Source organism: Phreatobacter aquiterrae, from assembly GCF_053471285.1.
Genome location: NZ_JBJPHW010000012.1, coordinates 55,801 through 143,381 on the forward strand (window position 1 = coordinate 55,801; position 87,581 = coordinate 143,381).

Sequence of the window (87,581 nt, forward strand, 5' to 3'; positions counted from 1 at the left end):
GGCGCACGGCCTCCGACACGGTGAGGAGATGGGCGCCGACGAGAAGGTTGTTGACGAGCTTGGCGACATTGCCGGCGCCCGATGCGCCGACATGCAGGCGCTTGCCGCTGATAGCCTCCAGCGCCGCCATGGCGGTCGCGAGATGGGCCGGGTCGCCGCCGATCATCATGGTCAGCGTGCCGGCCTCCGCTCCGGCAGGCCCACCGGAGACCGGCGCGTCGACAAAGCCGAGGCCCTTCACCGCAGCCGCTGCGGCGAGGCGGCGGGAGACCGAGGCTTCGGAGGTCGATGTATCGACGAAGACGGCGCAGGCCGGGGCCCTGGCGAGGAACCCGCCCTCACCCTCGACGACAGCGACGACGTGGTCGGCGGTCGGCAGCGATGCGATGACGATGTCACAGGCCGCGAAGAGATCGGCCGGGGTCGCGACGACCGTCACGTCCTTCCCCGCCGCCAGCGCGCAGCGCTCCGGAGAGGGATCGACGCCGAGGCTCTTGATACCCTTCGCCGCCAGATTGGCCGCCATGCCGAGACCCATCCGCCCGAGCCCGACCACGCCCACCGTCTGCTCTGCCACGTCCCGCCTCCAGCCATGCACCGGGCGGTTGCCACGCACGCCCCTGCCCTCGCTGGAAAAGGCCGCGCGCTCATGAAATGGTCAAGCCTCAAAGCCGGGCAGCGAGACGAACGGGACACAGACATGCGCATCTTCACGGCCAGCCTTGCCACGGAGACCAACACCTTCTCGCCGATCCCGACCGCGATGGAGAACTATCTGACTTGCGTCGCCTTCCGCCCCGGCGAGCACCCGACCGAACAGCCGACGCTGTGCAGCGCGCCCCTCTTCGTCGCCCGCCGCAGGGCGGCGCAGGAAGGCTTCACGCTGATCGAGGGCTCCTGCTTCTTCGCCCAGCCGTCCGGGCCGACGACGAAAGTCGCCTACGAGACGATGCGCGAGGAGATCCTCGACCAGTTGAAGGCCGCGATGCCGGTCGATGGCGTCCTCCTCGGCATGCACGGCGCCATGGTCGCCGACGGCTACGACGACTGCGAGGGCGACATGCTGGAGCGGGTGCGCGCCGTCGTCGGGCCGACATGCGTCATCGGTGTCGAGCTCGACCCGCACAACCACATGACGGCGAAGCGCGTCGGCCTCGCCGACATCATCATCTGCTTCAAGGAATACCCGCATGTCGACATCGTGCCGCGCGCCGAGGAGCTGGTGACCCTGGTGCTGAAGACGATCCGCAAGGAGATCAGGCCGGTCGCCTCCCTCTACGACTGCGGCATGATCGCCTTCTATCCGACCACCTCGGAGCCCAACACCTCCTTCGTCGCCCGCCAGAAGAGCTTCGAGGGCCGCGACGGCGTGCTCTCCGTCTCCTTTGTCCACGGCTTCCCCCATGCCGACGTGCCGGAAATGGGCTCGCGCATGCTGGTCTATACGGACAATGCCAAGGCGAAGGGCGACGCTCTGGCGACGCAGCTCGGCGGGGAGATCATCGCTCTGCGCGGCCGGACGGCGCCCCCCAATCTCGACTTCGCAGATGCGCTCGACCAGGCGCTGGCCTCCGACACCGCGAAGGGGCCGGCCATCATTGCCGAGCCGGCTGACAACGCCGGCGGCGGATCGGCCTCGGACAACACCATGTCGCTCGCCGAACTCGTCGCCCGCGGCGTCGAGAATGCCGCCGTCGCCCCGCTCTGGGACCCCATGGCCGTCGCCTTCTGCCACGCTGTCGGCCCGGGCGGCCGCATCCGCCTGCGCATCGGCGGCAAGACCTCGGAGCTCTCCGGAGACCCCTTCGACGCCGATTGCGAGGTGCTGGCGATCGCGAAGGACTGTCACCAGAGCTTCGGCGAGGCCAAGGGCCCGGTCGGCGACCTCGCCGCGGTGCGCATCGGCGGCGTCACCGTCATCATGAACACCAACCGCGCCCAGGCGCTGGGGCGCGAGATCTTCACCGAACTCGGCCTGAACCCGGCCTCCTACAGGCTGCTGGTGCTGAAATCGGCGCAGCACTTCATGGCCGCTTACGGACCGCTCGCCTCCCATGTCTTCTACTCGGAAACGCAGGGGCCCTCGACCCAGCGCTACGAAAAACACGCCTATGCCCGCATCGCCCGGCCGAAATGGCCGCTCGATGCCGGGGCGCCGGGCGGATTGATCGCCTGAGCTTCGGCGGCCGATGCCTGCGGACCAAGGGCGCCGTCTGCGTCACATCGGCGGATCGCGCCTTCGCATGTCAAAAGACGTCTTCGAGACCGCCGCCATCGGCCATGATGACCGATGACACACACCATCGATATCCGGGCTGGAAGCATGACCGTCGATTCCAGTCTGATGCGCCTGACCTATGTCAGCATCCACAACCTTGACTGCGACGCGGACGGGTTCCATCCCGCCTTCACGGCGATCGAGGAGGCGGCCGTTCCCCGCAACGCCGAACTCGGCGTCACCGGCTTCCTCATCTGTGCGCGGCGCTGGTTCGCGCAGGTCATAGAGGGGCCGGCGCAGGCCGTCGAGCAGCTCTATGCGGTCATCGCGGCGGACGCGCGCCACCACTCGCTGCAGCTCGTCGAGCACATCGAGGCCGATCACCGCCTGTTCCCCGACTGGCACCTCGCTATCGGCCATACGTCATCGGCGGCGGGCATGGTCTTCGCCACGCTCGACTTCTCCGAGATCGAGGTGCCGCAGGGGCGGCTGCCGCGCGATTTCCACGACCTCGCGACGGACCTTGCCGCGCTGAAGCGGCTGACAGATTGACGCCCTAGAGCCCCGCCTGTGCGGCGATGATCGTCTCGCCGCGGATGTCCTCGGTCAGCTTCTCCTCGAGCGCGGCAAATTCCGCCGTCGTCTTGATCTTGTAGGAGCGCGGATGGGCGAAGGGCACCTCGACCTCGCTCTTGAAGCGGCCGGGGCGCGCGCTCATCACCAGAACGCGGTTCGCCATGAACACCGCCTCCTCGATATCGTGGGTGACGAAAAGCACGGTCTTGCGATGCTGCTCCCAGATCGACAGCAGCAGTTCCTGCATCAGCGAGCGGGTCTGATGGTCGAGGGCGCCGAAGGGTTCGTCGAGCAGCAGCACCTTGGGATCGTTGGCCAGCGCACGGGCCAGCGCGGCGCGCTGCTGCATGCCGCCCGACAGCTGCTTGGGGTAGTGGTTGGCGAACTGCGTGAGGCCGACCTGGCGCATCAGCGTGTCGGCGATAGCCCGCCGCTCGGCGGCACCAACGCCGCGCTCGCGCGGCCCGAATTCAATGTTTTCGGCCACGGTGAGCCAGGGAAACAGCGTGTAGCTCTGGAACACCATGCCGCGGTCCGCGCCGGGTTCGGTGACGGTCGCGCCGTCGAGCGTCACCGTGCCGGAGGTCGGCCGGTCGAGGCCGGCGACGATGCGCAGCAGCGTGGACTTGCCGCAGCCGGAGGGGCCGAGGATGGCGACGAAATCGCCCTCCCCCACGCTGAGATCGACCGGCGCCAGCGCCTGCACCGGCTCGCCGCCGCGTACGGCCGGAAAGGTGCGCGACACGCCCCTGATGACGACGCCGCTCATATGGTGCTCCAGGGGAACAGCTTCTGGTTCACCGCCTTGAACAGGAAGTCGGAGATGAGCCCGATGACGCCAATGATGATGATGCCGAAGATCATCTGGCCGGTGGCGAGCAGCGCCTGGCTCTCGATGATCATGTGGCCGATGCCGGAGGATGACCCGATCAGCTCGGCGACGATGACATAGGTCCAGGCCCAGCCGAGGACGAGGCGCAGGATCTCGGCGATCTGCGGCGCTGCATAGGGCACCATGACCCGGCCGACGATGCCCTGGTCGCGTGCCCCGAGGGTGAGCGCCGCCTCGACGAGGTCGCGGCGGATCGATCCGACCGCCACCGCCACCATCAGCACGATCTGGAACACCGAGCCGACGAAGATGACGAGCAGCTTCTGCGTCTCGCCGACGCCGGCCCACAGGATGAAGAGCGGGATGAAGGCCGAGGCCGGCAGGTAGCGGGCAAAGGAGACGAAGGGCTCGAAGAAGGCCTCCACCGGCTTGTAGGCGCCCATGGCGAGCCCCAACGGCACGGCGATGAGAGCCGCCAGGATGAAGCCGCCGACGACCCGCCAGACCGTGACGCCGATGTCCTTTAGGAAGCCGTGGTGGGTAATGAGGTTCCAGCCCTCCTGGAACATGGTCACGGGGTCGGCGAGGAAGATCTTCGGCACGAGGCCGCCGAAGGTCACCGCCGCCCATGCGGCGAAGAAGATGACGAAGAACGATATGCCGAGGACGACGCGCGCCGTCGGGGACACGGGCTCGAGGGGTTTCATCCGCGATTCTCCTCGCGTGGTCGGAAAGGCAGGTCGGCGGAGGCGTGACCCAAATAGGAAAGGAGCTCGGCAACCTCGGTCAGTGAGTACGCACTGACCTGTTCGGGATAGTCGGCGAGCCAATGGGTCATCTCCCAATCGTCTCTCAGCCGTCCCGCTCCATCGGCTTGCGGTCGCTCGGCCATATCCATTTTCGCGTTGAACGACAGCAACCAATAGAAGTCGTTCTCGGGCAGAGGGAACTCGCTGGAACCGACCTGAAATGCCAATTCGTCGATGAGGCGGCAGGTGACGGCCTTCAGGTTTTCGAGGTCGACTGTCGTTGCCAATAAAGCCTCCCAACGCGTCATGGCCGGGCTTGGCCCGGCCATCCACGACTTGAACACGAACGAGCAAGGAATTCGTGGATGCCCGGCACAAGGCCGGGCATGACGACATGAGCGCAACCGCCTACTGGATGAAGCGCGTGTCGACCATGGTGTCGAAGTTCGGCTTCTGCCGGATCACGCCGATCTCCAGCAGCAGGTCCGCCGCCTTCTCGGTGAAGCGGCGCCACTCGCCGGCGAAGAAGATCTTGTTCGCCTCGCGGTCCTGCCAGCGCAGATACTGCGCCGAGTTGCCGAACTGCTCGGCCGTCTGGCGCACGTCGGCGCCCATGATGCGATAGGCCTCGGCCTGGTTGGTCTTGATCATCTCGAGCGCCTCGAAATAGCTCTTCGCCAGCGCACGAACCGCCGCCTCGTTGGCCTGGATGAAGGCCGGCGTGCAGCCGAACGTGTCCATGACCATGGGATAGTCGAGGGTGGTGGCGATGATCTTGCCCGCCTGCGGGGCGTTGCGCACCGACGACAGATAGGGCTCGTAGGTCATGGCGGCGTCGTTCTGGCCGGCCACGAAGGCCTGCGCCGCCGGTCCCGGCTCCATGTTGACGACGGTCACGTCGCGCACCGACATGCCGTTCTCCTTGAGGAACCAGGCGAGCGCGAAATAGGGCGAGGTGCCCGGCGCCGAGGCTGCGATGGTCTTGCCGCGCAGGTCGCGGATGGAGTTGATGCCGTTGCGCACCACCATGCCGTCGGCGCCGTAGCTCTTGTCGAGCTGGAAGATCTGCGTCGTGGCGATGCCGCTGGCGTTCCACGAAATCCAGGTTTCGACGGTGGTCGCGGCGCACTGGATGTCGCCGGAGGCGATGGCGAGGTGGCGGCTCGCCTGCGGGATCTTGCGGATGGTCACGTCGAGGCCGTTGCGCGCGAAGATGCCGGCTTCCTTGGCGAGGGTGAGCGGCGCGAATCCGGTCCAGCCGGAAATGCCGATATTGACCTTGGTCTGGGCCATGGCCGGGCCGGCCAGACCGAGGCCGGCGGCGAGAGCCGCGCCGGCCATGAGGCGGCGCAGGGTGGACGGTTGCGACATCGTCGTTCTCCTCTGGCGGCCTTCTGGAGCAGGACCGCATCTGCCGCCACTGTAGGTGGCGGGACAAATCCCATGGCATACGGAACTATGCGTATGCGGCACAGATTCCTGTGCGCCGCAGCAAGAATGAGCCGAAGTTTCCCCGGCGCGATCTCGATATCGACTCTCCGGCGCATCGGTTTGGTACATGCACGCCGATGGACAGCAGCGCGCGCATCTGCAACCTTCGGTAAAATTCAAAATGGATCCGCTGCGGGACTGATGGGGGCTGTGTTGAGGGTCGTGATGAGGATGACCTATGCAAAATGGATCGTCATTGGAGGAGGCCTTCTTGCCTCAGTATCCAGCAACGCTTCCGCTTTCGAAGGTCTATCGGCATCATTTCTTGCCGGCCCCACCTCAACGACTTGGCGCGGTGCGATACTCGGAACAAATCCACCAGAGAACAAGCACATATCGAATGCCGCCCTTGGGGTGACAATTGGCTACGATATCCAATGGGGGGTATTGTGGTTCGGCCCTACGGCGAGCGTGAGCTACTACACGGGACCGAACTACGCGGAAAGTAACATGCAGGTCGCTTCTCGCTGGTCGCTGCAATTCGGCGGCCGCTTGGGTGTGCACCTCACCTCTCGGACTTTCGCCTTCGCGACTGCAGGAGCTTCATTTCGCTATAAGCAATCAGGTTACTTGTCAGGTCCCGCCCTTACTCCCCTGGTGAGCGTTGCCGGGTGGTCTCCTGGCTACTACTTGGGTGGAGGCTTCGGGATACGTCTTTCACCGCACGTTTCCAGCGCCATTGAATACCGGTTTGTGGATCACGGAGGCCACCGCAACAGAATCCCATCCGTCGTTGTGCAGCCAAACTGGAACTCTCCATTCAGCCACCAACTTACAGTCGGATTGTCCTTCCACCTCTGAGGCAAGTATCCCGTCCAATCGACAATTGGCGGGATGACGTTCGAAATTGAGTGTTGGCGATCCCGGCAGGGCTCGAACCTGCGACATTCTGCTTAGAAGGCAGATGCTCTATCCAGCTGAGCTACGGGACCCCGGCCGGGTCCGCGCCGGGGCCTCAATGGGTCCAGGCGCCGACCCGGTTGAACTTGAAATTGTCCGAGTAGGCGGCGAGGCGCCGCTTCGGCACCTCGGCCTCGAAGACCTGGTAGGCAATGCCGTTCTTCTCGGCATAGGCGATGGCCTCGTCCTTCGTCTCGAAGGTGAGCCGCACCTGCTGCGCCATATCGGTCGAGCTCGTATAGCCCATCAGCGGCTCGACGGTGCGCGGCGCTGCGGGCTCGAACTCGAGGCGCCAGTGATCGGTCTTGGCAAGTCCCGACTGGGTGGCGGTCTTGGCCGGCTTGAAGATACGGGCGACCACGTCATTCCTCCGGATCTGGTCGGGGCGACTGGATTCGAACCAGCGACCTAGAGTACCCAAAACTCTCGCGCTACCAGGCTGCGCTACGCCCCGTCGGATGAGGCAATAGCCGAGCGAGGGGGCAGCGGCAAGCGCGATGCGCCCGGCCGGCTCACCCGCCGAAGAAGGGATGCTCGACCCGGTCGCCGGCGGCGATGCCGAGCCGCTTCGCCGTGCCGCCGATCACCTCCAGCACGCCCTTCACCGGTCCGTTGGACGAGATCGTCGCCTCGGACAGCGGCGTGGTGTTCTCGGCGATGTGGTGGATGAGCCCGTTGGCCCGGATGAAGATCATGTCGAGCGGGATGTAGGTGTTCTTCATCCACATGCTGATCTCGGTCTCGCGCGCGCCGAACTCGAACAGCATGCCGCGGTCGGGAGCCAGTTCGCGGCGGAACATCAGGCCGCGCGAGCGCGATTCCGGCGTGTTGGCGATCTCGAGCTGGAAGGGATGGCGAACGCCCGCCCGTGTGACGATGGTCAGCCGCGTCTGATCGCCCCGCGCCAGCACGGGCGCTGCGGGCAGGACGAGACCGGCGACGACAAGGCTGCGGCGATCGATGAGCATGGCCGCTGTTCTAGCCGCTCAGTGCGAGGCTGGGAAGGGCGCGCCGTCGGGCCGGACCTCGGCCGCCATCAGCCCCTTCGAGCCGTCGCCGAAGCGCACGAGCACCCACTGTCCCGGTCTCAGCTCGGTCATGCCGTAGCGGCGCAGCGTCTCCATGTGGACGAAGATGTCCGGCGTGCCGGGCCCACGCGACAGGAAGCCGAAACCGCGCAGCCGGTTGAACCACTTCACCTCGGCGCGCTCAAGGCCGCTGGTCGCCACCACCGCCACGTGGGTGCGCGGGGGCGGAAGCTGGGCGGGGTGAATGGCGGTGGAATCGTCCATCGACAGGACGCGGAAAGCCTGCAGGCCCCGGGCCCGCGCCGTCGCCTCGACCACGACCCGGGCGCCCTCATGGGCGGTCTGGAAACCGTCGCGGCGCAGGGTTGTCACATGAAGGAGAACGTCGGCCCCGCCGCCATCGGGAACGATGAAGCCGTATCCCTTGGCGACGTCGAACCACTTGATCGCGCCCGCGACCTCGACCAGATCGGCCGGAACCGCTTCGGAAACGGGCTGGTCGTCAGCCCGCAGATGAAGGCCGCCCTTGCCGCCAAGGCCATCCGCATCGGAACCATCCGACGTCATCACTCTCACCGCCGCGCTCTCGGGATCTTGGCCTCGATCCCGCCCCACCCTGATTCTCACTTTCGAGGATAACATCGGTCCTGCCGAGGCAAAGCCCAAAATTCAGGTGTTCCACCACTTCCGCTGCACTTTGGTGGACGATGCGTTGACGCCGGTCAGCAGGTCCGGGCGCCTTCGAGCTCGCCGACGAGGGCGTCGAGCACCGTGCCGATATCGGCGCGGATCACGAGGTCTGCGAGTTCGTCGAGCGGCGTCGCCTCGCGGTTGAGAATGACGAGCCGCGCCCCGCAGTCCTTCGCCGCCACGGGCAGGCCGGCCGCCGGATGCACGACCAGCGAGGACCCGATCGCCAGAAACAGGTCGCATCCGGTCGACCAGTCGATAGCGCGCCGCATCGGGCGCTCCGGCATGGCCTGGCCGAAGGAGATGGTCGCCGACTTCACCGGCCCCCCGCAGGCCTCGCAATCGGGCGCCGCCGCGCTCACCTCGAACCGCTCGCGCACCCATCCGAGCTCGTAGCGCCGCGCACAGGAAAGGCAGGTGGCATAGGTGCCGTTTCCATGGATTTCGATGACATGCTCGTGATTTAATCCAGCATCCTGATGTAGATTATCAATATTCTGAGTGATGATGCCACGCAAGCGGCCGGCCGCGATCATACGCGCCAGCGCACGATGACCGCGGGCCGGCTGCGCACCGCGATAGCTGTCGTCCATGGTGAACTTGCGCCGCCAGGCCTCGGCGCGCGCCTCGCGGCTCGCCACGAAGGCCTGAAACGGGATCGGTTTGTTCTGCGTCCACAACCCGCCCGGCGAGCGGAAGTCGGGAATGCCCGATTCCGTCGAGATGCCCGCTCCGGTAAACGCCACGGCACGGCTGGACTGCCTGACGAGACTTGCCAGATCGCTCGTGACCGTCTTCAACTCCGCTTTCGTCATCGACGCCTCCGCCAGAACGAGGACAGCCCGCATGCGCTACCTGCACACCATGGTCCGCGTGACCGATCTCGACCAGTCGCTCGATTTCTACTGCAACAAGCTCGGGCTGGTTCAGGTTCGCAAGAACGAATTTCCGCAAGGCAAGTTCACCCTCGTCTTCCTCTGCGCCCCCGAGGACAAGGCCGCAGCGGAAGCCGACATCGCGGCCGGCCGCCGCGACGCGCCGATGCTCGAGCTGACCTACAACTGGGACCCCGAGGCCTATACGGGCGGCCGCAATTTTGGCCACCTCGCCTATGAGGTCGACGACATCTACGCCACCTGCGAGAAGCTGATGAAGGCCGGCGTCGTCATCAACCGTCCGCCGCGCGACGGCCGCATGGCCTTCGTCCGCTCCCCCGACAACGTCTCCATCGAGATCCTGCAGAAGGGCGAGGCCAAGGCCGCGGCCGAGCCCTGGGCCTCGATGCCGAACACGGGCGTCTGGTAATCCGCTTGCTGCCTCTCAATCCGAACGTCGTCGATACCGGTACCCCGCCCATCCCCGCCGCACGCGCCTGGATGACGCGCTATGACGGGGCCCACGGCCCCGCCATAGACCTGTCGCAGGCCGCCCCCGGTTCACCGCCCCCGGCGGCGCTGCTGGAGCGGCTGGCGGCCGCGGCCGGACGCCCCGACGTCGCCCGCTATGGCGCCATCCTCGGCGACGCGCCGTTGCGGGAGGCCTATGCCGCCGAGGTCACCGCCCTCTATGGCGGCGATGTCGGCCCCCCCGATGTCGCCATCACCGCCGGCTGCAATCTCGCCTTTCTCGCCGCGGTCCTCGCCGTGGCGGGTCCCGGCTCCTCGGTCATCCTGCCGGCGCCCTGGTATTTCAACCACCAGATGACCCTGCAGATGATCGGAATCGGCGTGCAGGCGCTGGACTGCCGGCCGGATGACGGCTTCGTGCCGGACCCGGCGGCCGCCGAGGCGCTGGTCGACGCGACCACCCGCGCCATCGTGCTGGTGACGCCGAACAACCCCACCGGCGCCATCTATCCCGAAGGGGTGATCGCCGCCTTCGCGGCCCTCGCACGCCGCCGCGGCCTCGCCCTGATCGTCGACGAGACCTATCGCGACTTCCTCGCCAATGGCGCCAACCGCGCCCACGGCCTGTTCACGACCCCGGACTGGGGCGACCACGTCATCCAGCTCTACTCCTTCTCCAAGGCCTATGCGGTGCCGGGCCACCGCATCGGCGCCATCACGGCGGGACCCGCCGCCATGGGCCAGATCCTCAAGGTGCTGGACAGCGTGCAGATCTGCGCGGCACGCCCGGCGCAGGAGGCGCTGGCATGGGCCATCGCCGCCATGGCCGACTGGCGCGCCACCATGCGCACCACCATCAACGCCCGTATCGCCGCCTTCCAGGGCGTGGTGCGCCGCTGCCCCGGCTGGCACATTGCCTCGATCGGCGCCTATTTCGCCTATGTCCGCCATCCCTTTGCGGAAGTCCCGGCCGAGCGCGTCGCCGAGGCGCTGGCGGTCGAGCGCGGCGTCCTCGGCCTTCCCGGCTCCTATTTCGGCCCCGGACAGGACGGCCACCTGCGCTTTGCCTTCGCCAATGCCGACGAGGCCGCGATCTCCACCCTGCCCGCCCGGCTGGCGGACCTCAGGCCCTGATCGCGCTGCCGGAAGGATGCCCGCGGCCTACATCTCCATCACCGCCTGGACGCCGGGCACCGCCTTGAGGGCGCCGGCGATCTGCGGTGAGACGGCGAAACGTCCCGGCAGCTTCACCTCCACCTCGCTGCCTGCCTCCGCCAGCCGGATCACCAGGCTCACCTCGCCATCGCCCTTGCCCGGCAGGCGACGGGCGATGCTGTCGATGGCGCCGAGGTTCTCCACGAAGACGCGGAACCCCTTCTGTACACGCACCGCCGCCTCGTCGAGCGGCTCGACGGACTGGATGCGCACGCGCACCTCCTCGCCCTGCAGTTCCGCGCCCACCGCCAGCAGCACGGCCTTGCCGGGCTCCAGCAGGTCGCGGTAGAGGGCGAGCCCCTCGGAGAACAGCACGCCCTCGAAATGGCCGGAGGGATCGGAGAAGGTGACGATGCCCATCTTGTTGCCGGTCTTGGTCCGGCGCTCCTGGCGCGCCGTGACGACGCCGGCGAGGCGACCGGCGCTGGCGCCCTGCCGGACGCTGCGCGCGAACTGCACGAAGGGCTCGATCCTGAGGCGCTTCAGCGCCGGCTGGTAGTCGTCCAGAGGATGGCCGGAGAGGAAGAAGCCGATGGCCTTGTATTCCTCGTCGAGCTTCTGCGCCGGCAGCCAGGGCTCGACCTTCGGCACCCGGATGAGCGGCGCGCCGGAGCCGCCGAACAGTTCGTCCTGCCCGAGCGCCCTGCCCTCGGCCTGGCGCTGCGCCTCGGCCAGCACCTGGTCGATGGCGGCCGAGGCCGCCGCCCGGTTCGGCTCGAGATCGTCGAAGGCGCCGGCGGAGGCGAGATTCTCCAGCGTCTTGCGGTTGAGCATGCGCGGATTGATGCGCTGGGCGAAATCACCGAGGTCGCGGAACGGCCTGTCGCCACGCGCCTCCACGACGGCCTCCACCGCCTGCGCGCCGACGCCCTTCACCGCCGCCAGCGCATAGAGGATGCGCCCCTCTGCGACGTCGAAATGCACGCCGGAACGGTTGATGCTCGGCGCATCGACGGGAATGCCGAGGCGCACCGCCTCGCGGCGGAACTCGGACAGCTTGTCGGTGTTGGACAGGTCCAGCGTCATGGAGGCCGCCATGAACTCGACGGGGAAATTCGCCTTCAGATAGGCCGTATGATAGGAGACCAGCGCATAGGCGGCGGCGTGGCTCTTGTTGAAGCCGTAGTCGGCGAACTTGGCGAGCAGGTCGAAGATCTCGTCGGCCTTGCTCTGGGTGATGCCGTTCTTGAGACAGCCGGAGACGAAGCGCTCGCGCTGCTTGTCCATCTCCGCCTTGATCTTCTTGCCCATGGCGCGGCGCAAAAGGTCCGCCTCGCCCAGCGAATAGCCCGACAGGATCTGCGCGGCCTGCATCACCTGTTCCTGATAGACGATGATGCCGTGAGTCTCGGACAGCACCTGCTCCAGCAGCGGATGGGGATATTCGGCCTTCTCCAGCCCGTGCTTGCGGGCGCAATAGACCGGGATATTGGCCATGGGCCCGGGCCGGTAGAGCGCGACGAGGGCGATGATGTCCTCGAAGCGGCTCGCCTTCATCTCGACCAGTGCCTTGCGCATGCCGGCGCTTTCCACCTGGAACACCCCGACCGTCTCGCCGCGGGCCAGCATGTCGTAGGTCTTCGCGTCATCCAGCGGGATCGCCGCGAGGTCGATGGCGATGCCGCGCCGGCGGATCAGATCCACCGCCTTCTGAAGCACGGTCAGCGTCTTCAGGCCGAGGAAGTCGAACTTCACGAGGCCCGCCTGCTCGACCCACTTCATGTTGAACTGGGTGACCGGCATGTCGGTCTTCGGATCGCGATAAAGCGGCACCAGTTCGACCAGCGGCCGGTCGCCGATGACGAGGCCGGCGGCGTGGGTGGAGGCGTGACGGTTGAGGCCCTCCAGCTTCACGGAAATGTCGAAAAGGCGGGCGACGACCGGGTCCTCCTCGCGCGCCGCCTGCAGCTTCGGCTCGCCCTCGATCGCCTTGTCGAGGCTGATCGGCGCCGCCGGGTTCTGCGGCACCAGCTTGCACAGCTTGTCGACCTGGCCGTAGGGCAGCTCCAGCACGCGGCCGACGTCGCGCAGCACGCCGCGCGCCTGCAGCGTGCCGAAGGTGATGATCTGCGCCACCTGGGCGCGGCCGTAGCGCTCCTGCACGTAGCGGATCACCTCATCGCGGCGATCCTGGCAGAAGTCGATGTCGAAGTCCGGCATCGACACGCGCTCGGGGTTGAGGAAGCGCTCGAACAGCAGCGCGAACCGCAGCGGGTCGAGGTCAGTGACGGTCAGCGCATAGGCAACCAGCGAGCCGGCGCCCGAGCCGCGGCCGGGTCCGACCGGGATGTTCTGCGCCTTGGCCCACTTGATGAAGTCGGAGACGATGAGGAAATAGCCGGGGAACTTCATGCCGGCGATGATCGACAGCTCGAAGTCGAGGCGGTCGCGATAGTCCTTCTCGGTCAGGCCCGGCGCCGGACCATGGGCGGCAAGACGCCGGTCGAGCCCCTCGCGCGCCTGCCGGGCGAGTTCGGCGGCCTCGTCCAGCACCTCGCCGCCCGCCTCGGCGGTGAAGCTCGGCAGGATCGGCTTGCGGGTGCGCGGGCGGTAGTGGCAGCGGCGGGCGATCTCCACCGTCGAGGCCACCACCTCCGGCAGGTCGGCGAAGAGGGCGATCATCTCGGCCTGCGTCTTGAACCGGTGCTCCGGCGTCAGCTGCCGCCGCTCCGGATCGGCGAGCACCCGCCCTTCGGCGATGGAGATCAGCGCGTCGTGGCTCTCGTAGTCGCCGAGCGAGGCGAAAAAGCACTGGTTGGTGGCGACCAGCGGCAGGCCCCGCGCATAGGCTTCCTGAATGAGGTCCGGCTCGACCGCGCGCTCCGCGTCGAGACCGTGCCGCTGCAGTTCGACATAGAGTCGGTCGCCGAACAGGGCGGCGAGCCGGGACAGCCGCGCCCGCGCCAGATCCGCCTGATTGTCGTGGAAGGCCTGGTCGACGGGACCGCCGGGACCGCCGGTCAGCGTGATCAAGCCGGCCGCATGCGCCTCGACCACCGCAAAGGGCACGCTGGCGTCGGCCGTGTCGGGGCTCTCCATGAAGGCCCGCGAGGAGAGCGCCATCAGGTTGCGATAGCCCTCCTCTGTCGCCGCCAGCAGCGCGATGCGCGGCTTGCCGGCGACGGGGTTGGGGCGCCGGGGGTCCACGGCCCGATCGCCGAAATCCACCCCGAGGGTGAGCCCGACGATGGGCTGGATGCCTTCCTTGCTCAACTTGTCGGAGAATTCGAGGGCGCCGAAGAGATTGTTGGTATCGGTCACCGCCACGGCCGGCATCCGGTCGTGGCCGGCGAGCTTGGCGAGCTTGCCGATCGTCAGCGCCCCTTCCAGCAGCGAGAAGGAGGAATGGACCCTGAGGTGCACGAACGCCTGACCCGCCACCGTCTCTCCCTTCATCGACAAGGCCGCTCGCCGCGAGTCGGGCCGGATCGACCTTGAGCCCTGCCCCGCTACTGCTGCAAGGGCCGCGCCGCGGCCCTCACCGTTCTCCACACCCTGGCTCTTACCCCTGAAGCGCCTGCGCCCACACGGTGAGCATGCCGGTGAACAGGCCGAGGGCGACAAGGGCGGCTGCGTCTTCGATGAAACTGCGGATCATGGTGTCCTCCCGTTTTCGAGCGTGGAGGCACTATGTTCCTTTTTTGTTCTCATTGCAAGAGACGAGAACGCAACGCGAACACTTGCCGTTACCGAAGTGTAAAGATTGTCACAGCTCGACCACCAGCCCGTCGCGGATGGTCACCCGCCGGTCCATCCGGGCGGCGAGGTCCATGTTGTGGGTCGCGACGACCGCGGCGAGGCGCGAGGCGCTCACCAATTGGCCCAGGGCGGAAAACACGTGACTGGCCGTCTTCGGATCGAGATTGCCGGTCGGCTCGTCGGCGAGCAGGATGCGCGGTGCGTTGGCCACGGCCCGCGCGATCGCCACCCGCTGCTGCTCGCCGCCCGAGAGTTCGGCCGGCCGGTGCGTCTGCCGCTCTCCCAGACCAAGATAGGTCAGGAGCTCGCTCGCCCGGTTCTTCGCCTCCTTGTAGGAGAGGCCCCGGATCATCTGCGGCAGGATGACGTTCTCCAGAGCCGAGAACTCCGGCAGCAGGTGATGGAACTGGTAGACGAAGCCGATCTCCAGGCGGCGGATCCGCGTCCGCTCCTTGTCCGACAGCGACGAGGTCGCCTGCCCGTTGATAAAGACCTCACCCCCGTCGGGAGCCTCCAGCAGTCCGGCCAGATGCAGCAGCGTCGATTTGCCGGTGCCCGACGGTGCGATCAGCGCCACGGTCTCGCCGGGCCAGATGGCGAAATCGGCGCCCTTCAGGATTTCCAGCGGCGCGCCCGCCTCGCTGTAGCGGCGCTCGACCTTCTGCAGCCAGAGGACCGGCGCCTCTTCCCTCACGGTCTCACTCATAGCGCAGCGCCTCGACCGGATCGAGCTTGGCGGCCCGCCAGGACGGGTAGAGCGTGGCGAGCAGCGACAGGACCAGCGCCATGACCAGCACGGTCAGCGTCTCGCCGGTCGACATGTCGGCCGGGATCTGGGTCAGGAAGCGCACGGTCGGGTCCCACAGCGTCGTGCCGGTCGCCCAGGAGACGAACTCCTGGATCTTCTCGATATTGAGGCAGACGACGACGCCGAGGACGAAGCCGGCGAGCGTGCCGACAACGCCGATGGACGCGCCGGTGATCAGGAAGATGCGCATCACCGCGCCGCGCGTCGCCCCCATGGTCCTCAGGATCGCGATGTCCCTCCCCTTGTCCTTCACCAGCATGATGAGGCCGGAGATGATGTTGAGCGCCGCGACGAAGACGATCAGCGTCAGGATCATGAACATGACGTTGCGCTCGACCTGCAGCGCCGAGAAGAAGGTGGCGTTGCGCTGTCGCCAGTCGACGATGAACACCGGCCGCTCGACCGTTTCCGAGACAACGCGCCGGTAATGGTCGATGCGGTCGGCGTTGTCGGTATAGACCTCGATGGAGGAGGCATCGCCCTCGCGGTTGAAGAAGCCCTGGGCCTCCCGGAACGGCATGAAGACGAAGGCCGAATCGTATTCGGTCATGCCGACCTCGAAGATCGCCACGATCGGATAGGCCTTGATCCGCGGCGTCGTGCCCAGCGCCGTCACGTTGCCGCGCGGCGTCAGCAGCGTCAGCATGTCGCCGAGCCTGAGGGAGAGCTGATTGGCGAGCCTCTGGCCCACCATCACGCCCTCGGTGGTGTCGAAATCGTCGAGCCCGCCCTGCTTGATGTTGGCCGAGATCAGCGGCAGGCGCTTGAGATCGGCGGCGAACATGCCGCGCACGATGGTGCCGCCGGCGTTGAACGGCGAGGAGGCCAGCGCCTGGCCCTCGATCACCGGGGCGGCGAGCCTGATGCCCGGCACCCGCATCAGTCGCTGGGCGGCCTCGGCATAGTCGGTCAGCGGCGTGTCGATCGGCTGCAGCACCATGTGGCCCTGCACGCCGAGGATCTTGCCGAGCAGCTCCTTCCGGAAGCCGTTCATCACGGCCATGACGATGATGAGCGTGGCGACGCCCAGCATGATGCCGACGAAGGAGAACCCGGCGATGACCGAGATGAATCCCTCCTTGCGCCGCGCCCGGAGGTAGCGCAGCGAGAGCATCCATTCGAAAGCTGAAAAGGGACGTGTTCCGGTGGCTTCTGACATCGGCCGATCATGTGTGGCGAACCGCAGGGCGCGGACCGTCATGCACAAACTATCTGATTCAGGCCTTCTCGCGACGGGGGCGCGGCAGAATTTCCGGGACGGCCGGCTTCAGGCCGCGTTGACGCGGCGAAACCTGTTGAAAAAGGCGAAGGGCGCGCCCGACAGCAGCACGTCGAGATAGCGCAACGACTGGAAATGGCCGTTCAGCGAGACGCGCGGCAGGGCCGTCAGATGGTCCCGGTGTTCGGGAAAGAGCACGCCGGGACGCGTCGTCACCGCCGTCCTGAAGCCGAGTTCGCGGGCGATCGCAAATTCGCGCGGTCCGGCCGATGTCGGATCGCCGACCGGATAGGCGAAATGCAGCACGGGACGGCCGAGCTCGGCCTCGATGCGCCGGCGCGATTCGATCATCTCCTCCCGCACTTTTTCCTCGGCGAACTTCGCCAGCATCAGGTGGTCGACGGTATGGGCGCCGAAAGTGACGAGCGGATCGGCGGCGAGCGCCCGCACCTCGTCCCAGTCCATGCACAGGCCCCGGCAGATGTCGCGGAAGTCGATGCCGTGGCGCGCCGAGAGGTCGCGCACATAGGCCCTGAGTTCCGTCTCGGGCAGCGAGCGGAGCCACCAGTAGATCTCGTTATAGGCCTCGCGCTTCAGCGCCGCCGTCGAACAGTCGAAATGCACCATCTGGCCGGCGATGGCCGCGGTGATGGTGTTCTGCGTGCGGACCGTGTGTTCCAGCACCAGCCACCACAATTCGCCGTCGTGATCCATGAAGGAGGTCGGCAGGTAGATGGTGAAGGGCACGCCATGGCGCTTCAACACGGGATAGGCGTGCTCGGCATTGTCGCGGTAGCCGTCGTCGAAGGTGAAGGCGACGAAGGGGCGCCCCTCGTCCCCGGCGACGAGCCGGTCGTGCGCCTCGTCGAGCGAGACGATGTCGAACCCGCCGGCGCGCACCCGCCCGATCACGCCCTCGAGAAACTCGGGGGTCACTTCCAGCAGCGCATTGGGAGCGAAATCGCGCGGCTCGGCGGGCCGCACGTGATGGAGCATCAGGATCGCTCCGACGCCGCCGACGTAGGGACGCAGCATCCGGTGCGCACCTGTCAGGTACAGCGCCTCCAGACCGGCCTTGAAGACGGACATCCGCAAGCCGCTCATCCGGGCGACGCTCCTCCACCGCATTGCGCCACGCGCAATTCCCTCATCGGCATGGTGCCAACCATTTCTTGAGACTTCTTTGACAGCCTGCTCACATTGCAGCGAGGCCGAACCCCATGAGCGCGATCGCCGAACCGATGGCCGGCCGGCCCCTGCCCTGCGACCAGAGCGTGGCCGGAGAGGCTGCCCCCTTCGCCGTTCGGGTCGTCGACAATTTCGCCGCGGCCCACGACGACTGGCTGGCGCTGGAGGCGGAGGCCCCGCTCAGCGGCTACCAGCGCCTCGCCTGGCAGGAGACCTTCCAGCGTCATCTCGGCGACGGCGCCGACGGCTGCATCGCGGTCATCGCCGATACCGGCGGCACGGCGCAGGCGCTGCTGCCCTTCGCCATCGTCCGGCGGCGCGGCCTCGCGGTCGCCTCGTTCATCGGCGGCAAGCACGCCAACTTCGCCATGGGACTGTGGCGGCCGGCCTTTGCCCGGACGCTGGGCGCCGCCGAGCTCGCGGCGGCCTTCCGCGCCATCGCCGCCCGGTCTCCGCACCCCATCGACCTCTTCGAACTGACCAACCAGCCGGTCTCCTGGGCGGGCCTCGCCAATCCGCTCGCCCTGCTGCCGCACCGGCCCTCCCCGTCCTTCGGCTACCATCTGGCGCTCGGCCCCGACGCCGACGCCGTGCTCGAGCGCGTCGTCTCCGCCTCGTCGCGGCGCAAGATGCGCAAGAAGGAGCGCAATCTCGCGGAGATCGGGCCGGTTACCTTCGCCGTCGCCGGCGATGCTGCGACCATTGCCCGCTTCACCGACGCCTTCCTCGCCTACAAGGCGGCGCGTTTCGCCGAACTCGGCATTCCCAACGTCTTCGATGTCCCCGGCATGCGCGATTTCATCATCGAGGCTGCGTCGGGTCCGCGTCCGGCGATCGAACTCTGCGCCCTGAAGGTCGGAGACGAAATCGTCGCCCTGTTCGGCGGCTGCATTGCCAACGGACGCTACTCCGGCATGTTCAACGCCATGGCGCCGGGCGACGTGCGGCACGAGAGCCCGGGCGAACTGCTCCTCCATCACCTCATCCGCGACTGCTGCGCCCGCGGGCTGACGGTCTTCGATCTCGGCGCGGGAGAAGCCGACTACAAGTCGAACATCTGCGACGGGGTCGATCCCCTGTTCGACCAGTCGATTGCCGTGTCATGGAAGGGCGCGCTCGCGGCGCGGGCTTTCACAGCGGTCGGAAGCCTGAAGCGCCGCGCCAAGCAGTCTGCGTGGCTGTGGCCGCTGATCGTCAAGGCCCGGCGCCTGCGCGGACGCTCCGCGGCCTGACCGGTCAGGCCGCGACCACCTCGTCCTCGGCGGCGAGCATCACCACCACCGGCTTCAGGCCTGCTCCGGTCAGCCGCGCATAGGCGGACTGGACACCGGCATCGCTCGCCGGCTCCTCGGTGACGACGACCGCATCATCGGCGAGCGCGGCGAGCGCATCGAAGTCGCCGGTCCCGGCCGGCAGACGCCCCGCCACGATCACGACGGCCTCGTAGCTGCGCGCCAGCGCCGCCACGGCGAACTCGACGATCTCCGATGGCGGCCGTCCCATGCCGCCGGCCGGCACCAGATGGGCCGCGGACAACGGGTCCTGATGCAGAATGGCGCCGAAGCCCACGGCCCCGGCGGCGAAGTCGGACAGTCCGGGGGCGACCGGGCCGGCAAGGCCCGACAGCGGCGCGTCCTCGGGATCGATATCGACCATGACCACCCGGCGGCCCGCCTCGGCCAGTTGCCTGCCGAGGGCGAGACCGACGCCGCTCGCGGCGAGCGCATTGCGGGTGGCGATGACGAGCGTGCGGCGGCTCGCACCCCGCTCCGGCCCAGGATCGAGCATCCCGGCCAGGGCCGCGATGCTGTCGGGCTGGGGGACGGAGGCAAGGTCTGGTTCGAAGGCGTCCGATTCGGCCGCGAGCGGCGGCGAAGCGGCGAGGTCATGGGGCGAAGCGAGGTCGTCAGCGGCCTCCTGCCCGTCGAGCTCCGCCTCGTCGCTGCGATCCGCCTCGGCCGGCGCGCCGGCGAGCAGGGCGAGCGTCGCCACGGTCGCGATGGCGAGAATGAAGGTGCCGAGCGTCACGATGAGGATCGTCGGCAGCTTCTTCGGGAAGGCCGGAATGTTCGACACCTGCGCCCGCGAGATGACCCGGGCGTCGGTGGGCAGGTTGGTCAGCGTGTCGCGGGCGGAGGCGTCGCGATAGCGGCCGAGGAGCGATTCGAGCTGGTCGCGCAGAGATTTCGCCTCGCGCTCCAGCACGCGCAACTGCACCTCCTGCTCGCTCGCTTCGCTCGCCTGCTTCTTGGCCTGGTCGAGATTCTGCTGCAGCGCCTCCACGCGCGCGCCTGCGAAGCGCGCATCGTTCTCCAGCACGCGCACGAGCTTCTCGGCCTCCGACCGGACCTGGCCTTCAAGATTGGCGCGCTGGGCCCGCAGCTCGGCGATCCGGGGGTGGCGGGGCCCGAGCGTCGAGGACTGTTCGGCCAATTGGGCGAGAACCGCGGCGCGCTGCTCGTTCAGGCGGCGGATGATCTCGGAGTTGAGGATGTCGCCGGCCTCGATCGGGCGGCCGGACCTCAGGAAATCGCGCAGCAGGCGCGCGCGGGTCTGCGCATCCGACTGCTGCGCGCGCGCGGAGGCGATCTGGCTGTTCACCTCGGCGAGCTGCTGGGCTGTGAGGCTCGTGTTGTTGGAGCCGACGAAGAGGTTCGCCCGCGCGCGGAAGCTCTCGACCCGCCCTTCGGCCTCCTCCACCTTGCGGCGCAGACCGTCGACCTCGCCGGAGAGCCACTCGCTGGCATTGCGCGTCTGGCTGCGCTTGTTGGTCTGCTGCGCCTCGATGAACTTCGCGACGACGACATTGGCGGCCTCGGCGGCCAGTGCCGGATCATGCGATTCGAACTGGATGGCGATGATGCGCGACTTGTCGACCTGATAGGCGGTCAGCTTTTCGAAGTAGCTGCGCAGCACCCGCTCCTCGGCGGTCATGCTGAGCGGGTGCTCCGCCAGCCCCAGAAGCATCAGCACCTGCTTGATCGGATTGAAGCTGCGCAGCGCAGGGTCGAACTCGGGCTTGCGGGAGAGATCGAGCTGCAGCGCCACAGCCTTGCCGACATCGCGCGACAGGATGAGCTGGACCTGGCTGAGCACGGCCTCCTGATCCACGGCGGCGCGATCGGCCGAACCGGACCGGTCGATGTCGGGGCGGGTATAGGCGCTCTCGCCGTTCTCCACGAGGATTCGCGCTTCCGAGCGGTAGGTCGGCGTGGTCAGGCTGACAGCGGCGAAACTGCCCCCCAGGGCAAGGAGGGTCGGCACGGCGATCCAGAGCCGGCGCGCCCAGATCGACCGCGCAAGCCCCGCCAGGTCGAGGTCGACCAGCGAAGGCCTCCCGGAAACGGCGCGTGTCCGTTCGCCTGCCCCATGCATGTCTGTCGCCGCCTCCGGAACTCACCCTTGAGGCCATCAGAAATCATTAGGGTTGCCATCGCGTTAATTGCCCGGATGCGATGTCCGCCGCGCTCAGCCTTTCTTAACCACGTCCGTCGATGATCGCGCCATGTTGACCCTTCAGTCCCGAGGTGCCGGCGTCATGCGCTCTATCCTGCTCGTTTCGGCGACGGCGCTGATCCTTGCCGGGTGCGCCGGCCGCCCCGCCGCCGGACCGGGAACACTGGTCGATACGACGCGCGGAACCGTCGGACCGGTCGATCCCCGCGGTTCGCTCGTGCCGCACGAGCAGATCATGCCGCGCGGACCCTACCTGCTCGACACCGGCGACCGTGTGCGCGTGGTGGTCTTCGGCCAGGAAGGCCTGACCAATTCCTATGCCGTCGACGCGGCGGGAACCATTGCGATGCCGCTGATCGGCACCGTCCCCGTGACGGGACGCTCCACCGAGGTGCTGGCCCGGGACATCGCCGCACGCCTGCGCGGCGGCTTCATCCGCGATCCCAGCGTCTCCGTCGAGGTCGAGACCTACAGGCCCTTCTTCATCATGGGCGAGGTGGCGGCCGGCGGGCAGTTTCCCTTCGTCACCGGCATGACGGCGCAGAACGCCATCGCCATTGCCGGCGGGTTCACGCCCCGCGCCAACCGCTGGAGCATCGAGGTCACGCGCAAGCTCAACGGCCAGCTCTACCGCGCCGACGTGCCGCTGACCCACCCGCTCGCCCCCGGCGACACCGTGGTGGTGCGCGAACGCTGGTTCTGACGCCTTGGGCGCTCCGCTGTCCATCGTCCATGTCATGCGCGCGCCGGTCGGCGGGCTGTTCCGCCACGTCGTCGACCTGGCCGGCGAACAGGCCGCGCGCGGCCACCGGATCGGCATTGTGGCGGACGCCTCGACAGGCGGCGACAGGGCCGAGGCCATCTTCGAGGGATTGAAGCCCCTTCTCGCGCTCGGGCTGACGCGGGTGCCGATGAGCCGCGAACTCGGCGCCGCCGACTGGTCCGCCGGCTGCGCGGTCGGCCGTGTCCTGTCGGACCATGCGGTGGACGTCGTCCACGGTCACGGCTCCAAGGGCGGGGCCTTCGCCCGGCTCGCCGGCGGATCGCGGGTGAAGGTCTATACGCCGCACGGCGGAAGCCTGCACTACTCGCGTTCGACCCCCGTCGGCCTTGTCTATCTGACGCTCGAGCGTATCCTCGCCGCCCGCACCGACCTGTTCCTGTTCGAAAGCCTCTACGGGTTCAACGCCTTCGCCGCCAAAGTCTGCAAGCCGAAGGGGCTGGTGCGGGTCGTGCACAACGGCGTCAGCGAGGGCGAGTTCGCGCCGGTCCCGCCGCGCGCCGACGCCACCGACCTCCTCTTCATCGGCGAGTTGCGCAAGCTGAAGGGCGTCGATGTCCTGATCGACGCCATCGCCCTGCTGCACGGGCGCGGCCAGCGCCTGTCGGCCACCATCGTCGGCGATGGACCCGACGCGGCCGCCTTCCGCCAGCAGGTGTCGGCGGCAGGTCTTGCCTCTCACGTGACCTTCACCGGCGCCATGCCGGCGCGCGAGGCCTTTAGCCGCGGCAGGCTCCTCGTCATCCCCTCGCGCGCGGAATCCCTGCCCTACATCGTCCTCGAGGCGGGAGCGGCCGGCCTGCCCCTGCTGGCCAGCGCCGTCGGCGGCATTGGCGAGATACTCGGCCCCGATGCCGACCGGCTCGTGCCGCCCGGCAGCGACTGGGCGCTAGCGGCCGCCGTCAGCCAGGCCTTCGGGGACTGGGACGAGACGCTGTCCCTCGCCGCGCGGCTGAAGGAGCGGGTCCAGGCCGGCTTTTCCGTCACCGCCATGACCGACGGCGTTCTCGCGGCCTATCGCGACGCGCTGGCGCAGGCTCGCTGAGCATCGTCTCGACAGGATCAAGCGAAAAGCAACCTTTGGCGGTTAATCCTGCTTCACCGCAGGACGCGTCACGCGCCGGCCGGGCGCGAAGGGGATCCCGATCATGTTGGGCTTTACGGGACGAGACATCATGAAGGCGGCCGAATCCGCGCCCCCGGCAAGGCCGGCGAGCGAGGGGCACAGACCTCTTTCGGACCTTGCCACCCGCATCGCCGACGAGGCCATCGGTCCAGTCTACTCATCGGTCGTGCTCGCCGGAGTCGTCCGCCTCGTCGAGTTCGTCGTTGTGCTGGCGCTCGGCGCGACGATCTACATGGGCTGGGTCTATCCGGTTCACGGCGTCCAGTGGCCGTCCACCGTCGGCCTGTTCGGACTGGCATCGCTGGCCCTCGCCGCGTTCCAGACCGCCGGCCTCTACGACATCCACGTCTTCCGCACCCATGTCGCCCAGTTCGGTCGGCTGTTCCTCGCCTGGTCGCTGGTCTTCCTCGGGGCAGTCGCCATCGCCTTCTTCCTCAAGACCGGCGAGGAACTCTCCCGCGTCTGGCTCGGCGCCTGGTACCTTTCCGGCCTCGTGGTCCTGACCAGCCTGCGCGTCGCACTCGCCCAGGTCGTCCGCACCTGGTCGCGCGCCGGTCGCCTGCAGCGCCGCGCCGTCGTCGTCGGCGGCGGCGAGCCGGCAGAGGAACTGATCCGCTCCATCCTCGCCCAGTCCGATTCCGACGTCACCATCTGCGGCACCTTCGACGACCGCACCGACGACCGTTCGCCGGCCCACGCCGCCCATGTGCCGAAGCTCGGCAGCGTCGACGATCTCCTCGAATTCGCCCGCCGCACGCGCGTCGACCTCGTCATCGTCACCATTCCGATGTCGGCCGAGAAGCGCGTCCTCGAAATGCTGCGCAAGCTCTGGGTGCTGCCGGTGGACATCCGCCTCGCCGCCCACACCGCCAAGCTGCGCTTCCGTCCGCGCGCCTATTCCTACATCGGCAACGTTCCGGTCCTCGACGTCTTCGACAAGCCGATCCAGGACTGGGACATCGTGATGAAATGGGTCTTCGACAAGATCGTCGGAACCGCGGCCCTCATCGCCCTGTCGCCGATCTTCATCCTGACGGCCATCGCCGTGAAGCTCGATTCGAAGGGGCCGGTGTTCTTCCGTCAGAAGCGCTACGGCTTCAACAACGAGATGATCGAGGTCTTCAAGTTCCGCTCTATGTACACCGACATGAGCGATGCGACCGCCTCCAGGCTCGTGACCAAGGGCGATCCGCGCGTCACCCGCGTCGGCCGCTTCATCCGCAAGACCTCGATCGACGAACTGCCGCAGCTCTTCAACGTTGTCTTCTACGGCAACCTGTCGCTGGTCGGCCCCAGGCCCCACGCCGCCCATGCCAAGGCCGCCGACAAGCTCTACGACGACGTGGTCGACGGCTATTTCGCCCGCCATAAGGTGAAGCCCGGCATCACCGGCTGGGCGCAGATCAACGGCTGGCGCGGCGAGACCGACACGCCGGAAAAGATCCAGCGCCGCGTCGAGCACGACCTCTACTACATCGAAAACTGGTCGGTGCTCTTCGACCTCTACATCCTCGCCAAGACGCCGCTGTCCCTCGCACGGCACCGCGAGAACGCGTTTTGACCCTCGCCATCCCCTCGCCCCGCGCCGGGGGGATCGCCCGCGACGGTAAAGAGCCGCTTCGCCGCGCCGCCCTCTGGCTCATGCTGGTGGGCGGCGCCTTCGTCTTCGCCGAGCCTTCTCCCTACGAGATCGGCGCGCTCATCGCCATCGGCGTCTTCGCGCTCACGGGCGGACTGAGACTGCGTGCGGTCCACGCGCCGCTCGTCCTCGTCCTCATCGTCTATTGTCTCGGGCTGACGACCGCCGGCATCCCCGTCCTCGGGGCGACCAAGGTCGCGCCCTGGCTCGCGGTCTCCTGGTATCTCGCCCTCACCATGATCTTCTTCGCCGTGATCGCGGCGGAGGAGACCGACGCGCGCATGTCGATCATCATCCGGGCCTGGACGCTGGCCGCCCTGATTGCGGCGGTGGCGGGAATCGCCGGGTATTTCCGCCTGTTCCCCAAGGCCTTCGACCTGTTCACCCTCTATGGCCGCGCCAAGGGCACGTTCAACGATCCAAATGTATTCGGGCCCTTCCTCATTCTGCCGATGATCGTGGCCATGCAGGCCTTCTACCGCGGCCATGCCGGCGCGATGGTCCGGGCCGGCGGCGTCTTCGCTGTTCTGCTCGTCGGTTTGCTGCTGTCGTTTTCGCGCGGCGCCTGGGTCCATTTCGCGCTGTCAGCGGCGATCATGACCGGTCTGATGTTCGTCACCGCACGGTCGACGGCCGAGCGCATCCGCATTCTCGCGGTCGTCTGCGCCGGTCTCCTGCTGCTCGCGGCCCTCGTCGGCGTTCTTCTGTCCATCGACAAGGTGGCGGAGTTGATGAAGGAGCGGGCGAATTTCAACCAGAGCTACGATGCCGGCCCGATGGGCCGGTTCGGCCGCCATGCCTATGGCTGGCAGATGGCCCTGGACCGGCCGATGGGCATCGGACCTCTGCAGTTCACCCGCTTTTTCCCCGAAGACGCCCACAACGTTTATCTGAACTCCTTCATGGCGGGCGGCTGGACAGGCGGTATCGCCTATCACGTCCTCGTCGGGCTGACGCTCGCAGTGGGTCTTGCCGCATCGCTGATGCGCACGCACTGGCAGCCGATCACCATCGCCGTCTTCGCCACTTTCTGCGGCCTCGCTTTCGAGGGAAAGATCATCGATACCGACCACTGGCGACATTTCTGGGTGCTCGGCGGACTTCTCTGGGGACTGGCCATCGCCAAGCGGGTTGCGGCGGCGCGCGAAACGTCCTAAATCCCCCGCACGGTCGGAGTGTAGCGCAGCCCGGTAGCGCACTTGCATGGGGTGCAAGGGGTCGGAGGTTCGAATCCTCTCACTCCGACCAATTTCCCTCACATCGCCACGTTGGTTTCGGTTCAGGGCGGAACTGTCGGAAGCCCCGCGGGTTCATTTGGCAGGAGGACTTCTGTCATGACCCATCACGACCCCCGCGATCCCGACCGCATCGCTCTCGAACCGACCCGCCTCGACGGCGGCCGCCGCCCCGACCTCGACCCGCCGACGGATCCGCGGCTTGCCCGTGGCACCGCCAACAACTGGGGGCTGATCGGCGGCCTCGCCGCCGTTCTCGTCCTCGGTATCGTCATTTTCTCGATGATGGGGGGCAACCCCGGCAACCCGACGTCGCCCGTGACGCAGACGAGCGCGCCGGCCCCGACGCAGACGACTGCTCCGGCTCCGGCCCAGCAGCCGGCTCCCGATCCGGCGACCACCGGTTCGACCCCGCCGCGCCAGGCGCCCTGACGCCGATACGCCTTCACTCTCGATAACTGCCGCGGCGCGGGTCCCAAAGGGATTCGCGCCGTGTGCGTTTTCGCGTGTGGAACCGATCGCTTCCGGCCGTTCATGGCATGGGTGCCCCCACGAACGGCCCGGTGTTCCCAGTCAACCGGCCGGACTGGCCCGTTTCTCCGGGGTGTCCTCGAAGGCATTCGCGAACATCAGCGCGACGACCGCCGTGAGGCCGGCCGCGCTGAGGAAATTGAGGCGCTGGAACGCTGCGATCTCGTCCGGTCCGTAGATGTGGAACGGCGCCCCAAGCCACGCGTCTGGCAGAAGGTAGATCCCGTAGCAGGCCGCAGCGAAGGCAAAGCCGATCCTGCGTTCGTGCCTGCGGAACAGCAGGATCGCCAGCACGATGCAGGGCATGAGGAAGGCGTCGACGCCGGACGACGCGCCGAACATGAACCGGCACAACAGCGTGTTGCCGATGCCGGCGACCAGGAGGCCCGCGCGGCCGAGCAGGGAATCGCGTCGCGCCAGAGCCGGGACCGCTAGGAAGAGCGGCGTCGACAGGAAGGTCACGAAGGCCGGCCAGATCGTCGGCGAGACGGCCCAGGAGAGATAGAGCGGGTAGAAGGGCTGGTTCGAGGCGACCAGCATCGCCACCGTGTTCGCAGCGGCCGTCCGTGGATCGGAATGCCCCGCATAGCGGCGGTATCGCTCGATCGGTCCGGCGGCAGTCGGATGGGGCATGTTCGCTCTCCTGTGCCTCGCCAAACAGTCGTTCGATCTACGCAGCGGTGCGCCGGCCGGCTCACATCGCTCGACCGGTGCAGGGAGCTGTGGTTCGACGCGCGCGGCAGGCGTCGGGGAACCTTGAGCCTCCCCATCGGTTCAGATGAAACCAAGGAGAGCCCTCATGATCGCCCGCCGCACCGCCCTCACCGCCCTGCTTTTTGCGTTTTCGGCGCTGCCGTCGGCCGCCCAGGTACCGCCTGCCCAGCAGGACGGGGGCATGGGCGGGGCGAGTTCGGCCGGCGGATCCTCGGGCGGCGGCATGACCGCCGACGACGAGCAGGCCCAGGGCGTCGAGGCCGGCCATGAGGGTCGCCCGATCCCCGATCCCGAGAAGCGCGAGGAGGGACTGGAGGCCGTCGAGGTCGATCCGTCGACCGACCCGCGCAGCCCGGCTTCGGGAGGCGTCCCCAACCCGCCGGCACCGGCGCCGGCGACGCGCTGAGGCCGCCCGCGGTCCTAGTACGGGCTGATTTCCCCTGCTGACGACCGGACGAACCCGTCGAGAAGGGCTTCGCCGGCCCTTACCGGCCCCAGCGCAGGACCATGGCGTCGCGGTCACGCGCCAGTTCGATCAATCCCGCCTGCGCCGCCGGATGGGGCAGTTCCAGCGGGTGGCGCACGGCCGCCGAACCGATGACGCCGCCCTCCTTCATCAGAATCTTGGCCGCCGCCAGCCCGCACTGGCGATTCTCGTAGTTGATCAGCGGCAGCCAGCGCTCATAGGCCGTCTTGGCCGCCTCCCGGTCGCCGGCGAGATAGGGATCGATGATGGTGCGGATCCCGTCGGGATAGCCGCCCCCGGTCATCGATCCGGTCGCGCCGGCGTCGAGATCGGCCATCAGGGTGATCGCCTCCTCGCCGTCCCATGGCCCCTCGATGGCGCTGCCGCCGAGTTCGAGAATCGCCCGGAGCTTGGCCGCCGCCTGCGCCACCTCGATCTTGAAATAGGCGACGTTCCCGATCTCGCGCGCGAGCCTTGCCAGGAAGGCCGGCGACAGCGGCGTGCCGGCGACCGGCGCATCCTGGATCATGATCGGGATGGAGATGGCGTCGGATACCTTGCGGAAGAAGGCCTCGATCGCCGCTTCGCCCACCCGGAACGTCGCGCCGTGATAGGGCGGCATGATCATCACCATCGCCGCGCCGCGCTCCTGCGCGCTCCGCGACCGCTCGGCACAGATATGGCTGGCAAAGTGCGTCGTCGTGACGATCACAGGCACCCGTCCCGCCACATGGTCGAGCACCGCATCCATCACGGTCTCGCGCTCGGCATCCGTCAGCACGAACTGCTCGGAGAAGTTGGCGAGGATGCACAGACCCTGCGAGCCGGCATCGATCATGAAATCGATGCAGCGGCGCTGGCCCTCGAGATCGAGCGTGCCGTCGGCGTGGAAGATCGTCGGAGCGACGGGAAAGACGCCGCGATACGGGCGCTGGAACGACATGGGCTAGACCTCCCTGGACCTGCTTGTTGCCGGCCGCAGCCGGAGACACCAGCATGCTGTGTCGCGCTTCCCGCGTCGACATTCGGCTGCGCATGGCGCGCCCGCTCGGGGCACGGATAGCGCGGAGTTCAGCGGGACAGGATCTCGACCATCGCCGCATACCCACGCGAGCGGGCAAGAGCGAGGGGTGTCTGGCCGTTGCGGTCTGCGATGTCGCGCCGGGCGCCGGCCTGCACCAGGCGGCGGGCGGTATCGGTATGGCGCGGTCCACCGTCGCCGAGGACGACGGCCTCGATCAGCGCGGTCCAGCCGAGATTGTTGACGTGGTCGAGCGGCGCGCCGGCATCGATCAGCACCTGAACCACCTCGGCATGGCCGAGATGGGCGGCGGCGATAAGGGCCGTGCCGTTGTAGGGGCTCGTGATCTGCTTCGCATCGCCACCGATGGCGAGCGCCACCCTCAGCGTTACGACGTCATCGGCGACGGAGGCGATGGTGACGCAGTCATAGGCCCGTCCCTCCATGGCCTTCGGGTCGGCGCCCTGCGCCACCAGCAGGCGCATCGCCTCCGCCTGGCGGGCGAAGCAGGCGACGTGCAGCGGCGTCCGCCCCGCCCCGTCGCGGCCGTTCGGGTCCGCGCCCCCGCGCAGCGCATTGCGGAGCGCCGCGAGATCGCCCGCATGGGCGGCCTTGTGCAGGCCACGGTAGGCGGCGAGTTCCACCGCGCTCGGGGGCGTCTGCGCCGGCGCGGCGTGGGGCGTGGCGAAGGCCGCAAGGCAAAAAAACACAAGGCCCAGGCGTGTGCTGCTCATGGTGTCCTCCCGTTGCCGTTCGGGCAGGCCATGCCGACGGCACGTCTTTGGCGCCGCTGGTCCTGCGCGTCCTGACTTCACGTTCTCACCGCGGCCGCCTTCCGCGCAAAGGCCTTCATTGCGAACAAAACAGGAAACGTGCTGACAATGCCGTCAACACAGACATGATTCGGAGCCGATGCCCGCCGCCTTCCTGCAATCGCTCAATGCCGAACAGCGGCGCGCCGTCGAGCACGGCATTGCTGAACGGAACGCGGCCCCGGCCACGCCGCTGCTGGTGATCGCGGGCGCCGGCTCGGGCAAGACCAACACGCTGGCCCATCGCGTCGCCAACCTGCTGGTCAACGGGGCCGATCCGAGACGCATCCTCCTGGTCACCTTCTCGCGCCGGGCGGCCGCCGAGATGAGCCAGCGCGTCGCGCGCATCTGCCGGAAGGCGATGGGCGAAGCGGCGGGTGTGATGACGGAAGCCATGACCTGGGCAGGCACCTTCCACGGCATCGGCGCGCGCCTCATCCGGGACCATGCCGAGCACCTCGGCCTCGACCCGCATTTCACCATCCATGACCGCGAGGACAGCGCGGACCTGATCAATCTCGTCCGCCATCAGCTCGGGTTCTCCCGCACGGAGCAGCGCTTTCCGACCAAGGGCACCTGCCTTGCCGTCTATTCGCGCTGCGTGAATGCGGAACAGCCGGTCGGCGCCGTGCTCGGCGAGACCTTTCCCTGGTGCACCTCATGGGAGGCCGAGTTGAAGGCGCTGTTCGGCGCCTATGTCGAGGCCAAGCAGGCCCAGAACGTCCTCGACTACGACGACCTGCTGCTGTGCTGGGCGCAGGCAATGAGTGACGCAGACCTCGCCGCCGCGATCGGCGGCCTGTTCGACCATGTGCTGGTCGACGAGTATCAGGACACCAACCGCCTGCAGGCTTCCATCCTGCACGCCCTCAAGCCCGACGGACGTGGCCTGACGGTCGTCGGCGACGACGCCCAGTCGATCTACTCCTTCCGAGCTGCCGAAGTGCGCAACATCCTCGACTTCCCGGCCGCCTTCTCGCCGCCCGCAGAGGTCATCACCCTGGAGCGGAACTACCGGTCGACGCAGCCCATCCTCGCCGCAGCCAATGCCGTGATCGGCGAGGCGGCGGAGCGCTTCACCAAGAACCTCTGGACCGACAGGACCTCGGCCGAGCTCCCCCAGATCGTCAGCGTTCGCGACGAGAACGAGCAGGCGCGCTTCATCGCCGACGCGGTGCTGGAGGGACGCGAACGCGGGATGGCGCTGAAGGATCAGGCGGTGCTGTTCCGCACCTCGCACCACAGCGGCCCGGTCGAGGTGGAACTCACCCGGCGCAACATCCCCTTCCGCAAGTTCGGCGGCCTGAAGTTCCTCGATGCGGCGCATGTGAAGGACCTGCTGGCGCTGCTGCGACTTGCCGAGAACCCGCGCGACCGCGTCGCCGGCTTCCGGGCCCTCCAGCTTCTGCAAGGCGTCGGCCCCACTTCCGCCGGGCGTATTCTCGACGAGCTTGGCCAGACAGGTTCGCTCGCGACGGTTGCCGCCCCTCCCCGCTGCGGCGACGACTGGCGGTGTTTCATCGCGGCCGTCGAGGATCTTGCGACGGGGCGATCCGGCTGGCCGGGGGAGTTGGAGGTGGCGCGGCTCTGGTACCAGCCGCATCTTGAGCGCATCCACGAGGATGCAAGCGCACGCCAGGCGGACCTCGTCCAGCTGGAGCAGATCGCCTGCGCCTATCCGAACCGGACGCGGTTCCTGACCGAGCTGACGCTCGATCCCCCCGACGCCACCAGCGATCATGCCGGTCCGCCGCACCTGGACGAGGACTATCTGATCCTCTCGACGATCCATTCGGCCAAGGGCCAGGAGTGGAAATCGGTCTTCGTTTTGAATGCGGTGGACGGCTGCATGCCCTCCGATCTCGGGACCGGCACCGCCCGGGAGATCGAGGAGGAGCGCCGGCTGTTCTATGTCGCCATGACCCGCGCACGTGACGAACTGCGCATCATGACGCCGCTACGCTTCTACGTGCATGGCCAGGCGGCGCGCGGCGACCGCAATGTCTTCGCCTCGCGCACGCGCTTCATCCCGGGGAAGGCGCTCGGCCGGTTCGAACGCGTGTCGTGGCCGGCGGCGACTGCCGCCGCGCCGCTACGGCCGACCGGCGCCGGGCCACGCATCGACGTCGGCGCCAGGCTGCGGGGCATGTGGCGGTAGCTGCGGATCGCTCTCAATGACAACGAGATCGTCGACGCTTCGCCATTCGCGCCTGCAGCGCCCCTTAGCGCCCGTCGATACGAAGACCCTTGTCATCGACACGAATCTCCAGGCCGGGGCGGCGATCACGCTCATAGAAATAGGCAGCCACCGCCGCCACCGAGACGACCCCCAGGACTGCGACAATGACCAGAAGGGTCGGGCGGGACAAGGACATGGCGGTCTCCGGTTGAGCGGAAGATCAACACGGATGACCCTCTGTGGTTCCAACGCCGGCGCTTGCCGGGTCAGCCGCGCGAACCACCCGTCCTTCCACGCCGGCGCTGGCCTGATCGAGGCCGACCATCGGCAGCGGGTTCATTGCACGTAGGTCGTGGAGAAATCGACGACCTTGACCACCACAGACTCATTCACGTCGATCTCGATCACCGAGGTGGACGAGAACTTGTACGAGCGCCCATCCTTCATCTGCTCGATTGCGGCGTGCGAGAGTTCGCGCGAGCCCCGCAAGACGTAACGCCTCATGGCTCCGGTCCCGAGCGCGACCGGCTTGATCGGGATGGCATGGCAAACCCTGTATCCAGCCTTGTCCGATGGCGATTGAGCGCATTCCTGCCCCTGAAATGCGAATTGCACCGGATTTTTCGTGTGAACCCGCAGGCGTTCAATTTTCGCATGCGGCGGCAACGCCCCGGCAATCAGGCTAATCCCAAAATCGAAATCGCTGACAACGCCAGATTCCGACTCGCGCGCGGAAATATTTCCGAGCTCGACCCAAACGTCCAACGTCGTGAGGACTTGGGATTGCTGCATGGCGCTGCGCCGCTCTGACGATCAGTCGAATGATGGAGGTAGAACGTTACAGAACGCAACGCTGTTCCACGAAAGGTGTTAACCGCCAAAACTATGCAGTTGCAGGAACGCCGCAGCCCTGGACCTTTTGTTCACATCCCCGGATTCGCCTCCACAATCGCCCGACCTGCTCCGTCGGTCGATCCACGGCGATCGCAGGCGGCACCACGACCCGGGACATCACCCGGATGTCCCGCGCGACGGAGGATCGAACCGATCGCGAAAGGACGGCCGCACGATGGAGGAAGCGCTTCGCCCATTCGTCAGCGCTGTAGAGCGTTTGTGGCGTTGCGGAATTAATGGCGCTCCCTACGGGATTCGAACCCGTGTACCCAACGTGAAAGGCTGGTGTCCTAGGCCTCTAGACGAAGGGAGCGAACCGCTTGGCGGCGGCGGGCGTTATAGGGGTGTTCCCCGCCGCCATCAAGCGCCGTGCGTGTGTTTTCAACTCGCCTTGATGGAATTCTCCCGCACCACGTCGCCCCACACCCGCATCTGCGTTGCGAAGAACGATCGCAGTTCGGCAGGCCCGGTGGTCATCAGCTTGATCTGCTGCGTCTCGGTCAGCTGTTTCTCGATCGCAGGCTCGCGGAAGGCCGCCGCCAGCGCCTGCTGGAAGCGTGCGACGATCGGTCCCGGCGTCCCGGCCGGCGCGAAGACGCCCCACCACGCATCGGCCTCGAAGCCGGCAAAGCCGCTTTCGGCCACGGTCGGCACGGCCGACAGCGTCGCCGCGCGCTGGGCGCCGGTCTGGACGATGGGCCTGAGCGTGCCGGCGGACAGGTGGGCGGCAAGAACCGCGACCGAGGCGATGGACAGCGGGACGTGGCCGCCGAGCGCGTCGTTGATGAGCGGCCCGCCGCCGCGATAGGGGATGTGGTTGAACGTCGTCCCGGCGCGACTGGCAAGCTGCGTCATCGCGAGATGGCCGAGGCTGCCGTTGCCGATGGTCCCGTAGGGGATGCCGCCCGGCCGCTCCTTGCCCGCCCGGATCACCTCGTCGAGGGTGCGGAAGGGCTGCGAGGGATGGGTGACGATCACCATCGGCGCCGTGCCGATGAGCATGACCGGATCGAGATCCTTGATAGAATCGAAGGGCATGTTTGGCAGAAGCGTCGGGTTGACCGCGTGCGTGTCGAAGACGAACAGCCAGGTGTTGCCGTCCGGCGGCGCCTTGGCGACCGCGTTGGCCCCGACGCTTCCGCCGGCGCCCGGCCGGTTCTCGATGATGACGGTGGCGCCGAGGCTGCGCTCCAGCATGGGCTGGGCAAGGCGCGCTAGGGCATCGACCGAGCCGCCGGCCGGAAAGGGGGCGACGATCCGGATGGTGCCGGAGGGCCAGGTCTGCGCCCTGAGGACGGCAGGGGACATCGGTGCGACGAGGGCCGCGGCCACGAGGCCGCGGCGGGTGAGGTTCGGCATAGGCGTTCTCCCGGTGGTTGGCGGCGGGGGCGTCGAGGCCCCTGCCCGATCGGGAGTATAGGACGCTCTTACGGGATGCGAAGCACCCAGCCGGGCTGGATCAGGTCGGGATTGACGATCGGCGGATTGTTGGCCGCGACGATCTTCGGATAGTCCGCGCCCTTGCCGTAGTGGGTCTCGGCGATCTTCCAGAGCGTGTCGCCCTTCTTCACCGTATACATCCGCGCCGCCGGCGTCTCCGCCTGAACGATGAGCTTGCTGGTATCGACCTGCGCGACGCCCACCGTATTTCCGAGCGCCAGGATGATCCGCTCCGCCTCCTCCTGAGATTTGACGGTGCCCGAGAGCTGGACGTTGTTGCCGGCAGAATCGATCTGCAGCTTGCTGGTGTCGAATCCGTGGCTGGCGACCTCCTGGGTGAGTGCCGGAGCCGGAGCGGCCTGTGCATCGCTCGCGCCGATCAGCTTCTTGCCGACGTTCTTGACGAAATCGAAGAAACCCATGCTCATCTCCTCACTGACATGCCGGCCCGATAGTGACGGCGTTCGTCAGACTAGCCGCAGGACAAGCGGCTGACCAGCCGACATTCCGCGGCGGAAGCGGATCACGCCTCGACACGGTGCTGCGGTGCGATGGCGCGGTGCGATGCAGCATGACCAGCTGTGGACAACATGGCTCCCACCGGAATGAACCGTTGCCGTAACGGCAGCTGCACGATGCAATCCCTTCGTCGGCTCAGCCGATTCCTTTTTCGTCACTGTTGCGTTCGGGTTCGCCATGAAGGATCGGGCGTCGGTGGTTCCATCCATGGCGGAGGGTAGTGCGCTGGACGACGGCCTCGTCTCGCTGGTCCAGTGGCGTCTGCGTGATCCGGCCTGGTCTCCCTCCTTCGCCGACCTGCTGGAGGACGTGAGAACCTGCATCGATCCGGCGGCCCAGCCGGGCATGATCCTCGCCGCCTTGCGCGATGCCCTGAAGGCGGATGACGGGCTTGCCGCCCGCGCCCGCACCCTCGCCATCCAGGCGCAGCAGTTGATGGCAGGCCGCGAGGCGCGCGTAAGCCCCCCTCCACGTCCCGCGCTGGCCACGTCGGCCCTCAAGCGCCTCGCCGACATGCGCCCCGTCATCCTCGGGGGGTGAGCTAGCGCGTCACCGGCACCGCCGCATCGAGCAGGCGGAACTGTGCGCGCTCCCGCCCCTGCCAGCGGTTGATCGAGGCCGTACCGGCGAAATGTAGCGGCTGGCCGCGCCGGTCCGCCAGCATGCGGCCCAGGGGCTGGCCGGCGGCCCGGAAGGCGATCGCCTCGACGGTCTTGCCATCGCCGCTGCGCAGGCGGGCGCGCAGATGGGAGCCCGCAAGTTCGTCGACATGGGCGAGGGTGTGGGCGGGAAGGACGAGCACGGGCTCCGGGTTGCCGGTCCCGAACGGCCCCGCCCGGTCCAGCATCTCCACGAGGTCGGTCGTCAGCGCTCCAGCCGTTGTGGCCGCATCGACCAGCAGGGCGTCATCCCGCCGCGCGCGTTCGACCGCCTCGGCGAGGCCCGCCTCGAGAAACGCGCGGAACTCCGCGAGTCGGTCGCGATGAACGGTGATCCCCGCCGCCATCGCGTGGCCGCCGCCCTTGAGGACGATACCGGCGGTAACCGCCCGGCGCACGATGGCGCCGAGGTCGACGCCGGGCAGCGACCGCCCGGAGCCGGTGCCGAGGTCGCCGGTGAAGGCGACAGCGAAAGCCGGGCGCTTGAAGCGCTCCTTCAGCCGCGAGGCCACCAGCCCGACAACGCCGGGGTGCCAGCCGTTGCCGGCCGTGACCACCACCGAGGAGCCCTCCTCCAGCGGCCCCAGCGACGCCAGCGCTTCTGCCTCCGCCTCCTCCAGCGTGCCGATCTCCACCACCTGCCGCTCGCGGTTGAGACGGTCGAGTTCGGCGGCGATGCGGCCGGCCTCCAGCGTGTCCTCGGTCATCAAGAGGCGCAGGCCGAGCGCCGCGTCGCCGATCCGGCCGCCGGCATTGATGCGCGGTCCGAGCAGGAAGCCGAGGTGATAGGGCGTCGGCGGCCCGTCGAGCCGCGCGACGTCCATGAGGGCCCTGAGGCCGGCATTCTCGCGTCGTCGCATCACGGCAAGGCCGCGGGTGACGAAGGCGCGGTTGAGTCCGGTGAGAGGCACGACGTCGGCGACGGTTCCGAGCGCCACGAGGTCGAGCAGCCCCATGAGATCCGGTTCAGGGCGCGCGGTCGTCCAGTGTCCTTTGCCGCGCAGGTGGCGGTTGAGCGCCACCACCAGCATGAAGGTGACGCCGGCGGCACAAAGTTGCCCGAGGCCGGAGAGGTCATCCTGCCGGTTCGGATTCACGACCGCCTCGACGGCCGGAAGCGTCTCGTCGGCCTGGTGGTGGTCGCAGACGACGACGTCAAGGCCGATGGCCGCGGCCTCGCCGAGCACCTGGTGGCTGGTCGTGCCGCAGTCGAGCGTGACGAGCAGCGTCGCCCCCTTCCCCGCCAGCATTCGCAGCGCCTCGGCGTTCGGGCCGTAGCCCTCGAAGATGCGGTCGGGAATGTGCAGGAAGGGATCGAGCCCTGCCGCCCGGAGGAACAGCGCAAGGACCGCCGAGGACGAGGCGCCGTCGACGTCGTAGTCGCCGAAGATGGCCACCTGCTCGCCGGTCAGCACCGCCTTGGCGAGACGCTCGACCGCCCGGTCCATGTCGGTGAGGACGGAGGGGTCCGGCATGGCGGTGCGGATGGTCGGGTCGAGGAAGTCCGCCGCCGTCTCGGTCGACACGCCGCGGCCCGCCAGCACGCGGGAGAGGATGTCCGGCAGGCCGTGCGCCTGGGTGATCGCCAGCGCCTGCGCCCGCCCGGGATCGTCGAGCCGGTCGCGCCAGGCGCGGCCCAGCGCCGACCGTTCGATGCCCAGAAACAGCCGGCGGCGATCCATCGGCTCAGTCGAGGTGGAATTTCTCGAACTGGCGGTGCTCTCCGAAGATGCGGCGCACGGTGCCGGTCGTCGAGCGATAGACGATGGTCTCGGTGGTGATCAGGTCGGGGCCGAAGACCACGCCCTTCAGCAGCGCGCCGTCGGTGACGCCGGTGGCCGAGACGATGACGTCACCGGAGGCCATCTCCTCCATCTCGTACTTCTTGTTCGGGTCCTTGACGCCCATCTTGCGGGCGCGCTCCACCTTGGCCTCGGTGTCGAGGATGAGACGAGCCTGCATCTGGCCGCCGACGCAGCGCAGCGCCGCCGCAGCCAGCACGCCCTCGGGGGCGCCGCCGATGCCGAGATAGATGTCGATGCCCGTCTCCAGCGCATTGGCCGTATGGATCACGCCGGCGACGTCGCCATCGGTGATGAGGCGGATGGCGGCGCCCGTGCCGCGCACCGCCTCGATCAGCTTCGAATGGCGTGGCCGGTCCATGATCAGGGCCGTGATCTCGTTCGGCTTCACGCCCTTGGCGCGCGCCACGGCGTGGATGTTGTCGACGGCCGAGGCGTCGAGGTCGACGACGCCCTTCGGATAGCCCGGGCCGACGGCGATCTTGTCCATGTAGACGTCGGGCGCGTTCAGCAGCGAGCCGTGCTCGGCCATGGCGATGACGGCGATGGAACCCGGCATGTCCTTGGCGCAGAGCGTCGTGCCTTCCAGTGGATCGAGGGCGATGTCGACCTTCGGGCCCTTCTTGGTGCCGACCTCTTCGCCGATATAGAGCATCGGCGCCTCGTCGCGCTCGCCCTCGCCGATCACCACGGTGCCGTCGATCGGCAGCTTGTTGAGCTCGCGACGCATTGCGTCAACCGCGGCCTGGTCGGCCGCCTTCTCGTTGCCGCGCCCGCGCAGGCGTGCCGAGGCCACGGCGGCCCGTTCCGTCACCCGCACGAGTTCCATGGAGAGAACGCGCTCGATCACGAGGTTCTTCGGGATGGAAAGCCCTTGTTCGGCCATGGTCGGGTCCCCTTGGAGGTCTGTTGTTGTCAGTTGCGTTCGATACGGATGACCTGGGGGCTGCCCAGCAGGATGCCATCGGAATCCATGGACTTCAGGGCCCGCCTGACGGCGGCTTCGGTCGTCGCATAGGTGATCAGCACGACGGGCGCGGGAGCGGCAGCCGCAGCCGGATCGGTACCGCCGCGCACGGGCCCTGCCCGGCGCTGGACGATCGATTCCAGCGAGATGTTGTTCTGCGCCATGCGCGAGGCGATGCGCGCCGCCGTGCCCGGCTTGTCCACCACTTCGAGGCGGATGTAGTAGCCGCCCTCGTGGCGGGTCATCGGCGCGCGGCTGGGTTTGGTCAGCGCCGCCACGGGACGGATGAACGGCGCCGTGCGGTGCCCGCGCGCCACGTCGACGATGTCGGCGATGACGGCGGAGGCCGTCGCATCGCCGCCGGCGCCGGGGCCGACGAGCGTCAGGTCGACCGCGTCGGCATCGATGGCGATGGCATTCAGCACGCCGTTGACCTGCGCGATCGCCTCGTCCTTCGGAACGAAGGTCGGATGCACGCGCTGCTCGACGCCGTCGGCGGTGCGCTGTGCGACGCCGAGGAGCTTCACCCTGTAGCCGAGTTCCTCGGCCATCCTGAGGTCCACCGGTTTGATCGAGCGGATGCCCTCGATGGAGATGCCCTTGGTGTCGACCAGCGTGCCGAAGGCAAGGCTGGTCAGCAGCGACAGCTTGTGGGCGGTGTCATAGCCGTCGACGTCAAAGGTCGGGTCGGCCTCGGCATAGCCGAGCCGCTGGGCGTCCTTCAGGCATTCCTCGAAGCTGATCCCCTCCTCCGCCATGCGGGACAGGATGTAGTTGCAGGTACCGTTGAGGATGCCATAGACGCGCTCGATCGTATTGCCGAGCAGGCTCTCGCGCAGCGTCTTGATGACGGGAATGCCGCCCGCGACGGCAGCCTCGAAATTGAGCGCCACGCCCTTGGCCTCGGCCTTCCGGGCGAGGGCCGGCCCATGTGCGGCGAGCAGCGCCTTGTTGGCGGTGACGACGGCCTTGCCATGCGCCAGCGCGGTCTCGACGGCTTCCTTTGCGACTCCTTCGGCGCCGCCCATCAACTCGACGAAAACGTCGATCCCGGGATCGGCGGCCAGGCGGATCGGATCGTCGACCCAGCGCATGCCGCCGAGATCGATGCCGCGATCCTTCTTCCTTGAACGGGCGGTGACGGCCGTGACGCGGATCGGCCGGCCGGCGGCTTCCGCCAGCCGGTTGTCGCGCTTGGCAATCAGCCTGACCACCGAGGCCCCGACCGTGCCGAGGCCGGCGATCCCGACTTTCAAGACGTCCTGCATGGGTGATCGATCCGCACTGCCGCGACGACGGCGCCGCGCCGGGCTTGTGCCCGATTTGAGGGACCAAGGCAAGGAATGACGGCCCTTCCCTGCAATAGCGGGCTGCAATCAGTCGAGCAGATGGTCGATGCCGCGAACCAGGCCGACGACATCGGAAACCCTGCGCGCAGCGAGAAGAGTGCCGCCGACATAGGGCGCTGCGGACGACCCGGCGTCGTGGCGGATGGTCAGCCGCTCGTCGGGCAGGCCGAAGATGGCTTCCGCCGAGAGCACGAAGGAGGGCATGCGCACGGAATGGACCTGCACGGCGATGCCGCCGGCATTGACTGCGCCGCCGCGCGTCTCGCGGATGCCGCCGAGTTCGCCGACCGGCTTGGACGTCGGCTCGCGCCTGATCCTGGAGAGGATCTCCCCCAGTTCGCGGCCCGTGCCGGACGGCGTGTCCGGCTTCTTCGCCGAGGCGTAGTCGATGATCTCGACGTCCGGCACGTGCTTTGCCGCCATGGTGGCGAAGCGCTTCAGCAGCGAGGCGGTGATCGAGAAATTGCCGGCCGCGATCACGCCGCGCCCCGCTGCACGGGCGGCGGCATCGATCTCTGCATAGTCATCGGCCGCGAGGCCAGACGTGCCGATCACGACATGGCGGCCGGCGGCGAGGGCCTCCAGCGCGTGCCCCTTCACGACATGCGGCTTGGTGTAGTCGACGACCACGTCGCTGGGCACGGCAAGCGCCTCGGCAAGGCTCGCTGACATGACGACGCCCAAAGTGGAAGCACCAGCAACCTCACCGGCGTCCTTGCCCGCTTCCGACCGGGAGACCGCGCCGGCGAGCGCAAGGTCGGCGGCGCCCGCGACGGCCCTGACAAGTTCACGGCCGACCCAGCCCGAGGCCCCGGCAACGACGATCCTGATCATAGGAACTCCCGATGGGGCGGCCGCGAGCTCAGCGCCCGGCGGCCGTGAGGGGAATGACGTTGTGCAGCGTGGTCGCCGCACTGTCGAAGAACCGCTTCACATTGCGCGCCGCCTGGCGGATGCGCTGCTCGTTCTCGACGACGGCGATGCGCACATAGTCATCGCCGTGCTCGCCGAAGCCGATGCCGGGCGCGACCGCAACCTCGGCCTTCTCGACGAGAAGCTTGGCGAACTCCAGCGAGCCCAGCGCCTTAAACTGCTCCGGGATCGGCACCCAGGCGAACATGGACGCCTGCGGCACGGGAATGACCCAGCCGGACTTGCCGAAACTGTCGATCAGCGCGTCGCGGCGCTTCTTGTAGGTCTCGCGCATGTCGCGGATGCAGTCCTCCGGCCCGTTCAGCGCTGCGGTCGCCGCCACCTGGATTGGCGTGAAGGCGCCATAGTCCAGATAGCTCTTCACGCGGGCGAGCGCCGCACAGAGCTGCTCGTTGCCGACGGCAAAGCCGATGCGCCAGCCGGCCATCGAAAAGGTCTTCGACATCGAGGTGAACTCGACGGCGACGTCGAAGGCTCCGGGCACCTGCAGGATGGAGGGGGGCGGGTTCCTGTCGTCGAAATAGACCTCGGCATAGGCGAGATCGGAGAGAACGATCAGCTCGTGCTTCTTCGCGAAACGGACCAACTCGGCATAGAAATCGAGGTCGGCGACCTGCGCGGTCGGATTGGAGGGATAACAGACGACGACCGCGATCGGCTTCGGGATCGAATGCTGCATCGCGCGCTCCATGGCGCGGAAGTAGTCGTCGTCGGCCGTCGCCGGCACCGAGCGGATGACACCGCCCGCCATCAGGAAGCCGAAGGCGTGGATCGGATAGCTCGGATTGGGACAGAGCACCACGTCGCCCGGCGCGGTGATCGCCTGGGCCATGTTGGCGAAGCCTTCCTTGGAGCCCAGCGTCGCGATGACCTGCGTATCCGGATTGAGCTTCACGCCGAAGCGGCGCTCGTAATAGGCGGCCTGCGCGCGCCTCAGGCCCGGAATGCCCTTGGACGCCGAGTAGCGGTCGGTGCGCGGCTTGCCGACCGTCTCCTTCAGCTTCTCGATGACATGGTCCGGCGCCGGCAGGTCGGGATTGCCCATGCCGAGGTCGATGATGTCGGCGCCCTTGGCCCGCGCGGCGGCCTTCACCTTGTTCACCTGCTCGAACACGTAGGGCGGCAGCCGGCGGATGCGGTGGAACTGGGATTGGGTCATCGGTTCGGGACGCTGGGGCGGCAGGCCTTGCCGCAAGGGGTTAGCCTCGTATCACATTGCGGTACGAGACGAAACGTCGCGGAGCGGCACGCCACTCCTCTCTTTCGTCCTAGTCCTCGCTGCCGCGCTCGGCCGGATCGATGGCGGGACGCGCTCCGGGGCCGGGACCGCGCACGCGCCCCTGGCTCTGCAGGCGCCGGTCCATGGCCGCCGCGTGACCCGCACGCGCCGCCTCGAGCGAGGCGCGCCGTTCGGCCTGCTGGGCTGGCGTCAGCAATTCCGGCGTCTCGGAAGAGCGTGCCGGCGGGCTGACCCGCTCGGGGGGTGGCAGACGGGCGATGAGCGTCGCAGCGCCATAGCCGCTCGCGCGCATCGGGGCCGGCGACCAGAGCCCACCTCCCGCAACGGGCGGAAGCGGGGTGGCCTGCGAGGGACCATAGGGAGAGGGATAGCCGTCGCTGGCATGCTGGCACCCCGCCAGCATCATCGCGGCGGCAGCCAGCAGCCCCAGCCGCACCCGGTGCGTGGCGCGCGTCATCCGCCGGTCCGATCTGTCTGCCATGTCGCTCTCCGAAGGGATGCCGCACATCTTTCGCTTGGCGGCCTCCGCTTCGCCTTCCTAATATGCTCAGATCAAAAAGTGGATCGTTTTCGTAACGGACGAAAGCGGCGAATTTCGGAGAGACGCTCATGGCGAAACGCGATTCGGGCAAGCCGAACGCGCCGAAGGCCTCGAGGAAGGCCGCGGCGCCTCCGAAAGCTTCCGTCGTGGAGCCCCCGAAGCCGCCAGAGGCCCAGGTGTCCGGCAAGAGCGAATCTACGGCGGCTCCGGCCCGGGCTGCATCAACCAAGGCCGCTCCGGCCAAACCCGCCCACTCAGCGCCCATTGCGAAGGCCGCAGGCGCGCAGTCCTCGAAAGTCATGGCCGCCTCACCAGCGAAGTCCCCGCTGGCGAAAGCGCCGTCGGCAAAAGCCACCCGGTCGACACAACCCCGGAAGCCGGCTGCGGCGCCAGTGCCTGTGGCCCGGACCACATCGGCCAAGCCCGCCGCTGCCAAACCTCCCGCTGCCAAACCTGCCGCTGCGAAACCTGCCGCTTCCAAACCTGCTGCTGCGAAGATGACCGCAGCAAGTATGCCCGCGTCCGCGATCTCCGCAGCCAAGCCCTCCGCTCGCCGGACGCCGCGCTCCCCCAGGGCTGCGGGAAAGGCCAGCGCGGCGAAGCCTGCCGACAAGGTGCCCGTCACACGACCGGAGGCCGCCAAGGCTCAGCCGGCGGCAGCCAGTCCCACCGCCGCCACTGCAAACAAGATCGAGGCCGCGGCGCCGCCTGCCCCGCGCCGCCCCCTCTCCGTCGTCACAGGCGGCGCCAAGAATGGCCCGACCCCGGCACCTGCGGCCGCGGTTCGCCCCGAGGCTCCGCCCGCCGGCGCATCTGCAACCCCCGCCGCCGCCGCAGCCAGCACGGATGATCCGTTCCGCTTCCAATCGATGGATGTCGAACGCCTGTCGTCCAACATCGCCCGCATGGTGGAACTGGGCGGCAAGGCTCTCGCCGCCTATCTCAAGCCGCGCGAGACCGGCGCGCACCCAGCCGACTCGCCCGATACCGTGGCGGATGTCGCCAAGACTCTCGGCCATGTCGCCGAGTTCTGGCTGAAGGACCCGGCGCGCGCCGTCGCCGCCCAGTCGGAAGTGGCGGGCCGCTACATGGACCTGTGGTCACAGTCGCTGAAGTCGATGTCGGGCGAAGTCACCGAACCTGTCGCCAGGCCCGACCCACGCGACGCGCGCTTCAAGGACCCGCAGTGGGAGCAGAACCCGTTCTTCGACTTCCTCAAGCAGTTCTATCTGGTCACGGCCGGGCTCGCCGAGAAGTTCGTCACCGAGGCCGAACTCGACGACCACCTCAAGCACAAGGCCGCCTTCTACGCGAAGCAGATCGCCAACGCCCTCTCGCCGTCCAATTTCGTCGTCACCAATCCCGAACTGCTGCGCGAGACCATCTCGTCCAATGCCGAGAACCTGGTGCGCGGCATGACGATGTTCGCCGAGGACGTGGAGCGCGGCGGCGGCGACCTGCGCATCCGCCAGTCCGACGACAGCCAGTTCGCCCTCGGCAAAAACCTCGCCATGACGCCCGGCAAGGTCGTCTTTGAGAACGACCTCATCCAGCTCATCCAGTACGAACCGACGACCAAGGCGGTGGGCAAGGTGCCGCTGGTCATCATCCCGCCCTGGATCAACAAGTTCTACATCCTCGACCTCACCCAGGAGAAAAGCTTCATCAAGTGGGCGGTCGACCAGGGGCTCACCGTCTTCGTCGTCTCGTGGGTCAACCCCGACCAGCGCCACGCCAGCAAGAGCTTCGACGACTACATGCTGGAAGGGCCGCTGGCCGCCTTCCGCGTCGCCGGCGAGATCACCGGCGAGGACAAGGTCCATGCCATCGGCTACTGCGTCGGCGGCACGCTTCTGGCGGTGACCCTCGCCTACATGGCCGCCAAGGGCATCGACACGGTGCAGAGCGCCACCTTCTTCACCACCCAGGTGGACTTCACCTATGCCGGCGACCTCAAGGTCTTCGTCGACGAGGAGCAGATCCAGAGCCTCGAGAAGCGCATGGCGCAGACCGGCTATCTGGAAGGCAGGCAGATGGCCAATGCCTTCAACATGCTGCGCTCGAACGACCTCATCTGGAACTATTTCGTCAACAACTACATGAAGGGCAAGCAGCCGATGCCCTTCGACCTGCTCTACTGGAACGGCGATTCCCCGCGCATGCCGGCGGCGAACCATTCCTTCTACCTGCGCCACTGCTACATGCAGAACGACCTCAGCCAGGGCCGCATGGTGGTGGCGGGCGAGACGCTGGACCTGAAGAAGGTCAGGGTGCCCGTCTACAATCTCGCCGCGCGCGAGGACCATATCGCTCCCGCCCGCTCGGTCTTCGTCGGATCGGCCTGCTTCGGCGGTCCGGTGGAGTATGTAGTGGCGGGATCAGGCCATATTGCCGGCGTGGTCAATCCGCCCGCCAAGAAGAAGTACCAGCACTGGACGGGCGGCCGGCCCGAGGGAACGTTCGAGGACTGGATCGCCAAGGCCACAGAGCACCCCGGCTCCTGGTGGCCGCACTGGCGCGAATGGGTCAGGAGCCATGACGGCGAGGAGGTCGAGGCCCGCCGCATCGGCTCAAATGCCTATCCGCCGATCGAGGACGCCCCCGGGCGCTATGTGAAAGTGAAGGACTGAACGTGCCTGTTCCCATGAGCGAGCGCCCGGCGCTCGAAGCCTATCCGTTCCTGACCGTGCATCCCGTCCGCTACGGCGATCTCGACCCCAACAACCACGTCAACAACGCGGTGATTGGCACCTATCTGGAGATCGGCCGCACCGAGTTCTTCGACCGCGAGGGCATCCGGCTGACCACCGAGGGCCGCGGCATCTCGCTCGTCCACATGGAGGTCGAGTTCCACCGGGAGATTCTCTATCCCGGCTTCGTGCAGATCGTCTCGGGCATCAGGCGGGTGGGGTCGTCCTCGCTGACCTTCGACCAGGCGGTCTTCGTCGACGGCGTGCGGCATATCTCCGCCTCGACCACGACGGCGCAGGTCGACAAGGCGACGAAGCGCTCGACGCCCTGGAACGACGTCCAGCGCGCCAAGTTCGAGCGGCTGATGATGCGGTGACGGCGGCGCCTGTACGGCGCCGCGCTCCGCCGCCTCACGGAAACAGTGCGATCTGCTCCAGCCCCGTCGTCTCGGGGAAGCCGAGCACGAGGTTCATGTTCTGGATGGCCTGTCCCGCCGAGCCCTTCACCAGATTGTCGAGGGTCGAGATGACGATGGCGCGGCCGGGGATGCGATCCTCGAAGACGCCGATCTGCACGTAGTTCGAGCCGCGCACATTCTGCGTCTGCGGCACCACGCCCTTCGGCGCTACATGGACGAAGGGCTCGTCCTTGTAGGCCTCGGCAAGGGCCTTGCGGAGGTCGTCGGCGGTTGCGCCGTTCAGCCTGACGTATGACGTGCAGAGCTCGCCGCGCGCCATGGGGATGAGATGCGGGGTGAAGTTGATCGTCACGCTGGAGCCGACCGCGACGCCGATCTCCTGCTCGATCTCCGGAGCGTGCCGGTGCTTGGCGATCGAATAGGGCGAGAGGCCCTCGCCGGCCTCGGAGAACAGCGTGTTCTGCTTCAGGCCACGGCCGGCCCCGGTGACGCCCGACTTGGCGTCGACGATGATGTCGTCGGCATGAATCAGCCCCGCCTTCGCAATGGGCACCAGCGCCAGCAGCGTCGCCGTCGGATAGCAGCCGGGGCAGGCCACCAGGCGGGCCTGCGTGATGGCGTCCCGATAAAGCTCGGTGAGGCCGTAGACCGCCTCCTTCTGCAGTTCAGGGGCCTGGTGCTCCTGGCCATACCACTGAGCGTAGGTCTCGCCGTCCCTCAGGCGAAAATCGGCCGACATGTCGAGGACCTTGATCTTCGGATTGGCGGCGAGCACCGCCGCGATGATCTCCTGCGTCGTGCCGTGCGGCAGGCCGCAGAACACCGCATCGAGACTTGACCAGTCCACCGTCTCCCATGCGACCAGTTTCGGCAGGTCGAGCATGAAGAAATGCGGGAAGACATCGGTCATTGCCTTGCCGGCATGGGTGTTGGCGGTCAGCGCGGCGATCTCAATGCCGGGATGGCGCGCGGCGAGGCGGACGGCATCGGCGCCGGTGTAACCGGACGCGCCGAGGATCGCGATTTTGGCCTTGGTCGCCATGGCAGTCTCCGCAGGGTGCGAGAAGTCGGATTCAGGAATTCAGGGACAAAAAAACCGCGCTGGGAGCGCGGCGATCGGGTCGATCATCAGGGCACACGGCCGCGCGCTCATCGCTGGATGAGGATACGGCGTCGGGTGCTGGCAGCGGAGGTGATCATGGCGCGTTTTTTGATGCGGTTGTGCGCGCCTGTCAAGATTTTTCCCCGGCCGGCCTATAGAGGTCGAAGCATGTGCCGTAGGCGACCCGCCTGCCCGCCCGGACAAAGCCGATCTTGCGGGCGACGCCGATAGATCCGGCATTGTCGGAGTGGATGAGCGCCACCAGGTCACGTCCGCCGATCACACCGGACCAGTGCTGCAGGACCGCCCGGGCCGCCTCGCCGGCATAGCCCTGTCCCCAGAATCGCCTCGGCAGCCGCCAACCGATCTCGATGTCCGGTCCCAGCCCCTCCACGGGGATGAGAAGCGTCGTGCCGACAAAGATGCCGGGGTCCCGTTTCAGCCACAGGCTCCAGTGCCCGAGGCCCTTGCCGAAGTCGACGGCCATTCGCGACGGCAGGACGCGGCGGTAGGCCTCCGCGTCGAATTGGTCGCGGAAGTCCGGCGGCAGGTAGCGGCGCACTTCAGGGTCGCTGTCCATCGCGACGTAGTCCTCGACGTCGGCCTCCGTGCGGGGCCGCAGGACGAGGCGATCGGATTCCAGCGGTGGCGGCATGGCAACGAGCCTACCTGTTCTTGCCCGGCACCCAGAGCACGTCCGCCCTGCCCTTGTCGTTGAGGTAGCGGGCCGCGACGAAGAGAAAATCCGACAGCCGGTTCACATACTGGAGCGCCGGCGCCGAAACCTCCTCGCCAGGCCGCCGCACGAGGTCGACCATGATCCGCTCCGCCCGCCTGGCAATGGTGCGCGCGACGTGGAGATGCGCGGAGGCCGGGCTTCCCCCCGGCAGGATGAAGCTCTTCAGCGGGTCGAGTTCGCTGTTGAGCTGGTCGATCTCCCGCTCGATACGCTTCACCTGCGCCTCGACGATCCGGAGGGGCTCATAGCCGAGGTCCTCGCCGAGGTCGGGCGTGGCAAGGTCGGCACCGAGGTCGAAGAGGTCGTTCTGGATTCGCATCAGCATGGCATCCACGACGGCGTGGTCGGCAGTCGTGAGCCGCGCCACTCCGATGGCCGAATTGGCCTCGTCGATGCAGCCATAGGCCTCGACGCGCAGGTCGGACTTCAGCCGCCGCGGCCCCGCCGCCAGCCCCGTCGTGCCGTCATCGCCGGTCTTCGTGTAGATCTTGTTGAGTTTGACCATATCGCTGTCCCGCCCGTCAGCCGCCATTCGCCTTGTAGAAGATGGCGATGACGATGACGATGATGGCGAGGAACTGAAGCCCGACGCGCCAGCGCATCAGCTTCTGGGACGTGTTGGGGTCGCCGCCCCGCATCATGTTGACCAGCCCCATGACGAGGACGATGGCGACGGCGGCGATGGCGACGGGGACGAGGGCGCTGAAGGACATGGGCAGGTTTCCCCTCAGCCGTTGAGGCGCCAGATGGCGATGTTCAGCACGGCCGCGAAGCTGACCCACGCTAGATAGGGGATCAGGAGAAGCGATGCCAACCGGTCCTTCGTCCAGCCGAAGGCGATGGTGCCGAGGATGGCGAACCACAGGGCGACGATGACCGCCACCGCCGCACCGGTCGCCTGACCGTAGAAGAAGACCCAGGACCAGGCGGCATTGAGCGCGAGCTGGGCGGCGTAGAGGGCGAGCGCCGGTTCCTTGTCGCGCGAGGCGGAGAGCACGAACCGCGCACCCGCCACGGCGATCATCACGTAAAGAATGGTCCAGACAGGTCCGAAGACCCAGTTCGGCGGGTTGAACGAGGGCTTGGTCAGGGACGGGTACCAGGAGCCGAGCCCGTAGGAATTGGCGATGCCGCCGGTGCCGGCCACCACCAGGCAGACGAGGATGAAGGCCCCGTAGACCGCAAACTGACGCCCGAGACCCATACGCTTGTCCACATCCGTCTTCCCTATTTGCTGCACTGCCACTACGATGACCCAACGCAATGGGATCAGTGCCGTTCCGACCCGTCGGAGAGCAACAGGCATGCGGCGCAGGCGGCGCCATCCATTGGCGCTCCATGACGGCGTTTCCGTTCCGTTCGCTCCGGCGAGCCGCTGTGCCATCATGGCAAGGACTGATTCGTGGCCGCCGCGCGGCCATCAGCATGTGGTGGACGATGGACAATTCGAGCGACCTTTTCGGCGGGCCGAAGGAGAGTGTGGCCAAAGCCGCCCCTCCTCCGAGGGCCAGGGCCGAGACGTCGAAACCCGCCAAACCGGCCGGCACGCCCGGCGAACAGGGCTATTCGGCGTCTGATATCGAGGTTCTCGAGGGCCTGGAGCCGGTGCGCCGCCGGCCCGGCATGTATATCGGCGGCACCGACGAGAAGGCCCTGCACCACCTCTTCGCCGAGGTGATCGACAACGCCATGGACGAGGCGGTGGCCGGCCACGCGACCTGGATCGAGGTTGAACTCTCGGCCGACGGCTCGCTCTCCGTGACCGACAACGGCCGCGGCATTCCCGTCGACCCGCACCCGAAGTTTCCGGGCAAGTCGGCACTCGAAGTCATCATGTGCACGCTCCATGCGGGCGGCAAGTTCGATTCCAAGGTCTATGAGACCTCCGGAGGCCTTCATGGTGTCGGCGTGTCGGTGGTGAATGCGCTCTCCGTGGCGCTCGACGTCGAGGTCGCGCGCGGCCAGATGCTCTACCGCCAGCGCTTCTCCCGCGGCATCCCGCAGACCGGCCTCGAGGAACTCGGCCGCGTCCACAACCGGCGCGGCACCAAGGTGCGGTTTCTGCCCGACCCGGAGATCTTCAAGGAGACCCACACCTTCAAGCCGGCCCGCCTGTTCAAGATGGCGCGTTCCAAGGCCTATCTCTTCGGCGGCGTCGAGATCCGCTGGTCCTGCGATCCGGAACTGGTCAAGGGCACCGACACGCCCGAAAAGGCCGTGCTCCGCTTTCCGGGCGGCCTCAAGGACTATCTCGCGGCGACGCTGGAAGGCGCCACGCGCGTCCACGCCGACATCTTCGGCGGCAAGCTCGACAGACAGGGGCACGGCTCGGTCGAATGGGCCATTGGCTGGGTCGGCGACCAGGACGGCTTCGTCTCGTCCTACTGCAACACCATTCCGACGCCGGACGGCGGCACCCATGAACAGGGCCTGCGCATCGCCCTGCTGCGCGGCCTGAAGGATCATGCCGAGCGCACCGGCAACAAGCGCGCCGCGCAGGTGACGACCGACGACCTGCTGGTCGGCTGCTGCGTCATGCTCTCGGTCTTCATCCGCGAGCCGGAATTCCAGGGCCAGACCAAGGACAAGCTGGCCACGAGCGAGGCCTCGCGCATCGTCGAGAACGCCATCCGCGACCCCTTCGACCACTGGCTAGCGGGCAATCCGAACCAGGCGAACCGCCTTCTCGACTGGGCCGTGGAACGGGCCGAGGAGCGCCTGCGCCGCCGCGCCGAAAAGGACGTCAGCCGCAAGACCGCGGTGCGCAAGCTGCGCCTGCCGGGCAAGCTCGCCGACTGTTCCAACACCTCGGCGGCGGGCTCGGAGATCTTCATCGTCGAGGGCGATTCGGCCGGCGGCTCCGCCAAGCAGGCCCGTGACCGCCAGACGCAGGCGATCCTGCCCCTGCGCGGCAAGATCCTCAACGTCGCCTCGGCCGGCCGCGACAAGCTCGCGCAGAACCAGCAGCTCTCCGACCTGATCCAGGCGCTCGGATGCGGCACCGGCTCCCACTACCGCGACGACGACCTGCGCTACGAGCGCGTCATCATCATGACCGATGCCGACGTCGACGGCGCCCATATCGCCAGCCTGCTCATCACCTTCTTCTACCGGCAGATGCCGCGGCTGGTGGATCACGGCCATCTCTACCTCGCCGTGCCGCCGCTCTACCGCCTGACGCAGGGCGGCAAGACACTCTATGCGCGCGACGACGCCCACAAGGACGAGCTCCTGCGCACCGCCTTCAAGGGCAATCAGAAGGTCGAGATCGGCCGCTTCAAGGGTCTCGGCGAGATGATGCCGGCGCAGCTCAAGGAGACCACCATGGACAAGAAGGTGCGCACCCTGCTCCGCGTCCAGGTCGTCCCCGAGGAGCGTCCCGAAACGAGCGACAGCGTCGAGCGGCTGATGGGCGTCAAGGCCGAGCCGCGATTCGCCTTCATCCAGGAGCGGGCCGAATTCGCCGAGGAACTGGACATCTGACGATGCGGCGGGCTTGGCGAGACGCGGCGGCAGCCGGGCTGGCCTGCCTCGCGCTTTTGTGCGCCCATCCCGGCGCAGCGCAGTCCCCCGACCATTCCCGCCTCCTCTCCGCCATCCCCGCCGAGGTGATGTTCCTGCGCGCAACCGGCTCCTGGATGAGCGGCGAGCGCGAGGGCACGACGCGCGTGGTTATCCTGCGCACCGGCGCGCCGGACGGCGCCCAGCGTCTCTATGTGCAATGGCTGGCCGCGGCCGACCGCACGGGGCGGGTCGCCGTGGTCTCGACCGAGGAGGTGCCGGAAGTGTTCGACTGGCGCATCGCCATCGAGGACTATCGCGTCGAGCCGGACGCCAGCGGCTCGCGCGTCCTGCTCGACGGACGCATCATCGGATCGGGACAGGGACGGCGCTACATGCTGACCATCGGCCCGCCCGGCGAGATCACCTTCTCGGCCCTGCGCTGATCAGGCTGCAAGCCACGCCTCCAGCGCGGCATTCACCACCTCCGGTCGCTCCAGTGTCGACAGGTGCCCGCAATCGGGCACCACCACCAGCCGCGCGTCGGCAATGGCATCCGCCATGTCCTCCGACATGAAGCGCGGGGTGATAGCGTCATCCTCGCCCACCAGGACCAGCGTCGGGCAGCGGATGGCGGCAAGGCCCGGCTGGAAGTCGGGACGCGCCATCACCGCGCGCTGCTGGCGGATGAAGCGCGCCGGTCCGGTCTTGTCGGCCATCCGCCTGACGACGGCTTCCAGCGCCTCGTCGCCGAGGCGTCTGATATGCACGAGCCTCGGCCAGAGAATGCCGTGAATGTCGTCGAAGCGACCCGTCTCGGCGAACTTGATGGCGGCGTGGCGCAGTTCCGTGTCCTCCGGGGCATCGACGCTGGCGCGGGTGTCGAGAAGCGCGAGCCGCTCGACCCGCTGCGGGGCCTGCCGCATCACCTCAAGCGCGATGTAACCGCCCATCGACAGGCCGGCCAGCGCGAAGCGCGGCGGCGCCGCGGCAAGAAGCCGGCGGGCGATGTCGGGGATGCGGGCGTCGGAGCTGTGGTCGGCGACCGTAATGTCGAATCGCTCTCCGAAAGCCTCGATCTGGGGTGCGAAGAGTTCGGCGGTGCAATTGAGGCCGGGGACGAGGACGAGAGCGGGGCGCCGGGGCGCGGACATCGGAGGCTTCATGGGCTTTGGATCCTTCACCATGCGCGCCGAATCCCGCCATGCGACGCACGAGAAAGGGCGTCGCATGGCCCGCATTCGTTGACAATTGGCCATTTGCCACTATGTTGCGCCGCATCGACAGGACCTGCTGCGGCGGGCCTTTTCGAGACTGTCCGTTCGGCCTCGTGGGTTCTAGGGGCCGCCATGCGCGAAACCGTTTCGCGCCGAACGCCTCAACACATCATCGCAAGATCCCGCAAGACCTGAAGGACACTGTCTCAACATGCCGTTTTCCGAACTCGGCCTCAGCGCCAAGGTTCAGGCCGCCGTGGCTTCGGCCGGCTATACCGAGCCCACCCCCATCCAGGCCCAGGCCATTCCGCACGTTCTCGCACGGCGCGACGTACTCGGCATCGCCCAGACCGGCACCGGCAAGACCGCGGCGTTCACGCTGCCGATGATCACCATGCTCGAGGAGGGCCGCGCACGCGCCCGCATGCCGCGCACGCTCATTCTTGAGCCGACGCGCGAGCTGGCCGCCCAGGTCCAGGAGAATTTCGTCAAGTACGGCGTCAATCACAAGCTGAGCGTCGCCCTGCTCATTGGCGGCGTCTCCTTCGGCGACCAGGACGCCAAGCTGACCCGCGGCGTCGATGTGCTGATCGCCACGCCCGGCCGCCTGCTCGACCATTTCGAGCGTGGGCGCCTGCTGCTCACCGGCGTCGAGCTCCTCGTCATCGACGAGGCCGACCGCATGCTCGACATGGGCTTCATCCCGGACATCGAGCGCATCTGCAAGATGGTGCCCTTCACCCGCCAGACGCTGTTCTTCACGGCCACCATGCCGCCGGAGATCCAGCGCATCACTGAGCAGTTCCTGCACAATCCGGTGCAGGTCGAGGTCAGCCGCGCCGCGTCCACCGCCACCACCATCACCCAGCGCCTGGTGCGCTCCGGCAAGAAGGACTTCGAGAAGCGCGACACGCTGCGTGCCCTCGTCCGCGGCGCCGAGAACCTGAAGAACGCCATCATCTTCTGCAACCGCAAGAGCGAGGTGGCGACCGTCTACAAGTCTCTGCAGAAGCACGACTTTTCGGTTGCGGCCCTGCATGGCGACATGGACCAGAGCGCCCGCACGGCGGCGCTGACCGCCTTCCGTGACGGCAAGACGCAGCTCCTGGTGGCTTCCGACGTCGCGGCCCGCGGCCTCGACATTCCCGAAGTCAGCCACGTCTTCAACTTCGACACGCCCCACCACGCCGAGGACTATGTCCACCGCATCGGCCGCACCGGCCGCGCCGGTCGGCTCGGGACTGCCATCACCATCGTCACCCCCGAGGACGGCAAACTGCTGGCGGCGATCGAGAAGCTGATCGGCCAGCCCATCGAGTGGGCCGGCGATCCCATCACCGACGAAGAGGCCGGCGAGGCCCGGCGCGAGCGACGTGGCTCCACGGGTCGCGGCAACCGCTCGGGAGCGTCCCGTACCGAGAGCCGCACCGGCGAGGAGCGTGCTCCGCGCCGGAGCGAACCGCGTGCAGAAGGCCGCGACGGCGAGGAACGCGCACCGCGGCGGAGCGAACCGCGCAGCGGCCCGGCCCGGACCTCTGCCAGACCCCCGCGTGCCGCCGAATCGCCGCGCGCGGCTCCCGTCGAAAGAGCCGCATCGCGCCCGGATCCGCGCGGGCAGGAAGATGCCGATATGTCGCATCTGCCGCAGTTCCTTCTGCGCCCCGTGACCTATCGGGGGAAATGACGTTACGTAATGTCAGATTTTTACCGCCGATAAAGCATTGCCGGTCTAGCTTGTGCCCTGAGCTTCGAAGGCGCTCAAAGCGCCTCTCGCCACCGCCCAGGATCGGCCCTCCGCTATGCATCACCGCGACGAGATCGACCGCACATACGCCTTCGGCGACCTCGCCTTTTCCCAGATCAAGGGTCGCAACATCGCTGCGATCCCGCGGAACTACGAGGTCTGGTACTGCTATGCGTCGGGCTATCACAGCGAGCTGTCCGACGCGGTGAATGCCGTCCTCTCGGCCAACGGCATCATCACCCAGGAGCAGCTCGACACCATCTTCGACAATTATCTATCGCCGACCCGCATGGGCGACAAGATCGACCTCGTCGGCAACCGGGTGATGGACGAGATCGAGCATGTGATGACCATGATCGATTCGGCCGCCGGCCAGGCGAGCGCCTACGGCAACGATCTGGCCGGAGCGACCGCGCGGCTCGCCGCCGCTGGCTCTCCCGAAGGCGTCCGTTCGATCATTGAGACGCTGGTGCGGTCCACCCGCGAGATCGAGGCCAACAACAAGGCGCTCGAGCAGCGGCTGAAGGCCTCGCGCACCGAGATCAAGATGCTGCAGGAGAACCTCGACGCGGTGCGCACCGAGTCGCTGACGGACCCCCTCACCTCGCTCGGCAACCGCAAGTTCTATGATCAGGCCATCACCAAGGCCGTGGCGCTCGCCAACAAGACCGAGACGCCGCTAAGCCTGCTGGTCAGCGACATCGATCACTTCAAGAAGTTCAATGACACCTTCGGTCACCTGACCGGTGACCAGGTGCTGCGACTTGTGGCGCTGTCGGTGAAGCAGAACGTGAAGGGACAGGACCTCGCCTGCCGCTTCGGCGGCGAGGAATTCGCCATCATCCTGCCCGACACGACGCTGCGTGCCGCCGTCACAGTCGCCGAGCATATCCGCCGCTCGGTGATGACGAAGGAACTGATCAAGCGTTCCACCAGCGAGAACCTCGGCCGCATCACCATCTCCCTCGGCGTCGCGGCATTCCGGCCGGGCGACACGGTCGCCTCGCTCTATGAGCGCGCGGACCGCTGCCTCTATGCCGCCAAACGCAACGGCCGCAACCGGGTCGTCTGCGAAACTGACGCGGAAGCCGAACTCAATCCTTCGAAGGTCGCCTGAGGCGTTTTCCCGGCGATTTGCGGGGCGCCCTCAGCGCCGCCTGCCAGGCGATAGACGACCAGCGTCTCAGTTCATCCTCATCGTCGAGACAGGCGTCAGGCAGCCGCCTGTAGCTGGTGATCGTCGTCGTGCCGCGCGCGGTCGCGTAGACGAAGGGCTCCAGCCCCTCCGCCTCGAACAGCGGCGCGGTTTCCCCGTCGCACTTGAGGAACAGCCCGGCCCGGATCGCCAGGGCAAAGACGACGCCATCGCGATAGACGGCATGGCCGGAGAACATGCGCCGGACGGTCACGCGTGCGAAGGGCGCGAACAGATCGATCAGGAAATCCGGATCGAAGGCGCTCACCGTCGTCAGACGGCGCCGAGCGCCTCGGGCTTCGCCGGGGCCAGCGTGATCGATTCGCCGCAGCCGCAGGCCGAGGTCTGGTTCGGGTTGTTGAACACGAACTTCGCCGACAGCTTGTCGGCGACATAGTCCATCTCGGTGCCGAGCAGATAGAGAACCGCCTTGGCGTCGATATAGACCCTGACGCCGCGGTCCTCGACGGTCTCGTCGAACCTGCCGGGCGCGTCCACGAATTCCATCGTGTATTCCATGCCGGCGCAGCCGCCCTTGGTGACGCCGACGCGCAGGCCGGCATGCTCCTTGCCGGAGGCGGCAACGAGGTCCTTCAGCCGTTCGGCGGCGGCTTCCGTCAGGCGCATGGCCTGCATCTTGGGCAGAGGCATCGTGGTCTCCGATACCGCACGGGTTCAAGGCCCGGCGTTCAAAGCGATGAGTTCAATATAGAGGCTCGCTGGCGCGGGTTAAATCCCCGTTGCCGCGCGGCTGTCACCACATGTTGAGTGCCACCCGCGCCTCGTCGGACATGCGGCTCTGGTCCCAGGGCGGATCGAAGGTCAGGTTGATCTTCACTTCCGACACGCCCGGCACGCTCGCCACCGCATTCTCGACCATGGCCGGGAGCTCGGCCGCTGCCGGACAGGACGGCGAGGTCAGCGTCATGTCGATCGCGACCTTGCGCGCGTCGTCGATATCGACGCGGTAGATCAGGCCGAGTTCATAGATGTCGGAGGGGATTTCCGGATCATAGACCGATTTCATCGCCGCGACGATGTCGTCCGTGAGCCGGTCCAGCTCTTCCGGCGGGATGGCGGTCACGTCACCACCGACAGTGGTGTTGAGGGTCTGGGTATCGTCCATCGGGGTCAAGGTCCGTGGGGGATGGGCCAGGGCGGAACCGCCTCAGCCGAACATAGATTGGGCCTTGAGAAGGGCTTCCGCAAGGCGGTCCACCTCCTCGGGTGTGTTGTAGAGGCCGAATGAGGCCCGGCAGGTCGACGTCACGCCATAGCGCTGGAGCAGCGGCATGGCGCAATGGGTGCCGGCCCTGACCGCGACGCCGTAGCGGTCGATGACCGTTGCGACGTCGTGAGCATGGGCGCCCTTCATCTCGAAGGAGACGATCGCGCCCTTGTTGCGGGCCTTGCCGAAGATGCGCAGCGAGTTGATGGCGCCGAGCCGCTCGTGGGCGTAGCGCACCAGGCTGTCCTCGTGGGCGCGGATGGCGTCGCGGCCGATGGAGCGCATGTAGTCGAGGGCCTCGCCAAGCCCGATCGCCTGGACGATGGGGGGCGTGCCGGCCTCGAAGCGATGCGGGGGGTCGTTGTAGGTAACCCCTTCGGTGGTGACGACCGAGATCATCTCGCCGCCGCCGTTGTAGGGCGGCATGCGGTCGAGATGCTCCTTCTTGCCGTAGAGCACGCCGATGCCGGTCGGCCCGTACACCTTATGGCCGGTGAAGACATAGAAATCGGCATCGAGATCGACGACATCGACCTCCATGTGGACCGAGGCTTGCGAGCCGTCGACCAGCACCGGGATGCCGCGCTCATGCGCCATCCGGATGCACTCCTTGATCGGCACGACCGTTCCGAGCGCATTCGACATATGGGTCAGCGCCACCATCTTCACGCGCGGCCCGAGCAGCTTCTCGAACTCGTCGATGAGGAAGTTGCCGTCCTCGTCCACCGGGGCCCAGACCAGTTTCGCGCCGCGACGTTCGCGGTGGAAGTGCCAGGGCACGATGTTGGAATGATGCTCCATGATGGAGAGGACGATCTCGTCGCCCTCGCCGATCACCATGCCACCGAAGGTCGCCGCCGCAAGGTTGATGGCCTCGGAGGCGTTGCGGGTGAAGATCACCTGGTCGACCGACGGAGCGTTGAGGAAGGCCCGCACGCTCTCGCGCGCCGCCTCGTAGGCATCGGTCGCCGCATTGGCGAGATAGTGGAGACCGCGATGCACGTTGGCATATTCGGTCTCGTAGGCGCGCGTGATGCGGTCGATCACCGCCTTCGGCTTCTGCGCCGAGGCGGCATTGTCGAGATAGACGAGGTCGCGGCCGTAGGGCTTCAGCGCCAGCGCCGGAAAGTCCTGACGGATCAGGGCGACGTCATAGCCGCCATCGGCGACCGCAGGATGCCGGGCCGGGGCTGCCATGGTCATCCCCTCGCCCGCATCCAGTCTGTGACCGAGGTCAGCAGCGCCTCGCGAAGCTCCTCGACCACGTCGCCGAGCGTGCCTTCGCCGAAATCCTCGATGGCCTCGCGCGCGAAGGCCTCCACCAGCAGCGCCTCGGCCTCCTTATGCGGAATGCCGCGCGCCTTCAGGTAGAACATCAGGTCCTCGTCGAGCTGGCCGCAGGTGCAGCCATGGGCGCAGGCGACGTCGTCGGCGAAGATCTCCAGCTCCGGCTTGTTGTCCATCGAGGGACCTTCCGCCAGCATGATGGTCTGGCTCATCATGCGCCCGTCGGTCTTCTGGGCAATCGGCTGGACGATGATCTTGCCCTGGAAGACGCCGTGCGCCTCGCCGTCGAGGATGTGCTTGTAGGTCTCGCGGCTCTCGCAGTTGGGCGTCGCATGGTCCATGACCAGTGCGGTGTCCGCATGCTGGCGACCCTTCAGCATGGAGACGCCGCGCAGCGTCACGTTGGAACGTTCTCCCGAAAAACGCACGAAGAGCTGGCTGCGCGAGACGGCCGCGCCGGTGGTCAGCGTCAGCGAATCGAAATGCGCCTCGGCGCCGACCTCCGCCTCCAGCGTCGAAAGGTGCAGCGCCTGGTCGCCCTCGATCTGGCGGCGGCCATGCTCCAGCGTCGCGCCGTCGCGCACCACCACCTGCATCACAACGTTCTTCTGGTAATCCGTGCCGGCCGGGCCGACATGGGTCTCGACGATGCCGGCGGAAGCCCCCGCTCCCACCAAAACGACGATGCGCGAGTTGACGAGACAGGCCGTTCCGTCCGACGTGATCGAGACGAGATCGAGCGCGTGAGCGACCGCGGTGCCCGGGGCGATCTCGATGAGGACGCCATCGGTCAGGAAGGCGGTGTTGAGGGCGAAGGCGATATTGGCGCGCGCCGCCGGCTGACCGGCGAGAAGCGTCGCCAGTTCGGGACGCCGGGCCACGGCTTCGGCGAGGCCTGAGACGGTGACGCCCTCGGGCAGCGGCCCGCCATCGGCGAGGTCCGGGGCGAGATAGCCGTCGACCAGGACGATGCGGCTGCCGCCGACGCGCGGCAGACGGCCGATGGCGACCTTGGCGCCGAGCAGCGCCGAGGCGTCGGGCGCACCGGCCAGCGGCCTCGCCTCGCGCATCATGGCGCGCAGGTCGGTGTACTTCCAGTCCTCGACGCGGCGATGCGGCAGGCCGGTGGCCTCGAAGCGGGCGAACCCGGCCGAACGGAGGTCCTGCACCGCGGCAGAGGCGGGCGCGAGGGTGGCGAAGGCGCCGATCAGCGTCTGCTCGGCCGGTGTGCGGATGGGGGTGACGGCGTTCATGGCCTGCCTCACGCGGCCTTGCCGACGATGTCGGCATAGCCCTTGGCCTCAAGCTCGTGGGCGAGTTCCGGACCGCCGGACTTGATGATGCGGCCGGCCGACAAGACGTGGACCACGTCCGGCTTGATGTAGTCGAGCAGGCGCTGGTAGTGCGTGATGACGACAAAGCCGCGGTCCGGCGAGCGCATGGCGTTGACGCCGTCGGCGACGATCTTCAAGGCGTCGATGTCGAGGCCGGAATCGGTCTCGTCGAGGATGGCGAGCTTCGGCTGGAGAAGCGCCATCTGCAGGATCTCGTTGCGCTTCTTCTCGCCGCCGGAGAACCCGACATTGACCGAGCGCCGCAGCATGTCAGGCGAGATGCCGAGTTCCTTGGCCCTGGCGTTGACCAGCTTGATGAACTCGGGCGTCGCGATCTCGTCGAGGCCGTTCTTCTTGCGCTGGGCGTTGATGGCGGCCTTGAGGAAGGTCATCTGGCCGACGCCGGGGATCTCGATCGGATACTGGAAGGCGAGGAACAGGCCCTTGGCGGCGCGCTCGTCGGGCGCAAGCTCCAGGATGTTCTCGCCGTCGAGCAGCGCCTCGCCGTCCGTGACCTCATAGTCCTGGCGGCCGGCGAGCACGTAGGAGAGCGTCGACTTGCCGGAGCCGTTGGGGCCCATGATGGCGGCGACCTGGCCCTTTTCGACAGTGAGATTCAGGCCGTTGAGGATCTGCTTGTCCTCGTCGGCAAGCTTGGCGGTCAGATTCTTGATTTCGAGGAGAGCCATCGGGGCGGTCCTTGTCTGAAACGGGGTAGCCGCGCCGGCGCGGCCGAAAGGGTGAAAGCCGGAGGAGCGGTCGGATCAGCCGACCGATCCCTCCAGCGAAATGGCGATCAGCTTCTGCGCCTCCACCATGAACTCCATCGGGAGTTGCTGGAGCACGTCCTTGACGAAGCCGTTGACGATAAGCGCAACGGCCTCTTCCTGCGTCAGCCCGCGCTGCATGCAGTAGAACATCTGGTCCTCGGACACTTTCGAGGTGGTGGCCTCGTGTTCGAAGACCGCCGAGGCCGTCTTGCTCTCGATATAGGGCACGGTGTGCGCGCCGCACTTGTCGCCGATCAGCAGCGAGTCGCAGTTGGTGAAGTTCTTGGCGTTGGTCGCGCGGCGATGGGCCGAGACGAGGCCGCGATAGGTGTTCTGCGAGCGGCCGGCCGAGATGCCCTTGGAGATGATCCGCGACCGGGTGTTCTTGCCCAGATGGATCATCTTGGTGCCGGAATCGACCTGCTGGGCGCCGTTCGACACGGCGATCGAGTAGAACTCGCCCTGGCTGTCGTCGCCGCGCAGGATGCAGCTCGGATATTTCCAGGTGATGGCCGAGCCCGTCTCCACCTGCGTCCAAGAGATCTTCGAGCGGTCGCCACGGCAGTCGCCGCGCTTGGTGACGAAATTGTAGATGCCGCCCTTGCCCTCGCTGTCGCCCGGATACCAGTTCTGGACGGTCGAGTACTTGATCTCGGCATCGTCATGCGCGATCAGCTCAACGACGGCCGCGTGCAGCTGGTTCTCGTCGCGCATCGGCGCCGTGCAGCCTTCGAGATAGCTCACATAGGAGCCCTTGTCGGCGATGATCAGCGTGCGCTCGAACTGGCCGGTCTTCTGCTCGTTGATGCGGAAATAGGTCGACAGCTCCATCGGGCAGCGCACGCCCGGCGGGATATAGACGAAGGACCCGTCGGAGAAGACGGCGGCGTTCAGCGTGGCGTAGAAGTTGTCGGTCGTCGGGACCACCGAGCCGATATACTGCTTCACGAGGTCGGGGTGCTCGTGCAGCGCCTCGGAGATCGAGCAGAAGATGACCCCCGACTTCCGGAGTTCGTCCTTGAAGGTCGTCACCACGGACACGCTGTCGAAGACCGCGTCCACAGCGATGCGGTTCTCGGGCGCGACGCCGGCGAGAATCTCCTGCTCGCGCAGCGGGATGCCCAGCTTCTTGTAGGTCTCCAGGATAGCCGGATCGATCTCGTCCAGCGACTTCGGCGCCGCGTTCGATTTCGGCGCCGCGTAATAATACATGTCCTGGAAGTCGATCTTCGGATAGGCGACGCGCGCCCAGTCCGGCTCACGCATGGTCAGCCAGCGGCGATAGGCGTCGAGGCGCCATTCCAGCATCCAGGCCGGCTCGTTCTTGCGCGCCGAGATGTAGCGAACGATGTCCTCGGACAGGCCCTTGGGGGCCAGTTCCATCTCGATCTCGGTCGAGAAGCCGTATTTGTACTGGTCGACGTCGATCGCGCGGACCTGTTCGACGGTTTCCTGAACCGCGGGCATCGTCTTCTCCTCATCCTTGCGGCTTCAAGGGCCGCAGGTTGGCAGTCATGTCACGCGGCACGCGCCGCGATCGTCTTCGCATGGGCGGCAAAGGCCGCAAGAAACTGTTCCACGTCGTCGCGGGTGGTCGTCCAGCCGAGGCTGACCCTAAGGGCGGAACGGGCCGCGTTGCCCGCAACCCCCATGGCCGCCAGGACATGGCTCGGCGCGATCTTCCCCGACGAGCAGGCCGACCCGGTCGAGACGGCAACGCCAGCGAGATCGAGCGCGATCACCAGGGTCTCGCCCTCGAAACCCGGATGAACCGTGAGGCTCGTATTGGCCAGACGCTCCGCTGGCAAGCCGATGACACGGCTCGCCGTTGAAATAGTGATGATTTCGCCTTCCAGCCAGTCGCGCAGCGCGGCAAGCCGCTTGATCTCAGCCGCCATGGTGCCGGATACGGCCGCAGCGGCCGCGCCGAAGCCGGCAATGCCGCCAAGGTTCTCGGTGCCCGCCCGCCGGCGACCCTCCTGGCCGCCGCCCCGAACGAGCGGCGGAAAGGTGACGCCTTCCGAGGCGGTAATAATGGCACCGACGCCCTGCGGTGCACCGATCTTGTGGCCCGACAGGAAGAGGGCGTCGCAGTCGAGGGCCGCCATGTCGAGCGGCAGCTTGCCGAGAGCCTGGACCGCATCGACGACGAAGCCGGCGCCATGGGCGCGGCAAAGGGCCGCGACCTCGGTGAGCGGCTGGATGACCCCCGTCTCGTTGTTGGCGGCCATGACCGCCACCAGGGCCGGTCCGTGATCCTCGCCGAGAAGTGCGGCGAGCCGGTGGAGGTCGATACGGCCCTCCCCGTCGACAGGGCAGACCGCAACGGCCTCGGGCGCGAAACGCCCGCCGGCCAGCACACAGGAATGCTCGATGGCCGACACGATCAGACGGGTGAAGGGTCCCCTCGCCCCGCCGCGACCGACAAAGCCGGGGGACAGCAGTGTCGCCGCCGCCTCGCTGCCGCCGGAGGTGAAGGTCACGCAGCGCGCATCGGCGCCGACCAGCCGGGCGACGGCGGAGCGCGCCTCCTCGACGATGCGGCGCGCCTGCCGGCCCTCGCGATGGACCGCGGAGGCATTGCCGGCGAAGTCCAGCGCCGCGAGCACGGCCGCGCGCGCTTCGGGGCGAAGCGGCGTCGTGGCATTGTGGTCGAGATAGACGCGGGTCATCGGGGGATTGAAGCCCTGTCGGAAAAACTTGGCATTCTGGACCGGGTTCGTGCTATAGGCCCGACCCCGAGAGCGCGCCTCCCGTCGCCTCATCGCGATCCGGGAAGAGCGTTTAGAACAATTCTAAACTTTAGAGTCGCCCCGCCGCCCTGTCAAGGACGGAGCTCCATCAAAGTGACTTTTCTCCGTCAAGTTTGATGTCGAGTTGGGCTCCATGACGAGGATTTCCGATGCCTGAAGTCATCTTCAACGGTCCGGCAGGCCGGATCGAAGGGCGTTATCACCCCGCCAAGGTCCGCTCCGCCCCGATCGGCATCGTTCTGCATCCGCACCCGCAGTTCGGCGGGACGATGAACAATCAGATTGTCTACAACTGCTACTATCAGTTCGTGAACCGCGGTTTCTCCGTGCTGCGCTTCAACTTCCGCGGCGTCGGCCGCAGCCAGGGCGCCTTCGACCACGGCGTCGGTGAGCTATCCGATGCGGCCGCCGCCCTTGACTACGCCCAGGCGATCAACCCGGAAGCCCGCACCTGCTGGATCGCCGGCTTTTCCTTCGGTGCATGGATCGGCATGCAGCTCCTCATGCGCCGCCCTGAGGTCGAGGGCTTCATCTCCATCGCCCCGCCGGCCAACCTCTACGACTTCTCCTTCCTCGCCCCCTGCCCCTCGTCCGGCCTCATCGTCCATGGCGACAAGGACGCCGTGGTGCCGCTGACCGCCGTGCAGGGGCTCGTCGAGAAGCTGAAGACGCAGAAGGGCATCATCATCGAGCAGCAGGTGGTGCCCGGCGCCAACCACTTCTTCGAGAACACCATCGACCCGCTGATGGAGGTCGTCGGCGGCTATCTCGACAAGCGCCTGGGGAAACAGGACGCGGCGGAGTGACACGGCGCTTGCGGGGTCGTCCGACTCCGCTTAAAGCCCGGGGCTTATGACCCACGACCCTTCGTCCTTCGTGCTGAAGCGCCGGCACTTGCTCGGGATCGAGGGGCTTTCCCCTCAGGAGATCACGGGGCTCCTCGATCTCGCCGAGGAATTCGTCACCCTCAACCGGCAGATCGAGAAGAAGCGCACGTCCTTGCGCGGGCGCACGCAGATCAACCTCTTCTTTGAGGCCTCGACACGCACCCAGTCCTCGTTCGAACTCGCAGGCAAACGCCTCGGCGCCGACGTCATGAACATGTCGGTGGCGCAGTCCTCCATCAAGAAGGGCGAGACGCTGATCGACACGGCACTGACCCTCAACGCCATGCACCCCGACATCCTGATCATGCGCCATGCCGCGTCGGGGGCGGTGGAACTTCTGGCGAAGAAGGTCGACTGCTCCGTGGTCAATGCCGGCGACGGCACGCACGAGCATCCGACCCAGGCCCTGCTCGACGCCCTCACCATCCGCCGCAACAAGGGCCGTATCGAGCGCCTGACGGTCGCCATCTGCGGTGATATCCTGCATTCGCGCGTCGCCCGCTCCAACATCATCCTCCTGAACGCGATGCAGGCGCGTGTCAGGGCCATCGGCCCCTCAACCCTCCTGCCGGCCGCCGCCGAACGCCTCGGCGTCGAGGTCTATCGCGACATGAAGGAGGGCCTCAAGGACGTCGACATCGTCATGATGCTGCGCCTCCAGCGCGAGCGCATGAACGGCTCCTTCGTGCCCTCGGTGCAGGAGTACTTCCACTATTTCGGCCTCGACGAGGCCAAGCTCCGCTATGCGAAGCCCGATGCGCTGGTCATGCATCCCGGCCCGATGAACCGCGGGGTCGAGATCTCGACCGCGGTGGCGGACGGTGCCCAGTCGCTGATCCGCGAGCAGGTGGAAATGGGCGTCGCCGTGCGCATGGCGGTGCTCGAAGCCCTCGCCCGCAACCTGCCGAACGCGTGAGGGCGCCATGCCGAAGACCGACATGCGCCCCTTCCTCCTCGCCAACGCCCTGCTGGTCGATCCGGCCGCGGGCACCGAAACCATGGGCGGGCTGCTCGTCCGCGACGGGCTCATCGCCGACGCCGGGCCGCACCTGACCGCCGGTGCGGTCGGCCCCGACATCGACGTCCGCGACTGCGGCGGGCGGGTCGTCGCGCCCGGCCTCATCGACATCCGCTGCTTCGTCGGCGAGCCCGGCTACGAATATCGCGAGACCATTGCCTCGGCGACCGCCGCGGCGGCGGCGGGCGGCGTCACCACCATCGTCTGCCAGCCGGCGACCGATCCGGTCATCGACGACCCGGCCATCGTCGACTTCCTGCTGCGCCGCGCCCGCGACACCGGCATCGTGCGCGTCCACCCCATGGCGGCTCTCACCAAGAAGCTCGCGGGACGCGAGATGACGGAGTTCGGCCTGCTGCAGGCCGCCGGTGCCGTGGCCTTCACCGATGGGGCGCGGTCGGTCACCGACGCGCTCGTCATGCGCCGCGCCATGACCTATGCGCGCGACTTCGATGCGCTCATCGTGCACCACACCGAGGACCCCGCTCTCGTGGGCGAGGGCGTCATGAACGAGGGCGAGTTCGCCTCGCGCCTCGGGCTCGGCGGCATCCCGGTCGAGGCAGAGACCATCATGCTCGAGCGCGACATGCGGTTGGTGAAGCTGACCGGGGCGCGCTACCACGCCGCCTCCATCACCTGCCGCGACAGCCTCGCGATCATCGCACGGGCGAAGAACGAGGGATTGCCCGTCACCGCGGCCGTGACCATCAACCACCTGACGCTCAACGAGAACGACATCGGCAGCTACCGCACCTTCTGCAAGGTGACGCCGCCCTTGCGCACCGAGGATGACCGCCTCGCCCTCGCCGATGCGGTCGCCGACGGCACGATCGATGTCATCGTCTCGGACCACGATCCCCAGGACGTCGAGACCAAGCGCCTGCCCTTCGCCGAGGCCATGCCAGGCGCGGTCGGCGTCGAGACCATGCTGCCGGCGGCGCTGCGCCTCCTGCATGCCGGACTGGTCCCGCTCAACGCGCTGCTGAAGGCGCTCTCGACCACGCCCGCCGCCCTGCTGGGACTGCCCGGCGGATCGCTGGCGACAGGCGAGCCGGCCGACCTCATCATCCTCGATCTCGACGAGCCCTGGGTTCTCGACCGCGACGATCTCCGGTCGAAGTGCAAGAACTCGCCATTCGACGAGGCGCGAATGACCGGCCGGGTGCTGGCGACCTTCGTCGCCGGCCGCAAGGTTCACGATCTCGGCGGCTGACGGCATCGCGACAGCGGGATCGGGGATATCGCCTTGCGGGCCATGGTCTTTGCGGCCCGAAATGCTAGCGTGAGGCGTTCCCTGCCGGTGATTGCCTCATGATTGCAGCCTCCCTTCCCGTCCTCGCCGCCGCCCTGGCCGTCGGCTACCTGCTCGGTTCGATCCCCTTCGGCCTGGTCCTGACGCGCAGCGCCGGCCTCGGCGACATCCGCGCCATCGGCTCGGGCAATATCGGCGCGACCAATGTGCTGCGCACCGGCAACAGGAAGCTCGCCGCCGCGACCCTGCTGCTCGACGGACTGAAGGGCACTGCGGCCGTCCTCCTCGCCGGAATTTTCGGACCCGCCGCGGCCCTTGCCGCCGGTATTGGCGCCTTTATCGGCCATGTCTTCCCGGTGTGGCTCGGCTTCAGGGGCGGCAAGGGCGTTGCAACCTTCCTCGGCGTCCTGCTCGCCATCGCCTGGCCGGCCTTTTTCGTCTTCGCAGCGATCTGGATCGCCATGGCCTATGCCTTCCGCTTCTCCTCGCTCGCGGCCCTCGCCGCCAGCGTGGCGACCCCCGTCGTTCTCGCCGTCATGGGGTACGGCTGGCCGGCCGTCCTCGCCTTCGCGGCGATGACAGCCCTTCTCATCGCCAAGCACCACGAGAATATCGCCAAGCTGATCGCCGGCACCGAAAGCCGCATCGGCGAGAAGAGCGCGGCGCCGCCGGGATGAGCACGGGCGGCGGCGACGACCTCTTCTCCCGCCCTGCCACGGCGCTCCGCCTGACGGACCGCCAGAGACTGGACTGGCTGCGCCTCGCCCGCTCGGAGAATGTCGGCCCCCGCACCTTCCGCGAACTGATCAACCTCTACGGCAGCGCCGCGGCGGCGCTGGAGGCCCTGCCGGACCTGTCGCGCCGCGGCGGCGCGCGCTCGATCCGCATCGCAACCCTTGCCGAGGTCGAGTCAGAGATGGCGCGGGCAGCAGCCCTCGGCGTCCGCTTTGCGGCTCTCGGCGAGCGCGACTATCCCGACCGTCTGCGCCGCATCGCTTCGGCACCGCCCCTGATCGCTCTGCGGGGCGATGCGACCTGCCTGACGCGGCCCATGGTCGGCCTCGTCGGGTCGCGCAATGCCTCCATTGCCGGCATCAAGATGGCCGCGATCCTGGCAAGGGGTCTCGGCGAGGCCGGCATGACGACCGTCTCGGGCCTGGCACGCGGCATCGACACGGCCGCCCATGAGGCCTCCATCGGGACGGGAACCGTCGCCGTCCTCGCCGGCGGGCATGACCGCATTTACCCGGCTGAAAACGAACCCCTGCTCATGCGGCTTCTGGCGGCGGGCGTCGCGCTCAGCGAGATGCCGATGGGCCACGAGCCCCGCGCCAGGGACTTCCCCCGCCGCAACCGGCTGATTGCAGGCCTGGCGCTGGGCGTCATCGTGGTCGAGGCCGCGGAGCGATCAGGCTCGCTGATCACTGCGCGGATGGCGCTGGAGGAGAACCGCGAGGTCTTCGCCGTGCCGGGTTCTCCCCTCGACCCGCGCGCCGAGGGCGCCAACCGTCTGCTCAAGCAGGGCGCGACCCTCGTCACCGGCGTCGATGACGTGCTGACCGTTCTCATGCCCATTCTGGAGCGGCCGGCCGACCCGTCCGACCTGGAGGAGGACGAAACGCGCCTCGACGCCGCCGATCCGGGCGATGATGGCCGCAGCCGCATCATGGCCCTGCTCGGACCGGTTCCCGTGACCCTCGACGATGTGGTGCGCGCCTCGGGGCTCGGCGTGGCGGCAGTCCGTGTCGCCCTGCTCGAACTGGAACTGGCGGGACGCCTTCAGCGCGATCCGGGCGGCCGCGTGTCGCTGCTCTGAGCGCAGGCGCGCTGCCCACCCTCCCTCTCGCGGATGATCTCGGCCTGCTGCTCGGCCTCCAGTCGCACCATGTCGGCGAGGTAAGCCAGCGTCCTGAGCTCAGCCAGACGCGCCAGTTCCACGAGTTCGCTGGCCAGCTTGCCGACATAGGAGGCGATATCGGCCCTGCTGACCGGAGCGGCAGATGGCGCGGCAGGCACACGCCGTTCAGATCTGCCGTTTCCGATCTGACGCCGCCTGCCATCGACCCGCATGCCCCGCTCCATCCGGCTCCCCGACGCTTGCCTGCGCACAACGTCGTACCCCATCCACAACCATAATATCAATGTTTGAAATAATGCACCTATAAAGTGCATTCACCACTGATTTGACTTGGGCACGCCTTGTGCCCATGTTCCGGCCGACTTTCGGCACCGCATGATCGGTGCGCCGTCAATTCCAAGGGGCACAGGCGCGTGGGCGTGAACGTCGTCATCGTCGAATCGCCGGCCAAGGCCAAGACGATCAACAAATATCTTGGCCCCGGCTACGAGGTGATCGCCTCCTTCGGCCATGTCCGCGACCTGCCGCCGAAAGACGGTTCCGTCGACCCGGACGCCGATTTCGCGATGATCTGGGAAGCGGACGGCCGCGGCGCCAAGCGCATCGCCGAGATCGCCAAGCTGGTGAAAGGCGCGGACAAGTTGATCCTCGCGACCGACCCTGATCGCGAGGGCGAGGCCATTTCCTGGCATCTTCTCGAGGCCCTGCGCGACAGGCGCGTGCTCAAGGACATGCCGGTCGAGCGCGTCACCTTCAACGCCATCACCCGGCAGGCCGTGCAGGACGCCATGGCGGCGCCCCGCGCCATCGACACGGCGCTGGTCGAGGCCTATCTCGCCCGCCGCGCCCTCGACTATCTCGTCGGATTCCGCCTGTCGCCGGTGCTCTGGCGCAAGCTGCCGGGCGCAAGGTCGGCCGGTCGCGTCCAGTCGGTGGCGCTGCGCCTCGTTTGCGAGCGCGAGGCCGAGATCGAGCGCTTCCGCAAGAAGGAATACTGGTCGCTGGTGGCGACCCTCTCCACGCCCCGCGGCGAGATCTTCGAGGCCCGGCTCGTGGGGGCCGACGGCCAGAAGATCCAGCGGCTCGATGTGGGCACCGAAACCGAGGCCCGCGCCTTCGATAAGGCCCTGGCCGAGGCGCATTTTGCCGTCTCCGGCGTCGAGGCAAAGCCCGCCCGCCGCCACCCCTTCGCGCCTTTCACCACCTCGACGCTGCAGCAGGAGGCAAGCCGCAAGCTCGGCTTTGCGCCGGCCCGCACCATGCAGGTCGCACAGCGCCTCTACGAGGGCACCGACATCGGTGGCGAGACGGTCGGCCTCATCACCTACATGCGAACCGACGGCGTCGATGTGGCGCCGGAGGCCGTCGCCGCCATCCGCGACCTGATCGGCAAGGATTTCGGCGCGCGCTACGTGCCGGGCGCGCCGCGCAAATACACCTCCAAGCAGAAGAACGCCCAGGAGGCTCACGAGGCCATCCGCCCGACCGATGCCCGCCGCCATCCGCGCGATGTCGCGAAGTTCCTCGAGCCCGAGCAGGCCCGTCTCTACGAGCTGATCTGGAAGCGCACCGTCGCCTCGCAGATGGAGAGCGCCGAGCTCGAGCGCACCACCGTCGACATCGACGCGACCGTCGGCGGCCTCGGATCGTCGCTCGGCCGCCGGCTGGAGCTGCGCGCCACCGGTCAGGTGGTGAAGTTCGACGGCTTCCTTACCCTCTACACCGAGGACCGCGACGACGACGGCGACGACGACGAGGCGAAGCGCCTGCCGGCCATGACGGTCGGCGAGAAGCTCGCCCGCCAGGCTATCGCCACGACGCAGCACTTCACCGAGCCGCCGCCGCGCTATTCCGAGGCGAGCCTCGTCAAGCGGATGGAGGAGCTCGGCATCGGCCGTCCTTCCACCTATGCGGCGACGCTGCAGACGCTGCAGGACCGCGAATACGTGAAGATCGACAAGAAGCGCCTCGTCCCCGAGGACAAGGGCCGCCTCGTCACCGCCTTCCTGGAGAACTTCTTCGAGCGCTATGTCGAATATGGCTTCACCGCCGCGCTGGAGGAAAAGCTCGACCTCGTCTCCAACAGCGAGCTCGACTGGAAGGCGCTGCTGCGCGACTTCTGGCGGGACTTTGCCGCCGCCATCGACGAGACCAAGGAACTGCGCGTCTCGGACGTGCTCTCCGCCCTCAACGACAGCCTCGGGCCGCACATCTTCCCCGACCGCGGCGACGGATCGAACCCGCGCGCCTGCCCGACCTGCGGCACCGGCGCGCTGTCGCTGAAGCTCGGCAAGTTCGGCGCTTTCATCGGCTGCTCCAACTACCCCGAGTGCCGTTTCACCCGCCAGCTTGCGGCCCCCAGCGCCGACGCGGTGGACGGCCCCGCCTCGACCGCGGCCGACGGCACGCGCAAGCTGGGCGACGATCCGGTCAGCGGCCTCGAGGTCACTGTCCGCGACGGCCGCTTCGGCCCCTATGTCCAGCTCGGCGAGGGCGAGAAGCCGAAGCGCTCGTCGCTGCCAAAGGGCCTGACGCCTGCCGGCCTCGACCTTGAACGGGCGCTCGCCCTGCTTGAACTGCCGAAGGAAGTGGCCAAGCACCCGGAAAGCGGCGAGCCGATCCTGGTCGGCATCGGGCGCTATGGCCCCTACGTCCAGCACGGCCGCACCTATGCCAACCTGGAGAAGGACGACGACGTGCTGGCGATCGGCGCCAACCGCGCCATCGACCTCGTCATCGCCAAGGAAAGCGGCGCCAAGAGCCGCTTCGGCCGCGGCAGCGCGCCGGCCGGCCGCGAACTCGGCGAGCATCCGACCCTCGGCGGCCCGGTCACCGTCATGGCCGGCCGCTACGGCCCCTATGTGAAGCACGGTTCGGTCAACGCCACCCTGCCCAAGGGCAAGGACCCGGCGGGCCTCACCCTGGAGGAGGCGGTGCCGCTGCTCGCCGCCCGCGCCGAGAGCGCGGGACCGGCGAAGAAGGGCTTTGCCCGCGGCAAGGCGGCGAAGCCCTCCAGCGACAAGGCGGCGGGCGCCAAGGCCAAGGCGCCGGCGAAGAAATCGGCGGCGAAAAAGCCCGCGGCGAAGAAGGCAGCCAAGCCGAAGGAGTGAGGCCGCCCGGCGTCATCGGCGTTTCTTCGGCGCCGCCGATCGGCTAGCCTTTGAAACGCCGTCGGATTCCGCGTCGGCCTGATCTGGACGTCATTTGCCCCGCAGACCCAAGACCGACGCCCCTTCCCGCCTGCCCTCCCGCGAGGAGGTGCTGGCCTTCATCGCCAGCCAGACCGGCCGGGTGGGCAAGCGCGAGATCACGCGCCATTTCGGCCTTCATGGCGCCGACAAGGCCGCGCTCAAGGCGCTGCTGAAGGACATCGTCGACGAGGGTCTGGTCGCCAAGGGGCGCGGCAAGCTGGCCAAGCACGGCGCCCTGCCGCCGGTCGTCGTCGTCGACATCACGACCCGCGACGCCGAGGGCGACCTCGTCGCCAGCCCCGCCGAATGGGACGAGGAGGAGCACGGCCCCGCCCCGGCGATTCTCATCGCCGTGCCGCATCGCCCGCGCCCGGGCGATCCCGTCCCGGGCCTCGGCGACCGCGCGCTCGTGCGCCTGTCCGATGGCGGGTCTGCAAGCGACGACCCACGCCCCGTCGGCCGGGTGATGAAGATCCTCGAGCGCGGCCGCTCGCGCACCATCGGTGTGTTCCGGGCCGTACCAGGGCATGGCGGCAGGCTCATTCCCATCGACAAGAAGAATGTCGGCCGCGAACTCGCCATTCCCGACGAGGCAACGGGCGAGGCAAAGGACGGCGATCTCGTCGCCGTCGACATCGTCCGCACATCGCGCTTCGGCCCGCCGGTGGCACGGGTCCGCGAGCGCCTCGGCAACCTGAAGTCCGAGCGGGCGATCTCGCTCATCGCGCTCGAGGTGCATGGCATCCCGCACGTCTTCCGCTCCGACACGCTGGCGGAGGCCGAGGCCGTCGAGCATGTCGCGCTGGGACGCCGCGAGGACTGGCGCAAGCTGCCGCTGGTCACCATCGACCCGCCCGACGCCAAGGACCACGACGACGCCGTCCACGCCGAGCCCGATCCCTCCGAGGACAATGCCGGCGGCTTCATCCTTACCATCGCCATTGCCGACGTGGCGGCCTATGTGCGCCCGGGCACTGCGCTTGACCGCGAGGCGGCGATCCGCGGCAATTCGGTCTATTTCCCTGACCGCGTCGTGCCGATGCTCCCCGAACGCATCTCCAACGACCTGTGCTCGCTGAAGCCCCGCCTGGACCGACCGGCTCTCGCCTGCCGCGTCGTCATCCGCGCCGACGGTCGCCGCAAGTCGCATTCCTTCCACCGCATCATGATGCGCTCGGAGGCCAAGCTCGCCTATGCCCAGGCCCAGGCCGCCATCGACGGTCATCCCGACGAGACGACGGCGGACCTCGTCGAGCCGATTCTGAAGCCGCTTTGGGACGCCTATGCCGCCCTGAAGCGGGCGCGCGACGACCGCGAGCCGCTCGACCTGGACCTGCCAGAGCGCAAGATCCTGCTGAAGTCGGACGGCACGGTGGATCGGGTGGTCATGCCCGAGCGGCTCGACGCGCACCGGCTGATCGAGGAGATGATGATCCTCGCCAATGTCTGCGCCGCCGAGACGCTGGAAAAGCACCGCACGCCCTGCATGTACCGCATCCATGACGCGCCGAGCATGGAGAAGCTGCTGGCGCTGAAAGAGTTCCTGAAGACCCTCGACATCGCGCTGCCGAAGGCGGAACTGCTCCGCCCCTCGAACTTCAACCAGATCCTCGCCCGCGCGAAAGGAACCGACTCCACCGAGCTCGTGAACCAGGTGGTGCTGCGCTCGCAGTCGCAGGCGGCGTATTCGCCCGAGAACATCGGCCATTTCGGCCTCAATCTCAGGCGCTACGCCCATTTCACCTCGCCGATCCGCCGCTATGCCGACCTCATCGTCCATCGCGGGATGATCAAGGCGCTCGGCCTCGGCGAGGACGGTCTCACTGAAGGCCAGGCCGCGGCCCTCGCCGAGATCGCCGCCGAGATCTCCGCCGCCGAGCGCCGCGCCATGGCGGCCGAGCGCGAGACAATCGACCGGCTGATCGCCGCCCATCTGGCGGAGCGGGTGGGCGACATCTTCGGCGCCCGCATCTCCGGCATGACCCGCTCCGGGCTCTTCGTGAAGCTCGACGACACCGGCGCCGACGGCTTCGTACCGGCATCCACCATCGGCGGCGACTATTTCCGCTACGAGGAGGGCCAGCAGGCGCTGGTGGGGACCCGGACGGGCGAGACCTACCGGCTCGGCGACGCCGTCACCGTCCGGCTCGTGGAGGCGGCGCCGGTAGCCGGAGCCCTGCGATTCGAACTGATGAGCGATGGGCGCGTCGGCCTTGCGCCGGGCAAGCGGCCGGCGCACATAACCCGCAAGGCGCGCGACGACGGTTTCACCGACGGCCGGCGCGCGAGGCCGGGTGATCGGCCTTCCAAGCCCCCGTGGAAGAAGAAAGGCCGCCGATGACCGTGCAGATTCTGACCGGACAGGCCCTTGCAGAGGTGGTGCGCCCGAAGCGCGATCTGTGGGGGGCCGTCAGGCGCGGCATGCGCTGCCGCTGCCCCGCCTGCGGCGAGGGACGGCTGTTCACCTCCTATCTGAAGGTCGCCCCGCACTGCGATTCCTGCGGCGAGGCGCTGCATCATCATCGCTCCGACGACGCTCCGCCCTATGTGACCATCATGATCGTCGGCCACGTGATCGTGCCGCTGCTCCTGTGGCTCGAACTCGCTTATGAGCCGGCCCTGTGGGTCCACTTCATCCTCTGGCTGCCGCTCACCCTCGCGATGAGCCTGGCGTTGCTGCCGCCGGTGAAGGGCGCCATCGTCGGCTACCAGTGGGCGCTGCGCATGCACGGCTTTGACGAGAACAGCGCCGAATCCAGACAGGGACCCAATCCGTGAGCGACAAGGGCATTGCACTCGCCGAGCGACTGACGAAGACGGAACGCGAAACGCGCTGGGCCAACCAGAAGCCGGTCGACGCCGCCACCCTCATCCTTATCGACCGCTCGGGCCACAAGCCCAAGGTTCTGATGGGCAAGCGCCGCCACGACCTGAAGTTCATGCCCGGCAAGTTCGTGTTTCCCGGTGGCCGCCGCGACCCTGACGACCGCGCCATGCCGGTGTTCGGCACGCTGCACGATCGCGCCCAGGCCCGCCTGATGTCGCGCGTGCAGCGTCCCTCCATGTCGCGCGCCCGCTCGCTGGCGCTGACCGCCATCCGCGAGACCTGCGAGGAGACCGGTCTGCTGCTCGGCACCCGCGACGCCGGCAAGCCGGAGGTCGTGCCCAAGGGCTGGGAGGCCTTCGCCGAGCATGGCGTCTTCCCGGATCTGGAGTCGCTCCACTTCGTCGCCCGTGCGATCACCCCGCCGCGCCGGCCGAAGCGTTTCGATACGCGGTTCTTTGCCTGCGACGCCGACCATGTCGCCCACCGCATCGAGGGCGTCGTCGGTCCGCATGCCGAGTTGACCGAACTCAAATGGCTGACCCTCGACGAGGCGCTGCACGAGGATCTGCCGACCATCACCACGGTGGTCCTTGAGGAACTCGGCGACCGGATTTCCAAGGGCTTCTCGCCGCTCCTGCCCGTGCCGTTCTATTTCATGGTGCGCAAGGAGTTCCGGCGCGAGGTCCTCGACTGAAGTCAAGCGGTCGTGATTTGAGGCAGCGCAAGGACCCTGATTAGAAACGGTCTAATCAACCGCTGCGGCGTCCTGCCGCACAGGGGTCCGTCATGATCAAGCCTTGGCTGCTGCGTTTTCACCGCTGGCTCACCCTCGTCTTCGCTCTGCCGCTGGCGGTCATCGTCCTCTCGGGGCTGATCCTCTCCTTCGAGCCGATGGCCCAGGTCACCGCCGGCAAGCCGGGATCCCTGACCGCGGACCGGATCGTTGAACTGCTTGGCCGCCATGATCCCGAAGGCAAGGCGAGGTCCCTCGCCTACCGTGCCTATGAGGGCCGCCTCTCCATCGGTGGTGTGAGGCCCGACGACACCATCGACGTCGACGTGCGCACCGGCGCGGAACTGACCGAGGACGGCACCCTCTCCAATCTCTTCTATTACTGCCGCGTCCTGCACGAGACCCTGATGCTGGACCTCGGCTGGCTGGTCCACGCCTCGACCATCGCGATGATCGTCCTGATGGTGCTCGGCATCGCCATGGGCTGGCCGCGCTTCGCCAACACCCTGTCCGGATGGCACAAGGGCATGGCCTGGGGCCTTCTGCCGCTGCTCGTCCTCAGCCCGCTGACCGGGCTCTTCCTCGTCTGGGGCGTCAGCTTTACCGGCTCGCCTCCCCCGGCTGCCCGCACGACGGCGCTGTCGATGGTGGACGTCGTACGCAAGGTCGGCGCTGAGCACGACCTCTCCGGCCTTGTCTGGCTGCGCGGCCGGGCCGGTCGCCAACTCGCGCGGGTGGTCGTCGACGGCGAGTACCGTGTCTTCACCGTCTCGGCCGAGGGCGTCGCCCCGACGACGCGCAACTGGGTGCGGATCTGGCACGAGGGCAATTTCGCCGGCGTCTGGTCCGCCCTGATGAACGTCGTCATCTCCTTCGCACTGGTCGGCCTGATGGTCACCGGACTCATCATCTGGGCGCGCCGCCGCTTCCGCAAACGCCGGCCACGGCCGGCCCGCACCGGCGCTGCCGTCGGCACGCCGGCCTGACGCACCAATTCGGCGCTTGTCATCGGCGCGTCTCACCTTCATGGGAGGCGGCCTGATGACCGCCCCCAGCGCCACCGACCATTTCTCCCGCCAGACCATCGCCTCGCTCGGCGCGGCGATCGCCTGCATCGTCACGGTCGGCATCGGCCTGTCGCTGTCGATCCCGCTCCTGTCCTTCGCCCTCGACGCCAAGGGCGCCTCGCGCACCCTCATCGGCCTCAACACGGCGATGGCCGGCGTCGCCACCATCGCCTGCGCGCCCTTCATCTCCGGCTGGGCCCGCCGCTTCGGCGTCCACGCGCTGCTCGTTGGCGCAACGGTGCTCGCCGGCGTCAGCCTCCTCGCCTTCTACGTTGTCGAGCCGATCTGGGCCTGGTTCCCGCTGCGCTTCGTCTTCTCGCTGGCGCTGACGGTGCTCTTCGTCCTGTCGGAGTACTGGATCAACGCGGCAGCGCCCGAGCATCGCCGTGGCCTCGTCCTCGGCGTCTATGCGAGCGCGCTTTCCATCGGCTTTGCCGCCGGACCCTATGTTCTGATCCTGCTCGGTGCGGAGGGACCTGCCCCCTATCTCGCTGGCGCTGCGCTCCTCGTCGTCGCCATGCTGCCGGTTCTGCTGGCGCGGGCGATGGTCCCGGTCATCGACGACCAGCCCTCCTCAGGATTCGTCACCTTCCTGTGGGCGGCGCCGGCAGCGACCCTCGCCGCCCTCGTCTTCGGCTCGGCCGAGACCGGCGCCTTCGCGCTGCTGCCGCTCTACGGCACGGCGATCGGGCTCGACGTTGCAGGCGCCGCCACGCTGGTGTCGCTGATGTCGCTCGGCAATCTCGCCTTCCAGGTACCCATCGGGCTCATCGCCGACCGCATCGACCGTCGCAAGGTGCTGCTGGCCTGCGGGCTCGTCGGCGCGGCCGGCATGCTGATCGCGACCTTCGTGACGCTCCCCGTCGGCTGGCTGCGCGTGCTGCTGTTCGTGTGGGGCGGCATTGTGGCCGCGCTCTACACGGTCGGCCTCGCCCATCTCGGCAGCCGCTTCCGCGGCGCCGACCTCGCCCAGGCCAACGCCGCCTTCGTCGTCATGTATTCGGCCGGCCTGATGATCGGACCGCCGCTCGCCGGCTTCGGCATGGACCTGTGGCCGCCGCACGGATTGATGGCGACCTTCGCGGGCCTGTTCTGCCTCTATGTCGGGGTCGTCGCCTGGCGGATGCGCTATAGTTAACCGCTCGTCGAGCCTGACCGCAAATCCCCTATAGCTGACCAAATTCGTCAGCGCGGTGACGGGGCCGATGGGCCGGGAGTGCTTCCCTGGCCGCATCGGCGATGGGCAGGCGGGCGACACCGTATCGGTCTGGCGCTATACTGATACGTCTTTGTCAGTATCTCAGGATCACCGGGTCATGACACGTCCCCGCATCGGGCTGGCGCTGGGCAGCGGGTCTGCGCGTGGATGGTCGCATATCGGCGTCATCGACGCTCTGGCCGAGGCCGGCATCGAACCGGACATCGTGTGCGGAACCTCCATCGGCTCGCTCGTCGGCGCCGCCTATGTCGCGGGGCAGCTGACCGCCCTGCGACAGTGGGCGATGGCCGCGACATGGCGCGAGATCGTCGGACTGATGGATGTCCGCCTGTCGGGGGGCGGGCTGATCGACGGCAAGCAGATCGTCGCGTTTCTTCAGGGGCTCGGCATCGACGGACAGATCGAGAGCTGTCCCAAAAAATACGCGGCCGTCGCCACGGACCTCGCCACCGGCCGCGAGATCTGGCTTCAGTCCGGACCGATCCTCGATGCCGTGCGCGCCTCCATCGCATTGCCCGGGATCATCAGCCCGGCCAGGATCGGCGACCAATGGCTGGTGGACGGCGGCCTTGCCAACCCGGTACCGGTCTCGGTCTGCCGTGCCCTCGGGGCGGACGTGATCATTGCGGTCAATCTCAACGGCGACCTCGTCGGGCGACGCTTCGACAGCGAGCCCTCCGCTGCGGCCATGCGTCCGCCTATTCCGAACGAGCACCTCGATCGTATCCTGCGGCAACTGCCGGAGGCGCTGCGCGAGCAGGCGACGCAGCTGATCCCGCGGCTGTCCCCGCGGGGGCCGTCCACGCCGGGATATTTCAACGTGATCGCCAATTCCATCAACATCATGCAGGACCAGATCACCCGCACCCGTCTTGCGGGCGAGCCACCCCATGTGATGCTCGTGCCGCGGCTGCGCGACATCGGGCTGCTGGAGTTCAACCGTGCCAACGAGGCGATCGCCGAAGGGCGCGCCTGCGTCGAGCATGCGCTGCCAATGCTGCAGCGGTACGTGTAGAGGTCTAGACGATCACCACCGGCTGGGCGCGGCCAGGATGCGTCGCCCACTGCGTCGAGGACAGGCCGAGCAGCAAGGCCGGACCGGACAGCTGTTTTTTGATGTCCTACATCAAGAAATTACAATAATATTCTGATCTGACGTCGTCATTTTTTCTCTCACGAGGCGCGCCATTCTCCCGCCCGCCCGCGCCTCACTCAACCGTCACGCTCTTGGCAAGGTTGCGCGGCTGGTCGACATCCGTGCCCATCTCGACGGCCGTGTGATAGGCGATGAGCTGGATCGGCACCGAATAGACGATCGGCGCGATGGTCGCCGGCACGTCCGGCATGACGATGGTCGCGACCGTATCGACCTCGGCATGCTCGGCCCCCTTCTCGTCGGTGACGAGGATGATCTGGCCGCCGCGCGCCGCCACCTCCTGCATGTTGGAGACGGTCTTCTCGTAGACCTTGTCGAAGGGCGCGATGACGATGACCGGCATGGCCTCGTCGATCAGCGCGATGGGTCCGTGTTTCAGTTCGCCCGCCGCATAGCCCTCGGCATGGATGTAGGAGAGCTCCTTGAGCTTCAGCGCGCCCTCCATGGCGATGGGATAGGAGGTGCCACGCCCGAGATAGAGCACGTCGCGCACCTTCGACAGCATCTTGGCGATGCCGGCGATGTGGTCCTCCTGCTTCAGCGCCTCGTTCATGAAGCGCGGCGCCTCCATCATGGCGCGGACGAGATTGTCCTCCTCCTCCGCATTGACGAAGCCGCGCGCCTTGCCGGCGGCGATCGCCAGCGAGGCGAGCACCGCGAGCTGGCAGGTGAAGGCCTTGGTCGAGGCGACGCCGATCTCCGGTCCGGCCAGCGTCGGCATGACGATGTGGCTCTCACGGGCGATGGTCGAGGTCGGCACGTTGACGACGGCGAGCACGTGCTGGCCGTTCTCCTTGGCGTAGCGGAGGGAGGCCAGGGTGTCGGCGGTCTCGCCCGACTGGGAGACGACGATCATCAGCCCGCCGGGCACCATCGGCGTCTCGCGGTAGCGGAACTCGGAGGCGATATCGATATCCACCTGGATGCGGGCGAAGCGCTCGAACCAGTACTTGGCGGTCAAGCCCGCGAGGTAGGCCGTTCCGCAGGCGGCGATCGAGATGCGCGGCAGGGCGGCCCAGTCGAAGGGCAGGTCCGCCGGCAGGCGCACCTTGCCGTTGGCCATGTCGAGGTAGTGGGCAGTGGTACGCGCCACGACCTCCGGCTGCTCGTAGATCTCCTTGAGCATGAAGTGCTTGTGGTTGCCCTTGTCGACCAGGAAGGCGGTTGCCGAGGAGCGGATCACCGGCCGCTGCACCACGTGGCCGGCCTCGTCGCGGATCTCCACGGAATCATGGTCGAGGATGGCCCAGTCGCCCTCCTCAAGATAGGCGACGGCCGAGGTGAAGGGCGCCAATGCGATGGCGTCGGAGCCGAGATACATCTCGCCCTCGCCATAGCCCACCGCCAGCGGCGAGCCCTTGCGGGCGCCGATCAACAGGTTCTCGTTGCCTTCGAAGACGAAGGCGAGCGCGAAGGCGCCGCGCAGGCGCGGCAGGGCCGCACCAACCGCATCAACAGCGCTCAGGCCTTCCTTCATGCCTTGCCCGACCAGATGCGCCACCGTCTCGGTGTCGGTCTGGGTGGAGAAGACGACGCCCTTGGCCTCCAACTCCTGCCGGAGCTCGCGGAAATTCTCGATGATGCCGTTGTGGACGACGGCAACGCCCTCCGAGGCATGCGGATGGGCGTTGGTCTCGGTCGGTGCGCCATGCGTCGCCCAGCGCGTATGGCCGATACCGATGGTGCCGGTGAGCGGCGACTTCGCAAGGACGGCCTCGAGATTCTTCAGCTTGCCCTCGGCGCGCCGACGGGTGAGCACGCCGTTCTCCAGGGTGGCGACGCCGGCGGAGTCGTAGCCGCGATACTCGAGGCGCTTGAGGCTATCGACGAGTTGGCCCGCCACGGGCGCCTTGCCGAGAATGCCGATGATTCCGCACATGCTTGTCGTTCTCCACGTCCCGTCCGGCGGCACCGCCGCACAGCGTCCGAATCCAGCGCTTATACGCCGCCACGACCCAAGGTGGGTTTAACGGCGCAGCCGCGCGGTCGCGAAATGAATTGCTGTGACGATGTGAGACAGGGGCAGTTTCCCAGAGGCCGCCGCCCCTCAGGCTTTCCCCTGTTCTCGCGCCTTGCGCGCCGTCCGCCGCGCCTTGTTGGCGCGGATCATCTCGGCCCCTCGCCCCGGCAGCCCCGCCTGCTTGGTGCGACCGAAGACGAGCGCACCTTCCTTCACGTCGAGCGTGATGGTCGAGCCGGCGGCAATCAGCACCTCGTTGCCGATGGTCAGGGGCGCGACCAGCGTGGAGTTGGAACCGACGAAGACGTCGCGGCCGATGATGGTCGGGTTCTTGTCGGCGCCGTCGAAATTGCAGGTGATGGTGCCGGCGCCGATATTGGTGCCCTCGCCGACGGTGGCATCGCCGAGATAGGCGAGATGGTTTGCCTCGGCCTTCGCCCTCATGGTCGTGCGGTTCACCTCGACGAAATTGCCGATATGGACCTGCTCGCCGATGCGGCTCTTCGGCCGGATACGGGCGAAGGGGCCGATGATGGCGCCCTGCTCCACCACGCATCCCGCAAGATGCGAATAGGCCCGGATCACCACGTTGTCGGCAATCGTGACGCCCGGCCCGAAGACCACGTGCGGCTCCAGGGCGACATCGCGGCCGAACGCCGTATCGAAGGCCATGAACACCGTCTCGGGAGCCGTCATGGTCACGCCCCCACGCATCGCGGATTCGCGCAGCCGTCTCTGGGCGATGGCCTCCACCTCGGCAAGTTGCACGCGGTCGTTGACGCCCCTCACCTCTTCTTCCGGCGCCAGCACCACGGCCGTCGACAGGCCGTCGGCCCGGGCGATGGCGACCGCGTCGGTCAGGTAGAACTCGCCCCTGGCATTGGCGTTGCCGATACGCCTGAGAATGCCGAGAGCGGTCTTTCCGGCGAGCGCCATCAGCCCCCCGTTGCACAGGGTGATGGCGCGCTGGGCCTCGCTCGCCTCCTTCTCCTCGACGATGGCGGCGAGCATGCCGTCCTGCATCACCAGCCGGCCATAGCCGAAGGGGTCGACCGCTTCGAAGCCGAGCACCGCGACGCCAGCGCCTCCGGCGAGTGCTGCGCGGAGCCGGCCGAAGGTCTCCGGCGTCACCAGCGGGGTGTCGCCGAAAGCCACGATGACATCGTCGAAGCCGCGCGCGATCTCCGCCTCGGCATGCAGCACGGCGTGAGCGGTACCGAGCCGCTCGGTCTGGACATGAATGGCGGCGTCCGGCTTTACCCGCAGCGCCTCGGCCGCAACATCCTCGCGGTCCGGGCCGACGACGACCGCGGCAGCGGTTCCGCCCGCCGCCGCCACGGCGCGAAGCACGTGACCGACCATGGACAGGCCGGCGACCTCGTGCAGCACCTTCGGCCGGGCGGACTTCATCCGCGTCCCCTCGCCCGCGGCGAGCACGATGGACAGGCAGGTGCGGTCGGTCATGGGCGAAGTCCGATTCGGGATGTCACCGGCATTCTGGCATGGAGAACGTCGTGCAGAGAGATCACCCGATCCCCTTGGCCAGCCTGTCGAAGGCGACGAGCATCCTGAGCAGGCTCTCCATCTGCTTCAGCGGCACCATGTTGGGTCCGTCGGACGGGGCCTTGTCCGGGTCGGGATGGGTCTCGATGAAGACGCCGGCGACGCCGACCGCCACCGCCGCCCGCGCCAGAACCGGCACGAACTCCCGCTGGCCGCCGGAGGACGAGCCCTTGCCGCCCGGCTGCTGCACCGAATGGGTGGCGTCGAAGATGACCGGCGCGCCGGTCGTCTCGGCCATGATCGGCAGGGCCCGCATGTCGGAGACGAGGGTGTTGTAACCGAAGGAGACGCCCCGCTCCGTCACCATGACATTGGCGTTGCCGGCCTCGCGAATCTTGGCGGCGACATTGGCCATGTCCCAGGGGGCGAGAAACTGGCCCTTCTTGACGTTGACGACGCGGCCCGTCTTCGCCGCTGCGACGAGCAGGTCTGTCTGCCGGCACAGGAATGCCGGGATCTGCAGGATGTCGACGACCTCGGCGACGGCGGCGCACTGGTTGATCTCGTGGATGTCGGTGATGACCGGCAGGCCGAACCGCTCCTTCACCTCGGCGAAGACCGGCATGGCGGCCATGAGGCCGATGCCGCGCGACGATTTGCCGGAGGTGCGGTTCGCCTTGTCGAAGGACGACTTGTAGACGAGCCCGATGCCGACCTTCGTCGTGATCTCCTGGAGCGCCGCGGCGACCTCCAGCGCATGATCGCGGCTTTCCATGGCGCAGGGGCCGGCGATGAGGGCGAGCGGCAGGCGATTGCCGAAGCGCACGCCCCCGACATCGACGGTTGCCTGTTCGAGAGCTGCAATCACGTCATGGTCCCTTCTCGCGCCGCGACGGCGGGGCTGGTCTGCCGGGCGGGTTCTCGCAGACCCGCCCGTGCCGATCAACCCGAGATGGGATCGCGGTCCGTGCCCGTCAATCGACGATGGCGTGCGGCACGAAGCAGGAGGCGTTGCCGGTGACGAGGCCGGCATCCTCGCGGATGCCGATTCCGGCCGGATCCTGATCGATGATCCAGGAGCCGATCACCGGCCGCATCCGGTCGAACACCACCTCCGGCGCCAGCGCCTGGATGACCCGCGGCAGCGTGTCATAGGGACCCTCGGGCGCGGCGACTGTCACGCCGCCGCGGCGGATCTCCACATTCGCACCCTCGCGGGAGAAGATCGGCTTGGCCACATAGTCGCGACCGATGTTCGACGCCGCCGGATCGCCCTCGTAGTAGCTTTCCAGCAGGTTCGGATGGCCCGGCGACAGCTTCCACAACTCGGGCAGGATCGCCTTGGTCGACAGCAGCATCTTCCATGGCGGCTCGATCCACACCGTCGGCGAGCCCGGCATGGCCGAGCCGAATTCCTCGTGGATCAGCCATTCCCACGGATAGAGCTTGAACAGCGTCCGGATCTCGCGGTTTTCCTCGTCGACGAAGCGCCCCGTCCGGTCGAGACCGATCGAGGCGATGTCGAGGAGCACCACCTGGTGGCCCGCCTCGCCGGCGCATTCGGCCATGTACTCGACGTTCTTGCGGTCCTCGATCTCCTCGGAAAAGGCCGTCATGTGCAGAAGGCTGGCCGTCGGCCAGGCCGAGAAGCGGGCGATGAGCTGGTCGTGCAGGTTGTTGAACTGGTCGGCGTTCTTCGGCAGCACACCGGCCTTGATCCGGTCCTCCAGCCAGTACCACTGGAAGACGGAGGCCTCGTAGAGTGAGGTCGGCGTGTCTGCGTTGAACTCCAGCAGCTTTGGCGGGCTCTTGCCGTCATAGACGAGGTCGAAGCGGCCGTAGAGGCTCGGATCGTGGCGGTCCCAGCTCTGCGCGATCCAGTCCCAATAGGTCGAGGGAATGTTGAGGCGCTTGAGATATTCCTCGTCGCGCACGGCACGCCCGGCCCATTCGCCGCACATCGCCACCAGTTCGGCCGTTCCCTCCTCGATGTCGTCCTCGATCTGGCGCAGCGTGAAGCTGTAATAGGCGCGCTCGTCCCAGTAGCGCTCGCCGTCCGGCATGGCGTAGGCGAAGCCGTATTCGTCCGCGAGCGCGCGCCAGTTGGGGCGTTCGGCGATGGCGATCCTCTGCATGTCATCCACCCCTGCTGGAAGAACTGGAGAAGCCTCGGGCGGTCGATCCGAACCCCGACCGCGTCACCCCCTGGCTCTGGCCGGAGGAAAGGCCCGACGAACTGCGCCCCGCCGACGAACTGCCGCCCCAGAAGTAGGAGCGCGAGGTGCTGCTCGACGACCGGCACGTCCGGGCCGTGCTGAAAGGCACGCCCGCGAGGGTCTGGTAGGCTCCACCGGCGCCGAGCGACACCGGCTGCACCGACCATGGACCGGAACCCGCGCGGGACAGTCCGACCGCCGCCGCCCCGCCGGCAAAGGCAGCCGCGCATTGCGGCCCGGGCATCAGCGCCTCGCACTGGGCGACCGAGGTCGCCACCTGCCCGACCGAACAGGTCTGCCGCGTGCCGCCGCCGCCGAAGCCGTTGGTGACGACCATCGCGCCGACGCCGAGGACCGCCATGGTGCCAAGCCCGGCCGGCGACAACAGCATGGAGCGCTTCTGCCGGGGCGGCGCCGCCGCATCCACCCGCACCTGGGGCTTGGGAAGGTTGCGGCGCTGCTTCTTGCCGAAGGGCGGCTTCTGGGGAGGTTTCTGGTCCGTCATCGGCCCCTCCTCATGTCGTCATCGAGGCGGCGGCCAGTTGACCTCCGGCGATGGACACCGCCCCGAGCCAGATGCCGGCGGAGAGTTCCTGTCGTTCGATGCGACCGCTGAGATCGTCGATGATGACGCGCGCGAGGTAGTAGATGACGATCTGGATAAACAGCGACACGCAGGCCCAGAGTGCGTTGTCGAGGATCGATTCGGAATATTCGACTGATGCCGCGAGCGGCAGCGAGAAGCCGATCAGGCTGCCGGCGAGCGAGATGGCCGCCGCCGTATTGCCCTTGCGGATCAGGTCGAACTCGTTGTGGCGGGTGATGGTCGTATAGATCGCGCCGAAGATGACGAGGAACAGAATGGCGAGCGCATAGTGCGCGAGAAAAGCCGGAAAGCCCGAGAGATAGTCCGCGATGATCATAGCCCCTCCTGACCGTTGCCAGCCGAGGCTAACGCCGGACCGGACGGGAGACTAGCCTCGCCCGAACACCGGCACGACCCTGTCGGGCGCTCCAGGTCTGAGGCAGAAGCCGGTAGCCACCGGCACGAATCCGACGGCGCGTGCGGCCGGCTGACAGGAACGATAGATGTCCTCGCATTGCTGGCGCATGTCGAAGACGGGTCCCGTCTGTGTCAGCCGGCGGTTGGCCTCGGCCAGGTGCCCCTGGCAGCCGGAGACCGTGCGACCGCTGGACACGCAGGAGGCGACGTCGCGATAGACGGCCGCACCGGCGCATTCGCCGCCGGTGAGCATGACGTAGGCGACGATGGCCCCCGCCGTCAGGATCACCAGGGAGCCTGCGACCGCGACCGGCTTCATCAGACCAGGCGCGACTGCGCCTTGGCCGCCTCGATGAACGAGCGGAACAGCGGATGGGGATCGAAGGGCCGGCTCTTCAGCTCGGGGTGATACTGCACGCCGATGAACCAGGGATGGTCCGGGTATTCGATCGTCTCGGGCAGAACGCCGTCGGGCGACAGGCCGGTGAAGACGAGGCCCTTGTCCTCAAGCCGTTTCCGATAGTCGAGATTGACCTCGTAGCGGTGGCGGTGGCGCTCGGAAATCACGTCGGCGCGGTAGATCGAGGCGATCTTCGAATCCGGCTTCAGATGCGCGGTATAGGCGCCGAGCCGCATGGTGCCGCCGAGATCGCTGCCCGAACTGCGCTTCTGCAGCTCGTTGCCCTTCAGCCATTCGGTCAGCAGGCCGACGACAGGCTCAGGGGTCGGGCCGAACTCGGTCGAATTGGCATTGGTCACGCCGGCAAGGTTCCGCGCCGCCTCGATCACCGCCATCTGCATGCCGAAGCAGATGCCGAAATAGGGCACCTTGCGCTCGCGGGCGAAGCGCGCTGCCCGGATCTTGCCCTCGGCGCCGCGCTGGCCGAAGCCGCCGGGCACGAGAATGCCGTGGACGTCCTGCAGGTAGGGCGAGGGGTCCTCGTTCTCGAAGACCTCGCTCTCGATCCACTCGAGGTTGACCTTGACCTTGTTGGCCATGCCGCCATGGGCCAGCGCCTCGATCAGCGACTTGTAGGCGTCCTTCAGCCCCGTGTACTTGCCGACGATGGCGATGTTGACCTCGCCCTCCGGGTTGTGGACGCGCGAGGAGACATCGGCCCAGCGCCGCATGTCCGGCTCGCCCTTCACCTCGATGCCGAAGGCGCGCAGCACCTCGTCGTCGAGCCCGGCCTGATGATAGGCCAGCGGCACGTCGTAGATGGAGCCCGCGTCGCGCGCCTCGACAACCGCCGAGGGGCGGACGTTGCAGAACAGCGCCAGCTTCTTGCGCTCGCCCTCCGGGATGGGCCGGTCGCAGCGGCAGAGCAGGATGTCGGGCGCGATGCCGATGGAGCGCAGTTCCTGCACCGAATGCTGCGTCGGCTTGGTCTTCAACTCGCCCGCCGAGGCGATGTAGGGCAGAAGCGTCAGGTGGACATAGATGCTGTCGCCCTCAGGCAACTCGTTGCCGAGCTGGCGGATGGCCTCGAAGAAGGGCAGGCCCTCGATGTCGCCCACCGTGCCGCCGATCTCCACCAGAACGAAGTCGAAGCCCTCGTTGCCGGTGCGGACGAAGTCCTTGATCGCATCGGTGACGTGCGGAATGACCTGGATCGTCGCGCCGAGATAGTCGCCGCGCCGCTCCTTGGTGATGATGTCCTGGTAGATGCGCCCCGTCGTGATGTTGTCGGCGCGCGTGCAGGGCCGGCCCGTGAAGCGCTCGTAGTGGCCTAGGTCGAGGTCGGTCTCCGCGCCATCGTCGGTGACGAAGACCTCGCCGTGCTGCGTCGGGCTCATCGTGCCGGGATCGACGTTGAGATAGGGGTCGAGCTTGCGCAGCCGGACCGTGTAGCCACGCGCCTGCAGCAGGGCGCCGAGCGCCGCCGAGGCCAGACCTTTTCCGAGGGACGAGACCACGCCGCCGGTGATGAAAATATACCGCGTCATGGGGCCTCCTCTTTAAGGCGCAACGACCGATTCGGGTAGCGAGACGAAGGCCTGTCGCCCTCTTCTCCCCGGACAAAAGAGAAGGGCCGGTCGCCCGGCCCTGGTTCGATGTTCGTCCTAAGCCGGCTGAGCGCGCTGGCAATGGCCGCGGGCGGCAATTCCGCCCTCGTCCCCAGATTACTGTCGCGGGGCCGCCGGAGCCGGAGCCGCGGGGGCGCCGGGAGCCGCCGGCGGCTGCGACAGGCCGCGCAGGCCCTCGAGCATGCCCGTGCCGCCCTGGCCACCACCCGACTGCGGCACCTGCGGCGTGGCGGGAGACGCCGGGGCCGCCGGCGTCGCCGGAGCGCTGGTCGCCGGACGGTCGAGCAGCGAGCGGGGGCCGCGCGCCTGCGTCGCCAGAAGGGCGAGGACGATGGAGGTGAAGAAGAAGGCGCCCGCCAGGATCGCCGTCGCCCGGGTCAGGACGTTGGCCGTGCCGCGCGAGGACATGAAGTTGCCGCCGCCCCCGCCCATGCCGAGGCCACCGCCTTCGGAGCGCTGCAGGAGGACCACGACGATCAGCGCAAGCACGATCATCAGGTGAACGACGAGAATGACGGACTGCATGGCCGCGGAACGGTCCCTGGCTCGAAAGAATGGGCGTCTCTACACGATCGGACGGGACTTGCCTACCCCAAGCGAGTTGAGCAGCATTTCGTGGGCATCAACGAAAGCCGTGCGCCGTGTTTCATCATCACCCAGTCCGAATATCCACAGATGCCGCACCGATACGGCAAGGGGCCAACATGGGTTGCCCCTACTGCTTGGCCCGAAGGCCAGTTGGTCGGAAACATGGAACGGAGATAATATTCTTATACCAAGGGGCGCGACCGCTGACTCGCGAGGGATTCCCATCGGCGCGTGATCGTGATTCAAGATAGCATGGAGGGTCCATGCCATGGCCAAACCGATTGCGCTCACGGGAGAATGGACGGCGCCGGAGCTGCGGCGGCTGGCGGCGGCCTCGCGGCACGCGAACCAGAGCCGGCGGCTTTTGTCGCTGGCGGCGGTGCTGGACGGGATGAACCGCACGGAAGCTGCCAGGATCGGCGGGATGGACCGCCAGACGCTGCGGGATTGGGTCCATCGCTTCAACGACCACGGCCCGGAAGGCCTGAAGGACGATCTCGCGCGGCCGAGGCCACGTCGGCTGACCGCGGCGCAGGAGGCCGAGTTGGCCGCCATCGTCGAGACCGGTCCCGACCGTGCGGTCCATGGCGTGGTGCGCTGGCGGCGGGTTGACCTCCAGGCGCTGGTCGCCGAGCGCTTCGGGGTCCAGTACCACGAGCGCACGATTGGCAAGCTTCTGAAGACGCTCGGCTTCTCGCACGTCAGCGCGCGTCCGCGTCACCCTAAACAGGATGGCGAGGTCATCCAGGCGTTCAAAAAAACTTCGCGCGCACGCTCGAAGCCCATGTCGGCCGGGTAGCCCGCCGCAAGCCCATCGAGATCTGGTTCCAGGA

General features: G+C 67.6%; 82 protein-coding genes, 4 tRNA genes and 1 pseudogene (1 of these 87 running past the window's edge). 33 read left to right on the top strand and 54 right to left on the bottom strand.

All coding sequences use genetic code 11. The annotated features are described in order from the left end of the window. Positions 1 to 577, bottom strand: the 5' portion of a protein-coding gene (locus ACJ4V0_RS17425) for an NAD(P)-dependent oxidoreductase (RefSeq protein ID WP_448300872.1). The gene continues 299 nt to the left of window position 1, outside the view; 577 of the gene's 876 nt are visible here — the first part of the coding sequence; it begins with the start codon at positions 575 to 577; its stop codon lies off the left edge, out of view. A 123-nt stretch (positions 578 to 700) separates the two neighbouring features. Between ACJ4V0_RS17425 and ACJ4V0_RS17430 the strand changes: the two genes are divergently transcribed. Then, entirely contained in the window at positions 701 to 2,176 is a 1,476-nt protein-coding gene (locus ACJ4V0_RS17430; protein WP_448300873.1) for a M81 family metallopeptidase, read from the top strand. Between the two features lie 147 nt (positions 2,177 to 2,323). Next, on the top strand, positions 2,324 to 2,770 hold the full coding sequence (locus ACJ4V0_RS17435) for a BLUF domain-containing protein (protein WP_448300874.1): 447 nt from the start codon (positions 2,324 to 2,326) through the stop codon (positions 2,768 to 2,770). A 4-nt stretch (positions 2,771 to 2,774) separates the two neighbouring features. Here ACJ4V0_RS17435 and ACJ4V0_RS17440 read toward each other — a convergent pair whose 3' ends face one another. The 10 genes from ACJ4V0_RS17440 to ACJ4V0_RS17485 all read right to left on the bottom strand — a co-directional run bounded on the left by ACJ4V0_RS17440 (position 2,775) and on the right by ACJ4V0_RS17485 (position 9,299). After that, positions 2,775 to 3,563 carry an ABC transporter ATP-binding protein gene (locus ACJ4V0_RS17440; RefSeq protein WP_448300875.1) on the bottom strand — a complete coding sequence of 263 codons (789 nt, stop codon included), beginning with the start codon at positions 3,561 to 3,563 and terminating at the stop codon, positions 2,775 to 2,777. Further along, positions 3,560 to 4,333, bottom strand: a complete 774-nt coding sequence (locus ACJ4V0_RS17445) for an ABC transporter permease (protein ID WP_448300876.1) — start codon at positions 4,331 to 4,333, stop codon at positions 3,560 to 3,562. The genes ACJ4V0_RS17440 and ACJ4V0_RS17445 overlap by 4 nt, the downstream gene beginning before the upstream one ends. After that, the gene (locus ACJ4V0_RS17450) at positions 4,330 to 4,662 is read right to left on the bottom strand and encodes a hypothetical protein (protein WP_448300877.1); all 333 of its coding nucleotides are present in this window, start codon (positions 4,660 to 4,662) and stop codon (positions 4,330 to 4,332) included. Before ACJ4V0_RS17450 ends, ACJ4V0_RS17445 begins: the two co-directional genes overlap by 4 nt. A gap of 121 nt (positions 4,663 to 4,783) precedes the next feature. Continuing rightward, positions 4,784 to 5,746 carry an ABC transporter substrate-binding protein gene (locus tag ACJ4V0_RS17455; RefSeq protein ID WP_448300878.1) on the bottom strand — a complete coding sequence of 321 codons (963 nt, stop codon included), beginning with the start codon at positions 5,744 to 5,746 and terminating at the stop codon, positions 4,784 to 4,786. Positions 5,747 to 6,721: 975 nt separating this feature from the next. Next, positions 6,722 to 6,798 (bottom strand) — tRNA-Arg (locus ACJ4V0_RS17460). A 23-nt stretch (positions 6,799 to 6,821) separates the two neighbouring features. After that, the gene (locus tag ACJ4V0_RS17465; protein WP_448300879.1) at positions 6,822 to 7,127 is read right to left on the bottom strand and encodes an ETC complex I subunit; all 306 of its coding nucleotides are present in this window, start codon (positions 7,125 to 7,127) and stop codon (positions 6,822 to 6,824) included. A gap of 16 nt (positions 7,128 to 7,143) precedes the next feature. Beyond that, positions 7,144 to 7,220, bottom strand: a tRNA-Pro gene (locus tag ACJ4V0_RS17470). A 58-nt stretch (positions 7,221 to 7,278) separates the two neighbouring features. Continuing rightward, positions 7,279 to 7,734 (bottom strand): DUF192 domain-containing protein, encoded by a 456-nt coding sequence (locus tag ACJ4V0_RS17475; RefSeq protein ID WP_448300880.1) that lies wholly within the window; start codon positions 7,732 to 7,734, stop codon positions 7,279 to 7,281. A gap of 18 nt (positions 7,735 to 7,752) precedes the next feature. Further along, on the bottom strand, positions 7,753 to 8,361 hold the full coding sequence (locus ACJ4V0_RS17480; RefSeq protein WP_448300881.1) for a cold-shock protein: 609 nt from the start codon (positions 8,359 to 8,361) through the stop codon (positions 7,753 to 7,755). Positions 8,362 to 8,516: 155 nt separating this feature from the next. After that, positions 8,517 to 9,299, bottom strand: a complete 783-nt coding sequence (locus tag ACJ4V0_RS17485; RefSeq protein ID WP_448300954.1) for an SIR2 family NAD-dependent protein deacylase — start codon at positions 9,297 to 9,299, stop codon at positions 8,517 to 8,519. A 31-nt stretch (positions 9,300 to 9,330) separates the two neighbouring features. Between ACJ4V0_RS17485 and gloA the strand changes: the two genes are divergently transcribed. Both gloA and ACJ4V0_RS17495 read left to right on the top strand, forming a co-directional pair. Continuing rightward, positions 9,331 to 9,789 (top strand): lactoylglutathione lyase, encoded by a 459-nt coding sequence (gene gloA, locus ACJ4V0_RS17490; protein WP_448300882.1) that lies wholly within the window; start codon positions 9,331 to 9,333, stop codon positions 9,787 to 9,789. A gap of 5 nt (positions 9,790 to 9,794) precedes the next feature. Beyond that, on the top strand, positions 9,795 to 10,964 hold the full coding sequence (locus tag ACJ4V0_RS17495; protein WP_448300883.1) for an aminotransferase: 1,170 nt from the start codon (positions 9,795 to 9,797) through the stop codon (positions 10,962 to 10,964). Between the two features lie 27 nt (positions 10,965 to 10,991). On the opposite strand, the gene dnaE is transcribed toward ACJ4V0_RS17495, so the two are convergent. The 4 genes from dnaE to ACJ4V0_RS17515 all read right to left on the bottom strand — a co-directional run bounded on the left by dnaE (position 10,992) and on the right by ACJ4V0_RS17515 (position 17,875). Beyond that, entirely contained in the window at positions 10,992 to 14,441 is a 3,450-nt protein-coding gene (gene dnaE, locus ACJ4V0_RS17500; protein WP_448300955.1) for a DNA polymerase III subunit alpha, read from the bottom strand. 310 nt (positions 14,442 to 14,751) lie between these two features. Further along, positions 14,752 to 15,450 (bottom strand): ABC transporter ATP-binding protein, encoded by a 699-nt coding sequence (locus tag ACJ4V0_RS17505; protein ID WP_448300884.1) that lies wholly within the window; start codon positions 15,448 to 15,450, stop codon positions 14,752 to 14,754. Next, on the bottom strand, positions 15,443 to 16,711 hold the full coding sequence (locus tag ACJ4V0_RS17510; RefSeq protein ID WP_448300885.1) for a lipoprotein-releasing ABC transporter permease subunit: 1,269 nt from the start codon (positions 16,709 to 16,711) through the stop codon (positions 15,443 to 15,445). Before ACJ4V0_RS17510 ends, ACJ4V0_RS17505 begins: the two co-directional genes overlap by 8 nt. Before the next feature lie 108 nt (positions 16,712 to 16,819). Beyond that, entirely contained in the window at positions 16,820 to 17,875 is a 1,056-nt protein-coding gene (locus tag ACJ4V0_RS17515; protein ID WP_448300886.1) for a polysaccharide deacetylase family protein, read from the bottom strand. Between the two features lie 116 nt (positions 17,876 to 17,991). On the opposite strand from ACJ4V0_RS17515, the gene ACJ4V0_RS17520 reads away from it, so the two are divergent. Continuing rightward, positions 17,992 to 19,191, top strand: coding sequence for a GNAT family N-acetyltransferase (locus ACJ4V0_RS17520; RefSeq protein ID WP_448300887.1), 1,200 nt, complete (start codon positions 17,992 to 17,994; stop codon positions 19,189 to 19,191). Positions 19,192 to 19,195: 4 nt separating this feature from the next. On the opposite strand, the gene ACJ4V0_RS17525 is transcribed toward ACJ4V0_RS17520, so the two are convergent. Beyond that, complete coding sequence (locus tag ACJ4V0_RS17525) at positions 19,196 to 21,334, bottom strand: GumC family protein (protein WP_448300888.1); 2,139 nt, start codon at positions 21,332 to 21,334, stop codon at positions 19,196 to 19,198. A 163-nt stretch (positions 21,335 to 21,497) separates the two neighbouring features. Here ACJ4V0_RS17525 and ACJ4V0_RS17530 point away from each other — a divergent pair, with 163 nt between their 5' ends. From ACJ4V0_RS17530 to ACJ4V0_RS17555, 6 genes are all read left to right on the top strand, one after another. Further along, positions 21,498 to 22,118 (top strand): polysaccharide biosynthesis/export family protein, encoded by a 621-nt coding sequence (locus ACJ4V0_RS17530; RefSeq protein WP_448300889.1) that lies wholly within the window; start codon positions 21,498 to 21,500, stop codon positions 22,116 to 22,118. Between the two features lie 4 nt (positions 22,119 to 22,122). Continuing rightward, positions 22,123 to 23,241: a glycosyltransferase family 4 protein gene (locus tag ACJ4V0_RS17535; RefSeq protein WP_448300890.1), complete on the top strand. Its 1,119-nt coding sequence runs from the start codon at positions 22,123 to 22,125 to the stop codon at positions 23,239 to 23,241. 130 nt (positions 23,242 to 23,371) lie between these two features. Beyond that, positions 23,372 to 24,883 carry an undecaprenyl-phosphate glucose phosphotransferase gene (locus tag ACJ4V0_RS17540; protein WP_448300891.1) on the top strand — a complete coding sequence of 504 codons (1,512 nt, stop codon included), beginning with the start codon at positions 23,372 to 23,374 and terminating at the stop codon, positions 24,881 to 24,883. Beyond that, positions 24,880 to 26,118: an O-antigen ligase family protein gene (locus ACJ4V0_RS17545; protein ID WP_448300892.1), complete on the top strand. Its 1,239-nt coding sequence runs from the start codon at positions 24,880 to 24,882 to the stop codon at positions 26,116 to 26,118. The genes ACJ4V0_RS17540 and ACJ4V0_RS17545 overlap by 4 nt, the downstream gene beginning before the upstream one ends. A gap of 14 nt (positions 26,119 to 26,132) precedes the next feature. Beyond that, positions 26,133 to 26,209 (top strand) — tRNA-Pro (locus tag ACJ4V0_RS17550). A gap of 86 nt (positions 26,210 to 26,295) precedes the next feature. Further along, positions 26,296 to 26,628, top strand: a complete 333-nt coding sequence (locus ACJ4V0_RS17555) for a hypothetical protein (protein ID WP_448300893.1) — start codon at positions 26,296 to 26,298, stop codon at positions 26,626 to 26,628. A 141-nt stretch (positions 26,629 to 26,769) separates the two neighbouring features. Here ACJ4V0_RS17555 and ACJ4V0_RS17560 read toward each other — a convergent pair whose 3' ends face one another. After that, on the bottom strand, positions 26,770 to 27,360 hold the full coding sequence (locus ACJ4V0_RS17560; protein WP_448300894.1) for a hypothetical protein: 591 nt from the start codon (positions 27,358 to 27,360) through the stop codon (positions 26,770 to 26,772). Positions 27,361 to 27,526: 166 nt separating this feature from the next. On the opposite strand from ACJ4V0_RS17560, the gene ACJ4V0_RS17565 reads away from it, so the two are divergent. Continuing rightward, positions 27,527 to 27,847: a hypothetical protein gene (locus tag ACJ4V0_RS17565; protein ID WP_448300895.1), complete on the top strand. Its 321-nt coding sequence runs from the start codon at positions 27,527 to 27,529 to the stop codon at positions 27,845 to 27,847. Positions 27,848 to 27,926: 79 nt separating this feature from the next. Here ACJ4V0_RS17565 and ACJ4V0_RS17570 read toward each other — a convergent pair whose 3' ends face one another. Together ACJ4V0_RS17570 and ACJ4V0_RS17575 are read right to left on the bottom strand one after the other, a co-directional pair. After that, positions 27,927 to 28,850: a dihydrodipicolinate synthase family protein gene (locus ACJ4V0_RS17570; protein ID WP_448300896.1), complete on the bottom strand. Its 924-nt coding sequence runs from the start codon at positions 28,848 to 28,850 to the stop codon at positions 27,927 to 27,929. 128 nt (positions 28,851 to 28,978) lie between these two features. Next, entirely contained in the window at positions 28,979 to 29,662 is a 684-nt protein-coding gene (locus ACJ4V0_RS17575; RefSeq protein WP_448300897.1) for an ankyrin repeat domain-containing protein, read from the bottom strand. Positions 29,663 to 29,840: 178 nt separating this feature from the next. On the opposite strand from ACJ4V0_RS17575, the gene ACJ4V0_RS17580 reads away from it, so the two are divergent. Then, a complete protein-coding gene (locus tag ACJ4V0_RS17580) occupies positions 29,841 to 31,898 on the top strand; it encodes an ATP-dependent helicase (RefSeq protein WP_448300898.1) in 2,058 nt (685 codons plus the stop codon). 64 nt (positions 31,899 to 31,962) lie between these two features. On the opposite strand, the gene ACJ4V0_RS17585 is transcribed toward ACJ4V0_RS17580, so the two are convergent. The 5 genes from ACJ4V0_RS17585 to lysM all read right to left on the bottom strand — a co-directional run bounded on the left by ACJ4V0_RS17585 (position 31,963) and on the right by lysM (position 34,675). Next, positions 31,963 to 32,115, bottom strand: coding sequence for a hypothetical protein (locus tag ACJ4V0_RS17585; RefSeq protein ID WP_448300899.1), 153 nt, complete (start codon positions 32,113 to 32,115; stop codon positions 31,963 to 31,965). A 140-nt stretch (positions 32,116 to 32,255) separates the two neighbouring features. Continuing rightward, positions 32,256 to 32,711 carry a hypothetical protein gene (locus ACJ4V0_RS17590; protein WP_448300900.1) on the bottom strand — a complete coding sequence of 152 codons (456 nt, stop codon included), beginning with the start codon at positions 32,709 to 32,711 and terminating at the stop codon, positions 32,256 to 32,258. Positions 32,712 to 33,050: 339 nt separating this feature from the next. Continuing rightward, positions 33,051 to 33,126: transfer RNA gene (locus ACJ4V0_RS17595), tRNA-Glu, on the bottom strand. Positions 33,127 to 33,194: 68 nt separating this feature from the next. Beyond that, positions 33,195 to 34,172, bottom strand: a complete 978-nt coding sequence (locus ACJ4V0_RS17600; protein ID WP_448300901.1) for a Bug family tripartite tricarboxylate transporter substrate binding protein — start codon at positions 34,170 to 34,172, stop codon at positions 33,195 to 33,197. Between the two features lie 68 nt (positions 34,173 to 34,240). Beyond that, a complete protein-coding gene (gene lysM / locus ACJ4V0_RS17605; protein ID WP_448300902.1) occupies positions 34,241 to 34,675 on the bottom strand; it encodes a peptidoglycan-binding protein LysM in 435 nt (144 codons plus the stop codon). Between the two features lie 304 nt (positions 34,676 to 34,979). On the opposite strand from lysM, the gene ACJ4V0_RS17610 reads away from it, so the two are divergent. Further along, positions 34,980 to 35,312, top strand: coding sequence for a hypothetical protein (locus ACJ4V0_RS17610; RefSeq protein WP_448300903.1), 333 nt, complete (start codon positions 34,980 to 34,982; stop codon positions 35,310 to 35,312). A gap of 1 nt (position 35,313) precedes the next feature. On the opposite strand, the gene recJ is transcribed toward ACJ4V0_RS17610, so the two are convergent. The 6 genes from recJ to ACJ4V0_RS17640 all read right to left on the bottom strand — a co-directional run bounded on the left by recJ (position 35,314) and on the right by ACJ4V0_RS17640 (position 42,203). Beyond that, positions 35,314 to 37,113: a single-stranded-DNA-specific exonuclease RecJ gene (gene recJ / locus ACJ4V0_RS17615; RefSeq protein WP_448300904.1), complete on the bottom strand. Its 1,800-nt coding sequence runs from the start codon at positions 37,111 to 37,113 to the stop codon at positions 35,314 to 35,316. Between the two features lie 4 nt (positions 37,114 to 37,117). Next, positions 37,118 to 38,119 (bottom strand): class II fructose-bisphosphatase, encoded by a 1,002-nt coding sequence (glpX, locus tag ACJ4V0_RS17620; RefSeq protein WP_448300905.1) that lies wholly within the window; start codon positions 38,117 to 38,119, stop codon positions 37,118 to 37,120. 29 nt (positions 38,120 to 38,148) lie between these two features. Then, a complete protein-coding gene (locus ACJ4V0_RS17625; RefSeq protein ID WP_448300906.1) occupies positions 38,149 to 39,468 on the bottom strand; it encodes a homoserine dehydrogenase in 1,320 nt (439 codons plus the stop codon). A 108-nt stretch (positions 39,469 to 39,576) separates the two neighbouring features. Then, entirely contained in the window at positions 39,577 to 40,383 is an 807-nt protein-coding gene (gene dapB / locus ACJ4V0_RS17630) for a 4-hydroxy-tetrahydrodipicolinate reductase (protein WP_448300907.1), read from the bottom strand. A 28-nt stretch (positions 40,384 to 40,411) separates the two neighbouring features. Then, positions 40,412 to 41,641: an LL-diaminopimelate aminotransferase gene (locus ACJ4V0_RS17635; RefSeq protein ID WP_448300908.1), complete on the bottom strand. Its 1,230-nt coding sequence runs from the start codon at positions 41,639 to 41,641 to the stop codon at positions 40,412 to 40,414. A gap of 109 nt (positions 41,642 to 41,750) precedes the next feature. Beyond that, the gene (locus ACJ4V0_RS17640; protein ID WP_448300909.1) at positions 41,751 to 42,203 is read right to left on the bottom strand and encodes a hypothetical protein; all 453 of its coding nucleotides are present in this window, start codon (positions 42,201 to 42,203) and stop codon (positions 41,751 to 41,753) included. 929 nt (positions 42,204 to 43,132) lie between these two features. Here ACJ4V0_RS17640 and phaC point away from each other — a divergent pair. Continuing rightward, on the top strand, positions 43,133 to 44,893 hold the full coding sequence (gene phaC / locus ACJ4V0_RS17645) for a class I poly(R)-hydroxyalkanoic acid synthase (protein ID WP_448300910.1): 1,761 nt from the start codon (positions 43,133 to 43,135) through the stop codon (positions 44,891 to 44,893). Positions 44,894 to 44,907: 14 nt separating this feature from the next. Continuing rightward, positions 44,908 to 45,330 (top strand): acyl-CoA thioesterase, encoded by a 423-nt coding sequence (locus tag ACJ4V0_RS17650; protein WP_448300911.1) that lies wholly within the window; start codon positions 44,908 to 44,910, stop codon positions 45,328 to 45,330. Positions 45,331 to 45,364: 34 nt separating this feature from the next. On the opposite strand, the gene argC is transcribed toward ACJ4V0_RS17650, so the two are convergent. From argC to ACJ4V0_RS17675, 5 genes are all read right to left on the bottom strand, one after another. Next, a complete protein-coding gene (gene argC / locus ACJ4V0_RS17655) occupies positions 45,365 to 46,414 on the bottom strand; it encodes an N-acetyl-gamma-glutamyl-phosphate reductase (protein ID WP_448300912.1) in 1,050 nt (349 codons plus the stop codon). A 190-nt stretch (positions 46,415 to 46,604) separates the two neighbouring features. After that, positions 46,605 to 47,129, bottom strand: a complete 525-nt coding sequence (locus tag ACJ4V0_RS17660; RefSeq protein WP_448300913.1) for a GNAT family N-acetyltransferase — start codon at positions 47,127 to 47,129, stop codon at positions 46,605 to 46,607. A gap of 10 nt (positions 47,130 to 47,139) precedes the next feature. Beyond that, the gene (locus ACJ4V0_RS17665) at positions 47,140 to 47,718 is read right to left on the bottom strand and encodes a cob(I)yrinic acid a,c-diamide adenosyltransferase (protein WP_448300914.1); all 579 of its coding nucleotides are present in this window, start codon (positions 47,716 to 47,718) and stop codon (positions 47,140 to 47,142) included. Positions 47,719 to 47,734: 16 nt separating this feature from the next. Next, positions 47,735 to 47,926 carry a twin transmembrane helix small protein gene (locus ACJ4V0_RS17670; protein WP_448300915.1) on the bottom strand — a complete coding sequence of 64 codons (192 nt, stop codon included), beginning with the start codon at positions 47,924 to 47,926 and terminating at the stop codon, positions 47,735 to 47,737. A gap of 14 nt (positions 47,927 to 47,940) precedes the next feature. Next, complete coding sequence (locus tag ACJ4V0_RS17675) at positions 47,941 to 48,429, bottom strand: TspO/MBR family protein (RefSeq protein ID WP_448300916.1); 489 nt, start codon at positions 48,427 to 48,429, stop codon at positions 47,941 to 47,943. A gap of 221 nt (positions 48,430 to 48,650) precedes the next feature. On the opposite strand from ACJ4V0_RS17675, the gene parE reads away from it, so the two are divergent. Together parE and ACJ4V0_RS17685 are read left to right on the top strand one after the other, a co-directional pair. After that, positions 48,651 to 50,696, top strand: a complete 2,046-nt coding sequence (gene parE, locus ACJ4V0_RS17680) for a DNA topoisomerase IV subunit B (RefSeq protein WP_448300917.1) — start codon at positions 48,651 to 48,653, stop codon at positions 50,694 to 50,696. Positions 50,697 to 50,698: 2 nt separating this feature from the next. Further along, the gene (locus ACJ4V0_RS17685) at positions 50,699 to 51,160 is read left to right on the top strand and encodes a hypothetical protein (protein ID WP_448300918.1); all 462 of its coding nucleotides are present in this window, start codon (positions 50,699 to 50,701) and stop codon (positions 51,158 to 51,160) included. Here ACJ4V0_RS17685 and ACJ4V0_RS17690 read toward each other — a convergent pair whose 3' ends face one another. Then, complete coding sequence (locus tag ACJ4V0_RS17690; protein WP_448300919.1) at positions 51,161 to 51,868, bottom strand: alpha/beta fold hydrolase; 708 nt, start codon at positions 51,866 to 51,868, stop codon at positions 51,161 to 51,163. A gap of 274 nt (positions 51,869 to 52,142) precedes the next feature. Here ACJ4V0_RS17690 and ACJ4V0_RS17695 point away from each other — a divergent pair, with 274 nt between their 5' ends. Next, entirely contained in the window at positions 52,143 to 53,615 is a 1,473-nt protein-coding gene (locus ACJ4V0_RS17695) for a DEAD/DEAH box helicase (protein ID WP_448300920.1), read from the top strand. 115 nt (positions 53,616 to 53,730) lie between these two features. Continuing rightward, the gene (locus ACJ4V0_RS17700) at positions 53,731 to 54,792 is read left to right on the top strand and encodes a GGDEF domain-containing protein (protein ID WP_448300921.1); all 1,062 of its coding nucleotides are present in this window, start codon (positions 53,731 to 53,733) and stop codon (positions 54,790 to 54,792) included. Here ACJ4V0_RS17700 and ACJ4V0_RS17705 read toward each other — a convergent pair. The 8 genes from ACJ4V0_RS17705 to ACJ4V0_RS17740 form a co-directional block, all read right to left on the bottom strand. Further along, on the bottom strand, positions 54,770 to 55,138 hold the full coding sequence (locus ACJ4V0_RS17705; protein ID WP_448300922.1) for a TfoX/Sxy family protein: 369 nt from the start codon (positions 55,136 to 55,138) through the stop codon (positions 54,770 to 54,772). The genes ACJ4V0_RS17700 and ACJ4V0_RS17705 overlap by 23 nt on opposite strands. A 5-nt stretch (positions 55,139 to 55,143) precedes the next feature. After that, entirely contained in the window at positions 55,144 to 55,521 is a 378-nt protein-coding gene (locus ACJ4V0_RS17710; protein ID WP_448300923.1) for a HesB/IscA family protein, read from the bottom strand. A gap of 103 nt (positions 55,522 to 55,624) precedes the next feature. Then, the gene (locus tag ACJ4V0_RS17715) at positions 55,625 to 55,996 is read right to left on the bottom strand and encodes an SUF system Fe-S cluster assembly protein (protein ID WP_448300924.1); all 372 of its coding nucleotides are present in this window, start codon (positions 55,994 to 55,996) and stop codon (positions 55,625 to 55,627) included. A 42-nt stretch (positions 55,997 to 56,038) separates the two neighbouring features. After that, positions 56,039 to 57,295 (bottom strand): cysteine desulfurase, encoded by a 1,257-nt coding sequence (locus ACJ4V0_RS17720; RefSeq protein ID WP_448300925.1) that lies wholly within the window; start codon positions 57,293 to 57,295, stop codon positions 56,039 to 56,041. Positions 57,296 to 57,297: 2 nt separating this feature from the next. After that, positions 57,298 to 58,638: a Fe-S cluster assembly protein SufD gene (gene sufD / locus ACJ4V0_RS17725; protein ID WP_448300926.1), complete on the bottom strand. Its 1,341-nt coding sequence runs from the start codon at positions 58,636 to 58,638 to the stop codon at positions 57,298 to 57,300. A gap of 8 nt (positions 58,639 to 58,646) precedes the next feature. Further along, on the bottom strand, positions 58,647 to 59,408 hold the full coding sequence (gene sufC, locus ACJ4V0_RS17730; RefSeq protein ID WP_448300927.1) for a Fe-S cluster assembly ATPase SufC: 762 nt from the start codon (positions 59,406 to 59,408) through the stop codon (positions 58,647 to 58,649). Positions 59,409 to 59,483: 75 nt separating this feature from the next. Further along, positions 59,484 to 60,956, bottom strand: coding sequence for a Fe-S cluster assembly protein SufB (gene sufB, locus ACJ4V0_RS17735; RefSeq protein ID WP_448300928.1), 1,473 nt, complete (start codon positions 60,954 to 60,956; stop codon positions 59,484 to 59,486). Positions 60,957 to 61,006: 50 nt separating this feature from the next. Beyond that, positions 61,007 to 62,161: a cysteine desulfurase family protein gene (locus ACJ4V0_RS17740; RefSeq protein ID WP_448300929.1), complete on the bottom strand. Its 1,155-nt coding sequence runs from the start codon at positions 62,159 to 62,161 to the stop codon at positions 61,007 to 61,009. Between the two features lie 230 nt (positions 62,162 to 62,391). Here ACJ4V0_RS17740 and ACJ4V0_RS17745 point away from each other — a divergent pair, with 230 nt between their 5' ends. From ACJ4V0_RS17745 to dprA, 5 genes are all read left to right on the top strand, one after another. Then, positions 62,392 to 63,048 (top strand): alpha/beta hydrolase, encoded by a 657-nt coding sequence (locus tag ACJ4V0_RS17745; RefSeq protein WP_448300930.1) that lies wholly within the window; start codon positions 62,392 to 62,394, stop codon positions 63,046 to 63,048. 46 nt (positions 63,049 to 63,094) lie between these two features. Next, entirely contained in the window at positions 63,095 to 64,045 is a 951-nt protein-coding gene (locus ACJ4V0_RS17750) for an aspartate carbamoyltransferase catalytic subunit (RefSeq protein ID WP_448300931.1), read from the top strand. A gap of 7 nt (positions 64,046 to 64,052) precedes the next feature. Continuing rightward, the gene (locus tag ACJ4V0_RS17755; RefSeq protein ID WP_448300932.1) at positions 64,053 to 65,360 is read left to right on the top strand and encodes a dihydroorotase; all 1,308 of its coding nucleotides are present in this window, start codon (positions 64,053 to 64,055) and stop codon (positions 65,358 to 65,360) included. A gap of 98 nt (positions 65,361 to 65,458) precedes the next feature. Further along, positions 65,459 to 66,076 (top strand): glycerol-3-phosphate 1-O-acyltransferase PlsY, encoded by a 618-nt coding sequence (gene plsY, locus ACJ4V0_RS17760; protein ID WP_448300933.1) that lies wholly within the window; start codon positions 65,459 to 65,461, stop codon positions 66,074 to 66,076. Continuing rightward, a complete protein-coding gene (gene dprA / locus ACJ4V0_RS17765) occupies positions 66,073 to 67,215 on the top strand; it encodes a DNA-processing protein DprA (protein WP_448300934.1) in 1,143 nt (380 codons plus the stop codon). Before plsY ends, dprA begins: the two co-directional genes overlap by 4 nt. Here the strand turns inward: dprA and ACJ4V0_RS17770 are convergent. Continuing rightward, complete coding sequence (locus ACJ4V0_RS17770; protein ID WP_448300935.1) at positions 67,179 to 67,469, bottom strand: hypothetical protein; 291 nt, start codon at positions 67,467 to 67,469, stop codon at positions 67,179 to 67,181. The two genes, dprA and ACJ4V0_RS17770, sit on opposite strands and share 37 nt — an antisense overlap. Before the next feature lie 207 nt (positions 67,470 to 67,676). Here ACJ4V0_RS17770 and topA point away from each other — a divergent pair, with 207 nt between their 5' ends. The 7 genes from topA (at position 67,677) to ACJ4V0_RS17805 (ending at position 77,309) form a co-directional block, all read left to right on the top strand. Next, entirely contained in the window at positions 67,677 to 70,367 is a 2,691-nt protein-coding gene (gene topA, locus ACJ4V0_RS17775) for a type I DNA topoisomerase (RefSeq protein ID WP_448300936.1), read from the top strand. A 94-nt stretch (positions 70,368 to 70,461) separates the two neighbouring features. Then, the gene (gene rnr, locus ACJ4V0_RS17780) at positions 70,462 to 72,789 is read left to right on the top strand and encodes a ribonuclease R (protein ID WP_448300937.1); all 2,328 of its coding nucleotides are present in this window, start codon (positions 70,462 to 70,464) and stop codon (positions 72,787 to 72,789) included. Further along, complete coding sequence (locus ACJ4V0_RS17785; RefSeq protein WP_448300938.1) at positions 72,786 to 73,226, top strand: DUF983 domain-containing protein; 441 nt, start codon at positions 72,786 to 72,788, stop codon at positions 73,224 to 73,226. Before rnr ends, ACJ4V0_RS17785 begins: the two co-directional genes overlap by 4 nt. After that, positions 73,223 to 73,969, top strand: coding sequence for an NUDIX hydrolase (locus tag ACJ4V0_RS17790; protein WP_448300939.1), 747 nt, complete (start codon positions 73,223 to 73,225; stop codon positions 73,967 to 73,969). The genes ACJ4V0_RS17785 and ACJ4V0_RS17790 overlap by 4 nt, the downstream gene beginning before the upstream one ends. Before the next feature lie 92 nt (positions 73,970 to 74,061). Beyond that, positions 74,062 to 74,994 (top strand): PepSY domain-containing protein, encoded by a 933-nt coding sequence (locus tag ACJ4V0_RS17795; protein WP_448300940.1) that lies wholly within the window; start codon positions 74,062 to 74,064, stop codon positions 74,992 to 74,994. Positions 74,995 to 75,049: 55 nt separating this feature from the next. Then, positions 75,050 to 76,213: an MFS transporter gene (locus ACJ4V0_RS17800; protein ID WP_448300941.1), complete on the top strand. Its 1,164-nt coding sequence runs from the start codon at positions 75,050 to 75,052 to the stop codon at positions 76,211 to 76,213. Positions 76,214 to 76,280: 67 nt separating this feature from the next. Next, positions 76,281 to 77,309, top strand: coding sequence for a patatin-like phospholipase family protein (locus tag ACJ4V0_RS17805; protein ID WP_448300942.1), 1,029 nt, complete (start codon positions 76,281 to 76,283; stop codon positions 77,307 to 77,309). Positions 77,310 to 77,502: 193 nt separating this feature from the next. Here the strand turns inward: ACJ4V0_RS17805 and glmS are convergent, their stop codons facing one another. The 9 genes from glmS to secG form a co-directional block, all read right to left on the bottom strand. Further along, the gene (gene glmS / locus ACJ4V0_RS17810; RefSeq protein WP_448300943.1) at positions 77,503 to 79,329 is read right to left on the bottom strand and encodes a glutamine--fructose-6-phosphate transaminase (isomerizing); all 1,827 of its coding nucleotides are present in this window, start codon (positions 79,327 to 79,329) and stop codon (positions 77,503 to 77,505) included. 168 nt (positions 79,330 to 79,497) lie between these two features. Then, a complete protein-coding gene (gene glmU, locus ACJ4V0_RS17815) occupies positions 79,498 to 80,874 on the bottom strand; it encodes a bifunctional UDP-N-acetylglucosamine diphosphorylase/glucosamine-1-phosphate N-acetyltransferase GlmU (RefSeq protein ID WP_448300944.1) in 1,377 nt (458 codons plus the stop codon). A gap of 61 nt (positions 80,875 to 80,935) precedes the next feature. Beyond that, positions 80,936 to 81,781 (bottom strand): 3-deoxy-8-phosphooctulonate synthase, encoded by an 846-nt coding sequence (kdsA, locus tag ACJ4V0_RS17820; RefSeq protein ID WP_448300945.1) that lies wholly within the window; start codon positions 81,779 to 81,781, stop codon positions 80,936 to 80,938. Between the two features lie 106 nt (positions 81,782 to 81,887). Continuing rightward, entirely contained in the window at positions 81,888 to 83,048 is a 1,161-nt protein-coding gene (locus tag ACJ4V0_RS17825; RefSeq protein WP_448300946.1) for a glutathionylspermidine synthase family protein, read from the bottom strand. 1 nt (position 83,049) lies between these two features. Next, on the bottom strand, positions 83,050 to 83,634 hold the full coding sequence (locus ACJ4V0_RS17830) for a hypothetical protein (RefSeq protein WP_448300947.1): 585 nt from the start codon (positions 83,632 to 83,634) through the stop codon (positions 83,050 to 83,052). A gap of 10 nt (positions 83,635 to 83,644) precedes the next feature. Then, positions 83,645 to 84,052, bottom strand: a complete 408-nt coding sequence (locus ACJ4V0_RS17835) for a DUF350 domain-containing protein (protein WP_448300948.1) — start codon at positions 84,050 to 84,052, stop codon at positions 83,645 to 83,647. Between the two features lie 51 nt (positions 84,053 to 84,103). Next, positions 84,104 to 84,451 carry a DUF1190 domain-containing protein gene (locus ACJ4V0_RS17840; protein WP_448300949.1) on the bottom strand — a complete coding sequence of 116 codons (348 nt, stop codon included), beginning with the start codon at positions 84,449 to 84,451 and terminating at the stop codon, positions 84,104 to 84,106. Further along, on the bottom strand, positions 84,451 to 86,079 hold the full coding sequence (pyrG, locus tag ACJ4V0_RS17845) for a CTP synthase (protein ID WP_448300950.1): 1,629 nt from the start codon (positions 86,077 to 86,079) through the stop codon (positions 84,451 to 84,453). The genes ACJ4V0_RS17840 and pyrG overlap by 1 nt, the downstream gene beginning before the upstream one ends. Positions 86,080 to 86,256: 177 nt before the next feature. Further along, positions 86,257 to 86,685, bottom strand: coding sequence for a preprotein translocase subunit SecG (gene secG / locus ACJ4V0_RS17850; RefSeq protein ID WP_448300951.1), 429 nt, complete (start codon positions 86,683 to 86,685; stop codon positions 86,257 to 86,259). A gap of 331 nt (positions 86,686 to 87,016) precedes the next feature. On the opposite strand from secG, the pseudogene ACJ4V0_RS17855 reads away from it, so the two are divergent. Then, positions 87,017 to 87,581 (top strand): annotated as a pseudogene (locus tag ACJ4V0_RS17855) (IS630 family transposase); the annotation flags it as partial.

Excerpts from the sequence above, each read along its gene's own strand:
- ACJ4V0_RS17430 (WP_448300873.1), top strand. The coding sequence starts at position 701 with ATGCGCATCTTCACGGCCAGCCTTGCCACGGAGACCAACACCTTCTCG.
- ACJ4V0_RS17435 (WP_448300874.1), top strand. The coding sequence starts at position 2,324 with ATGACCGTCGATTCCAGTCTGATGCGCCTGACCTATGTCAGCATCCAC.
- ACJ4V0_RS17440 (WP_448300875.1), bottom strand. The coding sequence starts at position 3,563 with ATGAGCGGCGTCGTCATCAGGGGCGTGTCGCGCACCTTTCCGGCCGTA.
- ACJ4V0_RS17445 (WP_448300876.1), bottom strand. The coding sequence starts at position 4,333 with ATGAAACCCCTCGAGCCCGTGTCCCCGACGGCGCGCGTCGTCCTCGGC.
- ACJ4V0_RS17455 (WP_448300878.1), bottom strand. The coding sequence starts at position 5,746 with ATGTCGCAACCGTCCACCCTGCGCCGCCTCATGGCCGGCGCGGCTCTC.
- ACJ4V0_RS17475 (WP_448300880.1), bottom strand. The coding sequence starts at position 7,734 with ATGCTCATCGATCGCCGCAGCCTTGTCGTCGCCGGTCTCGTCCTGCCC.
- ACJ4V0_RS17480 (WP_448300881.1), bottom strand. The coding sequence starts at position 8,361 with ATGACGTCGGATGGTTCCGATGCGGATGGCCTTGGCGGCAAGGGCGGC.
- ACJ4V0_RS17485 (WP_448300954.1), bottom strand. The coding sequence starts at position 9,299 with ATGACGAAAGCGGAGTTGAAGACGGTCACGAGCGATCTGGCAAGTCTC.
- gloA (WP_448300882.1), top strand. The coding sequence starts at position 9,331 with ATGCGCTACCTGCACACCATGGTCCGCGTGACCGATCTCGACCAGTCG.
- dnaE (WP_448300955.1), bottom strand. The coding sequence starts at position 14,441 with ATGAAGGGAGAGACGGTGGCGGGTCAGGCGTTCGTGCACCTCAGGGTC.
- ACJ4V0_RS17505 (WP_448300884.1), bottom strand. The coding sequence starts at position 15,450 with ATGAGTGAGACCGTGAGGGAAGAGGCGCCGGTCCTCTGGCTGCAGAAG.
- ACJ4V0_RS17510 (WP_448300885.1), bottom strand. The coding sequence starts at position 16,711 with ATGTCAGAAGCCACCGGAACACGTCCCTTTTCAGCTTTCGAATGGATG.
- ACJ4V0_RS17515 (WP_448300886.1), bottom strand. The coding sequence starts at position 17,875 with ATGAGCGGCTTGCGGATGTCCGTCTTCAAGGCCGGTCTGGAGGCGCTG.
- ACJ4V0_RS17520 (WP_448300887.1), top strand. The coding sequence starts at position 17,992 with ATGAGCGCGATCGCCGAACCGATGGCCGGCCGGCCCCTGCCCTGCGAC.
- ACJ4V0_RS17525 (WP_448300888.1), bottom strand. The coding sequence starts at position 21,334 with ATGCATGGGGCAGGCGAACGGACACGCGCCGTTTCCGGGAGGCCTTCG.
- ACJ4V0_RS17530 (WP_448300889.1), top strand. The coding sequence starts at position 21,498 with ATGCGCTCTATCCTGCTCGTTTCGGCGACGGCGCTGATCCTTGCCGGG.
- ACJ4V0_RS17540 (WP_448300891.1), top strand. The coding sequence starts at position 23,372 with ATGAAGGCGGCCGAATCCGCGCCCCCGGCAAGGCCGGCGAGCGAGGGG.
- ACJ4V0_RS17555 (WP_448300893.1), top strand. The coding sequence starts at position 26,296 with ATGACCCATCACGACCCCCGCGATCCCGACCGCATCGCTCTCGAACCG.
- ACJ4V0_RS17560 (WP_448300894.1), bottom strand. The coding sequence starts at position 27,360 with ATGCCCCATCCGACTGCCGCCGGACCGATCGAGCGATACCGCCGCTAT.
- ACJ4V0_RS17565 (WP_448300895.1), top strand. The coding sequence starts at position 27,527 with ATGATCGCCCGCCGCACCGCCCTCACCGCCCTGCTTTTTGCGTTTTCG.
- ACJ4V0_RS17570 (WP_448300896.1), bottom strand. The coding sequence starts at position 28,850 with ATGTCGTTCCAGCGCCCGTATCGCGGCGTCTTTCCCGTCGCTCCGACG.
- ACJ4V0_RS17575 (WP_448300897.1), bottom strand. The coding sequence starts at position 29,662 with ATGAGCAGCACACGCCTGGGCCTTGTGTTTTTTTGCCTTGCGGCCTTC.
- ACJ4V0_RS17580 (WP_448300898.1), top strand. The coding sequence starts at position 29,841 with ATGCCCGCCGCCTTCCTGCAATCGCTCAATGCCGAACAGCGGCGCGCC.
- ACJ4V0_RS17585 (WP_448300899.1), bottom strand. The coding sequence starts at position 32,115 with ATGTCCTTGTCCCGCCCGACCCTTCTGGTCATTGTCGCAGTCCTGGGG.
- ACJ4V0_RS17590 (WP_448300900.1), bottom strand. The coding sequence starts at position 32,711 with ATGCAGCAATCCCAAGTCCTCACGACGTTGGACGTTTGGGTCGAGCTC.
- ACJ4V0_RS17600 (WP_448300901.1), bottom strand. The coding sequence starts at position 34,172 with ATGCCGAACCTCACCCGCCGCGGCCTCGTGGCCGCGGCCCTCGTCGCA.
- lysM (WP_448300902.1), bottom strand. The coding sequence starts at position 34,675 with ATGGGTTTCTTCGATTTCGTCAAGAACGTCGGCAAGAAGCTGATCGGC.
- ACJ4V0_RS17610 (WP_448300903.1), top strand. The coding sequence starts at position 34,980 with ATGGCGGAGGGTAGTGCGCTGGACGACGGCCTCGTCTCGCTGGTCCAG.
- recJ (WP_448300904.1), bottom strand. The coding sequence starts at position 37,113 with ATGGATCGCCGCCGGCTGTTTCTGGGCATCGAACGGTCGGCGCTGGGC.
- glpX (WP_448300905.1), bottom strand. The coding sequence starts at position 38,119 with ATGGCCGAACAAGGGCTTTCCATCCCGAAGAACCTCGTGATCGAGCGC.
- ACJ4V0_RS17625 (WP_448300906.1), bottom strand. The coding sequence starts at position 39,468 with ATGCAGGACGTCTTGAAAGTCGGGATCGCCGGCCTCGGCACGGTCGGG.
- dapB (WP_448300907.1), bottom strand. The coding sequence starts at position 40,383 with ATGATCAGGATCGTCGTTGCCGGGGCCTCGGGCTGGGTCGGCCGTGAA.
- ACJ4V0_RS17635 (WP_448300908.1), bottom strand. The coding sequence starts at position 41,641 with ATGACCCAATCCCAGTTCCACCGCATCCGCCGGCTGCCGCCCTACGTG.
- ACJ4V0_RS17640 (WP_448300909.1), bottom strand. The coding sequence starts at position 42,203 with ATGGCAGACAGATCGGACCGGCGGATGACGCGCGCCACGCACCGGGTG.
- phaC (WP_448300910.1), top strand. The coding sequence starts at position 43,133 with ATGGATGTCGAACGCCTGTCGTCCAACATCGCCCGCATGGTGGAACTG.
- ACJ4V0_RS17650 (WP_448300911.1), top strand. The coding sequence starts at position 44,908 with ATGAGCGAGCGCCCGGCGCTCGAAGCCTATCCGTTCCTGACCGTGCAT.
- argC (WP_448300912.1), bottom strand. The coding sequence starts at position 46,414 with ATGGCGACCAAGGCCAAAATCGCGATCCTCGGCGCGTCCGGTTACACC.
- ACJ4V0_RS17660 (WP_448300913.1), bottom strand. The coding sequence starts at position 47,129 with ATGCCGCCACCGCTGGAATCCGATCGCCTCGTCCTGCGGCCCCGCACG.
- ACJ4V0_RS17665 (WP_448300914.1), bottom strand. The coding sequence starts at position 47,718 with ATGGTCAAACTCAACAAGATCTACACGAAGACCGGCGATGACGGCACG.
- ACJ4V0_RS17670 (WP_448300915.1), bottom strand. The coding sequence starts at position 47,926 with ATGTCCTTCAGCGCCCTCGTCCCCGTCGCCATCGCCGCCGTCGCCATC.
- parE (WP_448300917.1), top strand. The coding sequence starts at position 48,651 with ATGGACAATTCGAGCGACCTTTTCGGCGGGCCGAAGGAGAGTGTGGCC.
- ACJ4V0_RS17685 (WP_448300918.1), top strand. The coding sequence starts at position 50,699 with ATGCGGCGGGCTTGGCGAGACGCGGCGGCAGCCGGGCTGGCCTGCCTC.
- ACJ4V0_RS17690 (WP_448300919.1), bottom strand. The coding sequence starts at position 51,868 with ATGTCCGCGCCCCGGCGCCCCGCTCTCGTCCTCGTCCCCGGCCTCAAT.
- ACJ4V0_RS17695 (WP_448300920.1), top strand. The coding sequence starts at position 52,143 with ATGCCGTTTTCCGAACTCGGCCTCAGCGCCAAGGTTCAGGCCGCCGTG.
- ACJ4V0_RS17700 (WP_448300921.1), top strand. The coding sequence starts at position 53,731 with ATGCATCACCGCGACGAGATCGACCGCACATACGCCTTCGGCGACCTC.
- ACJ4V0_RS17710 (WP_448300923.1), bottom strand. The coding sequence starts at position 55,521 with ATGCCTCTGCCCAAGATGCAGGCCATGCGCCTGACGGAAGCCGCCGCC.
- ACJ4V0_RS17715 (WP_448300924.1), bottom strand. The coding sequence starts at position 55,996 with ATGGACGATACCCAGACCCTCAACACCACTGTCGGTGGTGACGTGACC.
- ACJ4V0_RS17720 (WP_448300925.1), bottom strand. The coding sequence starts at position 57,295 with ATGGCAGCCCCGGCCCGGCATCCTGCGGTCGCCGATGGCGGCTATGAC.
- sufD (WP_448300926.1), bottom strand. The coding sequence starts at position 58,638 with ATGAACGCCGTCACCCCCATCCGCACACCGGCCGAGCAGACGCTGATC.
- sufC (WP_448300927.1), bottom strand. The coding sequence starts at position 59,408 with ATGGCTCTCCTCGAAATCAAGAATCTGACCGCCAAGCTTGCCGACGAG.
- sufB (WP_448300928.1), bottom strand. The coding sequence starts at position 60,956 with ATGCCCGCGGTTCAGGAAACCGTCGAACAGGTCCGCGCGATCGACGTC.
- ACJ4V0_RS17740 (WP_448300929.1), bottom strand. The coding sequence starts at position 62,161 with ATGACCCGCGTCTATCTCGACCACAATGCCACGACGCCGCTTCGCCCC.
- ACJ4V0_RS17745 (WP_448300930.1), top strand. The coding sequence starts at position 62,392 with ATGCCTGAAGTCATCTTCAACGGTCCGGCAGGCCGGATCGAAGGGCGT.
- ACJ4V0_RS17750 (WP_448300931.1), top strand. The coding sequence starts at position 63,095 with ATGACCCACGACCCTTCGTCCTTCGTGCTGAAGCGCCGGCACTTGCTC.
- ACJ4V0_RS17755 (WP_448300932.1), top strand. The coding sequence starts at position 64,053 with ATGCCGAAGACCGACATGCGCCCCTTCCTCCTCGCCAACGCCCTGCTG.
- plsY (WP_448300933.1), top strand. The coding sequence starts at position 65,459 with ATGATTGCAGCCTCCCTTCCCGTCCTCGCCGCCGCCCTGGCCGTCGGC.
- dprA (WP_448300934.1), top strand. The coding sequence starts at position 66,073 with ATGAGCACGGGCGGCGGCGACGACCTCTTCTCCCGCCCTGCCACGGCG.
- ACJ4V0_RS17770 (WP_448300935.1), bottom strand. The coding sequence starts at position 67,469 with ATGCGGGTCGATGGCAGGCGGCGTCAGATCGGAAACGGCAGATCTGAA.
- ACJ4V0_RS17785 (WP_448300938.1), top strand. The coding sequence starts at position 72,786 with ATGACCGTGCAGATTCTGACCGGACAGGCCCTTGCAGAGGTGGTGCGC.
- ACJ4V0_RS17795 (WP_448300940.1), top strand. The coding sequence starts at position 74,062 with ATGATCAAGCCTTGGCTGCTGCGTTTTCACCGCTGGCTCACCCTCGTC.
- ACJ4V0_RS17800 (WP_448300941.1), top strand. The coding sequence starts at position 75,050 with ATGACCGCCCCCAGCGCCACCGACCATTTCTCCCGCCAGACCATCGCC.
- ACJ4V0_RS17805 (WP_448300942.1), top strand. The coding sequence starts at position 76,281 with ATGGGCCGGGAGTGCTTCCCTGGCCGCATCGGCGATGGGCAGGCGGGC.
- glmS (WP_448300943.1), bottom strand. The coding sequence starts at position 79,329 with ATGTGCGGAATCATCGGCATTCTCGGCAAGGCGCCCGTGGCGGGCCAA.
- glmU (WP_448300944.1), bottom strand. The coding sequence starts at position 80,874 with ATGACCGACCGCACCTGCCTGTCCATCGTGCTCGCCGCGGGCGAGGGG.
- ACJ4V0_RS17825 (WP_448300946.1), bottom strand. The coding sequence starts at position 83,048 with ATGCAGAGGATCGCCATCGCCGAACGCCCCAACTGGCGCGCGCTCGCG.
- ACJ4V0_RS17830 (WP_448300947.1), bottom strand. The coding sequence starts at position 83,634 with ATGACGGACCAGAAACCTCCCCAGAAGCCGCCCTTCGGCAAGAAGCAG.
- ACJ4V0_RS17835 (WP_448300948.1), bottom strand. The coding sequence starts at position 84,052 with ATGATCATCGCGGACTATCTCTCGGGCTTTCCGGCTTTTCTCGCGCAC.
- ACJ4V0_RS17840 (WP_448300949.1), bottom strand. The coding sequence starts at position 84,451 with ATGAAGCCGGTCGCGGTCGCAGGCTCCCTGGTGATCCTGACGGCGGGG.
- pyrG (WP_448300950.1), bottom strand. The coding sequence starts at position 86,079 with ATGACGCGGTATATTTTCATCACCGGCGGCGTGGTCTCGTCCCTCGGA.
- secG (WP_448300951.1), bottom strand. The coding sequence starts at position 86,685 with ATGCAGTCCGTCATTCTCGTCGTTCACCTGATGATCGTGCTTGCGCTG.